Genomic DNA, 115343 nt, shown 5'->3' with positions numbered 1-115343 from the left:
GAAAGCTGAAAAAGATTTTTATAACATAACTTATTAGGAAGGAGATATTCATATTGGATAAATCATATATCATCGGGAAAGCTATTATTTTTATTGAAAATAATCTATATAATTCCATTGTTGTAAGTGAGGTATCCGATGCAGTTTCTTATTCCTATTATCATTTTCATCGCTATTTTCAGGCTGTTATGGGCGAAACAGTGGGTAGCTATATTCGTTCTAGAAGACTAACGCAAGCAGCATTGGAGCTCATTACCACAGATAAGAACATTATGGATATTGCGGTTTCACTTCGTTTTGAGTCACATGAAGCTTTTACAAGAGCATTTAAGACAAGATATAAGATGACACCGAAACAGTATCGGATGAACGGTGTCAATGTGCTGATTGGTAACAAAAAGGCATATATAGAAGAGGATTTTAGATACTTGGGTAATATTACGCTTGTGCCGGAGATTGTTTCAATATCACAGATATGTGTCATTGGTATGCGTTTTGAAACAACAGTTATGGACAACAAAAGTGTTGTAATATGGGAACAATTTAACAAAAAACTTATGAACTTAGATGCTGTTTATTCAAATTCTTGCAGATATGAAATTTTTGAGGTGGGAGATAGTTGCTCACTAAATGCTTTTAATGATGAAAGCTATTGTAGTGTATTTATTGGCATTGAAGTTCCAGATGGTTTTGCAAATCCTTCTGGCATGCAGAGGAAAATACTTTGTAGTGGCAAATATGCAAGGTTTACACATACGGGGACAGTGGCTACCTTACCACAGACCTATCGATATATTTGGGGTACATGGTTTCCAAAATCAAATTTTGAGATTTCTGGATATGATGATTTTGAATGTTATACAGAGCGTTTTTTAGGAGCAGATAATGAAGATTCTCAGATAGATATTTATTTCCCTATTATATGAGTATAATAGGGAAATATTAGCGTGTTAAATTAATGCAAGATTATGAGCAGTATATGAAGTAGAGAACTTAAAGTAAAAGTAGCTAATTTATAATAAGGCGCTTATTAATTATTAGGTAAGCGTCCTTTATATTTTATGAAGTAATTCAATGAAGAAAATAGTTGAAAAAATATACAAAAAATTTAATATATTTATGGTTATTATCTGTAACACAAGAGAAATTAAGTAACATAATAAATATATATTATAATGAGCCTCCTAGCTATTAAAGCAATAAATAGGGGGATTTTATATTTTAGTGGAGGTAATAACATGATGAAAATAGCATATTCAATAGAAAAAGGAATTTTAAAAAATATGTCACAGGAAGTTCAAAAAACTATCATAAGTTAAATGAAGGCTATAAGTATGCGTGTTGGTTTGGGAGGTCGGTAGATAAATTAATTATCTACCTCCTACTCAATTGGGCATAATTAAACTTTAAAGGTAGACAATTACCCACTATTTAATTTTGTCACTAATGACTAAGGACTGCACTATGGTATCTTAACATTGAGTGAAAACGTTTTGCATACTATAATTTAATTAACGTAATAAAGGGATTTCTGCAGAAGCCTATTTTATATATTACGAAGTTAATATATGGGAGGGAAATAAAATGTCAAATCTACAAACTATCCCACAAAGTAAAACAAAAGGGAAGACTCAAGAAAATGTACAAAGATTTGGACGTTTTCTAAGCGGTATGGTTATGCCAAACATAGGTGCATTTATCGCTTGGGGGCTTATTACGGCATTATTTATAGGTACTGGCTGGGCACCAAATGAATACTTATCAAAATTGGTAGACCCTATGATTAAATATTTGCTGCCGTTATTAATAGGTTATACTGGCGGTAAGATGGTTGGCGGAGCAAGAGGTGGAGTACTTGGAGCTATAGCTACTATGGGAGTTATAGTTGGATCATCCATACCAATGTTTTTAGGAGCAATGATAGCTGGACCGGCTGCAGGCTGGGTAATAAAGAAGGTTGACAGCGCATTAGAAGGAAAAATACCAGCAGGTTTTGAAATGCTTGTAAATAACTTCTCCGCAGGAATTATAGGTATGATTCTGTCACTGCTTGCTTATTCTGGAATAGGACCAGTTGTAGAGACTTTAAATAAAGCCTTGGGAAATGGCGTTCACACAATAGTAAATGCAGGCTTACTGCCTCTTTCATCCATATTTATAGAGCCAGCAAAAATTCTTTTCTTAAACAATGCTATTAATCACGGAGTACTTGGACCAATAGGAATAAATGAAGCTAAGGAATTAGGAAAGTCAATATTCTTCCTCCTTGAAACAAACCCAGGACCAGGACTTGGAATACTTTTAGCTTATTGGGTATTTTCAAAGGGTATGATAAAGCAATCAGCACCGGGAGCAATTATTATACATTTCCTTGGTGGAATACATGAAATATACTTTCCATACGTTCTTATGAATCCAATGCTGCTGCTAGCTGTTATAGCTGGAGGTGCAAGTGGAGTATTAACCTTTGGTATTTTAGGAGCAGGGCTTGTTGCAGCTCCATCACCGGGAAGTATCTTTGCATTATTGACAATGACACCAAAGGGTGGGCATTTTGCAGTATTAGCCGGAGTTATCATTTCTACAGTAGTTTCCTTCTTGGTTGCTTCTTACTTTGTAAAGAGAAGCGCTAGCAAGCTTGATGATTCAGAATTAGCAGATGCAAAGGAAAAGGTTAAGGAACTTAAGACAGTTTCTGGAAATAAAACTGTAAGCAGAATAATATTTGCTTGCGATGCTGGAATGGGTTCAAGTGCTATGGGAGCTACTACACTAAGAAACAAGCTTAAAAAAGCTGGACTTAATATTGAAGTAGTTCACTGCGCTATTGATGAAGTTCCTGCTGATGCAGAAATAGTTGTAACTCATGAAAACCTTACTGATAGAGCTAGGAGCAAGGCTCCAAATGCAGAGCACATATCAATTAAGAACTTCATAAACAGTCCGGAATATGACACTTTGGTTAAGAGATTATCATAAAAAATTATTATACTTTTTTTAAACTAACATTTTGTGCTATTTAGAAACTAATCCAGCGAGAATGTATAGAATGTGCAGTAAATAGCTCACGAAGCATATTTAATACATTCTCGCGAGATTAGAGACTGACCTGGAAGAACTGGTTAAATTATTAAATAGGTGGTGGTTTGATATGGGTCAGATTAAGATTACAGCAAGGCAAAAGAAAATACTGATAAGACTTTGCAGTGAATATAAATATGTGACCATTTCAAGCATCGCCAAGAAGCTGAGCATAAGCAGCAGAACGGTGCTTAGAGGATTAAAAGATATTGATCTGTGGATTGAAAGCTATGGCTGCAGCCTGGAAAAGAAGGCTGGTATAGGCATAAGGCTTAAGGGAAGTGTTGAGGCAAGAAAAGATATATTAAAAGACCTTGAAAAAGGCAAAGAGGTTAAAAGCTATTCTCCAAAGGAAAGACAGATTATGATTCTTGGAGAATTACTGCAAAATAATGAACCGGTGAAACTTTTTGTTTTTACAAAAATGCTTAATGTTACAGAAGGAACTGTAAGTCATGACCTTGATAAGGTGGAAGAGTGGCTTAAGGACTATAGCTTGAACCTTGTGAGGAAACCTGGCCTTGGTGTATATATGGAGGGGCAGGAATCTGAAATAAGAAAGGCTATAGCTAATTTAATATATGAAAATATAAATGAAGCACAGCTTTTGGATTTGATTAGAGAGAACCTATCTACAGAAGTTAACACAAGGGAACGACTGCTTAATTTAATAGAAAAAGATACAATTAGAAAATTAGAGACTTTGATATTTGAACATGAAGAAGCACTTGATTATAGATTAACGGATAACGCTTATATAGGATTGCTTGTGCATTTAGCTCTTGCCATTCAAAGGATAAAAAAGAATGAAAAGATAAGCATGGACAAGACTTATCTTAAGGAGCTGAAGGGTTATGGAGAATTTGAAATAGCAGCTAATCTGGCTGAAAAAATATCAAAGGTGTTTAATATAGAGATTCCAGAACAAGAGACAGGATATATTACCATGCATCTAAGAGGCTCAAAGGGCTTCGAAAGCAAAGGGGAAAACACAGTACTTGAGGCCCTGGCAAAAGAAATGCTTCAGGTGGCAGAGGTTGAAACAGGCAGCTTTTTAGAGTATGATGTACAGTCTTTAACAGGACTTATAAATCATCTGGAACCTGCAATAAACAGGCTTAAGATGAATATGGATATAAGAAATCCGCTGCTTCAGGAAATAAAAGAGCATTACTCAGAGCTGTTTATGCTGGCAGCAAAATGCATTGTACCAATTGAAAATTATTTAGGCATGAAGTTGCCGGATTCTGAGATAGCTTATATTGCAATGCACTTAGGTGCAGCACTGGAAAGAACACCCTCAGGAAGAAAAAAAGTATTTAAGGCTGCGGTTTCCTGTACTACTGGAATGGGAACCTCCGCACTTTTGGCTGCAAGAATTGAAAAGGAATATGACAATATTCAGGTAGTAGAAATCATATCATCGTTGCATGTAAAGGAAAGTAGGCTAATAGACAAGGGTGTAGATTTTATTATTTCTACAGTGCCTATAGAAGCAGTACTGCTTCCGGTAGTTGTGGTAAATCCTCTATTATTTGATAAAGACAAGGATAAGCTGCAAGCTTTAATAAAGCAGCTAAAAAATAACCCGGAAACAAATGTTAAAGCTCAAAACAATACAATTGATTTAAAGGAAAAGCTTTCAAGATTAAATATTTATGCAGAAGGTATACTGCAGGTTTTAAATAATTTCTTTCTGTACGATTATCTAAGCTTTAGCACCATGGAGGAAGTAATTGAAGAAATAAGCAGCAAACTTTCTACAGATAAAGAGAATTCTTTGCAGATACAAAAGGATTTAATAGCAAGAGAAGAAAAAGGCAGTACTGTATTGAGCGGTTTTGGTGCAGCACTTCTCCACTGCAAGACCTCAGGAGTAAAGAAGCTGCATTTTGGAGCAGTGAGGATTAATGAGGAATTGTATTCCTTAAATACTGAAAATGACTATGAGCAGATAAAATTGGCAATTATAATGATTGCTCCAGAGCACTGTCATAAGCCGCACATAGAAATAATGAGTTTGTTAAGCAGCAAGTTAATGGAAGAGCCAGATTTCTTAGTGAGCCTGCAAGAGGGATTAGAGAAAGAGGTTTATAAAAAACTTAACAACTATTTAGAGGAATTTTACAATATGAATATAAATTAAGCGAAGCAAAGGAGGATCATCATGGGCTTTAAATTTTTCTCAGTTTTTAATAATAAAAGAGGAAGTGTAGAACAAGATATGGTTGCAGTAGGAAATGCAAGGGATATCACAGAAAATGAAGTGTTAAAAAAGAATAATATAAAGCTTAATCAGCCTTCAGTGAATAAATATGAGGCTATAAGGATGGCAGGCAGGCTTTTAGTTGAAAGCGGATGTGTTGATGAAAGTTATATAGAGGCAATGATAAAAAGAGAAGATGATCTGACTACCTATATTGGTTGCGGAGTTGCAATTCCCCATGGTGTAGGCAGAGCAAAAGATTTCATTAAAAAATCCGGTATAGTAGTGCTTCAGTTTCCAGAGGGAATTGATTTTGGTGAGGAAAAGGCTTACCTTGTCATAGGTATAGCAGGTGTTGGTGATGAACACATGGATATTCTTTCAACCATAGCTACAGTTATTGGCGATGAAGATGAGGAAAAGCTTAATAAGCTAAAGACAACAAAGGATGTGAACTATATATATGAAACCTTCACAGCAAACTAAAATTATTACTATAACCTTAAATCCTGCAATAGATAAAACCGTTGAAATTAATGATTTCAAGATAGGCAGTGTTAATAGAGTTTCTTCAATCAGAGTAGATGCCGGAGGAAAGGGGATCAATGTTTCCAAGGTTGTTAAAAGTCTTGGAGGAGAAAGCAGAGCACTTGGAATTCTTGCAGGAAAAAATGGAGAGTTTATTAAAGCGTATTTGGACTCCTTGAATATTGAAAATGAGTTTGTTTTTATTCAAGGAGAAACAAGAACAAATTTGAAAATTATAGATAACACAAATCACAGCAATACAGATATAAATGAACCGGGAAGTGTTGTAGCAGCTGAGGACTTGGCTAAGGTTGAAGAAAGTATTTTTGGGGCAATAAAGGATGAAGCCATATTAGTTTTATCAGGAAGTACCCCTGCCGGAGTGCCCAAGGATATATATGGCACATGGATAAAAAGAGCCAGGCAGCTTGGAGCAAAGGTGATTTTAGATGCTGATGGTGAGCTTTTAAAGGAAGGCTTAAAGGCGGGTCCATACTTGATTAAGCCTAATATCCACGAGCTTGAAGGGCTTTGCGGTAAAAAACTTGAAAGCCTTGAGGAGGTAGTTAAGGCAGCTCAGAAGCTTCATGAATATGGAGTAGAGAGAATTGTTGTATCCCTGGGCGGAGATGGAGCTTTATTTATAGATAAGGATAAGATAGTTCGCTCTGAAGGACTAAAGGTTCCTGTTAAAAGCACCGTTGGCGCTGGTGATTCAATGGTAGCAGCCTTGGCAATAGCTTCTGAAAAAGGGTATTCAATGGAGGAAACTGTTTTACTGGCTACTGCTGTAAGTGCTGCTAATGTTATGACTTCGGGAACTCAGCCAGCAGAGCTTAAGGATATTTTAGAGCTAAAAAAGAAAGTGAAATTTGAATATATAAAACTATAGAAAAGGGGTTATTATTATGAAGACTAAAGCAGTTAGATTATATGGTGCTAGTGATTTAAGATTAGAAGAGTTTGAGCTTCCTGAAATAAAGGAGGATGAAATATTAGTTGAGATCATATCAGACAGCATTTGCATGTCCAGCTACAAGTGCGCAATTCTTGGAGAGAACCATAAAAGAGTACCTAAGGATGTCCATGAAAATCCTATAATTATAGGACATGAATTTGCAGGAAATATAGTTAAGGTGGGTAAGAAGTGGCAGCATCAGTTTAAGCCGGGAACAAAATTTGCTCAGCAGCCAGCCTTAAACTATAAAGGAAGCATGGCATCACCAGGCTACTCCTATATGTACTTTGGAGGGGATGCTACCTACGCAGTAATTCCTCAAGAGGTTATGGAGCTAGGTTGTTTATTAAACTATGAGGGAGACTCATACTATGAAGCTTCCCTTGCAGAGCCTATGTCCTGCATAATTGGGGCTTTCCATGCAAACTATCATACTGAGATGGGAAAGTATGTGCACCATATGGGAATAAAGGAAGGCGGAAAGACAGCAATTCTTGCTGGAGCCGGTCCAATGGGGCTTGGAGCAATAGACTACGCTCTTCATTGTGATAGAAGACCGGGATTATTGGTAGTTACTGACGTAGATGAGAAAAGACTAAGAAGGGCAGAGCAGATATTTTCTAAGGAAGAGGCTAAGAGCTGCGGAGTTGAGTTAGTATTTGTGAATACCAGAAATTTAGAGAATCCAGCTGCATATTTAATGGAGATCACTGAAGGTACAGGCTTTGATGATGTATTTGCCTTTGCGCCAGTAAAATCTGTTGTGGAACAAGGGGATAAAATCCTTGGAAGAGACGGATGCCTTAACTTCTTTGCAGGACCTACAGATATAAAGTTCTCAGGAGAAATTAACTATTACAATGTTCACTATGCATCAACTCACATCATGGGAACAACAGGGGGAAATACTGACGATTTAATCGAGTCCTTAAAGCTAACTGAACAAAGGTTGATTAATCCAGCAGTTATGTTAACACATATTGGAGGACTTGACAGCGTTGCAGAAGCAACCTTAAACCTTCCCAAGATTCCTGGAGGAAAGAAACTCATATATACCCATATTAATATGGAGCTTACTGCAATTGAAGACTTTGAAGAAAAGGGAAAGACAGATCCTCGCTTTTCTGAGCTTGCTGCTATAGTAAAGAAGAATAAGGGTTTGTGGTGCACTGAGGCTGAAAAGTATTTACTTCAAAACTGGAAGTAATATTAGGAAAAGCTAGTAGAGAAATAAAGTAAAAGGCGGTGATTATGTGTCACCGCCTTTTTTAGAGAAGAAAACTCTTAAACTTTTACTATATCTTTCAACACCTGGTTGTGTTCATAATGGAAAGGAGTTTACAGCTTCTTGTAATTCATTTATGAATCTTGATGCATGGAAGCCATCACAAACAGCATGATGAACTTGGAGTGATAATGGCAAAAGCATTTTATCATCCTGTTCAAAAAATTTACCTATAGTAAAAATTGGTAATAAATACTTAGTGCCTTTATCTATATTTAAATTAAAGCTCGTAAATATTGTCCATGGAATACTAGAAATGTTAAAGAGATTGGGGGTGATTTCAGGCTTTGCTATAGGTTTATCAATAATTCCATATTGTTCCATATCATTGAGATAGTTTTTATAAAATGATATAAAATCAGAGTTGTAGTCAGTCCAAATACTTGAAAATGTTTGTGTTCCCTTATCAAATATTGTATAGCTTGGGTTTATGATGTCAAAAACACCGACGTTACCGTCATCATCAATAGAAGTCTTAAACTCGTCATGAGCGTTAACTATAGAGGAAATACAGTAAATCATAACTGGATAAAACTTAAAATTTTGATTGTTTATCGTATTTAATAATATAGTAATATCAATATTTGTTGTCAAACTGTAAGTACAAGGGACATTATTATAATAATGCTCAAAATATTCTTTGCGTTTCCATTTTTCCATATCTATTATTTTAAATTGCATAATAACACCTCTATATAAAATATTAACAATCTTTATGGGGAATATAGGCAATATCCTAGAACGAATGTTCAAAACCCCAGCCATACATAACTACGGAATTCTTAATTTCTACTTTAGAATTATACCATAATTATGAGGATTTATACATAAGGATAAAATGGCAAAACCTCACTTGTAATAGTTATGGAGAACCGTATCACAAATAAATGCGGTTTTTAGCCTTAGGCATTGACATGACTTGCCTAAGGCTATTTTTATAGGTGGAAATACCGTATCATAAGTAAGATTTCATTTACAAATTATGTTATAATAAGTTTAAAGTAAAAGATAAATTGGAATTTATAGTGATGATTATATGAAGACGCATTATAGAATTACCTAAAAGATTTGGAGTGTTAGGATGGATTTAAAAGAATTTTATTTTCAAAATATACAAGAAGCAGAATATCATTATCGTTTTCATGATTCAATTAAGAATGTTAATAGGATATACAATATGTTTAGTGGATATGAGGATGTAGATGATTATGAATTTGAAGTGTATGATGCAGAGGAAGCGATAACAAAATTCAGGGAATTATGTCAGCCAGAGGTGAACTTTTCTAGTAGTGAAAATAAATGTTGGTTTTATCTTATAACGTATTATTTATATAAAATGGGATATGAGATAAAAGAATTTCCTAGAGTGTTAGCGAGACCACCTGTAGACCCTAGTGACTTTACTTGTGGAGAAATAAGAAACAGAATTATTGCTCAGGGAGATGATGATAATGGGACCGTTCGATATGCAGTTAGAAGAAAATTTGTTGCAAGTTTTACCTTCGAGTTGAAATCTAGCCATATTGATATAGATAATTTGATAAATCAAAAGTTTGTTGAGATATCAAATCGACAAGCATCTTTCAATAATATGAGCACAGATGAAAAACTTGCTGAGATAGCAAACTTGATAGAAAACTTATTAAAGAAGAATGGGAAGTTTATCACACCTGATTATTCTAAGATATGTTTTGATTATATTTCTAACGATATAGTGACAAGCTATAGAAAGAAAATGCATTGCTTTAGGCATGCTACAGATGAAGCAATAGCAGAAAGAAATTCCTATTCGGAAGATCAAAAGAACTTCTTTGTTGATTACGGATTGACCATTGTTAAAGTGATACATTCGTTATTGAAATAAAAATAGTCTGGGGAGAACAATTTATAATCTAATTTCATGAATTAAACAAATTCTAGATTTATAGGGTGTTAAATATTAAAAAATTATTTGTGTTTATTTTTTATAAAAATTTGATATAATATAAGTAAGAAATGCAGAAAATAAAAAAGTAGAGTGCGCTAACACTCTACTAAATATACAATTCTAGTTGCTTAGGCAACTGGTATCACTATATTTTTATAGAATAAAAATAGTAGCTTCCAATTGCGAGTCGGGGCTACTATTTTTTTGATATTTTATCTATAAGTAACACTATAAATGTTAATAGTGCTAATAGAAATAATCCACCAGTAAATAGTAACATTAAAACGTCATTACTCATTATGTATCACCTCCCTTCATAGAAGAGGTAAGTGATACCAGTAGCCCACTTTTAGCTATAAAATTGTACTTTAGAATTATACCATAATTATGTAGATTGTTTACACAAGAATAAAATGGCAAAACCTCACTTGTAATAATTATGGAGAACCGTATCACAAATAAATGAGGTTTATAGCCTTAAGCATTGATTTCGGTTGGTTAAGGCTATTTTTATAAATAAAATTCCCTATTATAATTAGTAGGAAATATTTTATAAGTTCATTAAAAGTGTACTAGATAATTTCAATAAGTTGTTAAATAGTAAGGAATCAAAAGAACAAAAGAAAAAGTTATTGCACATGATAATTTCTAAGATAACAATCAATTTTATTCAACAAAATCTTGAATAGCTACTTTAGTGATAGGCTAAGAAGGTCTACAGGTTTGTGTAAATTATATTATTTATAAAAGCCGTTAATGCCAATTAGGTTCATGGCATGAATGTTATTACAGCAGTAACAGTACAGAATACTCAAGGAGCTTTTGATGTACAGGATATAGAGCAGTTCACCCAAGATAGCTTTAACATAGTAAGCCTAAAGAGAATATTATGTATAAGGTAATTAAATCGGAGGTGATTATTTTGTTAGATATACTGAAGTGTATTTATATAGAGCCTTTATTAATGAGAAATATAGATTTTGGTCCCCATGCTTATATTTTGATTATTTTATCTGCTGTTTTAAGCGTTATAGCTATAACTGCCACTATATATAGTGCTATAAAAAATAAAGTCATAAGTAAAGAATCTCATAATAGCGAAAGAAAATGGTCTACAGGAGATAATAATTTAGATGAATTAATAGAAAGGGCAGGATATGCTTATGATAAAAATCAAGATATATTTTATTCAACTATAGATGCTTGGCAAAGAGAATATGGCTATCGTCGTTTATATGATGAAGCTGCAGCGCCTTTAGGCATGATAATAGACTGTGAGCCCATATATTTTGAATATGACGGTAAAAGATGGCTTATAGAGTTTTGGAAAGGTCAATATGACTTAGTTACTGGTGGAGAAATAGGAGTCTATGTAGCTGAAAAAGACAGTTTAGGTATCACAGGTATTTTTGATAATACCATTTACAGTGCTGTAAAAGATGAGGATATGCTCTCTATGATTTTTTATCTAAAAAAGAATGGTGAAGTATTATTTGCAAGAAGGGCTAGACATTGGTGGTTAACTGGATTTAAATTGGGTGAGTTTTCAGAGCCTTGGGAATTAACTATGAGTTTGTATATTACTCTAAAAGATAAAACTATGAGAGATGCTTTTATAGAGGGGTTAAACAAAGCAGGATACTCAAATAGGAAAATAGCCGTAAGTGGAAACACTGTAGCTATAGAATTTAAAGAGCCGCATAGTCCTCAACCTGCTACAAGGATTACTGAAACAGATAGGATAATACAAAAGAAGAATAAGATGTTATGTGAAAAGTATCAAGAAATAACTGCACCTTATGATAAACTACCTGACAAAATTAAAGCAGTTCGAGAAATTTCACCTGAAATTTATAAAAAGATTATTAATATTGGAAAGGGCAAAGAATTATTCCTCAAAAAATTTAAGAGTTAGTTAGATTAAGACTTACTTTTAGCTATGATGATTAGCTTAAATTTAGTTTCAAAAGTTAATTATCATAGTTTTTTTACATTTATAGGGGTATTTATAGCCTTACATTAATATATTTTATTATATATCAATTAAATTTTAATGTGTAAAATGAATGGATTAGAAAGGTTATCTAAGATTTTTCAATCATCAGAAGAGATAAGGTTTAATGATTACTCAAAAATTGTTCTGTTTAGCGATTGTCACAGAGGAGATGGAAGCTGGGCGGATAATTTAATGAAAAACCAGAATATTTATTTTGCAGCACTAACTTATTATTATGAGTTAAACTATACTTATATAGAGATAGGGGATGGAGATGAACTTTGGGAGAACAGTAAATTTTATGACATAGTCCATGCTCACGAAGATATATTTTGGCTTTTATCTAGGTTTTATAATAAAAATAGTCTGTATCTCATTTTTGGAAATCATGATATAGTAAAACGCAATGAAGAATTTGTAAAAGCTAATTTATATGAATATTTTGATGAGCGATGGAAAAAAAATATACCTTTATTTAAAGGTATAAAAATTCACGAAGGATTGGTTTTGAAACATCAGGATCTCGGATACAAGATTTTTTTAGTTCATGGACATCAAGTAGACTTTCTAAATTACCATTTGTGGACTTTAAGTAGATTTTTAGTTAGGTATTTATGGAAGCCTTTAGAATCCTTTGGAGTAAATGATCCTACAAGTACAGCGAAAAACTATCATAAGAAGGCGGAAGTAGAAAAGAAACTTACTCAGTGGGTAAAAAAAGAGAAGCATGCCATTATTGCAGGACATACTCATAGGCCTAGATTTCCAGAAGTAGGAGAAACTCCTTACTTTAATGACGGAAGCTGCGTACATCCTCGTTGCATAACCGCCATAGAAATTGCAGGGGGAAATATAATGCTTGTAAAGTGGTTTGTAAAAACCAAAAATGATGGAACCCTCTATATTGGAAGAGAAATATTAGCAGGGCCAAGAAAGCTTAAAAGTTATTTTAATTCATGAGGATACTATAAGGAAGCATCCACAGAATTGATTTTCACAATTCTATGGATGCTTCCTTATAGTCTAATTTACCAAGTAGTTCATTAGGATATATACACAAGAATAAAGTTGATAAAGATAATCTATATTATGAATCCAATTTTATTTAAGGATTATTTAATAATTAGAAATTTATAATTAACTCATGGCCAAGAAATAATTTATGTGAGGTAAGAATTATGTTTTTTAGAATTTTGAAAAGAGATTTAAGAAGAAAGAGATCAATGAATATTATTCTTTTAATATTCATCATATTAGCAACAACATTTTTAGCAAGCAGCGTAAATAACTTAATTTCAGTATCAGAGTCTGTTGATTACTTTATGGAGAAGGCTAAAACGCCTGATTACTTAATTTCAGCCTATGATAGGGGGATAAATGAAGAATTTGATAAGTGGATCAATACATCTAAGTTTATAAAATCTTATGATATTGACAGAAGCACAATACTTTCAAAAGATGCTATCAAAATTAAGCGAGGGGATGAAATTAAAGATTTTGAACCTTTCGGAGAAAGTTTACTTCAAGTACAGCCAAAGAAGTACGGGAAATTACTAAATGATAAGGGAGAAGAAATTATTTTAAAACCAGGAGAAATTGCTTTTTCTTTAGCTGATAAAAGTAAAAATAATTTAGAAATTGGAGATAAGGTTATTGTTACTCTTGGAAACATTAAAAAAGAATTTACAATAAAGCTGTTTTCTAAGGATGCTATTTTTGGATCAAGCATGAATGAAATAAAAAGGACCCTTATAAGCGATGAAGATTATGAGATTTTCAAATCCAATAAAGAAGCAGGCGTTATAAATAACTACTATATAATGTCAGAGGATACAGAAAAGCTTGAAAAAGAATTTAAGGGCATAGATGGTAATACAATAATTAATCTTGATAAGTCCTTTATCAAAAAAAGCTATATTCTTGATATGATGCCGTCTGCAGTTTTAATTATAGTAAGCCTCTGTCTTATATTAATTGCATTTTTAATTTTAAGATTTACAATAATTTTTACTTTGCAGGATGATTTTAAAGAGATAGGAGTTATGAAGGCAATTGGTATTAAAGAGTTTGATATTAAAAAGGTTTATTTAATAAAATATCTTGCAATAACAATAATTGGTGTAGTGATAGGGCTTCTGCTAAGCTTTCCCTTTGGAAATACAATGTTAAAGCAGTCTTCAGGAAATATATTAATAAAATCTTCCTCTGGAAATATACTGGTTAATATAGCTTGTTCTATTCTAGTAGTTTTAATAGTTCTTCTATTCTGTTACACATGTACAAGAAAATTAAATAAGTTTTCAGCAATAGATGCTATTAGAAATGGAAGCACAGGTGAAAGCTTTAAAGGTAAATCAAGACTTAAGCTTAAGAATTATAAAAATATTAGAGTGCCAGTATTTATTGCTTTGAATGATATTTTATGTAATCTTAAAAGATTTGTAATTTTAATATTAACCTTTTGTATTGGAACAATTTTAATAATTATTCCTTTAAACACAATAAATACTTTAAAAGACGGAAATATAATTAAGACCTTTGGGCTTAATTATAGTGATGTATTAATTGAAACAGATGTAATGGACAAATATACAACGGGAGTCAGCAAAGAAGAATATTTAAAGGATATGGGGGACCTTAGAAAATCCTTTAGAGATAGTGGGATAGATATGAAACTTTACGGAGAAATAATGTACAGACTTAAGTTTTATGCTGATGACAAAGATAATGTTCTTACATTAATGGCCTTCCAAGCTCAAGAAAATGATACTAATAATTACAATGTTTTAAAGGGTAGGATGCCGGAATTAAAAAATGAAGCAGCAATAACTGAAACTGTAGCTAAAAAGTTAAAGATTTCTATTGGAGATACAATTTATACACAAATATACAAGGAAAAGAAAGAATTAATAGTAACTGGCTTCTACGAAAGTATGACCAACATGGGAGAATCAGTAAGACTAAATCCTAAAATGGATATAGATTTTAAATATTTGGCAGTCACAATGCCTTTTCAAGGTAATTTTGAAGGAAATGAAGAACCCCAGGTGTTAATAGATAAACTAAGGGATAAGTATCCGACATATTCCTTTAAAAATCCACGGGAATATGTTTCAAGATATATAGGAAGCAGCTTAAGCCAACTGGATACTATGAAGAATTTAATTGTTCTAATAGTAATTTGCATTAATGCTTTAATTACAATTCTAATGATGAAAACCTTCATTATTAAAGAAAAAGGTGAAATAGCAATGCTTAAGAGTGTTGGCTTTAGAAATGGCTCAATTAGATTTTGGCAATCAGCCAGAATAAGTATAGTTCTTGTAGTTGCGATTATTTTAGGAATTATTTTATCTAAATTCCTGGGACCATTTACAATAGGTCAGATATTTGCAATAATGGGGATTCACAACATTGTATTTAAGGTAGAGGCATTAGAAGTATATGTGGTATATCCTGTTATACTGCTTGCAGTAACTACAGCTATTGCATACTTAACTGCTGGAGCTGTTAAAAAAGTAGATTTGAAAGAAATTAATAATATGGAATAAGGTGGGTTTTGAGATGAGTTCATTAAAGGTTAAAGATTTATGTAAAACTTATATTATAAATAAAATGCAAAATAATGTTTTGAGAAATTTAAACTTTGAAATTAACGAAGGTGAAATGGTGGCTATCATGGGGCCTAGTGGCTCCGGTAAATCAACCCTTCTTTACACAGTCAGTGGAATGGATCATATAACTGCGGGCAAAGTACATTATTTTGGAAAGGAAATCAGTACACTTACTGCAAATGAAATGAGTGATTTAAGACTTGATGAAATGGGATTTATTTTTCAACAAATGCATATGTTAAAAAACCTTTCAATATATGATAATATTATATTACCAGCATATCAGTCAAAAAAAAGTAAAGATAGAAAAGAAATCAATGATAGAGCAAGAGAATTAATGCATAAGCTTGGAATAAGTGAAATAGCAGAAAATGATACAAACGAAGTTTCTGGTGGACAGCTTCAAAGAGCTTGTATATGCAGGAGCTTGATTAACTCACCAAAGATGATTTTTGCTGATGAGCCAACGGGCGCTTTAAATCAGCAAAATTCTAAAGAAGTTATGAAGGAGCTTAATAGAATTAATCAAGATGGTACAACTATTATGCTTGTTACCCATGATATGAAGGTTGCAGCCAAGAGTGACAGAATAATGTATATTGAAGATGGATCAATAAAAGGTGAAATTTCTTTAGAAAAATTTACTCATGAAAGCAGTTTTAAGGAAAGAGAGAGAAAGGTCAATAATTGGCTAATGGAGATGGGATGGTAATATGGTAGATTTGCTTCTGGTAGAGGACAACCTAGAACTTGCGGATTTAATTTGCACTTTTTTAAAAAAGGATCGTTTTAGCATTATAAGTGTGGATAGTGGAGAAAAAGCATTAGAATTTCTTCATAAGGATGTTGCAAAGATTGTTCTTTTAGACATAATGCTTCCTGGTATAGATGGTTTTACAGTGTGCTCCAACATCAGGAAAAATCATAATACACCAATTATAATAATGAGTGCAAAGATTGATAAAGAGGACAAGCTTAATGGTTTTACACTGGGGGCTGACGATTATATTGAAAAGCCAGTAGACGTTGATGTTTTAAGCGCCAAGGTTTCAGCATTAATGAAAAGAAACTATGAGCTTAAAGTTAAACATACTATTATAAATTCAGGTGCTATTTCAATTAATAAAGAGGCAAATGAAGTGTATCTGGATGGGAAACTATTAAACATGACCGCAAAGGAGTTTGAGCTATTGCTTCTACTAGTAGAAAATCCGGGTAAAACTTTAAGAAAGGATTATATATTTAATAAAATCTGGGGTGCAGAAAGTTTTAGTGAAGATCAAACCCTAACTGTTCATATAAAGATGCTCAGGGATAAGATTGAAGATAATCCTAAAAAGCCGCAACGGATCGTAACTCTTTGGGGGGTAGGCTATAAGTATGAAGAAATTTGACAAAGTAATCTCTATTCTTATTGTTGTTTATTTAGCAACTTCCATTGGGTTGCTTGCCCTATTTCAAGGAATTAATAATAAATCAAACGGTGAATATAAAGTAGAAATAAACAGAATATATTTAGGCTTAGTAGAGGGGGATTCCTTTACTGAGCCTGATTTAACTTCTTATAAATTTATAAAATCAGTGTCATTTTTACCTAAATCTGTACATACAAGCATAGAGGATATTAATGAATTTTATAAAAGTACAAATGGATTAAAATACGAGATTAAACCTTGGTATGATGGAGATAAATTATTAGGTTATTTAAAATTTAATTATGCAGACTCAGTTTCAGATAAGAGTATTTTGTTAAAAATGCAATTTGTTTTATTTATTTTTGCAGCAATAATAATTTCAGTTCTATTGTATGTTAAAAATTCAATTCTCAAGCCTTTTAATGTTCTAAGCGAAATGCCTTACGAATTATCAAAAGGTAATTTAAAAGAAGATATAAAAGAAAATAAAAATAGATATTTTGGTAAGTTCGTTTGGGGAATTAATGTACTTAGAGAAAATTTAGATTATCACAAAATACAAGAGCTTAAACTAGAAAAGGAAAAGAAACTTTTACTTCTTTCAATTTCACATGATATAAAAACACCGCTAAACACAATTAAGCTTTATGCCAAGGCTATAGAAGAAAATGTTTACGATACTAATGAAAGAAAGGTGTTAGCGGCAAAGCAAATACAAGAAAAATCATTAGAAATTGAAAATTTCGTAAAAGAAATAATTAAAACATCAAGTGAAGATATCCTTGAAATTGAAGTTAAGAATGATGAATTTTATTTAGAGGATTTAATAGATAAAGTAATAATAATTTATAAAGAAAAGTGTAATTTGAAAATGATAGATTTTATTGTTGAAGACTATAGTAATAAATTAGTTAAAGGGGATTTAGACAGAGTGCTTGAGGTTATAGGAAATATCATAGAAAATGCCTTTAAGTACGGTGATGGAAAGGAAATTAAAATATCTTTTTATGAAGAAGATTATTGCCAGCTTATTAAAATATTCAATAGTGGAGAAACAATAAGTGAAAATGAGTTCAATCATATTTTTGATAGCTTCTATAGAGCTAGTAATGCAAAAGACAAGCAAGGAAATGGTCTGGGGCTTTATATCTGCAAATATATAATGGAAAAGATGGATGGAGAAATTTTTTCAGAGTGCGAAAGGGAAGGTATGAGTTTTACATTAGTATTAAGGTAGATAATTTATTAAATAAATGGGAGCATCCACAGAAATGTGTAAATTAATTCTGTAGATGCTCCATGACTGTCACCATAATGCATAATAAAGTATAGGCTATTTATATAAAACATGTATGGTCTCTAAATAGTTAAATTTATACCCAACCCAGTTACTAATATTGATGGCAGGTTTATTTTCAGGATGATGACATACAAATGCTTGCTCAAAATCAACAGTTTCAAATAGCCTTTTATACATAGATGCATAAAGCCATTTTCCTAAATTTCTTCCCCTATAGGATTTTTTAACTCCAATCATAAATTGGTAAGGAAAACCAGGGTCGTTATTATTTACAGAGACATTTGATTTAGCAATCATTTCATTACTTGAGTTGAAAATCATATAGCAATGATGACTAATATTTCTTTTTTTATTAGAGTCGTTAATTTGTCTTTGTTTATCAGGGGTTATAATATATTTTACATAACCATCTTCCTTTACATCTGGCATATCTTCCATAGTCTCCATAAATAAGTCACAATATTGTTTAATATACTCATCTGAAATAATATTAGTATATTTAATGGTAAGGTCGTTATTTTTGGCTTCATACTCTTTTATAGATTTATTAAGTATTCCTATATGGATGTCTTCTTTTTTCAAAGTATAATAGTTACCTCTTAAGTTTACCTTGTTGGTATATTTTCCTATTACTTCTTCTAGTTCATTATTATATGTAACTAATGCAAGTTCACCATGCTGATTTAACTTATCTTCAATTAATTTATTTATAGATTTAAGTATAGGTTCATCAATTGTTAAATCACACAAGAGTATACTTAATCTATATTGTTCTTTTCCACTCCAATCAGCAGACTTAGTGCAATTTAATATTCCACATATTAGAGAATTCTTTTCAAGTATAAATATTTCATTATCAGTTTCAATAAAGGCTGATAAAAATAAATCTTTATAGCTATCAATGTTCTTAAAGCGATCCAAGAGATTATATTTTTTTACCATATACTTATTGATTAAATATAAATCTTCAATTTCATTTGTTGTCAAATTTTTAGGATTAATTTTATAAATTTTACACATTATTTTTTACTCCCCCCATACGCTGGCTATTACCCAATATATAACATTATATCATTTTATTGTATGATAAAATGATATAATGTTATATATTTAATAAATAGTACATTGGGGGTTGGGTACATGTTATAATTATATAAAATGAAATTATTAGAATATATGCAAGGAGATGAGCTTATGAAATTTAGAATTATTTCATTACCACCGTTTAAAGCTGCTTCATCAGGCGTTGATAAGAATTTTGATTTTTCTGCAGAAGGAATATTGGGAAAGTTTGATGCATATTTTTCTGACATTAAGCCATTGCCACGAGATAACTTTATGCCTCGAGATTTTTTGTTTTTTGACCCTGTAAAGCAAGGTATGGTTTGGTGGTGGGCACTAAATGAGGACATGGATAGCGGCAATAACGATGTAGTTGACTTTGATGGCGGATATTATCTTACTTACACATATAGAGACGGCGATGAAGAAATGGGTAGTAAATTGTATAATGAGGCTATAGAATATATTAATAAATCTGAGTTATTTGAACTGGATGAACGTAATAACCATTATAGTATGGGTCATATTATTACTCCACAGGATATTATCAAGGCACAGGGATGGGCCCAGATGGAAACATTTATACCAATTAAGCTAATAACGAAACATGGTAGATAATAAGGGGAATCTATTATGAAAAGAAAAATAATTTTAAATTTAGCCATTAGTCTTGATGGATAATAATACCAATAGAAGTAAAAGCAGCAGAACATGTTAGAGCTAAGAGTTTGCAATAATATATAAAAAAATATCAACCTAAATATGCTATAAGAGTATCCGGCAAAAACTTTGGTTTTGAAAATAGAATTAAATCAACTCTACTTTATGCAACCTTTTTAATTTAAAATTAAGGAATTTAAAAACCTTCAAATGGAGAAATTATTTTATCCATTTGAAGGTTTGATTTATTATATACTATTTTTAACTGTTTTGTATTTGTTAAATAACAAATTTTCCAACTATTTCATTCATGTTCTTAAGCTCTTTTAGGATTTCTGCAGATTGCATTTGCATTGTATTAGTCCCAGAATTGAACTCTGATGTTTTATCAGCTATACTTGAGACCTCTTTTGCACTTTCATCTGTTGCTTTAGAAACATTTTCGATTGAAGTAATAATATCATTGATGGATGAGTATACTTCTTCGGTGGTAGCGCTGAAATCTGAAATAAGCTCATCAAGAAATGTTGCATCCTTTTGGTATTCCTTTGCACCTTTAATCATTGAATTGTAGGAATTCATTACATCGTTATTAACAAAATTTAATAGTTTATTAGCATTGTTTGCAAGATTGTCAACTGATGAAAGAACAACACCTGTAACATTCTGTATCTCATTAACAGTATTCTTTGAACTTTCTGCCAGCTTACGTATTTCATCTGCAACTACAGAGAATCCTTTTCCAGATTCTCCAGCTCTTGCAGCCTCTATTGCCGCATTAAGGGCAAGAAGATTTGTCTGAGAAGTAATTTGAAGGATAGAATCAGATAAAGCATGAATTTTATTAACAGTTTGTACTTGTGCAAGAGCTTCCTCAAGTGAATTTTTTACACTATTGAATATAGTATTTGCATGTTCAATTGAGTTCTCAAATTCATTGGTAAGGTTTTCAGCTCTTTTTTGAATTTTTTGTGATGCTGTAGCGCCTTCTTCAGCTCTTTTAGCTATCAATTCAACAGCCTTGTCAATTTCATTGGAGTTATTATTCATTTCATTAGCTGTGGCAAAGGTCTCTTCCATATTTGCTGAAAGTTCTTCTGTAGCAGCTGAAATGTCTGTAACACCATCATTTATTTTAATAATTGTATTATTTAAGGTCTCTACAGATTCTGTAGCTTTATTGGAAGCATGGACTACATTTGTTATTATTCCTCTAAGGTTGTCTATGAATAGATTGACACTGTTGGCAAGCTCGCCCATTTCATTTTTAGAATTAACAATAATTTTTGTAGTAAGGTCTCCGCCAGCTTTTGAAAGTTCATCTAATTTATCTTTAAGTATATGTATACTGCGAATAACTGATCTTAACATTATCCAAAGTATTATAAGTAGTATTGCAAAGGATAAAGATAGAGAAATTATACCAGCAATGCTAAGGATTAAAACTTTATTTTTTGCATTGTCTACAGCAAGTTTAGTACGTGCATCAAGTTTTTCGAAAAATTCATTAATAGGTTTCATGATATTTGCTTTGATAGTCATATAGGTTTTGTCATGCATTATACGAATTGCTGTTTGTTGAGGAGTTTCACCAGGTAGCATAGCATTTTTTTCTGATGTACCAAATTTCCCATCAACTAAATTCATTGCAATTACTTCCGTATTAACAAGACCATCTGAGTTTTTATTAGCTTGCTCTAAAAGTGCTAGCTCTTCACTGGAGAAATTCAAGTCTTTCATTATATCTAAAAGGGATTTTTTAATAATTGAGTCTGGAGTTGGGTTCTTTCCATCAACAGCTGCAAAATCCCAGAATATTTGCTCATACTTTTCAGGACGTGGTACTTTTCCGTTCCTTATGTCAAGAATAGCATTATATTCTCTGAGATACTCCTTAGCTTGTGTAGGATCTGACTGCTTTGTTACAACATAAAGTCGTGCTAGTCTTGTAAGATCATCAGAAGATTGTCTTAATTCATCTGCTGCTTGGTAGCTCTTATACCTTATATCTTCTACATTAGCAAGATTAGTCTGAGATGATTTAAGAGACATTAAAATAGCAAGAGTGCCTATTAGGCAGGCAGCAATTAGTGAAAAACCTCCTATTATTACTTTTTTAATACTCATACAAATTCCTCCCGTTATTATTTAAATTAATTAAATTTGACAATTAAATTCGACAAATTAATCTAAAATCCTTTTTTATTCTACAAAAAGTTATTTTTTAAGAAGTCATAAACTATTTATAAAACTAGAAGCTATATTTATTGCAAAGAAGTATTAGAAGAGGAATTTTAAAAATTATATTCTGAAATTAACTAATGTTTTTCAACAAACCTATAAATATATTAAAAAAGTCCAAATAAAAACTACGTAGAATTATGTTTCTACGTAGTTTTTTGCATTGATCCAAATTTATTACTATCACATCTATAATAGAGTGAACTTAAATCAAATCATCTAACCCATTAACGGTAGTTTGTTCATTCTCATTAATAGGAATAATTATGCATTTTTGGCCGTCGATTATTTGAGATTTTATTTGATGTATTTTTTCAGGTTTTACTTGAAGTATAACGTCATAATTAGAAGTAGCCTTATTATCTTCTGAATTTGTATCCTGAGTTTCTTCTAAATTACTTCCTAATGGTTCTTCTAAAATCACATCATCATCAACGTCTTTAGATTCCTGAGTCTCATTATCTACAGCGGCCTCTTGTTTAACCTTCTCAAGTCTAGTTTGAAGTATTTCTACCTGTTTTTGAAGGTGTTCTTCCCTTTTTCTTTGTTCATTTGCCTTAAGTGTCTTTGCGTCTATTAAACTTTCTGCTAATGGAAGGTCATCACCAAAGCTTTCTACATAGGATTTTTCAATCTTAGTAGTAATTTCTTCCGGGACGCCGCTTTCTATTAAAAGGTTTTGTATATCCTTATTTGTTAAGGTTATTGGCTCGCAATCTGTATCTTCATATGTTGAATTGTACTCATCTATCATAGTATTTAGGTTTTCTTGCACTTCCATAAAGATTTTATCAGCCTTCCTTTCATCAGTACTAAAGGAGTCTTTAATAAGTGACTGAAAGGTTTCTTTTTGTATAGCAGCAGTTTGTTTTGAATAGCAGCCTAAAGCGTTTTCCATTAGTTCAGGATGTGTATCCTTTGCATTTTTTGTGTAATACATAATAGAGTTAACGTCTGAACTACGTTGGATAAAGGCAGGGAATACAAAGCCATTAGTTGGAGATTCAACTACCCAATCTCTAATACGCGCTTTTATTTTGTTTTCTTCCTCAAAGTATCTAAGACCAGGTTCTGAAAGGGAAACAGGACATATTGCACATAGCACATATTCATATACTTCTTCAGATTCATCTATCTTAGCATTATCGGTAGTTTTAGTAATAACATCATAAGCATCGTGAAAGATAAGTATTAAAAAGTTGCCTGTATAATCATAGCTATTTATAATGGAATCATAAAAATCATCCAGGAGAGCATCGTCCTTTAATTGACTGTTTTTAAGCTGCATAAGGGAAATTTGTCTTTCATTTATAAGATCATCATTAATTGGAAAGTTAAGTTCTAAAATATTATTTCCAATAGTTCCTGACAGTACTTTTTTTGCAATTTCCAAGTACTTAAAGTATTCATCCTCGTCTAAATTTAGAAAGGTTTCTCTAAATTTTAAAATAATATGCTTTTCCCCATTAACATAGCAGCCACACATTTTAGTGAAGGTGCAATAGTCTTTCTTTAAACGTTTTTTTAGTTCAAGTATATCTTTTTTTCTCATATATAAACCCCTTGACTTAGTATTTTCTATTTGTAGGTATTACTTATTATATTATTAAGTATAGTGTTTTTTTCATATTTATTAAAGCTATTTATATAGGAGAAAATACATTATCATAAGCACTAAGGTTTATAATTAATTTTACTATTTGTTTTTTTATTGTAAGTTTGATATTCCACCATAATTATGTAGAATATATATATGGGTATTAGGTAGAGATTAACATCTCTCTTGATATAGTAAAATGCAATTATTACTATTATAATAGTAGAGTGCTAAAAATTTTAAGGAGAAGGTTACGAAAATATGAAAAGAATAAATGAAATTTTTAGTGATTATAATTCAATGGGAAATATAAATGCTGCTATTGTAGAAGGTGTAATTATAAATAAAAGAAGTAAATGCTTAGAGATGAAAATAAGCTCAGATAAATACATTGGATTAAGAGAAATTGAAGAACTTAATAGATTTATAAGAAAAAGATTTGCCCTTCTAGACTCTATAATTACTGTAAATTATGGTGAGGGAATGGATAAAAAGCTCACAGAAGAGGAACTGATGGATATTGTATTTACAGTGGCAGATAAATATCCTGCGCTAAAAGTTATGCTAAACCAAAGTGAATATGAAGTGGATAAAGATACTATAACCTTTAATTTTAAAGCACCGGTATCAGGTTTTTTGAAATCCATGCACTATGATAATAAAATTGGTAAGGCTATAAAAAACTTGTATGGCATTACTTATAATATTAATTTTGTTGATAAGGTAACTAGTGAGGAGTTACTTCTTCAAGGTGAAGCACGTAATAAGGAAATACTGTCTATTACCAGGGAAATTAAGGCTAATATAAATAATAATACAGCTAAATCACCTCAAAAAGATGCAGAGAATAAAGAATATTTAAAAGAAGAAAAGGGTGGAAAAAAGGGTGATCCATTCTTAATATTAGGCAGAAGTTCTAAAATTAAGGAGCCGGTAATAAAGATTACTGATATTACCCCAGATGAGGGTAGAGTAGCTATTGAAGGTGAAATATCTAATATAGAAGCAAAGGAATTAAAAAGTGGAAAAATATTAGTTTCCTTTGATCTATACGATGGTTCAAGTTCTATGACTTGTAAATCCTTCTTAAAACCAGATGAAGAGGATGTAGTATCTAGACTGAAAAATGCTAAGGGTGTCAGGCTTGCTGGAAATGCTGGCTTCAGTAAATTCTCTGAGGAAGTTGAGATGATTGCTAATACTATAATAGAAACAGAAGGTGTGAAGAGGGTTAAGAGGCAGGATAACGCAGAGGTGAAGAGGGTAGAGCTGCACATGCATACCCAGATGAGTCAGATGGATGCAATGACTAGTGCTACAGACTTGATTAAAAGAGCCATGAGTTGGGGTATGAAATCCATTGCCATTACGGACCATGGTGTAGTGCAAGCATTTCCTGAGGCCCATAAGCTTTTAGGAAGAGATAATCCGGATATGAAAGTTCTATATGGAGTGGAAGCCTATTTAGCACCAGATAAAAAACCAGCGGTAACAAATCCGAAGGGACAGAGCATTGATACTACCTATTGCGTGCTAGATTTGGAGACTACAGGCTTTTCAGCGGTAACTGAAAAAATTACTGAAATAGGAATTATGAAATATAAAGAAGGAAAGGTAATAGATCAGTTCAGCTGCTTTGTAAATCCTGAAAAACCTATTCCTGCAAGGGTTATTGAGATTACAAATATAACTAATGACATGGTAAGAGATGCAGAAACCATAGAACAGGTCTTCCCTAAAATGTTGGAGTTTATTAAGGGAAGTGTTTTGGTTGCACATAATGCTGCCTTTGATGTAGGTTTCTTAAAACATAATGCCAAAGTTCTAGGTTACGATTTTGATTTTACATATGTAGATACACTGACCTTGGCTCAGGAAGTTTTCCCTCAATATAAAAGCTATAAATTAGGAAGAATTGCTAAAAATCTTGGCATAAGTGTAGATGTTGCTCACAGAGCATTAGATGATGTAGATACTACCGTTAAGGTATTTAAGGTAATGCTTGATATGCTAAAGGAAAGGGGAGCACAAACCCTTGAGGAGATAGATATATACGGTTCTGACGAGGTGGCTAAAAAGGAAGAATATAAAAAGCTTAGAACCCATCATGCAATAATATTTGCTAAGAATTATGTGGGATTGAAGAATTTATATAAATTAGTGTCTTATTCAAGTTTAGACTATTTCTATAAAAAGCCTCGTATATTAAAAAGCATGTACAGAAAATATTCAGAAGGATTGATTCTTGGAAGTGCTTGCAGTGAAGGAGAGCTTTATCAGGCGATACTTCTTGGAAAATCCGATGAGGAGATTGAAGCTATAGCACAGGAATATGACTATTTAGAAATTCAACCTCTAGGAAATAATGATTACTTAGTAAGGAATGGTCAAGTACCTCATAGGGAATATCTAAAGGAAATTAATAAAAAGATTGTACAGCTGGGAGAAAAGTTAAATAAGCTTGTAGTGGCAACAGGAGATGTTCATTTCATGGATCCTGAGGATGAAATATACAGGCGTATATTGGAGGCAGGTCAGGGCTTTAAGGATGCAGATAATCAAGCACCATTATATTTAAGAACTACTGAGGAGATGCTTCAGGAATTTTCCTATTTAGGGCAGAAAAAGGCCTATGAGGTGGTAGTTACAAATACCAATAAGATAGCAGATATGTGTGAACAAATTAGCCCAATTTCACGGGAAAAGGCTACACCTCATATAGATGGTTGTGAGCAGACTATTAAGGATATTACCTATGAAAGAGCTCATGAACTTTATGGAGATACACTTCCAGATTTAGTTCAGCAAAGACTTGAGAAGGAACTAGATTCCATTATAAAAAATGGTTTCTCGGTAATGTATATAATCGCTCAAAAGCTAGTATGGAAATCCAATGAGGACGGATATCTGGTTGGTTCTAGAGGATCTGTTGGTTCCTCTGTAGTTGCATATATGACTGGTATAACGGAAGTAAATGCTTTGCCAGCTCATTATAGGTGCCCGAAATGTAAGTTTTCGGATTTCTCCGATTACGGTGCTAAAATCGGATTTGACCTGCCTGATAAGCAATGTCCAGTTTGTGGAGAAGAGCTTGCTAAGGATGGTATAGATATTCCTTTCGAAACCTTTTTGGGCTTCAATGGAGATAAGGAACCAGATATAGACTTAAACTTCTCAGGAGAATATCAGGCAAAGGCCCATAGATATACAGAGGTTATCTTTGGAAAGGGCACAACCTTTAAGGCGGGGACTATAGGCACCATAGCAGAAAAAACAGCCTTTGGTTATGTGAAAAAGTATTTTGAAGAAAAAAACCTTACAGTAAATAAAGCAGAAACATTGAGAATCTCAAAGGGTTGTACTGGTATAAAAAGAACCACTGGGCAGCATCCTGGTGGAATCATAGTTGTACCTAAGGGGAGAGAAATCTTTGAATTTTGCCCTGTACAGCATCCAGCAGATGATCCAAATTCAGATATTATAACAACGCATTTTGACTATCACTCCATTGACCAGAATTTATTGAAACTGGATATACTGGGTCACGACGATCCAACAGTTATTAGAATGCTGCAGGATATAACAGGAGTAGACCCACAAAAGATTCCTATGGATGATAAGGAGACCATGTCTATATTTTCATCCACAGAGGCTATAGGGGTAACACCACAGCAGATAAATTCCAAGGTAGGAACCTTTGGAATCCCTGAATTTGGTACCAAGTTCGTAAGAGGAATGCTTTTAGATACAATGCCAAAAGCCTTTATGGATTTAATATGTATATCAGGACTTTCTCACGGTACTGACGTATGGCTGGGAAATGCTAAGGACTTAATTGATTCAGGAACGGTTACCAGCATAAGTGAGGCGGTTTGTACTAGAGATGATATTATGGTTTATCTTATCAAAAAAGGCCTTCCCCCTAATACTGCCTTCAAGATTATGGAGACGGTGCGTAAGGGTAAAGCCCTAAAGGACCCAAAGTTCCCTGAGTATGAGGCTTTAATGAGAGAACATGATGTGCCTGAATGGTACATAGATTCTTGTAAAAAGATAAAATACATGTTCCCTAAGGCCCACGCTGCAGCCTATGTAATGATGGCCTTTAGAATAGCTTGGTTTAAGGTTCACATACCTAAGGCCTATTATGCAGCATACTTCAGCATTAGAGCAAAAGCCTTTGATGCAGAATTTATGATTTTTGGAAAAGATAAAGTTAAAGCAAAGATGAAGGAAATTGAAATGATGGGTATGCAAGCGCCACCTAAGGATAAGGATATGTATGATGACTTGGAATTGGTTTTGGAGATGTACGAGAGGGGCTTTGAATTCCTTCCTATTGATTTATATAAATCTCACGCTACAAAATTCTTGGTAGAAGAGGATGGCTTAAGGCCACCTATAAACAGTATATCCGGCATGGGAAATGTGGCTGCAGAAGGCATATACAATGCAATACAAGAAGCAGTACAAACAGAAAAGCCAATAAGCTCTATAGATAATCTAAAGAAACGTGCTAAGATTGGTAATTCTGCAATAGATTCACTTAGAAAATTTGGTTGTTTAAACGGTCTTCCTGAAAAGGATCAATTGAGTTTTTTTGATGCGATTTGATAATAAAATTGTATGAAGATATCGGTAGTAAGGCAAGATTAGTATCCACCATTAAATCCACGGCAGAAATGCCGTGGATCTTTTATGCTCAGTATAAGATATAGCTTGGCAAAGCACTTGATTTATAGCTACTATGTGGTACAATATAGTTAAAGACTACTATGTGGTGCAAGGGAGGCGGCAAACAAATAATGTATGATAAATCACAAATGATGCGGGGGACATTAGAAGGGTGTATTTTAAAAATTATAAGCAGTGAGCCCACATATGGCTATGAAATAGTCATGACACTTCAGAAATTTGGTTTTGAGGATGTAAAGGAAGGTACTATTTATCCGCTTCTAATGAGGTTGGAGAAAAAAGAGATCATATGGTCAGAGTTTCGTTCCTCTCCATTAGGTCCAAGCAGAAAATATTATTCTCTTACGGAAGCAGGAAGAAACCTTTTGTATGATTTTACTCAATGTTGGCTTAGTGTATCTGATACCGTTAATACTATTTTAAAATTGGGGGAATAACAGTGGGTAATTATTTTAAAAGTATATTTAATTCCAATGAATTTGATATTTTAGTTAAAGAGAATAAATTAAGATCTGAATATCTTTCCGTTGAAAATAAGAGTATCATTAAAAAACTTATAAACCGCCTTTCGGCTTCAAAACTCTCAGCATTTGATATACAAATATTCCAAAAGGATTTTATAGGAATGGCATTAGAAGTGGAACAGAGGGGAGAGACCTTGAGTAGCGTAATAGGAAATGATATGAACTCATTTTGCGATGAAATTATTAAAAATGGCAGGAAAAAAAGTTTTAAAGAAACTGTAATCCTAGCTATACCCTCGGCACTACTTGGCTTGACACTTATATACGGAATTATCTATATCCTAATAAATTCCTGTGCACCAATTATAAAGGTAACTCTCCGTGACAGCTTTTTTTATCTTTTTTGGATTTTAATAGTCATACCTTTGAGAAATTATTTAAGTGGGAGAGCTGAATTTGAAAGTAAATTCAAAAAAGCACTTTTTTCCTGTATTTCCCTTGGAATTTTTGCTTTTCTCCTATTTTTTGATAATATTTTTCTATCAAAAGATGTTATCTTATTTCAAGTTATAGGATGGATTCCCTTGGCAGCTTTATTTGTTCTTCTGATGATAGCTTATTTCCTTAGGAACAATTATCTCCATAGGCTTGCAAAAGGATATAATTGGAGCGATAGATAACAATGTAAAAAATTAATATTATAATTTTATAAGAATAAAAATAGTAGCATCCAAGTTGGGGCTACTATTTTTTGAGATTCTTTTTATAAGTAACACTAAAAGTTACAATCAAAATCTTTGATTGTGTCACAGAAACTTTCACAGAGTGTATCTATGTAGAATATATATACAGGTGTAAAATAGAGAATTACTTAAAATAAAATATTATATTTTGAAATACCGTCTTGTTTTCACTTGTATTTTTATAGGTATGTGTTTTGTTAGCCATAAATCTTATAGAATTTCCTTTTTGAAGTACATACTTTTTATCATTTATACTTAACTCAATTTCACCCTCTGTAACTATAATGTATTCTTCAACCCCATCATTATGAGGGGTAGATATATGGTTGCAGCCTGGTTCTAATTCTATAGTAAATAGTTCAAAACCCTTATTAGCATCAAATGGAAATATCGGATATAGAAGCATCCTATTGCTATCTTCTATTATTGGAGTAATATTCTTTTGATGTATTACTTTTAAATCCTCTTGATTTTCGTCAATAAATAATGAAAAAGATACCTTTAATCCAGTTGCAATTTTCCATAGTGTAGAAACTGTTGGATTTGACTTCCCTCTTTCTATTTGACCCAGCATAGCTTTACTAACACCAGTTAATTTAGCCACTTCATCTAAACTTAAATTTCTTTTATTCCTTATGTCCTTCAATTTACTACCTATTATTAAATTTAAATCTTCCATAACGTAACTCCTTTTAATTATAGAATCTTGTATGCTATAACATATATTATATTACTTTATTGATTATGTAAAGTTTGTGTTGTATAATATAACAGATTAATATATATTATAACATACAAATGTACGTTGATTTATTACTATAAATAAACATAGGGGGATAAAATGACCAAAGCATTTATATTAGGAATATTAGCATCTTTCTTTTTTGCATTTACCTTTATACTTAATGGGCAAATGAACATTTCTGGAGGAAGTTGGCTGTGGAGTTCAGCTTTAAGATATATTTTTATGTTACCAATTCTGCTTATTATCATGATTATAAAAAATCAGTTGTTTGATGTACTAAAGGATATAGCAAAAAAACCTCTTCAGTGGTTTGGCTGGAGTACAGTGGGCTTCGGCTTATTCTATGCTCCTTTAACCTTTGCATCAGTATATGGTGAAGCCTGGTTAGTGGCTGGAACTTGGTAAATAACCATAATTGCAGGAGCACTTCTCACCCCATTATTTTATAGAGTTGTACCTACTGAAAATGGAATTATTAAAATAAGAAATAAGATTCCTAAGAAATCATTGTTAATGTCTTCAATAATTTTATTAGGTATATTTCTTATGCAAATTCAACAGGTAAAGGATATTTCTATCACAAAAGCATTTATAGGGATTATTCCTGTTATTATAGCCGCATTTTCCTATCCTCTTGGTAATCGAAAAATGATAGAAGTTTGTAATAATAAATTTAATACCTTTCAAAGAGTATTCGGCATGACACTATGCAGTATGCCATTTTGGATAATTATATCAGCATTTGGACTATCCTCTGCTGGTTTGCCAAGTGGTGGACAAGTAATTCAATCATTAATTGTAGCTATCTTCTCTGGAATTATTGCTACCATATTATTTTTTAAAGCCACAGACATAGTAAGCGGCGATACATATAAATTAGCAATCATAGAGTCAACACAGGCTGGGGAAGTAATATTTACTTTATTAGGTGGAGTATTTGTTTTCCATGATAAAAGTCCCACATTTATTAGCTTAATAGGGATAATCATAGTGATTATTGGAATGATCTTAAGCAGCCTTATTAAATCATAGAAATTATCATAATTATCTTACAAATAAAAAGATTATACTGTAAAATTAATTTAATAATATAAAGCTCAAAAGTAGAATCTGAAATTACTGATATAAAATATGTTAAGTTAGAAACACCTTGTTAATATTTTAAATTAAAGGATCTAGGGAAAAAAATTGTTAAAATTATTGATGAATTTATATAGAGGTGAAATAGTATGCATGATACAGTATTAAAAGCAAGAGAGGAAATAAATATATTACTAAATGCATTAACGAGTGAATCACATATAAGAACAATAGATGTTAGAAGATTATCTGCAAAATTGTTCCGCTCTTTGGGTAATAAGAACATTGATAATGTGCTTGCTATTTGCCAGGAGTTTTTGGATGAACAGAACTGGGCCATGGGTGTTATTGCATTTGATTGGGCGTTTAAAGTGAGAGAACAATATAACGAAAATACATACGATATTTTTTATTCTTGGCTGGAGAAATATGTTCGGGGGTGGGGGGATTGTGATGATTTTTGTACCCATGCTTTTGGTGAATTACTAATGCAAAATAAGCAATTATTCTCACATGTTCTTCAATGGACAAAACATTCTGATTTTTGGATTCGTAGAGCTTCAGCGGTAATTTTGATTCCTATGATTTTACGGAATAATTATGATGGTATCAATCCATTACAAATAACGGATAAATTAATTATGGACGAGCATGATTTAGTTCGTAAGGGATATGGATGGATGTTAAAATCACTCTCTACGAAAGAGCCAGACACAGTTTATAATTATCTAATTAAACACAAAAGCACAATGCCACGTGTTGCATTTAGATATTCATTAGAAAAGATGGACAAAGAAAAAAGAGCTAAATTAATGAAATAATATAAGTGATATAATAAAGAAAATCACATAAGCGAGGAAGCGAGGGTGTATAATGGCCAAACATCATATCTATACAATGAGTGTAGCAAATGTCTATCCACTTTATGTTATGAAAGCAGAGAAAAAAGGACGTAGGAAAACAGAAGTAGATGAAATCATCCGTTGGTTGACAGGATATAGCCAGGAAGAATTAGAAGCTCAACTGGAAAAACAGACAGATTTTGAGACCTTCTTTACGGAAGCTCCTAAGCTTAATCCTTTACGGACTTTGATCAAAGGTGTTGTCTGCGGTGTCCGAGTGGAAGACATTGAAGAACCAACTATGCAGGAAATTCGCTATTTAGATAAGCTCATCGATGAGTTAGCAAAGGGAAAAGCAATGGATAAGATTTTGCGTAAATAGGAATTTTATATGTTTACTAAGAGGGACATTTTTAAAACCTAAAAAAGTATAGACAGAAGGTTGACTGGATATATACGTAATTGTATAATTATGGTATGAATTATTCGAAGGGAGTGATGTATTATGATCAATTTAAATATGATAACAAAATTAAGCATGACTCCCGGCATGGCTTATTAGAGAACCAGTAATGTAATGTTTTTATAATTATTATCCGGGAGAATTTCTTATTTCATCCGGGTATTTTTATACCCAAATTTAAGATAAAATCAAGGAGGCAATGCAAAATGAATGTTGCATTATTAATAATTGACGTACAAGAGGCTTTTATAGGAGATAGAAAAGGAGAAAAAGAATATTATAATACCTTTGAATATATAAACGAGACAGCAGCATTATTTAGAAAGGCTAATAAACCTGTAATAGTTATTAGAGATATTGAAGGCGGTAATGATGATACCTTTCAGAATGTAGAGGAGTTGGTTACTCAGGATAGTGATATAGAGGTCTTAAAGGTGTTTAGTAATAGCTTTTGGAAGACGGATTTAGAAGAGATTTTAAAAGAAAAAAATGTTGACTTTGTTGTACTTTGCGGCAATGCAGCGGAATATTGTGTAATAGCAACCTATAATGGTGCAATAGAGAGGGGCTTTGGAGCAGCTATGCTTCAGCATGGTATCTTTGCCTGCCACCCAAGTGGTTTAATGGATATCTACAATAATAGGTCATTAATTTCTTTTGAAGTTATCTCACATATGCTTAGAAATTGCTAATGCAAGAGGAAAAATCAAATCTAATTGAAAAATAAATTTTTAGGGATGTCAAGGAATTGATATCTCTATTTAATTTTTGCTTTATAAAGTAGGAGTAGGTAAGAAAATAGGTAAAAGGTAAGAAGTAAGAAAATAAGTAAGAGCTAATAGGTAAAAAGTAAGAGTTAATGAAGAAATTCAGCAGGGCTGAACTTTTACCACAACTATTACTTCTTAGCTCTTACCTCTTACTTATTATTAAGAAGAATATATAAATAAAATAGGCAGTAAATAAACATTTGACAACTATATCATTTATTGATATATTATATTTAATGATATATCAATAAATGATATATAGAAAATAAGAAGGAGAATTTTATGCCAAGAAAAGATTCTATTGATATTGGAGAACTAACAGATTCTGCTTTTTATATTTTATCTAGTGTTATTGAGGAAAAGCACGGATACTTAATTATGAAAACTATTGAGAAGTTTACTAATAATGAAGTTATTATTGGTCCGGCATCACTTTATACAACACTGAAAAAGCTTTTGGCAGCGGAATTAGTGGAGTTAAATTCCGACACGGATGAAAATAAAAAAGTATATAAAATAACAAATAAAGGTCGAGAGATGCTCATAAAAGAGATTGAGCGTAAAAAAAAGATGGTTAAATTTGCTGAAAATTTTTTGGAGTAGAAAAAGGAGATATTTATGAAAAGTAAATATGTAATGATTAATGGATTTGCCTTTAGTGAAGAAGGTGATATGGAAAAACTAAAAAAATATGCAGGTGAAGGTTGGATACTAGAAAACATAGTAGGAGGGTTTTTCTATAAATTAAAAAAGGATAAGCCTCAAGATATAGTATATAGCCTGGATTATCAAATCGAGGCGAATGAAGAATATTTTACTATATTTAAAGAATCAGGATGGAAACTTGTCGTTTCTGTAGAAAACTATATACATATTTTTTCAGCACAAGCTGGGACTAAACCTATTTATAGTGATTGTGAATCAGAAATAGATAAATATACAAGTATAAGAAATCGAACAAGAAAAGGGACTCTATATTCTTTAATAATAGCTATAGTACTAATGGGGTTGCTAGTTGTTTCCTTAATTGTTATTAAACCTATATTTCTGATTATCCTTGGATTATTAATAATTGATATATTTATACTTGTCTTTAATTTTATGCCTTATTTAGCATATAATTCAAGAATTAAGCAAATAAAAAAATATGGTAAGTGTAATAGTAAAGCAATAGATAATAAAAGTTCATGGAAATTATATGCAATTGCAGGTGTTCTATGGTTAGCTGTAGGAATATGGCATTTAATTGGGAAACTATATTTTTCTGCAGTATTTTTTATAGTTTTTGGTGCTTTTTTTATTTTTTCAAGTTCAGCCTACTTTAAGAAATATAAAAAGTCTTTATAAATTATACGCAAATTAAATAATATGAAGATAGAAGTGGTAGTTTTAAATACCTTTGTTAAAATCTTAGAAAAAATGGCTTACTTCAAGGAATAAGCCATTTTTTGTGATTTATAGCTTGTATTTTAAGAATGTTACGTCTCAACAATAGCATTATAGATTAGTTTTATTTTTGTATAATATCTATACTTGATAAACTACTTTAAAATCTTCAAAGACTACAGGCATATTATAACTAAACTCATATCCTATCTGTTTGCCTTCTTCTTTGAAAAAATGAGCATGTCCCTTTACCCAAGATTCTAATGTATCATCCTCCCCCTCACGCTTACAAATGTCATAAGTAATTTCTGAAAATGGAATAATTGTTATCTTAGTAGTTTCAATAACACATCGCGGCACACCTTCCCAATCAGTGACAATACTTAAATCACCAACCTGAGGTATACGCTCACCTTCAATTTCGTAACTCAATAAACTACTTGCTGTAGCCCTCTTTTGTCCAATTAACACCAAACGTAACAGCTCATTTGCCCATTTTTCAGTTAATTCAAAATGGAATACCTCTAGACATTTTGTCGTTTCATTTCTGTTGGTTTCCCTCAAAAATGTTTTCCAAAACATATCAATTTCTTCTTGTGAATATTTTTCATTTTTCATTAACTCTACCTCCCTGGAGTTTTATAGTAGATTTTTTGTATTATATAAGTAATCTTTACTAAAAATAGTACTAAAATTAAGAAATGGTTTATATTAAATCATATCATGGTTTTATATACAAATTAAACAAAAATTACAAACCTTCAAGAATGAAGGGTTTTTTATCATAAAATTAAGAGGTATAATTATTAATATGTAATTTATTAGAATGTAATCTTAAGGAGAGTACTGTATGAAAGTATCACGTGAATGCATTTATTGTCTTGCTAGACAAGCAGTGGAAATTGCTGAAGAAGCCACAAGCAATGTAATAATGCAAGAAGATATAATAAAAAGGTCTTTAAAAGAATTAGGAGAAATGAATTTCAATGAAACAGCACCGGAAATAGCCTTTAGGATGCATCAACATGCTAAGAATATTACTGGTATTAATGACCCTTATATGAAATTGAAGGAAGGTTATAATGAGATTGCTAAAGACATTTATGACAGAATTATTGAGGAAAAGTGGTTAGATAATGCAGAAGATCCTTTCGATATGGCTTGTAGACTAGCTATTGCAGGAAATATTATAGATTTTTCAGTTGGACTAAAACTAGAGTATTCAGATATTGTTAAGTCGGTTGATGATAGTATCAAACATGATATTTTTGGTACAGGGACAGCAGCGCTACGAGAAGCAGTAGAAAAGTCGAATAATATTATGTATATTGCTGATAACTCTGGTGAAATAATATTTGATAAGTTTTTGTTAGAGAGGCTTCCAGTAAGTAAAGTGATTTATGTAGTGAAGGGCGGTCCAATAGTTAATGATGCAACTATGCAAGACGCAATAAGTACAGGGATAATAGATTTAGTAAAAGTTATTGACAATGGGCATTCTGCACAAGGCACAATACTAAAAGATTGCTCAAATACATTTAATAGGGAATTTAGTAGAGCAGATCTTATTATAAGTAAAGGACAAGCAAATTTTGAGACCTTGAGTGATATTAAAGGTAAGAATATATTCTATCTATTGAGAGCTAAATGCAGTTCCGTTGCTTCTTCTATAGGATGTAATCCAATGGACTATGTTCTTACAAATTTATTATAATAAATTTTTTAATTAAATGATGTATGGGATGGAACAAAGTAAATCACTTAAATACGTATTGAAAATCTTAGATACAACGCTATAATTAATCTTACCATATTAAGTGAAAATAATGACCTTAGCCATTGATATAAATTGGTTAAGGTTATTTTTATTAGTAAAAGTACATTATCATAAGTAATAGTGAATTATAAAAAATATTGAGCAATACACTAAGTTTACATATATAAATGTAAAATATTAAAAAACTTGACATTGACGTTGCGTAAAGCATTAAGCTATTAGCTAAGGAGGTTTGAATATGGGAAAAGTAAGAATCAATTTAATTAATAGCTTAGATTTTTATGACAAGTGTTTATTAGGAAATGCTTGTGAAAATTCATTCAGATATGAATTAATGAAGCCAATGAAAACAATGTGGGATTATTTAAATGTACCGTTGCAAGCAAGTGAACCTAATGGGTACGATGTTGTTATGGCATCAGAGATGTTAGGAATTTGGACTCCAAGGAAATCTATTCAACAAGTTAAAGATAACTTACCAAAACTTATAGAATCTGGAGTTTTTGAAGAATATCAAGGGGTGATATCAAAAGGAATTGATGAATTTGAAAAGATAGGTTATTCAATTCCATTAGAGGAAATCAACGTAAATATTCTTTTAGGTGATGAAGATAGTCAACAAATACAGGTGAATAAAGGATATTCAGGTTTTGGCGGAATACCGGGATATATTATTCTAATGGTTGTTCCTAATGACTTTAATAAGAAACGATTGAAATCTGCTTTAGCACACGAGTTTAATCATAATGTTCGTTTTACATTTGAACCATTTAATCATGGGGATGTGACTGTAGAAGAGTACCTAGTATTGGAAGGTCTAGCTGAATGTTTTGCTGAAGAAATGTATGGTAAAGAATTCATAGGACCTTGGATTGAAGATTTTGATGAAGAAGAAATGGAATACTCAACAGAAGTGATAAAAGAAGGACGAAAAATTAAAGGCTTTGGAGAAGTATCAGCTTATATGTTTGGTGATGAGGTAGCTAAAAAGCAAGGGTATAATCCGGTTGGTTTATCGGCCAATACAGGTTATACTATTGGTTACCATTTGATTAAACAATACTTAGCCAACAGCAAAAAGAGTATTGCCCAAGCTACACTGACCTCTACTGAAGAGATAATTAGAGTATCTAAATTTTTTGGATGATTATTTTTAAGTTTTTTGTAAGGGATAAAGTTAACATATGTAGCATAATAAATAAACTGATGATATAGCTTATATATGAAAATTAATGATAATTTTCATAAGAAGGTAAGGTATTACTTGTTAATTAACTCTGCAAGTAATAATATTTTAAATTAAGTTTGTTGACATTTATTGTAACCCAATATATCATGTTATTAATAGAAATTTAGGAGGAATATTATGAGAGCACTTATTGTAAATAGTATAAATTTACTACATCATCATCACTAGAGACTTGGTCTGTGAAAAGCAGATACAAGTCTATTAAGGTAGGCTTGTATCTCTAGGTGATGATAAATTAAGTGTAATCATAATTTATTGAACCATGTGGGATATTTTGCCTACATGGTTTTTTGTTATATAAAAATAAAATTAGATATGGAGTGAATAAAATGAAAAAAAGCATTATAAAACCAAGCATATTAGCAGGATTTATGGAGTTATTACCTGATGAACAAGAAAAATTTAATGATATAGTGGATAAAATCATAGGAGTTTATAAAAATAATGGGTGCCTATCTATAGATACTCCAATAATAGAGAAAGCTGATGTTTTACTTGCTAAGAGCGGTGGAGAAACAGAAAAGCAAGTGTATAGCTTTCAAAAGGGTAAAAATAATTTAGCATTAAGATTTGATCTAACGGTGCCTTTTGCTAGATATGTGGCTCAATACTATAATGATTTAATTTTTCCTTTTAGAAGATATCAAATAGGGAAGGTATATAGAGGTGAGAAAAATCAAAAGGGCAGATATAGAGAGTTCTATCAATGCGATGTGGATGTCATTGGTAAAGGTAAGCTAAGTATAAATAACGATGCTTGGGTTATTAGTTTAGCCTCAAAGGCATTTAAGAAGATAGGGTTAACAAATTATGAGTTTCAAGTTAGTAATAGAAAAATTTTAAAAGGTATATTAGATGAATTGGATATAGACAATGCTAGTGATGTTATGATTTTAATTGATAAATATGATAAGATTGGTGAAAAACTCTTTAAAGATGAACTTACTAATATTATTGGTAATGAAAAAAGCGAATATTTAAATAACCTAGTTAATATCAAAGGAACTAATGAAAAAATCTTAGAAGAGCTATTGAAGCTTGATATTAAAAATGATTATTTTATAGAAGGAATAAAGGATCTTGGGCAGGTTAAATCAATGTTAGAAGTTTTAGGGGTAGCTAGGGAAGAATTTAGAATAAATTTAAAGATTATTAGAGGATTAGATTATTATACTGGAACTGTTTTTGAGACAATCTTAATAGGAAATGAAAACTATGGTTCAATTTGTTCTGGTGGGAGATATGATAATTTAGCAGAAAACTATACGGAAAATATATTGCCTGGGGTTGGTATTTGCATAGGGATAACTAGACTGTTTTTTGTGTTAAAAGAAATAGGTTTTGTTGAGAAATATAAAATAAAATCTAATCTAGATTATTTAATAATACCCATTGGAGATACAATAGATTACTGCTCAAAAATAATGAAATGCTTACAGGAAAAAGGATATGGGGTAACAGTGTACTTTGAGGAGGATTCATTAAAGAAAAAAATGAGCTATGCTAATAAGCTAGATATAGAAAATGTAATACTAGTTGGAGAGGATGAGGTTTTAAAAAATAAGGTTCGGATAAAAAATATGAAATTAGGTAATGAGATTGAAATAAATTATGAAGAGTTATAAACAGTTAAGAGTGGCAGAAGAAATAATCCTACCTTAATTATTAGGCAGGATAAAAATTTGTTATTGCGGCTTTTAAAGTACCTTTCCCGCTATTAATATATATATGTTCATTAGATGCTGGAAAACTTATTGAATCATTAGGCTTTAAGTTATAAGTTTCATTATTTACTTTTAAGGTTAAATTCCCTTCTAATAACATAATATATTCTTCTGACTTTTTAGAGTGACCCACGGATATATATGAGCATCCTTCATCAAGTTCAATTTGAAAAAGTTCGAAATTACGATATGGTGTATTAGAGTAGTATAAATATACCCTATAGTGACCTTCTTCAGAGATCTGAGGTTCAATATTATTTTTATTTATAATGCAAGTATTATGTTCTTTTTGTTCAAGTAATGAAGTATAAGTAACTTTTAATCCGTTAGCTATTTTCCACAAAGTGTTTATAGTTGGATTAGTGTCACCTTTTTCAATTTGAGATAGCATGACTTTACTCACATCAGATAATTCAGCAAGTTGACCCAAACTTAAATTTCGTTCAGTCCGAAGGGTTTTTAAGTTTTCTGCAATGATAGAATTTATGTTCATTAGAGTACGTCCTCCTACAATTATGTTGACAATTATAATTAACAAAAGTAAAATAAATGTTAAATATACTTAACGTTCGTAAACTATTATATAATAATCGTTTAAAGTATACAACAAGAATAAGAAATAATTGATAGCATTTTAAAGAAATATAATTGTATATTTGAATTACAGGTTAGCAGTATTTAAATACAGATTTATTCTGATATTATATTTTATAAATTTTCAAGGAGGCTATTACTATGATAACAAGAGAAGAGGCATGGAAGTTACTTACTAAATACAATAAAGAAGAATTTCATATCCAGCATGCTTTAACAGTTGAAGGTACTATGAATTATTTTGCAAAAAAATTAGGATATGCAGATGAAGCTGACTTCTGGTCTATAGTTGGATTGCTTCATGATTTAGATTTTGAAATGTATCCAGAGCAGCATTGCAGCAAGACTCAAGAGATTATGAAAGAATATGGGGTTGATGAAAGGATAATAAGAGCAGCAGCTAGCCATGGATATGGACTTTGTGCAGAAGAACAACCTAAACCAGAGCATGAAATGGAAAAAGTATTATTTGCAGCGGATGAGCTTACAGGATTAATTGGTGCAGCTGCAAGAATGCGTCCATCTAAGAGTGTTATGGATATGGAGCTTTCAAGCCTTAAGAAAAAGTTCAAGGATAAGAAATTTGCAGCGGGGTGTTCACGTGATGTAATTAAACAAGGTGCAGATATGCTTGGATGGCAATTAGATGAGTTATTTGAAGAAACAATTTTGGCTATGCGTTCCTGTGAAGAATATGTTAATAGTCAAATGAAGGCGTATAATAGTTAGCTGCTCCGTATATGAATTAATATTTATATATAGTACACTTTGTTCATGTAGGTCAAGGAAAGTAAAAATTACAGGGTTTATAAAAAGTTTAACTCTCGTTCCTAAGATTGATTTCTTAGGACGAGAGTTTTTATTGTTCAAAGCTGATAATATACATGGAAAGATTTAATAATTAGAGCTTAGCTATTACATTGCTACTCCTTACAAATATTATGATATAATTCAATGTAATGAGAGGTGAACAAAGATTATGGATATTATTAATATAGCTATAATTGATGATGAAAAAGTACAGGTAGAGCTTATAGAAAAATATGTGAAGATTTGGTCCCAAGGGAAAAATATAAGAGTTAAAACAGAGAGCTTTTACAGTGCTGAAAGTTTTGATTTTAGCTTCAGTATGGATAAAAAATATGACATATTATTATTGGATATTCAAATGCCAGGAAAAAATGGTATCGAACTTGCAAAGAAAATAAGAAAAGAAGATGATAGGGTAAATATAATATTCATCACTGCTATTACTGATTATATTCAGGTGGGTTATGATGTTTCGGCAATAAATTATCTAGTTAAGCCAATAAATGAAAAAAAGCTTTTTGAATGCTTAGATAAGGCTATATCCAAGATTCCCAAGGAAGAAAAGACAATTCTTATAAATGTAGATGGAGAAATTCATAAGATAAAGCAAGGTGATATAATTTACATTGAGGCCTTTTCTCATTTTATAGCCATAAATACTATAAATGAAAAATACACTGCTCGAAAAAGTATAAGCGAAGTTGAGAAAGAATTAGATGGTGAATTATTTGTAAGATGTCATAGATCATATATTGCTTCATTAAAGTATATAAAGAGAATAGGAAGTAATGAATTGCAATTAGATAATGAGGATATAATTCCTATAAGCAGAAGGCAATATTCAAATACAAACATGGCATTTATAAGATATTTTAGAGGTGAAATAAATGAATAGCTGGAAGGTATTTATTATAATTGGGATTATTTTAGTTTTAGCTTTCATATTATTTTTCTTCTTTAAATATATATTATTAAAATTATTAGACAAGCGTATTGCTAACTATCAAAATGATCTTGTAACAATACATTATAATGAAGTTGAAAACATATATAAGCAAATGAGAGGTTGGAAGCATGATTATCATAACCACATACAAATAATGAAGGCTTATCTTGAGTTGAATAAATATGATGATATGGAAAAATATCTTAATGAATTAGAGAGAGATTTAACTAATATAGATACATTAGTAAAAACCGGAAATGTAATGGTAGATGCAATATTAAACAGTAAATTATCTTTAGCAGTTAATCAGGGAATAAATATAAAAGCAAAGGCAACAGTGCCTAAAAATCTTCAGGTATCAGATATAGATTTATGTGTTATTATTGGAAATCTAATGGATAATGCTATGGAAGCAGCAGTTAAAATTGAAAATGAACAAGGCAGGTTTATAAGGGTATATATAAGAGAGATGAAAGAGCAATTATATATTTCCATAACAAATTCTGCAGGGGGAGAGATTAAGAAAACAAGCCTCGGATACATAAGTACAAAGTTAGCAAAAAATCATGGCTTTGGATTAAAAAGAGTAGATGGAATTGTTGCTAAATACAATGGATTTATAAATAGACAAAGTGAGGAAGGAGTATTTGCAACAGAGATTATTTTACCATTATAGTACCGTTGGTGTTATAACTTTAACCATTGGTGCTTTTTTTATATATAAAATTATCTTTGTTGATATCATATAGTTGAGGTGATAAAAATGTCAGATATAGCAGCTAAAAAAAGCAAACTTAAATATTCAACCTTTACAAACACTATATATTTAATAAAAAATATTTGGAAATGGGATAAAAAGTTATTTTTACTTTGTTCACTAGAAATTCCAGTAAAAGTAATAATCCCCTTGCTTCAAATTTATTTACCAAAAATCTTAATAGATTCTGTAACTAAGAATTTATCAATCTCTAAGTTAATGATAAATATAGGAATACCGATTATATGCATAATTCTTTTAAATGCTTTTTTAAATTATGTGTCATCTATAACACAGTACACAAAGGTAAACTATAGGCTAAAGTATTATAAAGCATTTTTAGAAAAGATATTAGATACTGATTATGAGAATATAGATGGTGCAGCTGGTCAAAAAAAGATTATGAAGGCAGACATGACTATTGGATCAAATAATTCTCCTACTGAAGCAATAGTAGAAGAGTTTATATCATTCTCTTCTAATATCATAGGATTTATACTTTATGCAGGTATAATATCTAATATTCATCCTTTAATAGTTATATTTATAATTGTCTCATCAGTTATAAATTATTTAGTGGGAAGGTACATAAGTATTTTTGAGTATAAGAATAAAGATAATTTAGCTCCTATAAATAGAAAACTTAAATATATTAGGGAAAAAACAGGAGATTTTAAGTCAGCAAAGGATATGAGACTTTATAAGATGTCTCATTGGTTTAAGAATATGCACAGCATATTTCTAAAGCAAAGAATATACTTTGAGAAGAAGAATTTAAATCACAGATACTTTGGTAACTTTATTGATGGAATGCTTATTCTTTTTAGAGATGTAATAACTTATGGATTTTTAATAAATCTGGTTGTATATGAAAACATGCCCATAGGGGATTTTGTATTATATTTTGGTGCAGTAGCTGGTTTTTCTACATGGATGTCAGGGATTGTAAAAAATTTAAATCAACTAAATACATTTAGCCTTGGTATCTGTGATTTAAGAGAATATTTAGAGATGGAAGATAAAATGAATAGGGGCAATGGAGTAGAATTACCTTCTTCTTATGAACTACCTTGTGATATAGAGTTGAAAAATTTGTATTATAAATATCCAGGAGCTCAGGATTATACAATCAAAAATTTAAATCTTCACATTAAAAAGGGAGAAAAAATAGCGTTAGTAGGAATTAATGGTGCAGGTAAGACCACATTAGTAAAGCTTATTTGCGGGTTATATACTCCTACAAAGGGTGAAATATATATAAACGGAAAGAAAAGCAGTCTTTATAATAGGGATGAATATTATACTTTGTTTTCAGTAGTATTCCAAGATATTTATCTATTACCTGTATCTATAGAAAAAAATATTGCTCTTGAAACAGAAGATAACATTGATGATGAAAAGATGGACAGGGTTCTTAATATGTCAGGGCTTATGGAAAAAGTAAAAGTTTTACCAAAGGGTAAGAAAACCCTTTTGGTTAAGTCTATATATGATGATGCAATAGAACTGTCAGGGGGAGAAATGCAAAAGCTAATGCTGTCCCAAGCTTTATATAAATATGCACCTATTATTATGTTAGATGAACCAACAGCAGCATTAGATCCTATAGCAGAAAATGAAATATATCAAAAATATAATGAACTAACTAAAGAACGCACGTCGATATTTATATCCCATAGGCTTTCTTCTACAAGATTTTGCGACAGGATAGTGTTTCTTGAGGACGGTAGAATTATTGAAGAAGGCGATCATAACGACCTTATGAATGCTAATGGTAAATATAAGAAAATGTTTGATATGCAGAGCTATTATTATAAGGATAATATAGGTGGTGAAAGAAATGCATAAAAGTAATTTAAGGAAAACCATTAAAACTCTTAAAATTGGCTTAAAAGAAATATATAAGTTACATCATTGGGTACTACCTGTGGTTATGTTTGATGCTTTCTTTAAATCAATAGCTCCTTTTATAAATATATACATGTCTTCAAGAATTATTAATGAATTACTTGGAGAAAAGGACATAGGAATACTTAAATTATTAGTAACAATTACTATTGGAATCAATTTAATAGTTCATTTAGTCTCTGCTGGCTTTGGTCATTTAAAGGACATGCTTATGAATATCACCACTGAAAATCAACAGATGAAATTAAATGAAAAAATAATAAGTATGGATTATGAATATGTTGAAAACCCTGAAGTGCACAATCTTAGAGCAAAAATAGGAGAAGCAGAGAAATTGAACGGAGGAGGTATTTATGCTCTTATAGAACATACAGGGGATTTGACAAAGAGTTTAGTTACAGTTATTACATCCATTGTGTTAGTTATAGATTTATTTAAGATAAATGTCACATCTAATGGGCATATATCTTTCGTGAATTCTGCTATATTTTCATATATTTTTTTAATTTTAATTTTAGCTGGTACAATATGTAGTTTGAAACTAAAGACAAAAGCAGATAAGAAACTTTTCGGGTACTTTAGTAAATTTATGGGCATTAACAGAATTTTTTGTTTTTATGCGGATCAAATATATAATTATAATATTGGTAAAGGGGTAAGATTATACAACCAAAAAGAAATATACAGTAATGAAATTGATAATTTTTGTAAGAATGCAAAAAAGATATTTACGAGTACTGGTAATATGAATGCAAAATATTCTGGATTTGAAGCATTTATAGCATCATTTTTAGGTGGAATGGTATATGCTTTTGTTGGGTTAAAGGCTATATCAGGTGCCATAACCATAGGCAGTATAGTTAAGTATGCAGGAAGTATAAATCAGTTTATGTCTGGAAGCAGAGAAATGTTATCTTCTATTAATAGTATTGTAAATAATAACCAGTATATACAATTATATATTGATTTTTTAAATATTAAAGGTGAGAAGCATAAAGGAACCCTGCCAGTAGAAAAACGAGATGATGATGAATATGAGATAGAGTTTAAAAATGTATCTTTTAAATATCCGGAAGCAGATATTTATGCATTAAAAAATGTTTCAATAAAATTAAATATTGGAGAGCGGTTAGCAATAGTAGGAATGAATGGATCTGGAAAGACTACGTTTATAAAACTTCTTTGTAGGTTATATGACCCAGATGAAGGTGAAATACTTTTAAATGGAATAAACATTAAAAAATATGATTATGAAGAATATATGAAATTATTCTCAATTGTATTTCAAGAGTTTAAGCTTTTCTCTTTCTCCCTTGGACAAAATGTTGCTACATCTGTTAATTATGATGAAAATGTTGTGAAGGATGTTTTATATAAAGTTGGATTAGAAGAAAGATTAAATAAAATGCCAAAGGGTATACACACATCTTTATACAAGGACTTTAATGAAAATGGTGTGGAAATATCAGGCGGAGAGGCTCAAAAGATAGCGCTAGCTAGGGCACTATATAGGGATTCACCTATTATAATATTAGATGAACCAACAGCAGCATTAGATCCTATATCGGAATTTGATATTTATTCAAAGTTTAATGATATAGTAGGCACAAAAACTGCTTTTTATATATCTCATAGACTTTCATCTTGTAGATTCTGTGATGAAATAGCAGTGTTTAATAAGGGAAAGATAATTCAAAAAGGCAGTCATTATGAATTACTAAAAGATAAAAAGGGAAAGTACTATGAGCTTTGGCATTCTCAGGCAAAATATTATAATGATAATGAGAGTGCATAGATAAATATTTAAAATTATATAAAATTTTTGTAATAACCTTATAAACTTAATTGGATAGACCTAGGACTTTATAATAAGTCCTGGGCCTTTTTAATTTTTATAAGTATCTTTCGAAATTCTTAATAATTTCTAAGAAAGTTCTTTAAAAAGATGTTTTAGAATAAAGCTGATGAAAAACTTAGAAGGGAGTTGGGGCATATGAAGGCTATGGTTGCAATACCTGCCTATAATGAAGAAAAAAATATATTCAGTGTTGTGGAAGCGGTAAAATTCCATCATCCTGAGGTGGATGTGGTGGTAATCAACGATGGTTCAAGGGATAACACTGGACGTGAAGCTCAACGAGCAGGGGCCTTTGTTATAAATCTTCCACAGAATCTTGGTATTGGGGGAGCGGTTCAGACGGGATATATATATGCAAAGAAAAAAGGATATGATGCGGTGATACAGATTGACGGAGATGGACAGCACAATCCTAAGGATCTTTCCAAGATGCTGGAAGCCATTGAGAAGGATAAGGTGGACATGGTTATAGGTTCAAGATTTGTTGAGAAAACCGATTATAAGTCAAGCAGTATGAGAAAGCTTGGAATCAACTTCTTCTCAAGATTTGTTTCTTTTATGTGCAAAGAGGATTTTTCTGATACTACTTCTGGTTATAGAGCGGTTAATAAAAAAGTTATTGAGCTTTTTGCCAGGTATTATCCTAGGGACTATCCTGAGGTAGAAACCATAGTGTATGCCTCCAAAAGAGGAGTAAGGATTAAGGAAATCTCTGTAGATATGAATGAAAGACAGGGAGGAAAATCCTCTATAACTCCAATAAGATCAATTTATTATATGATCAAGGTCACTTGTGCAATTTTACTTCAACCATAATGAAAGGAGATGTTTTTATGAATCCATATAAATATTGTCTGGCGCTTTCAATTTTATTTTTAGCGGGTACTTTGTACTTCATAAAGAAAAGAGTGCTTGACTTTAAGTACAGCATATTTTGGATTTCAATAAGCCTTTTAATGATTATCCTTTCACTTAATAAGGATTTTACTGAAGGTATGGCAGAGGCTGTAAGCATAGCTTATGCACCGGCTTTTTTATTTGTAACGGGCATCGTATTTATTTTCTTTTTATTATTTTATTTAAGCCTTGTTATATCCAAAATGCAAAATAAAATTACACTTTTAATTCAGGAAATAGGAATATTAAAAAGCTGCGTGGATGAAGGAGAGTATAAAGATGATATACATTTTGCTAGCAATAAACATAATACTTCTTGTTACAGGGCAAACCCTGTGGAAAATAGGATTAAGGGGAATTGATCTGAAATTCAATATGCAGAGTATTATAAAAATGTTTTTTAATCCCTATATTTTTAGTGGATTAATTATATACGGGGTAGCTACAGTTATATGGCTGTATATTTTATCAAAAGCGGAACTGTCAATGGTATACCCGCTACAGAGCCTTTGCTATGTGGCTGCAGCAGTGACAGCGGTTTTGGTATTTAAGGAAAATATTCCACTGACTAGATGGGGTGGCATTGGACTTATAGTTCTTGGAGCGTATTTTATAGCTATGAAATAGGAGTGATTGGATGTTTAGTATTAAAAAAGAGGAAAAATGGGTTAAAATCAGCCTTGCTATTATTTTAGGATTGTTTTTTATAATAAATCTATATTCGGTTTTGAAATATGGAGAATTAAATTATCTTGGAAGCTTTGAAAAATTTGATAATGATGATGTAAAATACATTAGAAGTGCCTGGGAACTTATTGATAATGGACACTTTATATACCACAGAGTTAATGAGCCTACAGTTTTCATAATGCCTGGGTTAACTTATACCATCGCTTTTTTTATGAAGATATTTGGAAAGTTTGGGGGAATTACTGCCTTTAGAGTGTTCCAAGCTTTTCTACAGATGGGATCCATGTATTTTTTATTCCTTATTGGAAGAAAAATATTTAACAGCAAAGCAGCACTTATTGGATGTATATTAAACTTACTATATGTGGTGGAATACTTCACAGCAACTCTTGTATTAACGGAAACTATTTTTAAATTTCTTTTGTTACTTCTGGTGTACATTTCTATATGCGCCGTTGAAGAAAAAAATATGATGCTATATACTATAGGAGGGGTTGTTTGGGGGCTGGCATGCCTTGTTAGACCCACCATTGCAGCCTACCCAATTGTTATTCTTGTAATGTGGATAATTAAAAAATATTCCTTTAAAGAAATAATGAAATATACAATAGCTACCACCCTGGTATTTTCACTAATAATGGCACCTTGGTGGATTAGAAACTATAAGGAATTTCATAGGTTCATACCTCTTACTTTGTCTTCAGGGAACCCGTTTCTTCAGGGAACCTATGTAAATTACCAGGATGATGGGAAATATATTCCTTATGAAGCAGGAGAAACAGCTATAGAATCAAACCAAAACGAAATAAATGCAGGTTTATACAGACTTAAAACCTATGGAAGAGAAGAACCCTTAAGGTATATTTACTGGTATACCATAGGAAAGTCTGCGTATCTTTGGGGGCATCCATTCTATTGGATAAGTGTCTTAGGAATATCTTATAACACTGTAACAAAGTATCATCATATAGTTCTACTACTGGGTATAGTTTCAACTGTTATTTTATTTAGAAGAAAAGAAAAGATGTTTCTATATTTGTTTTTAACAACATTGTTTTTTAATCTTATATATTTGCCTTATTTTACTTTTGCAAGATACTCTTATCCTGTAATGCCCATGATTTGCACTATAGGTGGTTATGTAATACATGAAATTCTAGTTAAAAGGAGGTTAAGAAGTGGAGAAGCAACGAATACTAATAGTTGATGATGAAGAGGATATTAGGGATTTACTTGAAATATATCTAGTTAATGAGGGATATAGTGTTATCAAAACTGCTGATGGCTTTGAGGCTCTGGAGGCGCTTGAAAAGGAAGAAATCCATTTAATAGTACTTGATATAATGATGCCTAAAATGGATGGAATTCAGGCTTGCATGAAAATAAGGAAAGAAAAAAGTGTTCCTATAATAATGTTATCTGCAAAGAGTGAGGATATTGATAAAATACTCGGTTTAAATACCGGTGCAGACGATTATGTAACAAAGCCCTTTAATCCACTGGAGGTGGTGGCTAGGGTTAAGTCCCAGCTTAGAAGGTGCTCCATGATGAGTGTGCCTAAGGAAATAAAATCCGAAGAAATTGAAATAAGTGGACTAGTAATAAATACAGCAACTCACCAGGTTAAGGTAGATGAAAGGGAAATAAGGCTTACTCCCACTGAATTTTCAATTCTTGAGGTTTTGGCAAGAAATAGGGGAAGAGTTTTAAGTACAGAACTAATATATGAGAGTGTTTGGAAGGAGCCTGCCTACGAATCTGAAAATACAGTAGCAGTTCATATAAGAAATATTAGAGAAAAAATCGAGATAAATCCTAAAGAGCCAAGATACATAAAGGTTGTATGGGGGGTAGGCTATAAAATTGAGCAGTAATAATGAATCAGAAAAAGTAATTGTATTGAAGGGTAAAACATTAAAGACCATATCAATAGTATTAAGGCTTATTATGAGTCTTGCTATAACTTTCGTAGTGAACGGATTATTGATATATTATGATATTATATATTATACCCGATTTGTATATAAATGGCCGCTTTTTAACAGCTATATATTAAGTGGGGCTGCCATATTTATAGTATGTTTCTTTTTTGGCAGCAGAATTAAAAATATTGGGAGTTTTTTTACAGCCATATATCGATTTAATATAAAATATATTATGAGAAGCATAAATATTGAAGTTTTTGCTGTTAATGTGATAAGCCTTCTTGTAGCAGGAGGTGTGTACTTTACTTCTTTAGAAATCAGCTATAGAAATTACACTGCAGCATGGAGTTGGGCTATACCTACTTATATTTTGGTTTTTCATTTTTTAACTAGGAAAAAGATTAAATACATAAAGGAAATTACCAGCGGTGTGCAGGAGATTTCTAAAGGTAATCTTGACTTCCAAGTGGCTGAAAAGGGAAATGATGAATTTAGGATTCTTGCAAAAAATATAAATAGGATGTCAGTGGAGCTTAAAAATAAGATTGAGGATGAAAGAAGGGCTGAAAAAACCAAAAATGAGCTTATTACTAATGTGTCACATGACTTAAAGACTCCTCTTACAACTATTATCGGTTATTTGACACTGGTTAAGGATAAAAAGTATGACAGTGAAAAGCATATGGATGACTATATTGAAAGAGCCTATTCAAAGTCCCTGAGATTAAAAAAGCTCATTGAAGATTTATTCGAGTACACTAAAATTAGCAATGGAGTTATAAAAGTTAATAAGACAAAGGTTAATTTGGTGGAGCTTATGGAACAGCTTCTAGGGGAAATGTCTATTTTAGCAAAGCAAAATAATCTTTCCTTTGAAAAGAATTTTTCTAGCAATGAAATATATGTGGATGTGGATTCAGATCTCATGGCTAGAACCTTTGAAAATATACTTTCTAATTCCATTAAATACAGCTATAAGGAATTAAACAGCAAAATAAAAGTTTCTATAAGTGAAGATAGAGGTCATGTAACCATATCTATAGAAAATCAAGGGGACACTATTCCTACAGAAATATTGCCGCTGTTATTTGAAAGATTTTATAGAGTGGATGAATCAAGGAATTCCAAGATCTCAGGTTCTGGCCTTGGGCTTGCCATTGCAAAAAGCATCGTAGAGCTTCATGATGGTACTATCAGCGCAGAATCTGAGGCCAATAGAGTTAAAATAACTGTTGTATTGTAATTATAATGGGAGAAATAATTGATATGTATATAAAACAGTATAAAAATGAATATAAGTCAGCTTTGTATAAAAATAGATACAGGCATTGGTTTCATTCAAAAGCTGTAGATTAGCTAAGTTAATAGCATTAAAAAATATAACATTTTTAAAGATAATATGATAATATATAAGAAAGCAAATAGAAGGAGAATAATAATGAAATTATATGGTAAAAAATCCGTTGGGGAGATTTTAGGCATATTTTTAAATATAATATTAGTTTTAGGACTTGTTATGACAGTAATGGTTTATTATAATACTTTTTTTGTAAACAAGGAGAGTTTAAAAGGAACAAATATATTTCTCATGAGCTTAGTTATGACCATTGGGATAATATGTACCTTTTTAATAGTATTCCATTTAAAAAGTATTGTAAGTACTCTAATTGATGGAAATCCCTTCGTATGGAAAAATGTAAAGTCTTTGAATAAAATATCTATAGAATGTTTTATAATATCAGGATGCTATTTACTAAATTTTATTGCTAACATTGGTAGCAGGGCATTTAAAATTATATATGTAGACAATAATGGAATACACACAGATACAGAACCTATAATATTTCTCCTAGCTGGTGCATTTATATTAGTTCTATCAATTGTTTTTAAAGAGGCATTAAATTATAAAGAAGAGAATGATTATACAATATAAGAAAGGGAATATGCTTTATGGGAATTATAGTTAATTTAGATGTAATGATGGCAAAAAGAAAGATTTCCCTTCAAGATTTAGCTGAAAAAGTAGGAATAACCAATGCAAATCTGTCTATATTAAAAAATAATAAAGCTAAGGCCATAAGATTTTCTACATTAGAAGCAATTTGCAAAGAACTTAATTGCCAACCGGGAGATATTTTAGAATATAGAGAAGAATAAGTTAATTTTAATTTAGTTATAAAAATAGCAGTTATACCATTGGGGTAAGACTGCTATTTTTTTACGTGCAAATATTAAAATAATAGACTAAATTTATAAAAGTTTGCTTATATATAGACAATATATAAAAATAAGCATATAATTAACGTGTAAGTATATGAGAAGGGGTGTTGAATAATATGAGTGAAAATAATAAAGAGCTATTTTGGGATGTAACTATTGGAGAAATGAAAAAAGGGTATATTGAGTTAGAGGAAAGTTATAAATGCATAATTTGTGAAGAGGAATTTATAAAGGGAAGAATATATGAAATAGACTCTATGCTTTATGATTCCAGGAAAGCCACGGAACTTCATATATCAGAAAAGCATGGATCGACCCTAGAATATCTATTAAACATGAACCCATCCTTTTTGGGGGTGTCACTGATTCAAAGAGAACTTTTAGTATTAATAGCATCAGGATTAACGGATAAAGAAATTGCCCTAAAGCTAGGGGTAGCACAGTCTACTATAAGAAATCATCGTTATAAACTACGTGAAAAAGAAAAGCAAGCAAGATTATTTTTATCAATGATGGAGTTAATAGCATCCAACACAAAGAAAAAGGTAAATGCATTAGATAAGGATACTTTAGCTGATGCTCATAAAACTGCAACTACCCTAGACGATCGATATAATATTACTGATAAGGAAAGAGAAAGCACAATCAAAAATTATATGGATGAAAGTGGAGCAATAAAGACATTTCCTGCTAGAGAAAAGAAAAAAATAATAGTTTTATCTGAGGTAACTAAGAATTTTTCTAAAGGTAAAAAGTACTCGGAAAAGGAGATAAACAGAATTCTTCAAAGAATATATGAGGACTATGCCACTATCAGAAGAGCATTAGTAGAGTATGGTTTTATTGAGCGTACCAATGATGGCAGTAGTTATTGGGTAAAAGAGTAATTTAATAATATGGATAATAGGGAATACTTTTATGAAAAAAAGCAAACCTTTAATAGGTTCTATATTAGAAACAGAAAGACTAGTTTTGAGAGAGGCTAAACTTAGTGAATATAAAGAAATTCAAAAAATATATGAAACTGGCAGTTACTTAAAAGATATAATTGGAGATAAATTTGATAAAAATCATATATATAAATGCCTTACTCAAGGAGATTTGCCTCCAATAGAAAATGCCAACAGAGAAAATTACACACTAAAGTGTATATGTAAAAAAGCAGATGGTAAATTAATTGGTATATTTGATATATACCATGGATATCCAGGTGAAAGAGATATATGGATCAGCTACTTTTATATTCATCCTAAATATCAAAATAAAGGATTAGCTCATGAAGTTATAGAGTGCCTTTGCTTAGAAGGGAAAAATAGTCAATATGATAAAGTTGCGCTAGGAGTTAGTTTAAAGAACTGGAATGCCATAAACTTTTGGGTAAAAAATAAATTTAATAATATAATAGGTGTTTTTGGTGATAAGGAATTTTCATCAAAAAATGTGGCTCTAATGGCATTAGAGCGGATTTTATGAGAAAAAAGGATTTACTTTTATAAAGTAAGTCCTTTTTGTTTTAGAAAATAAAAATAATTAAAGTATTCAAATTAGGGTTTCCATATATTTATAATTTTATGGTAGAAATTTTTGTTTCTGTATTTACAAGCATAACACTTAGTAATATAATATACTTAGTAATACTAAGTATATAACTGGGAGGTGAGTTAATTGCCAGAACTTGATAATCAGCTAAAGAAAGGTACATTATCTATAATAATTTTAAAATTAATTTCAGAAAGAGATATGTACGGATATGAAATAATACAACTATTAGATGAAATGAGTGAAGGATATTATAAAATGAAAGAAGGTACATTGTATCCGGTACTTTATAGGTTAGAGGATAATGGGTTCATTGAAAGTTACAGTGTAGTATCAAAAGAAGAAAGAAAAGTTCCAAGAAAGTATTATAAAATTACTAAAAAAGGAATTGAAGCTTATAGAGAACAAATAGATTTGTGGAAATATTTTTATGGAATAACCAATAAGGTTTTGGGAATTTAATGGAGAGGAGTGTTATAAATGAACAAAGACTTCCAGATTTATATTGAAGAAATTTTAGATAGTATAGGTGTAAATGGAAAAAAGAGAAAATTAATAAGGGAAGATTTATATGTATCCCTTATGGAAAAACAGGAGATTACCGGTGAAAGTGATCCGTATATCCTTCTTGGTGATCCGGAGGAAATTGCTGAAGAGTTTAGAGAAAACTTAGAGATTAGCCATAATCCAAGATATTTTCTGGGAAATAGACACGGTTATAGACGAGGACATGAATATGTCTCTAAGGTAAAAGTTTTTGGAATTCCTCTAGTTCATGTAAATACAAAGCCTTTGGGAATAGCTAAAGGAATATTTGCATGTGGAAGTATAGCTGTTGGGTTATTTAGCTTCGGGATAATTTCTATAGGAGCCATAGGTTTTGGAGCTATATCTTTAGCTATTGCCATGGCAATTGGAGGGGTAGCTTTTTCAGGATTATTATCATTAGGAGGAGTTGCTGTATCTTATGCCATAAGTTTAGGTGGGGCAGCTATTGCAAAGTATATAGCAATAGGTGGATATGCAAGAGCGGATATAGCGATAGGAGAGGTAGCTAAAGGTATAGTAGCTGTTTTTAACCAGAATGGAACTGGACAATATATATTTAAAAATCCAGTAGACCCAGATGAGGTTATATCTGCTATAAAGCAGGTTCATCCTAGTATAGGAAAGTCTCTACTAGAGTTTATTAGATTTTTTTTATAAATGAATGGCAGCCATATAAGTTATAACTTATGTTATTTAAAACTGATGGAAGAGTGTAATAATAAATAGACTATTATAATATAAAAATCAGCCTAATGTTTATATATGGGTTGATTTTTATTTTATCTAAATATAGATGGTATAATAAGCACTTATAAGCAGAAACTAAAAATGGCATGTTATAATAGAAGTATATATTTAAAAGCTATATACGAAAACTAATAGAAGAAAAGGAGATGCCATGGTAGAGAAAAAAGCAATAATAGGAACCTGTTTTAATCTAGATAATAGTTATGCTAATCTTTCAGATATATTTTTTACTAGACAGAATCCAAGTCATGTGCCATCACCGAAATTGGTTGCACTTAATTATTCCTTAATAAAGTCATTAGGGTTAGATGCAAAATTTCTACAAAGCAATGAGGGAGTAAAGATACTTAGTGGAAATGATATTCTAGAAGGTTCTGTGCCGCTTGCACAAGCATATGCAGGCCATCAATTTGGACATTTTACTATGTTAGGAGATGGCAGAGCTGTACTAATAGGAGAACATATAACTCCACAAGGTGAGAGATTTGATATCCAGCTTAAGGGGTCAGGTATAACTCCATATTCAAGAGGTGGAGATGGTAAAGCTGCATTAGGGCCAATGCTAAGAGAGTATATTATAAGTGAAGCTATGAATGCTCTTGGAATTCCTACAACTCGTAGTTTGGCAGTTATTACAACTGGTGAATCGATAATACGTGAAAGCTACCTGCCTGGAGCAATACTAACTCGTGTGGCTTCAAGTCATATACGTGTAGGAACCTTCCAATTTGCTTCAAGGTTTGGAAATGTTTATGAGCTTAAGGAGTTAGCTGATTACACTATAAATAGACATTTTTCCAATGTAGCTGATAAAGAAAATAAATATCTTTCCTTACTGCAAGAAGTAATAAAAAGACAGGCTGAACTTATAGCAAAATGGCAATTAGTTGGTTTTATACATGGAGTTATGAATACAGATAACATGGCAATTAGTGGAGAAACCATTGATTATGGTCCTTGTGCTTTCATGGATGTTTATGACCCTGCAACGGTATTTAGTTCTATTGATATTCAAGGTAGATATGCCTATGGCAACCAACCTAAAATTGCTGCATGGAATCTTGCTAGGTTTGCTGAAACCCTATTGCCATTGCTGCATACTAATGAAGATGAAGCCTTGAAACTAGCACAAAAGGAAGTTTCAAGCTTTGCTGAGTTATACAAGAGTAGTTGGCTTTCCGGCATGAGGGCAAAACTTGGAATATTTAACGAAGAGGCACAAGATAAATTATTAATTGAAGATCTTCTAAGTATGATGCATAAGCATAGTGCAGATTACACAAATACATTCAGTGCATTAACATTTGATAAAAGAGAAGATAATGCACTGTTTAGCTCTATAGAATTTAATAGATGGTATGAACTATGGCAGGAAAGATTAACAAGGCAGCCTGAATCAAAAGAATCATCAATACAACTTATGAAAAGTTCTAATCCTGCCATAATTCCACGTAATCACCGTGTAGAGGAAGCATTAGAAGCTGCAGTTAAGAAAGGTGACTATAGTGTTATGGATGAGTTTTTAGATGCTCTTTCAAGACCCTATGCCTATTCTAAGAAGCAAGAGTATTATTCTACATTGCCTGAGCCGTCAAATCGTTCATATAGAACATTCTGTGGTACATGATAAGAATTTCTAGAATAGATAAGAGGACAAAATATATTAAGCTGGAAATAATAAAGAAGTAGAATTGGATGAAATATCATATTCTTGAAACTTTATAATATATTTATAAATATTTAAAGGACTCCTTAATTTTAAGGAGCCCTTTTATTTAAGATAAAACTGGTACTTCAAAGTCCATAAACTTTTTATAAATTTCTTCATATACCATGGCTTTGATACGAATTCCTTCTTCAATATAATCTTCATTAATAACATTAGAGTTTTCGTGAAGTACTGAAATTAGTTTTTGCTCATGGTAAGGGATAATAAAATCTTTTTCTATTAATTTAACTGGAATTTCTCTGCCTATAATATTCATTAATTCTTGTAGATTTGCTCCTACTTTGGCGCTTACTTCTATTATTTTCTCGCCTTGTAAGAAGTTTCTTACTTCTTTTAAATTTTTATCAGAAGCTTTATCTATTTTGTTTAAAACGATTATAGTATTTTTATCTTTGACATTAAGCTCTTTAAGAACCATATTTACTGACTGTATTTGCTTTATTGCTTCTTCATTGGCTGAGTCTACTACATGCAAAAGTAGATCCGCATCCACCACTTCTTCTAAGGTGGATTTAAAGGCTTCCACTAGTTCATGGGGAAGTTTGCTAATAAAACCAACGGTATCTGATAAAGCAATTTTTCTATTGTCTCTCAAGGTTATTGCTCTAACAGTGGTGTCTAAGGTGGCAAAGAGCATATCAGCTTCTAAAACTCCTTTTTTACTTACATTATTAGAGAAAGAAATGTCACAAAGCTTGTTTCTTAAAGTTGATTTACCTGCATTGGTATAGCCTACGATAGCTACATTGCTGATGTTATTTTTAACTCTTTTAACTTTTTGCACAGCTCTTTGATCTATGACTCTAGACAGCTCAGCCTTTATTTCTTCTATTCTTCGTTCTATATGTCTTCTATCAGTTTCAAGCTTTTTCTCTCCAGGTCCCCTTGAGCCTACTCCCCCTTTTACTCCAACGCCGCCTTTGATTCTTGCAAGGTTTGCATTGGAGTCTCTTAATCTAGGAAGCTTATGATTAAGCATAGCAAGCTCTACCTGTAGTATACCTTCCTTGCTCTTAGCACGTCTTGCAAAGATATCCAGTATCAAGGTGGTTCTATCTATTACTTTACATTTAATAGCTTCTTCTAGATTTCTAATTTGAGAACCAGACAGCTCATCATCAAATATTACTACATTGGCATTTTTCATCTGCCTTAGCTGTGCTATCTCTTGAATTTTACCCTGTCCAGCATAGTAAGCAGAATTCATCTTATTCTTCTTTTGAAGTACCTTGTAGACAGGGATTACATTGCAAGCTTCAGCCAGCCCCTGAAGTTCTTCAAGGCTTTCTTCGCTATCAGTGCCCACCAAAATAGCTCTTTCTTCCTGGTCTTCATATTCTGTGATATCAGCAATTATTCTATCAATATAAGTTACTTTATCCCTGAAACTAAGCTCTAGGGAAGCTTCTAAGCTTAAGTTTTTAAGCTCCTTAAAGGTTAAGCTATTATTATACACATCGCAGAAACCTATATTTACTTTAACATCTTCAACATTTTCTCTAACTCCAATGGCAGCAATAGCATCTAGTTTTAGATTTATTAAAGCTGAAGTATCCATGGAAGATAGTGTGCTGTTACCAGCTGGATGAGTATGAATTACCCTAAAACCGCTTAATTTGTTGTGGTGCACATCCATAGAAGGGATTTCAGCACTATTTATTTTGCCCACTGAAATATCAATGATTTTACCACGTCTGTTAATAACAACGCATAGCTCCTTTTTTATTAATCTACTAATATTATTCATCTCTTCTACTAACTCATAAGAAAAGATGCTGTCATTATCTATAGTTAATTTATATAGTTCCTCTAACCTTTCAAGTATTACTTTTTTTATTCCGTTAATATTTCCTGTTATCATATAATTTCCTCCCTTGAAAATATATCTATAATATAATTTGTTCTAATTTCTAGCTATAAAAATCTTAACCTCATTTTTTTGTCCTCCTATTTAAAAATTTAACCTTATTGCTCACGGCAATATTTTTATTTTAGTCTCATTTTTAACTCCTCCTAAGGTGTTTTTTGCCTGCAGTTTTGAAGCTCTATCAAGTCTCCTTAACCTGAGCAAAATATATAAAAGCCGCAGGAACAATGCTACGTAAAAGGTATAGCACTGTACTGCGGTTAAAATATTCATGAAAATTAAAAACCGCAGATTCTCTCTGCGGTTATTTCACATGTGTTCCTATAGATCTAAAAGCTGAAAAAGTACTCCAGCCTATCTTCTACTTGATAGAATCAATACTATAATTGATCCTTAGAAATATAAAAAACCGCAGGTATAAAGTCTGCGGTCAAATATTTTACAAATTAAATAATATTGTATATTGAATCTTAATATACAAAGTTCACTGACAGCAGACTGCTTATTTTATTGTTAGAGTTTTCTATAATTCTATCTTTGTAAATTAACATTTTACAGTCTCCTTTCAGAATCTTTAATATATTATATAATTTTATTATAAACCAAAATTTCTCAATTGTATATACTTTTGTAATAAGTAAATTTAAATAACAAATATATTGATTATAATGATAGAAAAGCAGAGTTTAAAGCTAATTAATAAGTGTAAGAGCTCTTAGGGGAAAGGAGAAAAGCATGAGAATTAATGAAAAAAACTTTATAAAGTATTTAAAAAAGAAAAATGAGAAAGCACTGGATTATGTTATAAATACTTACGGAGGACTAATAAAAGCTATAGTTAATAAACATCTGTATAACTTAGGCAGCTACCATGAAGAATGCATTAATGATATTTTTCTTGCCATTTGGTATGGAATAGATAAATATGATGAAGAAAAAGGTGACTTTAAAAATTGGATGGCTGCCATTACTAAATATAAATGTATAGCCTATAAGCGAAAGTATGCAGAATCAATTTATGATGAAGATTTAGATACTATAGAAATAAAGACTGATAATATTTCTATAGAAATAGCAAAGCAAGAATTACAAGAAGAAATAGATAGCCTATTAGATAATTTAAAAACCAAAGATAAAAAACTTTTTATAGAATACTATATTGAAGAAAAGAGTGTTAAAGAAATTGCTAGTAGTATGAATGTTAAAGATGAGGTTATATATAATAGGCTTTCTAGAGGAAAGAAAAAAATTAGGACATTATTTGTAAATAAATAGAGAGGTGTTATTATGAAGGATGCATTAGAATTTTTAAATGATGTAAAAGTAGATTTAAGCGAGTATATAGATGAAGGTTTAAATGATATAGAAAAGCAGCAAATAAAGAATAATGTAAAGAAAAGTCTAGGCAAAGGTAAATATAATAAAGGTAAAAAGATTGCTATAGCGCTCTTTGCAGTAATAGCATTGGTTGGCATAATGAATAAAAGTGTAATATCTAGCACAGCTGGAACAATTGCTACAAAAATAGAAAAGTTGTTTAGTAAAAACCCAGTGAAAAACTTTGCAAATTATGAGGATGTCAATGCTGAACAATATACTACAGTGGTAGAACAGAAAGTAACTGATAATGGACTAACTATTACCTTAAATGAACTAATTTTTGATTACAAGGAAATTTTAATTACTTATAGCATAACCGGTGAAAATAATCCTAAGCAAAATCTTGATGCAAACCCTAAGGTGTTTATTAATGGACAAGAGATTAAGAGGAGAGGCACTTCTGGCTCTTATAGTGATAAGGATAAGAGTTTAAAAATATTCACTTTAGAACCAAGGAGCGACATAACTGAAGTAGGAGAGTTAGATGTTAAAGTTGTTTTTGGTGGAAAAGATGACTTTAAACAAGATAAGATTATTGAAGAGGGAAAATGGGAGTTTAAATTTAAGGCAAGTAATAAAGCAGTAGTAGAAGCCACAAAGGAACATAATCTAAATAAAGAGATTAAGTTATCTAGTGGAACCATTATAAATATAGGTAGAGTAATTACAACTCCAATATCAACAACTATAGAATATACAGCTAAGGATATTGCTAAAGGAGATTTTAATAAAGATTCTTTGCCAAATTTTATTATAAAAGACTCAAATGGCAATAATCTTAAGTCAATGGGGTTAAGCTGGAGACATAATGCTGAGTATAATAAAGCTTTAGGAATGGTAAGATTTAGGAATGCCAATGAAAATGCAACAAGTCTAAATATAACTCCAGGTATATTTGGTGATAATTATAATGAAAACTCTTTATATAATAAGGAGCTAAAAGAGCATTCATTTACAATAAAAACAAAATAATTTAGGGGCTGTGATATTAGCTTTCTTATTGCTAATGTCACAGCCCCATTAGTTTATTTACTTATACACTATCCTATTATATAATTATATTTAATGGAATATATTGTTTAATTAAGAAAATATTTAAAAATTATTCATAATTTTAATAGAGATAGTGTATATGCTTAAAAGGTGATTTTAGGAATTAAGTAAAGAATACTTATTTGAAATGCTTATAATTTATAAAGAAGAAATCACAGCTAGGAGCAATTAATAGGAAAGGAAATATAAATAATATTATAAGGTAAGGGTGAATAAAGTGGCAGTCATATTGATTATTTTAGAATAATTCATATGCTGCCATTAGGAGGATTTTCAAATATGAAGAAAAGGAAAGAGTTAAAAAAGTGCATTAGTAAAACATTTAAGCTAGGAGCAATATTTATATTATTGACATCAATGCTAGGCCTTGTAGGGTGCAGTAGAAAAGAAAATAAAAAACCAAAGGAAGCTAAAACTGCGGAGAAAATGTTAAAGGAAAAGTATAATGAAGAGTTTGTAACTTACTCTGTGGGTGGAAGATGGGGGACTTTGACCAATACTACTTTTACAGTAATCTGTTCACCAAAGGATAATCCTGATTTAAAGTTTAAGGCTGAAATTGATAAAGATGGAGCATATATGCTTGATGAATATGTTACTCGTAAAGTTAGCTATTCAATTGAAAAAAGTCTTACCGATTATATGAGAAATAACTTTGAGGATTTTTATATAAGAGTTGGAGCTGCTTTTAGGTATACTGATTTAAATAAAAGTAACATGTCTATTGAAGATTTATATAGGGATCATCCAGATGCAAGATTTATTATTGATATAGTAATTGATAATAAAAATTTAAAGGGTGATTACACTAAAAATTTATACAACAATATTAATTCTGTAATTAAAACTAACCCTCAAATGAAGGGGAAAATACTAATTTATATTGTTACGAATGATACTTATCAAAAGATAATCAATTACGTAAAAGATAGATTGGATATAGACTCAAAATTTGATCATATTCTGAAAGGTTCTAAAAGTTTCAATGTAGAAGTAACTGGTGGAGCTATGGATATGACATTTGATACATTTGAAGCAAAATGCAAATAATTTTTAAATAGGAGGAGTGAAGGTGGAATATTCAGATATGGATCTATTAGTTGCTACACAAATTGCATATTATGATTTTAATATAAACATTATTAGAGATAATAATTACTCTGCAACTTTGCAAGAATTATTTAAGCAAGATAAATCCATTGAAAGAAAGATACAAGATTCAATTGATTATGCAAAATTAAAAGGATCAGCTTTAGAAGTTACCCGTCTAGAAAAGGCTAAAGAATTGATATGAAAGAGTTAATGAGAGATTAAATAAAGTGGCAGGAATATTGGTTGTTTTAGAATAATTCACATGCTGCCATTAGGAGGATTTTCAAATATGAAGAAAAGGAAAGAGTTAAAAAGGTGCATTAGTAAAACATTTAAGTTAGGAGTGATATTTATGTTATTGACATCAATGCTCGGTCTTGCTGGGTGTAGTGGAAAAGAAAATAAAAAACCAAAAGAAGCTAAAACTGCAGAGAAAATGTTAAAGGAAAAGTATAATGAAGAGTTTGTAACTTACTCTGTGGGTGGAAGATGGGGGACTTTGACCAATAGTACTTTTACAGCAATATGTTCACCAAAGGATAATCCTGATTTAAAATTTAAGGCTGAAATTGATAAAGATGGAGCATATATGCTTGATGAATATGTTAGTCGTAAAGTTAGTGCCAAAGTTGAAGAATCTCTTGAAAAGTCTCTTAAAAGTACTGCTGGGAGTTTTGCCATAAAGGTTGGTGCTACTAACAAGAGCATTGATTCAAAGAACAGTAATATGTCCATAGAAGAGTATCTTAAAACAAAAGGAGATCCGGGATTTGCTATATATATAGTGCTAGATAAAGATAGTTTAGAGGGAGTTTCTAGCAATTTATTATATAATAGCCTAAATTCTATGATAGACTCTATCCCAAAATTCAAAGGTTCCATGAGGATTTATTTTGCTACAAAGGATGTCCTAAATTCAACTAGGGAATATTTAAAAGAGAATGCAAATATAGATTCTAATTTTCAAGAGATTTTAAAGAACTCTAAGAATATCTACTCTCAAGTAAATGATGGAATTTTACAAATATCTTTAGAGGAATTTCAGGGAAAGTTTAAAGAAGTTTAATCAGGAGGATTGGTTATGTCATATACTGATAGAGAACTATTAGTTGCAACACAGATTGCATACTATGATTTTGATTTAGATATACTTGAACGTAATAATTATTCTGCTACCTTAAAAGAATTATTTAAGCAAGATAAATCCATTGAAAAAAAGATACAAGATTCAATTGATTATGCAAAATTAAAAGGCTCAGCTTTAGAAGTTACCCGTCTAGAAAAGGCTAAAGAATTGTATAATGAAATAGCTTCTGGTAACTCCAAATATAGTAATTGGGTTATTAAAAGTGTAGAAGATGATAATGTAAATTCCGGATTTTATGGATGCTTAATTGAGACCGGTCCAGATAGTGCTATAGTTGGCTTTAGGGGGAGTGAAAGCTATGATTCTACTCAAATTAAAAATGATTGGGTTAATGCTGATTTAGGTCTGCTTAACTCTACTTTAACGGAGCAGCAATCCGTGGCTGAAAAATTCATGTCTGATATAAATAAAAATTATAATTATAGTAATTATGCTATATCAGGGCACTCTTTGGGAGGTAATTTATCGGCTCATGCCACTATAAATGCACCAGAAGAAATGAGAGGCAAAATAACTCAAAGTTTAAATTATGACGGACCTGGATTTTCACAGGAGTACTTAGCTGAGCATAGTGATAAAATAGCCAAGATGTCAGGGATAATGACTCACTATCAATGGAGTTTAGTAGGAAGCTTGCTTTTCCAGATACCTGGAGAAAAGTATCAATCCATAAGGACAAATGATATAGTTTATGGAAAATATGATCTTAGTTCCCTTATTACAAAGCATGATACAAGCTTTGTGTTATTTGATGAAAATGAGAAAGTAGTTCCTGGTGATATAGATAATTTTGCTAGAAGTATAAGTAGATTATCCACCAATATTGATTCTTGTCCAAGCTGGATGGGTAATTCTCTTATATGGGGAATAAGTCATGTTATGACAATGTCTACTACTGAAAAGGTAATTGGTGGTATTGTCTTGATTGGTGGATTGATATCTTTTGCAGCCACTCATCCTGTGGTTACTGTTATAGGGTTAGTAGCTGTAGCTGCTTTAGCGGTAGTAGGATGGATAAATCCTGACTTTTTTGGAAAGACACTTATACCTTTTCTACTAGATGCTACTTCCATCACCATTGAGGCTGTGAGAGCAGTAGTTAATGGAATAGTAGATGTGGTTAAAGAAGCAATTTCATTAGTTAAACTTGCTGGCGATTTAGCAAATAGAATTATTGAAGGTGTAGCTGCTAAAATAACAGGTTTAATTGATTGGGCAAAAATTGGTCTTAAAGCTATGTTTAAAGGTGGTTCCTTTAACCAAAACATTCAAGTGAACACCTATAAGCTTAGGGTATATGCAGATAGACTAGCATCTGTAAATAGAAGAATAAGAAATCTAGATAGAAGGTTAGATTATCTTTATATGAAAGTTGGATTAGAAAACATACCCAACTTAATAAAGGCAGATGCTCTCACGGGTTATAGCTGGAAACTAAACCAATGCGTTAACTATTTAAATAACACTGCAGAAGATTTCGATAGGACGGAAGGGAGTTTAATAGGCGAAATAAGAGGAGTGTAAGGAGGTATATGTAGTTGGATGCAAGCACCAAGAGAGAATTAGAAAGCATTAAAAGAGAGTTACAAAGTATTATAAATGAGCTTAATGATATAGCATCTGGGGTGAATTCAGATTTTAAGGGAATAGGAAATGAATACTGTTCTAGCTGCATTAAGAAGGTTAGTGATAAATATCAATGGGTTAAAAGGCAATTAAATAGTATTGACTAACGGTTATCAATATAAATAACATTCATTAGATCTTAATGTGTTTATTTAAAAAATGTTTTATCAAAATCCATTTGAGAAAATACTATAAAGTATAAATAAGATTAAAGGGCTATAAGATGTATGTTAAAGGAGATTTTCATATACATTCAACAGAATCAGATGGAGAATTAAATCCGGAGGAGATTATACTTTTGGCCAAGGAAAGAAATGTGGATATTATTGCGTTGACGGATCATAATACCGTTGCTGGGAATGAGCAAGCTATAGAACTTGGACAGATTCATGGTGTTAAAGTTATTCCAGGCATAGAGTTATCTACTAGATTTAATGGTGTTAAAGTGCATATATTGGGATATTTTACTGATGATAGTTATAAAAGTCATGAGTTTAAAATTACTCTTAATAATATAAAGGAAAAAAGGTTTATAAACTGTGGAAAATATTTTAAGGGAAAACTGCTCTTTAGCTCTGAAGGGAGAAAGATAACTACTAGAGCAGGAATAGAGTTTTTACATTATTATAATGCAAAGGTGATTTTAGCTCATCCTACATTGCTTACTAGAGAAGTATTTAGAAGCTTAATGAATTTAGAATTTGATGGAATTGAAGCAAAGTATATTAGAAATAAAGAGGGAGATACTGAGTATTTCATAAATGTATCTAAGGAGAAAGGAATAATATATACAGCAGGTTCAGATTTTCACTTTATTAGAAGATTGGACTTAAAGCATGGAACCTTAGGTGAAATTTACTTGGACAAAGATGAGATAAAAGATTTTTTAAGCATATTAGTTTAAATAATATAAAATATTTCCATTAAGAATTCCTATGTATATTTTTAAATAAAATTCATTATGATACAATAATAATGGCGGGCACATGAATTATGAGTTGTTAAAAATAACTCATAATTCATATGCCCGCCATTAAGGAGGGGAAACTATGAATATTAAAAGCAGGATTGAAAATTTAAGAGAGTTAATGAAAGAAAACAAAATGGATGCTTACATAGTTCCAAGCTTTGATGCTCATCAAAGCGAGTATGTGGCAGAGCATTGGAAGGGTAGAAGATGGATATCCGGGTTTACTGGTTCTGCAGGTACAGTAGTAATTACCTTAGAGGATGCTGGATTATGGACAGACGGCAGGTACTATATTCAAGCAGAAAGAGAGCTTCAAGGTTCTGGTATTAGATTGTTTAGAATGGTAGATCCAGGGGTACCCTCTTATACACAATGGTTAAATGATGTGCTTAAAGAAGGAAGTACTGTAGGTTTTGATGGAAGTGTTTTTTCTGTAAATACAGTTAAAAACATGGAGAAGGAATTTAAAGGAAAAGAAATAAAGGTTAGCATGGATAAAGACTTACTTAATGAGTTATGGAAGGACAGGCCTCAGATACCTAAGGGCTCTATTTTTGTCCATGAGGTAAAATATGCAGGAAAGTCTAGGACGGAAAAGCTCCAGGAAGTAAGAGAGAAAATGAAAAAACAGGGAGCAAATTATTACTTATTAAGCTCCTTGGATGATATTGCATGGCTTTTAAATATAAGAGGAAATGATGTAGTTAATAATCCAGTGGCCATAGCCTATGTAATAGTAGGAGAAGATATATGCTATCTATTCATTAATCCTTCTAAGGTTCCTCAAGAAGTTAAAAAAGAGCTGGAAGCCGAAGGAATACAGTTAAAAGGCTATAATGAAATACAAAACTTCTTACAAGGGCTTACAGCAAAAGATGCAGTAATCTTTGATGCTAATAAAACTAATGCAGGGTTATATAATTCCATCAACTCTGGTGCAGAAAAAATAGAGTTTTCTAATATTACCACAAAATTAAAGGCTATTAAAAATGAAGCTGAGATAGAGAATTTAAGGCAGTGTCAAATAAGTGATGGAGTTGCCATGGTGAAGTTTATAAAATGGCTAAAATCCAATGTAGGTAAAGAGGAAATCACAGAAATCTCTGCAGAAGAGAAGTTAGAAGCCTTTAGAAAGCAGGATCCTCTATTTGCTGGTGTCAGTTTTGACACTATAGCAGGATATAAGGACCATGCAGCCATGATGCATTATAAAGCAAATAAAGAAAATCAATATGCTTTAAAAAATGAAGGCTTTTTCCTAGTGGATTCCGGCGGACAATACTTTAATGGAACTACAGATATTACTAGAACTATAGCACTAGGTAAGCTCACAGAAGAGGAAAAGCGAGATTTTACCTTAGTATTAAAAGGTTATATAGCTTTAGATTCCGTTAAGTTTTTACATGGAGCCACAGGATCAAATTTAGATGTATTGGCAAGGCAGCCTATTTGGGAATATGGCTTAGATTATAAATGCGGAACCGGTCATGGAGTTGGATTTTTCTTAAATGTCCATGAAGGACCTCAAGGCTTTAGCAAAGTTCCTAACAATGTTTCTCTAGAAAAGGGTATGGTTATTACCAATGAGCCAGGAATATATATAGAAGGAAAGCACGGAATTAGGACGGAAAATATGATGTTAGTAATAGAGGATGAAAAAACAGAGTTTGGTGACTTTATGAAGTTTGAAGCCATAACTTATTGTCCTATAGACTTAGATGGAATCAATGAGGAAATGCTCACAGAAAAAGAAAAACAGTGGCTAAACAATTATCATAAAGAAGTGTACACAAAGCTTTCTTCCTATTTAAATGAAGAAGAAAAGGCTTGGTTAAAAGAAAACACTAGAGCTTTGTAATAAAGTGAATTTTAGAAAAAAACATTCATACTCAATAAAATTTAATTAATTGAGCCCCGCTAAGTAGATTCATAGCACAATTTTTAAATTGAGACTACTTAGCAGGGCTTAATTTACATTGGAATGATAACATATTTCACATTTATAAAATGTGCTATTAAAGTATAATTTAAATTTTTACAGGACATAAATTTAAGATATAAAAAAGAACTATTTAATTGGAATATATATGTCAAATTCTCCATTCTGCATAAATCTATAATCGTATAATTCTAGTTGAGGCCTAAAGTCCATTTCATATGGTGAAGCTGGAAGCCATTTAGTGAATATATCATTGTAAAATTCACCTAAATCTTTTATGGCACCTCCATAAGTATATACAAGGTATTTACCAGCTGGTACAACCTTTGTTTCCATGCCTTCTGGTACCTGGGAAAAGTTATCTACCTCTGCACAAGCAGTATAATGAAATCTTCCTTCTGAATCTGGTTCATCGTCACATATACCGTAATATAGCATAGACTTGCTTTTTTGTTTTATGTCATTACAGCGTTTATTAAAGGTGTCCCAAAGCTTTGGTATTTCCCCCTTCTCGTTATTGCCAAAGTAAGTCATTCCTATGGCTTTGAATCCGGAAATAGTTACTGTTTTTCCTTCCATTATTGACATCCCCTTTCATTCTTTTCATACATAAATTATATAAAACAATCACTGCCAACATTATGTCAAGGATTTATAAAACTTTATATAAATCTAAAATTTTATTACTTTTCTCTATTATGTATGATCTAAGTTCCATAGGTTCTAAAACTTCTATTCTATCACTGAAAGGAAATATTACGTTACAGGCAGTTTCAAAACTTATCATGTCTACATGATAAAGCCATTTATCTTTAACTTTCATAGAAGAAAGTAAATTAAAGCCTTTAAGAAGGTTTTTATTTTCATCAGAAAGCTTAACTTTGATAGTATATAAAGTATTATCTATCTCAGAGGATGTCTTCTTAATAAATTTTTCTTTACTTTTTTGCCAAAACTCATCTAAATAAAAATTATTAGGTATGGTGAAATTCTCCTCTAATACTTGAATGTTTTCCATGCGATTACATTTAAAAACTCGAATTTCATTTTTCATCTCACAAAATGCTACCACATACCATTCAGAACTTTTTATCACTACACCATAAGGTCTTATAGTTCTTTCAGATACTTCTCCACGAAACTTTTTATAATTAACCTTTAATTTTTTTAAATTTAATATAGATTTTTTTACTATATCTACATTTTCATTTTGTATTTTTTTCCCCCACCAAGGGTCAGAATCAATAAAAAATCTTTCTTTAGCTTTAATAATCTCTTCTCTATACTCTTGAGACACGCTATTTTCCAGCTTAATAACAGCATTTTTTAGCTGCTGAGCCATTTCTGTATCTTTTTCTGGTGTAATGCCCATGCTGGAGAGTAAAAGATTAATGACCTCACTACTTGCCAAACCATTGGAATTAATCTTATAGCTCTCCATAAAAGAATATCCTCCAGTAGGACCTGGAATTGACATAATAGGAATGCCTGTTTCACATAGTATATCAATATCTCTGTATATGGTTCTTTCAGAGGTTTCAAGTATTTTAGATAAGTCTTTAGCTTTAATGGTTCCTCGTGAATTAAGCAGCATAATAATTCCTAAAAGTCTATGAAGCCTCATGGACTCACACTCCTTACCTAGCCTTTAATAGGATAAAAATAATATATAAATATAACTTTATTACATATGTTATAGAGTATTCTCTATATCTATTATAGGGAAGGGAAGATGCTAATTAAAGAAATATTTCCTAAATGCTGAACATTATACTTCATTACTTTATTGACATATAAATGTGTACTTGGTAAAATAAATCAGAACATACGTTCTAAAGGAGGCCAAGCGTGGTATTAATATAGCTTTGGGTTTGTAATATTGACACATGCAAATAAAATTATCTTTTGTGTTTAATTTATAAAATATAGTTTATATATTTAAAGGAGAGGTGTTGTATAATGACTAATATTTTTAACATTGATAATGTTCCTAATAAATACGTAATTGATTTTCTTGGAAGAGCTAATACCTCATATTTAGGTAATTTAGCGGGTAGTAAAAAAATTTATATAAATATAGATAGGATATTACCAGGTTATAAAAGCACAAAATATCATAGTCATAAAAAACAAGAAGAATTTTTTTTGATTCTTAAGGGATATGGAATATTAAGAATGGATGGTAAAGAGTGCCCCATAAAGAAAGGAGATTTTGTTTCAAAACCAGCAGGTAAGGGCGTAGCACACCAATTTATAAATACTGGAGATGAGACTTTAGAAATACTTGATGTGGGAACTAAAGAACAGGGGGACATAGTATATTATCCAGATGAAAATGTGTATTATTTAAGTGATGAAGAACTTGCGTTTAATGTGGATAGTAAGTTGGATGAATGGGATTCTGAGCCAAATAAGTAGAAAGAGCTGATGTACATAAATATATATTCTGTACATCAGCTCTTTTTTCATATCAAAGGGAAAGGACAGTGCCAATTGATTTGAAAGTATTGCTAATTAATTCTAATGTTAATTAAATTTTTTATTAGTAATATACTTTTAAGCTAATTGACTCCACTTGTTTTCCATCTTAGGAGGCGCATAGTTCTTCATCATATTTATTAGCTCTGAAGGATTTGAGGAAATTGAGATAAGATTGAGGTTTGATTTCTTCATAAATCCTTCTTTACAAGTGTTTTGAAGCATATTTAATAAAGGATCAAAAAAGTTTGATATGTTTAGTATACCAATGGGCTTATGATGGATTCCAAGTTGAGCCCAGCTAAACACCTCAAATAATTCTTCAAAGGTACCTAGTCCCCCGGGAAGAGCTATGAATGCATCAGAAAGTTCAGCCATAGTATGTTTTCTTTCATGCATATTTTCCACTTCAATGAGATTAGTTAGATTGTCATGGAGCATTTCACCTGCAAAAAGTCCCCTAGGCATAACCCCAGTTACCTTTCCGTTATTTCTTAAAACTTCATTTGATATTTCTCCCATAAGTCCTATTCTAGAACCGCCATATACTAATTCAATTTCATTTTCTGCCAATATTCTACCTAGTAATATGGCACTTTCTTTATATTCTGGACGAGAACCTAAATTAGATCCACTATAAACACAAACTCTTTTCATAATTGAGTACCTCCTTGAAAAATATATATTATAATTGAAATATTTTAGTTGTTTAATAATTTTCTTAAAGCAATTATAATTAACATATAGGTATAAGTAAAATTAATATTCAGTATAGGAGGTATACTAAAATTTTATATGTATATAAATCTTGAACTTTATAGGATATTTTATACTACCGCTAAATTAGGTAGCATATCTAAGGCAGCAAAAGAACTTTTTACATCCCAGCCAGCAGTTAGTCAGTCTATAAAATCACTAGAAGAGAAGCTAGGAGGTCAGTTGTTTCATAGAACTCCTAGAGGTGTTAATCTTACTTTAGAGGGCGAAGTTCTATTTAAATATATTGAGCAGGGGTATGGACTTATGCAGACGGCAGAAAGAAGATTCTCTGAATTAAAGAATCTTAATTCAGGTCAGGTAAGAATAGCCGTGTGCAGTGCTGTATGTAAATATTATCTTATGAAGTACTTAGAAAAATATAAAGCTTTATTTCCTAATATAAAGATATATGTTAAGGATCAATCAAGCTATGCAATAACTCAGTCCTTAGAATCCGGTGAAATAGACATAGGTATCTTAAATATGCACATAGAAGATAATAACTCACTTAATATTATTAAGAAGTTTAAAATACAAGATTGTTTTGTTGCAGGAGAAAAATATAAGCACATTTGTGAAGAAAAGATTTCATTAAAGGACTTGGTAAAGGGGTATCCTATTATTTTATTAGAAAAAGGAGGAAATACTAGAGACTATATAGATAATTACTTTGATGTTAATGGATTAAAAGTAATGCCAGAAATCGAGTTAAGTAATATGGAACTGATGATTGAATTTGCCAAAAGAGGATTAGGTATTTCCTGTGTTATAGAAGATTATATTCAGAAGGAACTAGAGGAAAAACAGTTATATAAGGTTTCCGTTAAAGAAAAGATTCCAGAAAGAGTTCTAGGGATAGCAACCAAAAAAGATTTCCCTATGTCTACAGCGGCACAGAAGTTTATACAAATTATTGAAGAGTAGAGTATTTATTTTGTTACTGATTTGATAATTCCTTCAAATGAACCGGTACATTAGCAGATGGAGATTGTTGGTGTTAATGTTGGTATCAGATTCTTGAGTGGCTTAAATCTCTGCTCAACAGTAAGCATAGATATTTTAGGTGGATTCAATGGACAGTTTGTTTAATATTATTAGTGGCAAATACTACATTCTTATACTATCTGGGAAATGTAAATCTTTTGATATCTAAATTACCGGATAAGCAACATGAGCTAATTCTTAAGGAATATAAGAAAATGAATTATGAGACAGTAAGATTGAAACGTAGAGGGTTTATTTTTGGAAAACAGGTAGCTTCTTTAGTAGAAAATTCTAAATATAAGGCTATTGAAAATAAGGCTATGGAGCAAAGTATTTTCAGTTTTAGAAGTACTCTAAATATGTAAGCTATTAGAATCTAGCAGCCAGTTTGACTGGTAAATGGATTAAGAAAGATAATTACTTTATGATTAACCCAGGGAAGCTTGTTTATGCGAAAGATGGACAACTGCTAGAGCAGTGGGGTGTAAATAAATACATTTATATAAAAAAATATGGTGAAGTAATGAGTAATGTGTCGTTTTTTTTGAATATTCTGGATATATTTAGACAACATATTAAGTTTTAATTTTGTATAATATATGTACAAGTTTGTTATAAAAATAATAATTAAGTCATAATTAACTGCAGTATAATGATTAGAAAGTAGGTATAAAAATAATTTTAATAGTATTTGTTTTTAGGTAGTGAGATATAAATCTTACTACCTAAATTGTTAGGAGAATGTATGAGAAGATTTTTTAAAGTTAATAGTACAGAAATTTTTTTAGTTATAGGATTTGTTATATCAGCTTTTTCATTTAGTATTATAATAAGTTCTACCTATAGATATTATAGTGAAATAGTTGAACAAAATAAATTTTATAAGGATTATAAGATAGCCAGTATCAATGTAAAGGATAAGAGTATGGAATTATCAGAAGCAATTACTCTTTTTAAGAAGGAAGGAATGGACAATAACTTAACACCTAAAATAGCAACTACCATTGAGATTGGAGATAAGTTTATCTCTAATCGTATTATGGGTATATTAGGTGGATTTAATATTGAAAGGTATGGTGAAATAGAAGGTAGAAACTTTACCACAGAAGAAGCTAATGGAAAAGGAAAACTTGCTATAATAGGAAGCGGATTAAAAAAGTATACTAATTTACAGAATGGTAAACATTACATAAAAGTTTTTAATGAATATTATGAGGTTATAGGAGTTTTGAATAATTCTGAGTTTTTTAAGTATGAAAGTATAATCCCTATTAACTCTTTTTATTTTATAAATAACAAATATGATACATTTAATCAATTAGTGGCTGTAGATGAAATAAACAATTTAGAAAAACTAAGCAATGATGAATTGAAAACTAGAATTAGTGAAATTCCTCAGGAATCTGTTCTTAATTATGTATTTAAGAAAGTACCACAGCTAAAGGAAAACTTCTATGGATTAGCTTTGGGAGCGGTAAATTTAGTACTTTTTTCATTTTTCTTTGCTTATGGTATAAAAAGAAAAATTGCCATAATGAAAGTTTTAGGTGCTAAGAACAGACATGTTTTTGGTAATATATTAGGGAAGGTATTAGTTATCTCCACTTTAGGAATAATCATTGGATTAGTACTATCAAAATTCACTATAGTTCTTATGAATAAAGGATTTCCTAATAGTTATGGGGATTTGGATATTTATAACATATTAATAACCTGTTCATTAGTATATCTAATATCAGTAATTGTATCATTAATTATACTGTTTAGAGTTATTAACTTTAAAATATTAAAGGAAATAAGGTAATATTTTATGAAAGATAGATTTTTATTTTTTGATTTTAAAAGAAGTAAATTATTAAATGTATTAATAATAATTCAGATTGCTTTGTGGTTGTTTTATGTTGCGGCTTTAGTTTCTCTAATAAAATTTGATGATTCTTATAGAAAACGTTATAATAGATCCCTTCCCATGGATAATGGCCAATTAATGGTGTTTTATAAAATGATGTTAAAAGATAATGCAGGAGAAATGGAAGAGAGTAACTTAAAGGAATTAAAGAGTTCTTTAGATTATTTGGAAAAGAATAATTATAAATATGGAATGCTAAAAAGAGAGGAGAATAAATATATACCTTCAGAAGTATTAGGAATAAAGATAAAAAATATTAAGCCTAAATTTAATAGAACTAAGGAAAGATACGATGAACTTTACCCAATATATATGAGCTGGAATATGGTTAATAATTATATGAGTCAGCTTAAGGGGGAGATAACTAAGGATGACTGGAAAGAGGATCAACGTAGCATTCCAGTAATACTTGGAAGTAGCTTTTCAAACAAGGCAGAGGTAGGAGATAGATTCCAATATGAAGGTAAAGAATATGTAATAAAGGGATTTTTTAAGAGAGACATTCTAGCTTTTGACTATACAAATGTTGTTGACAGTTCATTTTTACTTAATGACTGTTTTGTTATTCCTTTAGATAAAAATAAATATATAGAGAATTTTGGCTATGAACCTATAAGTATATATTTAAATAAATCTCAGGTTGAAGATATTGATAAGCTAATAAATGGGGTGAAAGAGGTATCACCTAATATAGTAATTAAAAGTTTTTATAATGATTTAGATGAATTTTTAGAAGAATTAAGATCCAAAAGAATATTTGAAACAATAAGAATATTGATAGTTAGCTTAATAGGTACAGCCTCCATAGTTACAACTATTTTCTATAAAATATTAAGTGACAAGGATAGAATAGGTATATTATTTTCTGTTGGAATAAGTAAAAAGAAAATTTTTAAAATGTTATCTATTGAGTTTCTAACCTATGTAGCTTTGGGAATAATTGTAGGAAGTTTGTTTTACTTAAAGAATTGTAAAGAAATATATGCATTCTTCATAAATGAAGATTTACTTTTAAATCTATATATTGCAATGGGGGTAATAATTGTAATAGTTATGACTGTTTTATTAATTGGATTTAATAAAGTTAACAGATTAAGTCCTAAAGAAATGGTAGGTGGATTCAAAGAATGAGTATCTTAGCATTAAATAATATATACAAAAACTATGGTAAAGATAATAATGAGGTTAAAGCACTTAGAAGTATTGATTTTCAAGTAGAAAAAGGAGAATTAATCGCTATAATGGGTCCTTCTGGTTGTGGTAAAAGTACATTGTTAAACATTTTAGGATGTATAGATTCTCCTAGTAAAGGTGAATATTTCATTGATGGAAACTTAATAGATTTTAGAAAAATAAACAGTCTATCAGAAATTAGAAATATGAAAATTTCATTTATTTTTCAAAATTTTGCTCTTATTAAGGAACTTACAGTGCTTGAAAATGTTATGTTACCATTGAAGTTTAGAAGTATGAAATATAAAGATAAATTAAATGCAGCAAAGAAGTATTTAGCAGAGCTTGATATATTAGAATTAGAAAAAAAATATGTAGATGAACTATCTGGAGGTCAGCAGCAAAGGGTAGCTATAGCTAGAGCTCTTACGCAGGAAACGGAAATAATTCTTGCTGATGAGCCTACAGGAGCATTAGATGAAGAAAACAATATAAAAATAATGAAAATACTTAGAGAATTAAATGAAAAGCATGGAAAAACAATAATAATAGTAACTCATAACAGTTTTGTAGCAGGCTATTGTAAAAGAATTTTACATATGAAAGATGGGGAATGGGTTAAAGACTAATTAGTTACATATAAGCTAAGGATAGTAAAGTATCCTTAGCTTATATTATAATTAATATAAATAAATTTGAAGAATATAAAAGTTTTCCGCTTTAGCATGGATGAATTTAAAACTATTACCACATTTGTTAGTTCTTTTAAACTTTAGGGAGAGTGATGTATTCCCATACAAGTTGCTTAAATTATATTGGACAAGCTCTTAAAATTAGCATAGGATTTAGATATAAGAAGAAAGTATCTAAAATCTTATAATTCAGGAAAATTAAATTATTAAGAAATTTTTCAACATGTTAATCATTATAGAAGAAGATTAAATATACAGAAGAGGGCAGGATTTACATTTAAAGAAGGGAAATTCCTATCTGAGAATTCTAATAGCTCTATTAAAAGGTTTAAATACAAAAAATATTTAATTTAGGAAGGTGATAGATATGAAAAAAATTAATATTGGTAACGGACAAGTTCTTGCATCTGAAATTTCCCTAGGTTGCATGAGAATAAACAATCTTTCTAAGAATGAAGCAGCCATACTTATTAATACTGCTTTAGAAGAAGGAATCGACTTTTTTGATCATGCTGATATTTATGGTGGAGGCAGATCTGAAGAGGTGTTTGCTGATGCCATAGATATGAATCCAAGCATTAGGGAAAAGATTATTATTCAAACCAAGTGCGCCATAAGAAAGGGCTATTATGATTTTTCTAAGGAACATATTTTAAGCTCAGTGGATGGTAGCTTGAAACGTTTGAACACAGACTATATAGATGTGTTGCTGCTTCACCGTCCAGATACACTTATGGAACCAGAGGAAGTGGCAGAAGCATTTACAAAGCTTCATGACAGTGGGAAGGTTAGATATTTTGGAGTAAGCAATGAAAACTCTATGCAAATTGAACTGCTTAATAAATATTTAAAACACAAAATTATCATCAATCAGCTTCAATTTGGTATAAAGCATACAGGCATAATTGATTCAGGGATAAATGTAAATATGAAAAATGAACCTTCAAATAATAGAGATGGAAGTATTCTAGAATATTGTCGCTTAAAGGACATTACCATACAGGCTTGGTCACCATTCCAGTACGGATTTTTTGAAGGGGTATTTTTAGATAATGATAAATTTCCAGAACTAAATGCTAAGATAAATGAAATAGCAGCCCTTAAGGGAGTAACAAACTCAGCCATTGCCATAGCTTGGATACTAAGACATCCTGCTAAAATTCAACCTATAGTAGGCACTACAAACTCTAAGAGATTAAAAGAAATATGCCAAGCTTCCAAGGTAGAACTAACAAGGCAGGAATGGTATGAAATATACAGGGCAGCGGGTAATGAACTTCCATAAATTTGAGTTTGTCACTTGTTATGTGACTGGCACCTATATTTACCTATAAAAGGAGGGTTATTATGGAAAAATATACATTAAAGATATATGTATGCTCATAGCAAAGACTGCTATAAAGAGATAAGCTATGCTTTGTTTTGAGCTATAAAAATTTCATATAAAATAAAACTCTATCAGTAGTCTTTGCTTAACCTTTTATATTTTATAAGGAGGAGCAAAGCTGTGGGATATATTAAAGCACAAAATGTGCTGCCAAAAGAAATAATAGAATTACTTCAAGAATATGTAGATGGGGAATATCTATACATTCCAAGAAAAAATGGAAATGAAAAATCTTGGGGTGAGAAGAATGGAACAAGAGATAACATTAAAAAACGAGATTTGGAGATTTTCCATAAATATATTAGTGGAGTTACGGTTATGGATTTAGCTGAGGAATATTATCTTTCAGAAAAAAGTATAAGAAGAATAATAAGTAAAGAAAAATCCTTGAGTTCATAATATTAAAAATGCCTTATTATTAGATATTTTAATAATTGGGCATTTTTTTAATTTAGATTTAGAAAGACTTAAAAATGAATTTATCAACAAGGTATATTGTTATTCAAAGAACCGTGGAAAAAATCTCTTAATTTCTATATAATGTAATTAATAGTCTGTGGTAAAAATATGAAATTAAGCCAATTTATATTATACTTAGTAAAAGGAGAATTGGAGTATGAGTAAGCGTTTATCAGAAATGTCACTAGAAGAATTATGGCAGTTGTTTCCCATTATACTGAAAAAACATAATCCCATGTGGAGAGAGTGGTATTTGCAAGAGAAAAACCTGATTATGACCATAATAGGTAATAATCATATTAAACGGATAAATCACATAGGAAGCACTTCTGTTAACGGACTTATATCCAAGCCAACAATAGATATATTACTCGAAATAACAGAAGACTGTAATTTGAAGTTTCTAGTAAGTGTTTTAGAGAAAAGTGGATATATTTTTGAAAAGCAGCCCCAAAACCCAGCGCCTCACATGATGTTTATGAAAGGCTATACAGAAAAAGGTTTTGAAGAAAAAGTGTTTCATCTTCATGTTAGATATTTAGGAGATTGGAATGAACTATATTTTAGAGATTACATACAGTGGCATAAGGATGTGGCTGAAGAATATGGAAAACTAAAAATGGGCCTAAAGGATAAATATGAGCATAACAGAGATGGCTATACCGAAGCAAAAACTGAGTTTATCAAAAAGTATACTAATATTGCAAGAAGTGAATTTAAAAATAGATATAAGCTTGAGGATTAATTTAATTAGGTTTCTTAATAGTATATTTGGGGGTAAAGGTATGAAAAAATCAATACTAATTACTTTACTAATGATAGTTACATTCAGCTTTATTGGGTGTATGGATAATAATAAAAAAGTATCTAATGAAGAAGTTTCCAATAGCCAAGAACTAACTGAAAAAGAGAAATTAGATGATTTTGAATACATGTATACAATACTCAAAGAAAATTATCCATACTTTGAAGTAAACAAAAGGCAAAATGGAGTGGATTGGTTATCTAAGAAGAATGAATATATTGATAGAATAAAAGCTACTACTGATGATGAGAGTTTTTTTAATACTTTGGATATTATTCTATTCGAGCTTAATAATGGACATACTTCTATGGTAGATAAAAGCTACTATTCGTATCTCAAAAGTCTTTATAGCGAAAATTCAAAGTTTTTTCAACCATGGTTAAAACAATTAAATAATCCAAAAGCAATGGAAAGATATAAACCCATACAAGGAATAGAAAACGGAGTTCAATCTTCAGTAAACAATATAACTCCTCAGAATGTTAAAACAAGCATATTAGAAAAGAATAAGGTTGCTTACTTATCTATACAGTCATTTAATATGTTTAATATTGATGAAGATATGAAAACAATTAAACCTTTCCTACAGGATGTCAAGGATTATAAATCTTTAATAATTGACATAAGAGAAAATGTAGGAGGGGCTACCACATACTGGACAGATCATATAGTACCTATTCTTATTAATAGACCATTAGATTACAGTTATTATATAGCATATCCAGGGGGAAGTTTCTCAGAGGAATTTGTTAAGTATATATCTGGATTAGGTTATGAGGAGCTTCAACCAATTTCGAGTATTAAATCGGAAAAATTGAGAAACTTACCCCCAGAAGTAAGTGAGAGTTTTAAATGCTATATTAAAGTAACAAACAGTTTGAAGCCTAATAGTCCAGTTGGCTTTAATGGAAAGATTTATTTACTTATAGATGGTAGTGTTTTTTCTTCCTCAGAAGCCTTTGCAGTGTTTGCTAAAAGCACGGGCTTTGCTACTTTAGTTGGAGAGAGGACCGGGGGAGATGGAATTGGGAGTGATCCAGCAATATGCACTCTTCCTAATAGTGGATATTGTTTTAGATTCACCAAGGAAATGGGAATTGCTCCAGATGGAGCTTGTAATTTTGAGAGTAAGACAGAACCAGATATTAAGGTGTCTGCAGTAAAGGCTACAAATTTTAATGATGATGAGGCTATACAAGCAGTATTAAAGCTTGTACATTAGAGATAATAAAATAATATGAATCAAAATAGACATTTTTTCCTATAATTAAACTTCTTAATAAAGGGAATAAATTATATAAGGTAGAAGTAGGGTGATACTGTGAAAGAAGAAGTTTTTAAAAATATAAAAGAACAGTTGAAAAATTACAAGTTTTCTTCTTTAAAATATACGGAATATGAGGATATTTTAGATTATGATGTTATTTGTAAGGATAAAGAAATAATATTGATATTTGGATATAACAAAGAGGCAAAACTAGAAGAGTTTCATTGGGTAGCTAATAGCGCTTTCAGTTTGCTTCAGGAAATAAGTAAATTAAATAAAAAAGGGCTCATAACCTTTATTCCAGAAGAATGGATTAACGAATTTAAAGATAATAATTTCCATATGTATGCTGTATGGAATGATTATTTTAATAATGATATTTCAAAAAGCTTTGAATGTGAAGAAGCTATGGAGTTTTTAGAAGAATGTCATTGTAAGGAAGCATCAGAAGTAACCCTCTCATGCAGAGATCAAAGCAGGGGATTTTCTGGACAGACAGAAGAATGGATGAAGCAATGGATCCAAGGAGTAGAACCAAGTCTAACTTCCTCTGACTGTAAAGGTAGTGCCATTTTGCTTCACAGAGAAGATGGGAATATTGCAGGAATTGTTTGTGTGACAACCTACGCACATGATAGTGAAAAAGGTGCAATATTATGGGTGCGTGAGATAGCAGTACGTCCAGAATATCAGAGAAGAGGGATAGCAAAGAAATTGCTAACTCAAGCATTATCCTATGGCAAGTCTCATGGAGCTAAAAGGGCATTCCTTATGGCTGATGAGTGTAACGACCATGCTATAAATTTGTATAATAACATGGGCTTTGTTGCTAATAAAGATGAAACCCAAAATGATATGATACTAAAATAGAACAAATCAATTGGAATACCAGCAGAAATGCTCAACTTCCATTAAGAACTATTTATGAGGTTTAAAGGTAATAATTTGGATGCTACAATATCCTTGTAGATAATATTGAGTATAGTTCTAGGAGGTTATAACCTATGAAAATTGATTTTAGAAAACCAACGGAAAGAGATGCCAGAGATATTGCAACATGGAAGTATGAAGGTATATATTCATTTTATGATAATGATAAAACGGAAGCAAAAAAACAATGGGCTAGTAACATACATAATGATGAAGAGTCATTAGCTATGTATGATGAGAAAGAACAGTTAATAGGCAATTGCAGCTTCAGCATAGATGAAGATGAATTTGAATTGGGAGTACAAATGAGGCCAAGCTTAACTGGAAAAGGTATGGGAACAGAAGCTGTCAAAACCATACTAGATTTTGGAAGGGAAAAGTATAAATTTAATAGTATAAAATTGCTTGTGGCTAAGTTTAATAAGAGAGCAATTAGAGTATATGAAAAATTAGACTTTAAAAAAACAGACGAGTTTGTATGGAATGTAAATGGTGGAGAAACTGAATTTATTGAAATGAGAAAAACATATTAGTTCAATTTTCATTTTTTTATGTTTTCCGCTTATTTTAGTATCTCGAAATCAAAAGATAGTAGCTTCTGATGAGAGAATACTTTTTTATAGTATGACAGGTAAGCCTAAGGAAATTTTGTGGAAAGACATTAACAAAGTTAAATTTAACAAGGTATCTTTGGAGTTAAAATTAATAACTAGTAGTACAAGCATAAAACTACATAGACATTTAGTTGGCTTTAATAAATTTATTGAATTAATGGAGAAAAATATTAACAAAGAAATATATAGTGATGCTATGATAACGTTACAGTCCATGAATAAAGGATATTAATAAGAGGTTTGAAAGTACTGAGAATGAGGATATATTGAATATGCAGAGTGGTAGTGATTATAAAGATTGCTACCACTAAAATTTTACTTTGGACCGAGTCTCCATAATGTTGAAACATTAAAATTAAATTTATTTATATAGTTATAATTTTTTAGTGACGAAAGAAGCTTTAATAAAATATATAACCTTAAGTGATGAGGGCAATGTTCATGAAAGGTTCTTATAAAATGGTAAAGGCAAAAACCCAGTAATGCATAGAGAGTGTACACATGGCACAAAATTATATAGTAAATTAGTTGAGAGTATTATACAATTTTAATATAGGAATAAGCAAGAAGGGTGAAGGTATGTTTGAAGAGGTAGATAAAAAGAAAGTACTGTTAGATAGAAAAAGACCCTTACCGGAGTATACTGAAAAAAGTATAAGAGAGCATTTGCTTTTAGAGTGGACATATAACTCAAACGCTATAGAAGGAAATACCCTTACCTTAATGGAAACAAAAGTGGTACTAGAGGGTATCACCGTTGGAGGCAAAACCCTAAGGGAACATTTAGAAGTTATCAATCATAGAGATGCAATTTTATATGTAGAAGAAATTGTAAAGCATAATGAACTGCTGACTGAATGGCAAATAAAAAATATTCATAGGCTGGTTTTGAAAGGAATAAATGATAATTATGCTGGTAATTATAGAGATCAACAGGTTATAATTGCAGGAGCTAACCATATACCACCAGAGCCCTTTTTAATAAAGGAACAAATGGAAAACTTAATTAAATGGTATAATAGTGATGCAGAAAAGCTTCATCCAGTAGAAAAAGCGGCTATGCTGCATATAATATTTGTAGGTATACACCCTTTTGTAGATGGAAATGGAAGGACATCAAGATTGCTTCTAAACCTAGAGTTAATGAAAAACGGGTATCCTCCCATAGTAATTAGAAACGAAAATAGGCACAAATATTACAATGCCTTAGATAAGGCTCATACTACCGGAAGTAACAAAGATTTCTTAGAATTAGTTATAGAAGAATTAAATAAGATTCTAGACTTATATATAAATTTAATAAAATAGATTACCTTGATACAAGAACAGCCAGACAAGGCTGTTTCTTTTTTATCATTTGTCACGTGACTGGCACCATAGTGAAAAAAGTGTCGAAATGTTTTTGGTTTTATCACCATAATTATACATTTTTTATTATTATTGAATGCTATCATTGAATATAAACAAGTTTCTTTAATATATAAAATCACGCTTATGCGTTATATTGAGAATTAAACTGATTGCAGTAATGGTGATCAATTTAAACTTAGAATAGAAGGTCAATATGAATAAAATAAAATCATTAATTAAATATGAAATGCTTGACTTAAAAAGAAGCCCTTTATTTTGGATAATGGGTATTTTATACATATTTGGAATACAACAGGTTATTGGTAATATGACTTCTCGAGGAGGTTCATATTTAACTTTAATAGGATTTCAAAAAGATTCTTGGCTGCCATTAAATTTACTGATGATACCTATACTCTTTATTGGCATCAAAATAGGGAAAAATGAAAATGATATTTTTAAAAGTATGGATATTTCTTTTAAAGAGTTTCTAGTAAGTAAGCTTTTAATAAGTTCATTAATTAACTTTATCATCTTTTTTATTAGTATAGTTATATTTACAGTGATTGCTTTATTATGTAAGGTATCTCTACAGTATTTTATTAGGAACAGTATTTTTTATATTACAAATACTATCATTTTACTGTTGATGTGTAGCAGTTTAGGATTATTTATAGGTTCATTTATTAGCAGGTATGTTGGAGATGTAATAAGCTACATATTAGCTGTAGGTTCTTTTGTCTTGCTTAGCAACTTTTATAAGGAACCTATAGGTTTGTTTCCTTTAATTAATTTTAATGTAGTAACAAGTGTTTTTTATGTAAATACTTATGAAAGAAGCTACTTATACCACAATGTATTTTGGGCACTGATGGCAGTAAATTTTATTGTTTTAATTGTGATAAAAGGCGTATGGAAGAAAAAGACGCTTAAGATATTATCTGGGGCTATATTTAGTATATCTATTTTAATTTGTGCTTACTGTTTTAGTAAGGTAATCTCAGTAAAGACTACTTATTATGATATTTATTCTAAAAGGGACGTAGGGTTTTATAACAAAAAAAATAGCATCAGTACCTTTTTCAGCAATGATGATTGTGGATACTATGTAGATAAATATTCCATGGATATTGCTATAGATAATAAAATAAACAATGTATGCAATATGAAAGTTGTTATAAATAAGGACAATGTGAACTTATTGGAATTTGGTTTATACAACAAGTTAAATATTTCATCCATAAAGGTTAATGGGAAGAAAACAGATTTTAAGAGAACCATTAATAGCTTTATAGTTGAATTTCCTAAAGCCTATAAAAGTGGAGATATTGTAGATGTTGAAGTAGCATATCAGGGTGAAGTAAATACAATTTGGGATCAATCAAAAAAAATGTTTTATGTAAGTGATAATAGAGTGTTTTTAGGTGATGTTTTTGAATGGTATCCTAAATTGAACGATAGTCTACAAAAGACTTATGATATGAAAATTAAATATGATGGAAAAAATAAAATATATTCAAATTTAGATGGAACAAGCCAGGAGAAAAACTATAAATTTTCTGGCAAAGATAAAGAAATCCTGCTAATTAGCGGAGATTTACAAGAAGTTATGTATAAGGATATTACTATTATAGGCAATGAGGAATATGTCAATAACAGTGAATACTGCGACATTATGATAAATAGGATGGAAAAAGAACTGGGTGAAAAAAGAGATAAAATTATTTTGGGAACCTTTATTCCAGGAGGTAAAAAAATGAAGGAAAATTATGAAAAGGCATATTATTATGGAGGGTACTAATTACAGGCTATATAAAAGGGAGTAATAATAATGAATGTTTTAAAGGTGAATAATTTAGACTTTAATTATGGAAGATTTCAAGCCCTTAAAGATATTTCCTTTGAGGTTAGCAATGGAGTAGTGGGGATTTTAGGGCCTAATGGAGCGGGAAAGAGTACTACTATTAAATTAATAACAACTTTATTTGATATTCAAAAGGGAGACATCTTTTTAAGTAATTTAGACTATAAAAAAGATTTAAAAGAAATAAGAAAGAGAATGGGATATTTACCGCAGGAATTTAGTGTATATGGCAATTTGAAGGGGAGAGAATTCTTAGAGATTATAGCCAGCCTAAAGTTAAAATATGATAATCAGGAAATTTCTAATCATATTGATAAAATTATTAATGAACTAGATATGAGTGCTTATATTGATAAAAAAATAAAACAATATTCAGGAGGAATGAAGCAAAAACTAGGTTTTGCTCAAGTTATAATAGGAAATCCTAGTTTAATTGTTGTGGACGAGCCAACTGTAGGCCTTGACCCGGAGCAAAGAAACTATATAAGAGAGCTTTTGCCTATAATAAGTAAGGATAGGATAGTGCTTATTACTACTCATATAGTTGAAGATATAGAATACTATTGTGATTATTTGCTGGTGATAAAGGAAGGCCGGCTAATATATAAGGGAACCAAGGAAAATTTCATTAATGAAATAGATGGAATGTTATGGGAAGCAGATGTTGATGCAGAAATGTTTAATAAAATTTCATCTAATAGTAAAATTATTTTAAATCAAAGGAAGGATAATTTTGCACATGTTAAATACATAAGTAAAACCCCTTTAACGGATAACTCACAAAAAATTACTCCAAATCTTCAAGAAGCATACATAGCTTATAATAAGATTAATGATAATAAGATTTATAACTATGATTAAGGCTTATTTGAAAATCCTAAACAATTTACTCACTGAAAATTTATTATATTATGTAAGTGCTTTTGTCCTCATAATAAATGCACTAGTAAGGTTTAATCCTAAAATAGTGCTAAATATAAATGAACAACAAGCCACTATACTAAATGATATAGAAATAATACCTACTGGATTATTTACTTTTTGTGATGTTTATCTTTTGTTATTTTTTATTATAATAATATATTTTTTCTTAGGGTCTGACTTTACTAACAGTATGGAGGATATATCCTTAGCAGTTGGAGGAAGTAAAATAAATAAATTTATGTATAGAAAGTTGTATACAACCTTAATAGTATATGCTTTTTTATACTTAGTATCTTTTATTAATATATACACCCTTTATAAAAAAATATTGCCTCCTAACGTGGAAATTATTAGACTGACGGAAATTTTGTTTTATTCCTTTACCACAAATATTTTTATAATTTCATTAAGCTTAGTGATACTGTTTCTTATAAGGAATATACCCATTAGCATGATAATTATCTCATCTTATTATTTAGTAGAAGAATCCTTATGGAGATGCAAGGTAACTCAAAGAATGGGAATTTTAGGACATCTTTATCATTATTATGACTATTTAGAGGGAGAGAGGGTAACTATAAAGTTGTTATATATTATTGCATCTCTAATATTACTATATATTGCTTATAGACTATCTAGCAGGAAGAAAGTAAGCCTCTTTAAGTATTTGAATATTTAAATATTTCATTAGATTTTACATCTATTTTGCTTAATATTGACTAAATTTTCGTTCTTATATTAAGCATATTATTTATGGGATTAAAATAACAGCATCTAATATATTTAAAATTTTTTAGTATAAAACAAATAAAAAAGTAGCACCTAATTTACACATGGAGCTACTTTTTAATTTTGAATTATATAGTAATATATTTACAAGTATTGTACAATTTCCATATAGAGTTAAGAAACCTGTAGGTATTCTTAACTTTAATGAAATATAATTATGTACATTTATGAAGTATTAAATTGAAAAACAATCCATTAATATATCTCTAAAATATCTTTAGGAGTGGTAAAAATATGTAGTAATCAAATGAAGATTCTAAAGTAAACCTTATCTAAGATTTTAAAAGTGATATAAATAAGCTAAAAAATTATATAGAAACTATAAACAAATGGTCTGCAACTAATTTTCAGGATAATAAAAATTCTTTATATAAAATAGAGGAGTTTTTAAGACTCAATAATGAATATAAAAGTTTGTATTCATGTTTATATTCTTATAGTTATTTAGTTATGAATATGGACTTTAAGAATCAGGAAGCAGTATGTGTTTTAGATGAGCTTGAAAATGAAAATTTAGGTTTTACTGAAGTTTTTGTAAGGTTTAGCAGGTGGCTTAGTAACATTAGAAATTTGGATGAAATAATAGATGCTTCAACTTATATTTCAGAACACAAATTTTATCTTAAAGAACTTTTATTAAAAACAAAATATTTGTTAAGTGAAAAGGAAGAAATAGTTACTTCTAAAATGCAAAATACAGGCTCTAAAGCATGGGAAAAGCTTTATATGGAGTTAATTGCCTCTACTACCATTGATATTACAATTAATAACTCTGAGGAAAAGTTAACCCTTGCTGAACTTACCGGTATGGCATATGAAAAGGATGGGGATTTAAGAAAGGCAGCCTATTATAAAGAAAAGGATTTGTGCAAAAGTATATCACAAATATGTGGTAAGTGCTTAAATGGGATTAGTGGTGAAGCTCTTACTATTTATGAAATGAGAGGATATAAATCAACCTTGGAGAAAGTTTTAATAGATTCAAGAATGGATTTTGAAACCTTAAATGCCTTGATTTCTGCAATTAAAGAAAGCTTGCCAATGTTTCGTAAATATTATTTGAAAAAAGCTGAAGTTTTAAGATATAAATCTAAGCTCCCTTTCTATGATATTTATGCCCCCATTGGTAATAGCAATTTGAAGCTGTGTTATGAAGATGCTAAGAATTTCATTATAGCTAGCTTTGAAACTTTTAACGAAAATCTATCTGGTTTTGCAAAGAAAGCCTTTGAAAATAGGTGGATTGATGCAGAGCCAAGAAGGGGTAAAGGAAACTTTGGCTTATCAGTAGATCTTTTCCCCATTAAGGAAAGTAGGATAAGTACTAGTTTTAATGGAAACTACATTGATGTAAGTATATTGGCTCATGAAATTGGTCACGGATATCACAGTTCTACTCTTTTCAATGAAAAAATTTTGAATACAGAATATCCTATACCCATTGCAGAAACAGCTTCTATTTTTTGTGAAACCTTAGTAAATAATAAGCTATTAAGCATATTACCCAGTGAGGAAGCATTAACAATTTTGGAGAGAAGTATTTCAGATGCAGCTTATTATATTGTAGATTTTTATGGCAGGTACTTATTTGAAACTCAGTTGTTTGAAAGAAGGAGATCAGGACCATTATCCATAGAGGAACTTAATGAATTAATGCTTTCCTCCATGAAGGCGGCGTATGGTGACAGCATTGATGCTGAAACTATTCATCCCTATATGTGGATGAATAAAGTTGGATACTTCATGGCAGGTAATGAGTTTCTGAACTTTCCATATTCCTTTGGGGTTTTATTTGCAAAAGGTCTCTATGCTGAATATATAAAAAGAGGACAAACCTTTGCAAAAGAGTATGATAAATTTCTAAGCTGTACAAGCAAAAATAATATTGTGGATATAGCAAAAATAATAGATATAGATGTCCATTCCATAGACTTTTGGAGAGGTTCTTTAAAGCTTATAGAGAAGGATATTGAAAAGATTATGAAGTAATATTAGCAAGGCTTTGCTTATATTAGTAGGGTAAGTAGATTTATAAGGGGAAGCTATGTAAATAGTTTCCCTGCTTCATTTTTATTACATTATATATTAACACCTTATTCATCTTTAGTAATTTTGTAAAATTTCATTATCATTATAGTACAATTTGTCCTTTGTCACGCGCCTGGCACTTGGCAATGGTATCTGACGCTATTGGAATTTTGTTAGCATTATATTATAATATTTCCATAATATAAGTATTGAGGAAATTTTATTAAGTAATTTAAGGAGTAAAAAATGATTAGGATAGGAATAGATTTAGGAACAACTAATAGTTTAATAGCCTATTGGACAGAGGAAGGACCGGTGATTATTCCTAATTCTTTGGGAGAACATCTCACGCCTTCTGTGGTTAGTATAGATGATAATGGAGAAATCTTGGTAGGAAAAATAGCTAAGGAAAGGCAGATTACTCATCCTGAACTAAGTGCTTCTGTATTTAAAAGAGCTATGGGGAGTAAAAAAACTTATAAGCTTGGAGGTAAAGAGTTTTTACCTGAAGAGTTATCCGCTTTAGTATTAAAGGCTTTGAAGGAAGACGCGGAACATTATTTAGGGCTTCCAATTAGTGAAGCGGTGGTAAGTGTGCCGGCATATTTTAGTGATGCTCAGAGAAAAGCTACTAAAAGAGCTGGTGAATTAGCAGGATTAAAGGTGGACAGGCTGGTTACTGAACCCACAGCAGCGGCTTTGGCTTATGGAATACATAATACCGATGCTGATACTAAGATTTTAGTATTTGACTTAGGGGGAGGAACCTTTGATGTATCCATATTGGAGTTCTTTGATGGCATTATGGAAGTTAGAGCGGTAGCTGGAGATAATTATTTAGGCGGAGAAGACTTTACAGAAGTTTTAATTGATATGTTTTTAAAGCATCATGGTTTAAATAAGGAGTCCTTAGATGAAAACACTTATTCATTGTTAAGAAAGGAAGCTGAATTTTCCAAAAGGTCTTTTAGTGAAGATAAAGCTGCTACCCTTAAGTGTGCTATCCATGGGGAAATATTATCCTATGATATAACTGCAGAAGAGTATGAGAAGGCTGTAAAAGGGTTATTGAATAGGTTAAAAGAGCCAGTAGAAAGAGCATTAAGCGACTCTCAGTTAAAGCTTAATGAAATAGAGGCTATATTGATGGTAGGAGGAGCTAATAAGCTCCCATTAATTAGGCATTTTGTAAGCAAGCTATTTGGGAAGTTTGCTTATGTGAATATTAATCCTGATGAAGTGGTGGCTCTTGGGGCTGCGGTGCAAGCTGCCTTAATGGGGAAAAATGCTGCTTTTAAAGAGATTATACTCACAGACGTATGTCCATATACCCTTGGGACTACTGTATCTGTGAAGAAGGCCTATGGTCACTATGAATCAGGACACTTTTTCCCAATCATTGAGAGAAACACCACCATACCAGTGAGCAAGGTAGAGAGACTTTATACCATATATGACAATCAAAAAGTAATTAACGTAGAAATATTGCAAGGAGAATCAAGGCTATCCAAAGACAATATTTATCTTGGTGAATTAAATGTGCCAGTGCCTCCAGCGGCGTCAGGGGAAGAAGCTGTGGATATAAGATATACCTATGATATAAATGGAATTTTAGAAGTGGAAGTAACAGTGGTATCTACTGGGGCAAAACGCAGTATTATTATAGAAAAGAATGCTGGACATATGTCCAAAGAGGAAATATCAAAACGTATGAAAAGTTTATCTTATCTAAAAATACATCCTAGGGAGAATCATGAAAACAAACTTCTCATTGCTAGAGGGGAGAGGTTGTATCAAGAAAACTTAGGACCCATCAGGCATGAGATTGCAAGACTGATTAGTGAATTTGAAGATGTACTTGAAAAACAGGATTTAAGAGAGATTCAAGATACAAGAAATAAGCTTAAAGAAGTATTTAATACTATAGATAATAGGGAGGACTTCTAATGAATTGTTTTGAAATTTTAGGTATTTCTCCAACAAAGGATGTAAAAGCTATAAGAAGGGCTTATTCTAAGCTTTTAACTAAATTTTCTCCGGAAAATGATCCGGAAGGGTTCCAGAGATTAAGGGCTGCCTATGAAGAAGCCCTCTTAAAAGCCAATGAAGAGGAAGAACAAACTATAAAAAAATTATCTCCCATAGATGAATTTATGGAGTCCTTTGAAGGTATTTACAAGGATTATGAGAAGAGAGTAAGCTTTAGTTATTGGAAAGAGCTATTAGAACAAGATATATGCTATAACATAGACGACTCTAAAGAGGTAAGTGATAGAATTCTAACCTTTATCATGGATAACTACAATTTTCCTTCAGAAGTTTGGAGGTTGTTTAATGAGTATTTTTCCTGGAGCACTAAAAAGGATAAATTATATGAGAGCTTTCCCAAAGGCTTTATTGATTTTGTAATTTATAAAATTACAACTACAAGCACCTTTGATTATGAATTTTTAAAGCAGTGTAAAGATAATGAGCAGGACTTATTTATTAAAGAATTTAGAAGACTGAATACCGCTGTAGATGATCTGGACTTTTATACTGCAAGTGCTGCTATGAAAGAAGCTAAAGCTATATGCCCTGATCATCCAGACTTAAAATTATTGATTGGTAGATATTATATGATTAATGGGAACCTAGAGGAAGCTGAATCCTTATTTACTAATTTGATTAACACTCGTAGGGAAGCTATAGATGCCTATTACTATAGAGGAGAGCTATACTCAAGAGTTGGAAAGCTAAAGGACTCCTATGATGATTATAAAGTAGTGCTTAGCATTGATCCTGTCTATGTGGGAGCGTTATATTCCATAGGGAGATGCTGCATATCTTTAAACAAGTACCAAGAAGCTATAGAATATTTAGAAAAGCTTAAAGCTATGTATCCATATAATCAAGATACCAGAGTTTTTTTAGCTTCTGCTTATAATTTTTATAAGGATAATCTTATAGAAGCTATGGCTAAAGATTCATATGATAATAATGTTAAATATAAGCTGGCAGAGGCTTATTTTAAGACAGATAAACTAGAAGAAAGCTATAATTTATTAAAAGATTTGATGGAAGGCACTGAAATAACCAAGGATATGCACTATTTATATTGCCAAGTGCTAATGCTGCAAAAGGATTATCAATTAGCCTATAACAGTGTTTGCAAGGGGTTAGAAACCTTTAAAGATGACTATAAGCTAAATCTTTTAAAGGCTGATATTTTAGATGATTTAGATAGAGAAGAAGAGGCTTTAATCCAATATGATAAAACCATTGCCATTAATGAAGATATGCATATAGCCTACAATAATAAAGCTTATGTGCTCAATAAACTAGAAAGATATAATGAAGGCTTGGAATGTGCTAATAAATCCATAAGCTTAGATAAAAGCGATGCCCATGGATTTAAGAATAAGGCAGCATCGCTTTTAGGCTTGAGTCTTTATGAGGACTGTTTGGATGCCTGCGAAGAGGCGGTAAAAAGATATCAATACTTCATAGAGGCTTATGTGATTAAAATGCAGGCCTTTATTGATATAGATTTATATGATGAAGCTTTAAATGTATTTAACAGAACAAGGGATTTAGGATTAATAGACAGCAAATTATATTATGAAAAAGCAAGGGCTTTAATGTATCTAGATAAAAATGATGAAGCTATAGAAAATTGTAATCTGGCTATAGAGATGGATGAAAGCAACGTAGAGTTTTATTACACTAAAGGCTGCTCATATTATGATAAGGAAGACTATAGCGAGGCCATAGAATGCTTTGATATAACCTTAAGCAAAGATCCTCACTATGGAGGAGCATATTTTTATAAAGCTCATAGCCTTATAAATCTATCCAAAGAAAATGAGGCACTAGAGGTAATAGATTCAGCAATCAACTTAAAAGTTCAACTTCCAGACAGATTTTATTCCTTAAAGGCATCCATACTGGAAAATTTCAAAAGATATGAAGAGGCTATTAATGAATATAAAAATGCAATTAACTGTGAACCTAATGATGCAAATCACTATTATTCCGCAGGCTATGCCCTAAGTGAAATAGAACAATATGATGAAGCTCTTAAATACTATGAAAAATCCTTAGAACTAGACCCAAATCAATCCAGAGTTTATGTAAATGTTAGTTACTGCTTATACAATCTACAAAGGTTCCATGAGTGCATTGAATATTGTGATAAAGCCATAGATATGGAACCAGACTATATAGTCCCCCACCAAAATAAAGGCTGGGCACTGTACAGGCTATACCACATAGAAGAAGCAGAAGTGGAATGCAACTATGCATTAAAAATAGATGGAAACAACCTAGATGTACTGCTTTTAAAGCTTAGAATACTAATGTATAAGGAACTATACCAAGAGGCTTTAGTGATTTGCGACCGAATGCTGGAACTAAGCAGCGAGGATTCCAATGTAAAAAACATAAAATCAGAGGTATTAAGCAAAATCAATCCAAAGAAGAGCCTATTCAAATCCCTATTTAAATAAGGACAAAAGAGTGCCAGTCACTTGCAAGTGACAAACTTTAATTAACTTTACACTGAACTTTTAAATATGGTATAATATAGAATATTGTTAATTTTATTATATAATTTAAGCATAAATAAGGAGAGTGCTTTATGAGTGAGGTAGTTCTTAACTAATCAACTGAATAGTTGTTCCTTAAAAAACTTTTGTGCCTAATATAGGTTTATTTGTTGATGAGTTTTTTAAGAGTAAGTTAAGACACGGAAAGCATTCAACCCTATTATACTATGTTAATACACCGGCTTTTGCACGGTATTTTTTATTTCTAAAATCAGGTTTTACTTAATTTGGAGTAGTTATAGTTTTGATTTAATTAAAAGACTTTAATTAGAACAATATATAATAAATCATTATTTTTCACTTCTAAGAGAATTAAGTATATGATTTTAGGCATTGTTATTTAGGTATATACTGCAATCTTAAAGGCTGTAGAGGCTTTGTGTCTCTATAGCCTTTTCATGTTTTAACTTAATTTTAGTGGATTAGTATGATTTCAAGTAATTGGTATTGATCTTATGAAAGATAGGAGTTTTCTGAAGGTTAATATTATGTAAAAACTATTAAACAGCAAGCAAGGCATAAGAAAAATTAGACAAAGTAAATATAGATGCTAAATGGCTTGCTATCGGATAAAATATGAAGCTAAAACATGGAGGAATAAAATTGAGTTATAAAGATAAGGAAAAAAATAAAATAATAAATAAGGATACTTTATTTTGTGATTATATAGAAGAAGTAAGTAGAAATGTTAATATAAAGGAAGGTAAAAATTCTATAGAAAAAATTTTAGTTGATGTATATTTTAAAGAAGGAATATCTACTAAAGAGCTGGCGAGAAATAACTTTCTTCCTATCCCTTTAATAACAGCAATAAAAAGAGAATTTATAAAGTGCGGGCTATTGATTCAAGATAGAGGGGTAAGACTTACAGTAATGGGTAGAGATTATATAGAAAATGAGTTGGGGTTTAAAGGGTTAAATAAGGAATTATATAAAAAGCTGTTATTAGAGCCATGGAAAGACCACAAAGAAATTATAGAAATAAAAGATGAAATAAATGAAATATTCATTAATAGACCTCAGGCAGATGTTACTATAGATCAATCCAAGTGTACCGTGGATACAGCTATAAAAAGAGCTGTATTAGCCCTGATAAATCATGCATTAATAAGTAAGAAAATTTTATGTGTAGGAGACGATGATTTAGTAAGCATTGCTATAAGCTTTTTGCTGAAAAAACTGTTCGCTGATATAAGAAATTGTAAAACGTCAGTCTTAGTAATGGATATTGATGAGAGAATTCTTTCTTACATTAAAAGCTGGGGGGAGAAAGAAGGACTTCCTATTAGTTGTGAGCATATAGATTTTAGAAGGCCTATAGCTAATAAGCTTAAGAATAGCTTTGATTGCTTTTTTACTGACCCCCCTTATACTCTTCAAGGAATGAATTTATTTGTTTCCAGAGGTTTACAAGCTTTAAAGAAAGAAAATGGTATCCCTATTTTTCTTTCATACGCTCACAAATCACCAGATTGTGACCTTGCTATGCAAAAGTGTTTTATAGAAATGGGTCTTATGGTTTCAGAAATAATTCCTACATTTAATAATTATGAGGGGGCTGCAATTATAGGAAATACAGGACAAATGATTATTCTTAAAACTACAAGTGAAAGCAGACCTTTAATAGAAGAAGATTATAAAGATGCAATTTATACAGGAGAATTAAATGTGACAGTTAGATATTATGAGTGTAAACAATGTGGAAAAATAATAAAGATAGGGGTTTCTGAAAGTTTTAAAATTATAGAAGATTTGAAGGGTAATGGGTGTAGCAGCTGCAGGGGTAAGGTGTTTAAAATGGTGGAAAGGGCAAAAGTCTAATTAATTACTTGGTTAAAATAAAAATGCTAAAGATGGTTTGTCATAAGCAGGCCACTTCTGCTAGAAATATTGTGTTAAAATAGTATATGGAAATATTAGTTATTCCTTATTGATTATAGAGAGGTGCAAATTATGAGTAAAATATTAAAGATACAAAAGCCAAAGTTTATTGATGAATTAGAAGAGATAGATGACGCAAATGAATATTTTAAGGAATGTGAGAAAATACAAAATAAGGTTATAGAAAATATTACAATAAGTGAGGGGGTTCATATAGGTTTCACCATAGATTCCTGTATTTTTAGGAAGGTTGTCTTTGAAAATTGCGATTTTTCTAAAGTTGATTTAATAGATACTAGATTTGAAAACTGTGATTTATCTAATGCTTCTTTTCGAGAGGGAAGTGTGCATAGAACAGAGTTTATTAATTGTAAGCTTATGGGGGCAAGGTTTGATGAAAGTAGTATAAAGGATGTACTATTCCAAAATGTTTTAGCTAAGTATTCAAACTTTTCTTTTTCAAAATTGAAGCTTGTAAACATAGTAGAGTCTGACTTGGAAGGATCTATATTTCAAGAAGTAAAAAAGGATAAATTGTGCTTTAAGGACACAGATTTAAGTAATTCATTTTTCAACAAAACGCCCCTATCAAAAATGGATCTTACCAGTTGTGATATTGCAGGTATTGATATAGAGATAGAAAATTTACAGGGTGCTACAGTGACTGCAATGCAGGGCTTAGACTTAACAAGATTGATGGGGCTAATTATAAGATAATGGAGATAATGGTGCCAGGCACGTGACAAGTGACTAATTGAAATAAAGGAGATTAAATTGTTTTTATTTTAAAAATAAAATAATAGTATTTTATTATTATAATAATTATAATAAAAATTCTTCCATAAATATTATTCAGTATAAAAAAGCTGACCAATAGCATAAATGAGGCAAAGGAGAGTAATGATATTTTTGTTTTTAAGGTCATTGCTTTTGATTGTACAAAGTCATGTAAATGTTTTTTATACAACTTAGTAGTTAAAAACCAATTATGAAATTTGCTTGAGCCTTTTGCAAAGCAAAATGAAGATAGCAACAAAAAAGGAGCTGTAGGAAGAATAGGAATAATCACTCCTACAGCCCCAATACCAAAGGATAAAAAACCTAATATAATCCAAATATATTTCATAACTCACCTAGTCCTTAATAAATAATGTTAAAACTCTAAATATTACGCTCTATCTTAATTAAATTTATATTAGTAAAATAATATAAATATGAATCAAACACATTATTATATTTTTTCATGACGGAAAGTGTTATTTAGAATTAAGAATATTATAAACTGCATACTCCATTTTCACAGTGGCCGCTACTTGGATTCCTTTCAGAATTTGTACCTGAAGATTCTGGGCTATCTAAAGGAGCTTCTTCATCAAATACTTTATTTAAAACCTCTAAAAATGCAGAAGATGGCTGTGCTCCTGAAACTGCGTATTTGTTGTTAAATACAAAAAATGGAACTCCGCTTATTCCTAATTCAGCTGCTTCCTGTTGCTCTTTACTCACTTCTATGGTAAATTCATCTCCAGATAACACGGAAAGAGTTTTTTCTTCATCAAGTCCAACTTCCCCTGCAAGCTTAGCTAGAGTTTCATGATCACTTATCTTTAATGAATCTATAAAGTAAGCTTTCATAAGCCTTTCAGAAATCTCATTCATCTTACCTTCACTCTTTGCATAGTGATATAGCCTATGTGCATCCAAGGTATTAGTTGGTTGCATTGTATCGAAGTGATAGTCAAGGCCGATATCTTTTGCTTGTTGAACAATACTATCATTCATTTTTTTAGCTTCTTCACGGGATACACCGTATTTACCGGCAATAATTCCATGTATGTCCTCGTCATATTGCATTTTTGCATTAGGATCAAGCTGGAAGCTTTTAAAATTTATTTCTACTTTTTCTTTGTGAGGGAATTGATTTAGTGCATTTTCAAATCTACGTTTTCCTATATAACAAAATGGACATACAAAATCAGACCAAATTTCAACTTTCATAATATTTACCTCCTGTTTTTACAATGAAACTTATAAAATTATCCTGTTAATTCATTATAACTAATAAGGATATAATTATCAATTAATAATTATTATTTATTATGCTGTTAAAATTTATAGAATAAAAAGTAAAATTATGAGTATAATAAAAATGTTCATACAATATATAGTAAATAGTACTTGCATTATATTATAAATAGTGATATAGTTAATTCATTGCTTAAATGAAACGTAGATAATTGAACAATATATTTTTTGTAAGTGCTATTAAAACGTACTGTATGATCAAAGAAATTTTGTTGCAAATTGTTACAAAGAGTTTAAGAAAATAAAATTTCGGAGGTACACGTAGATGAACGGTACAGTTAAATGGTTTAATGGAGAAAAAGGATTTGGTTTTATTACAGGAGAAGATGGAAAAGATGTTTTCGCACATTTCTCTCAAATACAATCAGATGGATACAAAACACTTGAAGAAGGTCAAAAGGTTTCTTATGACGTAGCTCAAGGACAAAAAGGTCTTCAAGCAGAAAATATAGTTATTACTAGATAATGAATATTTTAACCCCTTAAAGAATTTTCTTTAAGGGGTTTTTGAATTTAATATTAAATTGATAAAATCGCAATATTCTTGAATGGAATTTTCAATATAGGATTTTTGTATTTTAAAAGGTAAGCTTTACTTATAAGCTTACCTTTTAAAACTTAAAATGCACCGCTTCCGCCGCCACCTCCACCGATGGAGCCGCCTCCGCTAAATCCGCCTCCTATGGATCCGGAACTGTCAGTGTTAGAAGAATTAGCTATGTCCATGGTTTTAGTTAAGATTTCTTCCGTGGTATTAAGGTTGGTAGAGAAATAAGAATCCATAATCATATACCTTAACAATATGTGGTCATTAGTTAAATCTTCTGGTCTTATATGAAGTTTCATTTCATTTATTACCTTTTCTGAAACTCCTAACATTATCCCATAAACCAAGAAGTGTTCCCAAAGCTGAATACTTGGAATCTCTGCCACATTTAGCTTACTAAAATCATTTAAGAAATTCTTTAGTGCTAACCATTTTAATCTATGATCTTCATACTCATTTTTTAATACTGGTCCCCTAGAACCTTTATATTCAGGAATTAAGGTGTAAGGATCCAGTTTATGATGTATCTCTTCCTCTATAACACTAGTCCAAGACTCAAATTCATCTTTAAAGTCCCTGGCTTTGGATTCAGATTTAGTTTTTTTCTTTATTTCTTTAAAGGAGATGATGCTTTTATCGCTAGAATACTTCAAAAGCCATCTTACTAGCTCTTTTTCAAAACTGTATCCGCTCTTTTCTAATTTATCAAAATCTACTTTAAAGCCATAATCTTTTTTAGTGGTTTTTCTTATAATTCCTGTAACTTCTTCACTCTCCACCACAGTAATTATTTTTCTCCTAACCATGTCCATAATAGTAGCGCTAATTATGCTTGTATTATCATCTAGGTCAGAATATATAATTTCTGCTGCAAAGGCAGGTGGATAATCACTGGGTAATTCCCTATAATATTTTCCTTGAAATAAAGGATATTGACTTCTATAGGCATTTAAGGCTTGTTTATATTTTTTATTACTATTTATTATGAAGCCTAAGATGGTGATTATACCTAAAGCTATTGCTCCAAAAAATACAGGAAGCATTTTTCTAACCCTACGAGCATTTTCTTCATTCTTAGCAGCTATTTTTCTAGCGTCTTCTCTTTCTTTATTTGATCTATCAGCTCTATCTTTCTCTTCAGCTAATATTAAGTCTCTCCTGTTTTCTTTTACCACATTGGTGGATTTGGATATAAATTCTCTAGAGAAAATCACTCTAGCTTCAATAAAAGCACCATTATGCAAATTTGGTGTGGTAAACAAAAGATGTTTATTATCTATCTTTTCACTCTTTCCGTATAGTGGTCCATGACCCCAAAACTTAACATCTGTTAAATCTTCAGAAGGAAGAAGAATCTTAAGGCTAATATTATTTACAGAGATTTTATTATCATTAGAATAAAAATTCCAACTTAATTCACCAGTATCGTCATAAAGAGTAGCTGCCCCCTTTATATTATAAATAATTCTAAAGATCTTTTTCTCATTCTTGCTTTTAGAAAATATTTTTATGGTTATACCATTGCTACCGTTATTTATAATAGTGTATTGATTATTGTTTTCCCCCTGAGGGATTTCTTTGAAGTCTCCACTAGATTCTTTTATTAAGACTTTTTTTATTTCATAACCCTGAGCGCCTTTCAACCTTAAATCTCTAGTAACTCCGTTAAAGTCTCCGGTAAACTTATAATTCAAGTCTTCTACTATATCTAAAGAAGCATCATCTCTTAAGGTAGCTTCAATGTTTAATCCATCTACTGAAAAAGATTTATCCGCAGCAAAGACGTTCACAGAAAACATAAATATAAATACTAAGGCAGTGATTAATGCTTTTATAAGCTTTTTCATCCTTTCCACTCCTTTCTTATGAATCAATGTGCTGAGTGGTTTTATCTAAAATTGAATTTTAATATTTTCTGCATCTTGTGGGTTAGTAAGTTCAAATAAGTTTGCTTGCTTAAAATTAAATATATTAGCAAAAATGTTACTTGGGAACATATCTACAGCATCATTATAAATGTTAACTGTGTCATTATAGAACTGTCTTGCATAAGCAATCTTGTCCTCTATGTCTTTCAGCTGACTTTGTAAATCTAAGAAGTTTGTATTAGCCTTTAGTTCAGGATAGTTTTCAGCTAGAGCAAATACTTGTTTTAAAGCGCCTTGCATTAAACTCTCTGATTTTGCAGCTTCATCCACAGAGGTAGCATTTAAGTAAGTGTTTCTAGCTTCTATAACTTCTTTAAAGGCTTCTCTTTCATGTTTGGCATACCCTTTTACCACTTCTACTAAGTTTGGGATTAAATCAGCTCTTCTTTTTAATTGAATACTGATTTGTGACCATTGATTTTCTACCCTGTTTTTTAATCTAACGAGCTTGTTATAGCTAGATATGGTAATAAGTAATAATATTATGACTACTGCTAGTACAATAATTGTTGTTGGATTCATTTAATACCCCTCCTTGATTTCTTTGTTTTATTATAGCATAATACGGTGCCAGTCACGTGACAAGTGATAAACTCATAACAATAATATTTATATGAATAATATTTAGAGAAATGTTAAATATTTATATATTAATATTTTAGAGGTTATGTGAATTTGTTAAAAAAGTTTTCAAAGATGTAAAAGACTATAAAGGAAAACAGCGCAATATATTAATGTGGTACCTTCTTCAGTAAGTAAGCTGATCTTCCGTAATGAAGTTATAGGTCACATGACTAGTACAGGTTAATACAATATAGTATAAGTATTTTAGTGAAGGGACGAGAAATGGTTTTTTATAATAATTACAATGGAAATGGTTATTTATGTTATGGATGCCCTTGTTCTGGGAATTGTTCTTATGTGAGAAAATATCATGATGAAAATTACTTTTCTAGAAAGGATGTCTTTTCAGCTTCTATAGAACTAAGTGAACAGAAATTAAGTCCAAGTAACTTCTCTATAGTTTATCCTTTTATTCCAAATATTCAAAAGGATAAAACCATAGAGAAGATTAATAATTACATTATAGATGAGGTAGATAAACTATTTAGAAGCCAAGTCTTATTGCCGGAAAAATTGGATTTCAACGATGTAATGGGCACTTATGAAGTTGTTTTAAATAAAAATGGTGTTTTAAGTATCTTGTTTAGCATGTACACTTATGTAAAAAAAGCAGCTCATGGATTTACAGCTTATTCTTCTCTAACCTTAAATGTGGAAACCGGCGAAGTATATAGTTTTAGTGATTTATTTAACTCAAAGATGAATTATATAAGTTTTCTAAATGAGATAGCTAAGAACTATATTAAGAAAAACGATATTGTGCTTATAAATGAATATAATGGTATAGTGCCAAACCAGCAGTATTATCTTACTCCAGATGCATTGGTGATTTATTATCAAGTTTATGATTATACACCTTATTACTATGGCTTATTTAAGATAGAAATTCCTTATGATAAGATTACAAATCTTCTCACTCCAATTAGTCCAATTAATAAGATATTAGTTGGAGGATCCAAAAAGTAATACATTGAATATCTTTATGATTTTTCCAAGTAAAAGCTGCCAAATGGGCAGCTTTTGTCACTTGTCAAGTGGCTGATACTGCTATTTCACTAATAATACATTTACACACATAGTAATATGAGTTATATTATAAGCGACAAAAGTCGCCTTTTTTAGGCAGATTTTGTCACTTATCAAGTGCTTGGCATCTTTTTTTTCTATAAACATATTTTAAATTTATGAAGGTTATTATATAATGGATATAATATACAATAACTATAATATAGAGGAGGATCAGCAATGAAAAAGGTGTATAAGTTAGCAGGAAAAGTTCTTTTAGGTATGGCAGCTTTAATTGCAGTGGTAGGTCCTGCATCCTATGCAGGGATAGGAGTAGAAGAAATCCCTGAGTCTATTAAAAACAAGAGATAGTAAAGTATATACTTAAGAATAATTTAAGTGAAAAAGAAGGACAAGCTTTATTTTTTATTTAACATTTATCCCATAGCTAACCAGCCTCTAATACCTCACTTCTTTAAGTGATGGAATAAGGGGCGCTAAGCTCCTGGATAAGTTCTCCTAAGCTTCAGTTGGAGTAAGTATTCCTTTTAAGCAAACTCCATCTGAAGCTTAGAGCCACTTGATTCTATGGCAACCACCCTAAAGCTCCCATGGTATAGTGAGAAGTTAATTCACATAAGTTCTGGGTTTTATATCCCTGAATTTATTAAAAGCGGGGCTTAAGGGTGGCTAAGATTTTTGATAAGTTCTTTAAGATTCAAATAGAGAGATTTTTTGTAATTAAACTTTAGCAGAATCTAAGAGCCACTTGACTATAGAAGGGAAAGATTCTAGTGCTAGTAAAAATATTTGATTTAATTTCTACAATTATTCAATCAGTTTTATTTGTATGGGTTTGCAACAATATAGCATCTAAAGAAAATAAGATTAATAAGCTTAAAGAGGTTATTTTAATCTTAATTCTTTTTATAAACTCATTTATCTTTTCTTATATGGACATAAATACTCCCTACGCAAATGTTATTATGATAGTCATTGCTTTGACTACCATAATTTTATTTTATAGAAAATCTATGGTAGATGGGTTGCTTGGATTCGGATTAACCCATATATTTTTTACTATGATATCATATTTTATAATGACAATTTACAAAAATGTAGCTATAAATACTAGTTTTGGATTTTCCACAGATGTATATATAGTTTTATTTATTTATGTTCCGGCTTTTATATGTTACTTATATATATATATGATTAGAAAGTATTTATTTAATTTAATTATTACTATAAAAAGTTATAAATTGTCTCTCACACCTGTACTATTACTAAATTATGTATTGATTCTAGGTGATACCTTTCGATCCTATTGGCATACAGAAGGTATGGAGTTTTCCTATAAAAACACCTTTTATACAGTAGCTTTCATAACTTTTATATTTACAATACTATACTTTGCAAAAATAAGGGACAAAGCTAGAGAAGTGGAGATGTTAAATGCTGCTTTAAATGAAAAAATGGTGGAACTAAAGAAGATAAAGCATGATTATGGAAGTGAAATAAGCAGTCTTTATGGGCTTTATCAAATGGGTAAAGTGGATAAAATTGGTGGCATGCTAAAAGATATTGTAAACCGATATCAGGGTTTAAATACAGCTGTAAAAGTTACCATTGGAGCAACACCTATGGTTTCTTCTATATTAGATATGGCAGTTTCTAAGGGGATAGATGTTATTGTAAATGATGATGGAGACTATGAAAATTTAAATATTTCGGATAATGATTTATTAAAGCTTTTATCCAATATAATAAAAAATTCCATTGAAGCTCTTAACACTAATGAAAATAAAATAATTAAATTTAAGAGCTATAATAGCTATGATGGTATTACTATTACTATAATGAATAATGGTCCTGAAATTCCTCCAAGTGTAATTAATAACATGTTTAATCCAGGTTTTAGTACAAAAGAAAATATAACCGGTGACAGAGGATATGGACTTAATATAGTAAAAGAAATTATAAATAAATGCAATGGAAAAATCTTTGTTGATAGTAATAAGGATTGGACACAGTTTAAAATAGAAATTCCAAATAAAGTGCATTAAATCCTATGCTTTAAAGGATATTGGAGGGGTTTGTTTGAGAAAATTTACTAAATTAATTTCTGAAAATATTTCTAAGGCAAATCAGTATACAAAAGACCAAGAAGAACAAGTGGAATATGCGCTGAGAGTACTTATTTTTGAAACTTTGAAGATAATTGGTTCAATAATAATATTTAGCCTGATTGGTTATCCAATTCAGGCTATTGTAGCAATTATAACCATGTGTGCTATAAAGCCATATATAGGAGGATACCATGAGGACACCCAGTTAAAGTGCTTTATAGCTATGTTAATAATATTAGCGAGTATCACTTATCTAAGTCTATATGTAAGTTTGCCTTTTATGTCCAAAGTAATATTGAGTATAGTAGTATTTTTTGCTATTTGGCATCAGGCTCCTATTATTAATCCTGCTATGCCGTTAACTAAAAAAGAGCTTATTAATAGAAACAGAATTTTAGGACTCTCACTTACAACTATATTTATTTTTATAGCTCTTACTTTTAGTGGATATGTAGTTATTTCTAATACTATATTATGGACTTTAATAATAAGTACTATATTGATGTTCAATAAGAGAAGCAGATAAGGAAATAAAAAGCTTAAACTCAATAAGTAGATAAATCAATGAAAATCATAAGTCCATAAAGGTAGGGGAGCATATACCTAATTATTGGTGTTAAAAGTATAGGTAAAATAAAATCCTTAGTAAAAGATTTTCTTAATATACTATAAACTTAAAAGTATAAAAAATAAGGTGCAAAATGTTTGAAAAAATAATACAATAGATGGTGAGAATCATTTGATTCAACAGATTTAAATAAGAAACAAAAACTTAAATTTTTAGTAAGGATGCACAGGTAGTTTGACTTACCAATAGGAGGTAAACATATGGATTTTGTTGAAATATTAAAGGCGATTTTACTGGGAATAGTACAGGGAATTACTGAATGGCTCCCAGTTAGTAGTACTGGACACCTTATATTAGTGGAGGATTTTATTAAGTTTAATCTATCTCAAACTTTTGTAAGTACTTTTTTTGTGGTTATACAGCTAGGTTCAATACTTGCGGTAGTAGTACTGTTTTTTAGCAAGTTAAATCCTTTTGATCCTGGTAAAACAGGATACGAGAAAAAGGAAACCTTAAGTCTTTGGATAAAAATAATAGTTGCCACAGTGCCAGCAGGAGTAATAGGATTTTTATTTGATGATAAAATAGAAGAATTGTTATATAACCCTACTACTGTAGCGCTCACTCTTATAATATATGGAATTATATTTATTATTATAGAGAATAGGAACAGACGACCTAAAATCAATAACTTTGATGGTTTAAGTTATAAAACTGCTGTACTTATAGGTTTATTTCAAATGCTGGCTTTGATTCCAGGAACCTCTAGATCTGGAGCTACTATAATAGGTGCTGTTTTATTAGGTACCTCAAGATACATAGCTGCTGAATTTTCATTTTTCTTAGCTATACCTGTTATGCTAGGGGCAAGTGGATACAAGCTTTTAAAATCAGGTATGGTATTTAGTGGTACAGAATGGCTAGCTTTAGGAACAGGATCCTTAGTTGCATTTGTAGTATCTATATTTGTTATCAAATTTCTTATGGACTATATTAAGAAGCACGATTTTAAGGTGTTTGGATATTACAGAATAATACTTGGAATACTGGTTTTAGCGTATTTTTATATTATAAAGTAGAAATGAATTAAACAAGGAAAGGTATAAATAATTGCCTCCATCAGCTTATTATAAAAGTTTTATGGCTTATATAATAATGATGAGATATTATTTACCTTTCCTTTTGATTTAAAATATATATTCTATGCAGAAGTTTTAAAGTTTCCTATACCCTTGGGAGGATTTGGGAAAGGTGGATTTTCAGGAGTAAAATTATCATTTATAACAAAGCTTAAGTCCTTTGCGGTATTGAAATATTCCTGCTGATTAAATGGACTAACTCTATTGTATATAGCACCTGCAGAAGGATTATGAAGTTTTTTATAATAGCAATATATTTCATTGGCAAGTACTGAAGTAGGATACTCTCTTCCTTGAAGCTTGAAGTTAGCTGCATAAGGTTCGAAAAGATGTATATACTCTGGTGGAATATATACCAGTTTATCCTTATTAAGGTGCTTGGTACAGTTAACCTTTGAAGCTTCTTCTGGTTTGCTGAACCAGTGATTTCTAGCCTCCCCACAACTATAGGTACAGTAGGAGTTTGCCAATATTACATAATTGTATTTCTTAGGCAGTTCCTTTAGTCTGCTAAGAGCCCTGTTAAAAGGGAAATGAAGCACAATTTTATCGTACATGGAATAATCCTTCTCTGCTATATTGCTGGCACTAAGTGTTTTAGTTATAGATGCCACTACATTATAATTAGAATTTTTATTTTTTATCTCCCAAGCAAGAGAGTCATTATTTACAATAAAATCTTTAATGCCTAATTTAAAATAGTAATCTAAAATTTCCTTTGAAGGTGGCGTGGTATGCTGTAGCAGGACGGCCGGGCTGTATCCTCTTTTTTGTATTTCTTCTATATACTTTGTATATTCTGCTCTAGTTTCTGGAACTCTATATGTCCAACCGTTTATTTCTACATTTTCTACATGACTTCTAGCATTAATGCTATCATCTTTAAAAAGAGATAAGAATAAAAATTCAATCCAGTTTTTATCAATATTATCATCCAAGAAATTTAACAGCTCTATATCAAAATTAAATGGAAGTTCAAATTTTTTCATTATTATCATCTCTCTTTCATTTTATAAAAAAGCATCATATTATTAACAATTATTAACATTTAATAACAGAAAATTACATTATTATTTTAATATTTTTTTGAAAAAAATCAATGGTTTTTTTCAGGAAATAACCGCAATATAAGGATATTGTTATGTTATTTCTTGCCTAAATATTTCTTCTTAAATGGAATAGTCTTATGAATATACGGATATTATTATACTATTCCCAAGGTTTAAGAGGATGATACTTGGAGTTTTTAATTTTTAGTGTCAATTAAAATCTAACATAATTACAAAAAATAGATATTGACTAACCAGTCAAGGAGGATGTATAATTATATTGACCAACTAGTCAATGGTTTTCTTTCAGAAGGGAGAGAGTTTAATGTTTGCTATTGAAACTAACAATTTAACAAAAAATTATGGAAAAAGCAGAGGGGTTAAAAATATAAACTTAAATGTGGAGGAAGGGGAGTTTTATGGATTTATTGGACCTAATGGAGCAGGTAAATCAACTACCATAAGGCTTTTATTAAACTTTATTTATCCTACCACCGGTGGAGCCAAAATATTTGGTATGGACTGTGTAAAAGAAAGCAAACTTATAAAGGAACAGCTTGGATATGTACCTAGTGAGGTAAATTACTATAGAAATATGAAGGTTATAGATATTTTAAATTATGCTCAGACTTTTAAAAATCAAAGATCTAGTGAAAGATTAGAATATCTTTGTGAAACTTTTGAAGTAGAAAAAAATAAATTAGTGGGGGAACTTTCTTTAGGTAATAAAAAGAAGATTGCCATTATTCAAGCTCTAATAAATGAACCTAAACTCTTAATATTAGATGAACCCACCAATGGTTTAGATCCTTTAATGCAGAAAAAATTATTTGATTTATTGGTAGAGGAAAATAAAAAGGGTACAACCATCTTCTTTTCTTCCCATAATTTAATAGAGGTTCAAAGATTTTGTCATAAGGTTGCTATTATAAGAGAGGGTAGCATTATAGAAGTAAAAAAAGTAGAAGAACTCCTAGGATCACATATGGTGAAGGTTAAAATAACTAGTAAAGCCGACTTGAAAGATTTATTAATAGGGGAGCATATTTCTAATATAGCTAAAGAAGATAATAAAGTTACTTTTTTATTTAACGGAGATATTAATATTTTAATTAAAGAACTAAGTAGTATTAATATGGAAGATTTAAGAATAGAAGACCTTTCGTTAGAGGATACTTTTATGACCTATTATGATATGGAGGAAAAATAGCATGAATATGTATAAAGTAGAAATTAAAAATATGTTTAAAAGCTTATTAACATGGATCATAGTAATGGTAGGTATAATAAGCTTGTTTATGGCTATGTTTCCTTCTATGTCCAGTAGTGGAATGAGTGAAATAATAAGAACAAAAATGGATGCCATACCTGAAAGTATGAGAAAATCCTTTGGACTGAGTGAGGCGGTAGACTTTTCAGATCTGCTTCAGTACTTTGCCTATACAGCACAATATATACTAATTGGTAACTGCATTTATGCTGCTATCTTAGGAGCAAACTCCTTAATAAAGGAGGAAAGTGAAGGGACCATAGAATTCTTATATGCTCAACCTATTTCAAGGACTAAAATAGTATCAGTGAAGATGCTGTCTACATTTACCATACTATATATTTTTAATATAATATTATTTTTAGTAACAGTGATTTTTTTTGAGATGTTTAAGCCTTCAGCATATGAATATTTTATGCAGCTTACTTATATGTATAAAGGGATGTTATTAGCTCAATTAGTATTTTGGACTTTGGGATTTGCCTTATCTGCCATACTACCAAAGGTGAGCTTAGCCACCCCTACAGCTTTAGGACTTTTCTTTATAACCTACATGTTGGGGATTTTTTCAAGTATAATAGATAAGCTTCATTGGATGAGATATCTATCCCCAGTGGAATATGTTATGCCTAGCAATGTGTTAAAAGCTCATGGAAATATTGAGTCAAGCTATATAATAATATCGTTAACCATAATATTTGTAGCAACTTTATTCACATTTTTTAGATATAAGGCAAAGGATTTAAAGATATAATAGTCAATTAATCAAGTGCCAGACACATGATAGAATTATGTCACGTGCCTGGCACTCTCATTAGGACTTTTTAATTTACTATGAGCCAGTAGATTTGTAATGCTTAACTCCTATATTCCATATTAAGATGCATGGAATAATGAATAGCATTCCTATAACAGGGGTTATCATATATATAATTTTATTACCTTGGACTTTATCTAAGATAAACATTAAAGGTAGATAATTTACAGTTCCAAAGGGAATAACAAAGGTGAAAAATTTTTTTACCCAATCTTTATATATGCTTAGGGGGTATTGGGACATCTCTCTGCCGCCGTCGGTAAATATGTTCACTACCTCTAAGCCTTCTATTGTCCAAAAGCAAAGGGAAGCTCCTAGCATATAGATTCCTGAGAATATAACTATTCCGCTTAGCACCATTAAGGCTAAAGTTATAATTTTATAAAGATTCCATGTTATATCTAAATGATATAAAGAAAAAACTAGTACCATAATGCTTTGAACAAGCCTTCCTATACGGGTAAATTCAAATTTAGACCCCAGCACTTGAATAATAGTTCCTCTAGGTCTTACCAATATTCTGTCAAAATCTCCGTTTATCACTAGGGAAGAAAAAGAATCAAAGCCTCTGGCAAAGCATTCGCTTAAGGAAAAGGCCATATGTATAACCGAGTAACATAAAGCCACTTCATAAAGGGTCCATCCCCCTACGTTTGCAAATCTTTGAAAGAATAAAAATATCCCTACAAAAGATAAAAAAGGTACGAAGAATTGACCTATGGAAAGTAGAATAAAAGAGGTTCTATATTCCATCTGACTTTTTAAAAGTATGGACATGTATTTAAAATACAATTTCATAATTGTTAACCTCCTTGCACCACTACATGTTTTAAAGCTTTTTTCATGGATAATTTACCTATAATAACTAAAAGGACTATCCATAAAATTTGAACCAATATACTTAAGCTGCCTTCCTTAACGCCTATATTTCCCGCATATATCCTAAAAGGAAGATCTGAGGTATAACGAAATGGCAAAAAGTACATTGCTTTCTTAAGTGCTTCTGGCATTAGTGGTATAGGTATAATTAAACCGGAAAAGAACTCTCCAAATACTCCGAAAACTAATAAGGATCCAGTAGGGGAAAGGGTGTAAAAAACGGAAATATAAATAAGCATGGAAATTGCTACTATAAGTATTAAACCTAATACGAGAGTTACAAAAAACAGTATAAAGGCTATAAAACTAGGTGGAGCATTGAGTTTATAAGGATAAGGTAACAAAATAGCTATTAGTAGAATAGGAAAACACCTAAGTAAAGCTCCAGATAATCTTTGAGCTATAAGCTTTGCATACCAGAAATTATATAAGTCTGTGGGGCGGCATAGCTCATAGGCAATATTTCCGCTGGTTATAAGGTTAAAGAGTTCACTATCTCTAAACCACAGCATTATAAATACTAAAAAGCTCTGCTGAAGCCATATAACTTGGATTAATTCGTGAAGGGATATGGGTTGTACTGTAGAGGTACTTTTATAAAAGGCTTCAAAAATCATTATCTGCATAAATCCCCAAAAGAATTGGGTGAAAATCCCTGCTAGGGCTGCAGCCTTATATTGAAGCCCTTTATATAACCTCATTTTAAATAAGGAATAATAGGCTCTCATATCTCATACTCCTTATATAATTCCACTATGATTTCTTCTATAGGTCTATGATTTACAGAAACATCATTAATGTCAAATTTTTCTGATAATCTTCCTATTACTTCTGAAACTTTAATCTTTTCTAAATCTACACATAACAAAGCGCTTTCCTTAGATCTGGAAAGCACACTAGTGCCTGGTATATCTATAGCCTGGTTACTTTCTTGAAAGTCTACGGTTAAGGTTTTATTATTATTGAATCTATTTTTCAAATCACTTAAGCTACCGTCTAACAGTATTTTACCTTTACCGATAAGTATAATTCTTTCAGCTAATGCTTCTATATCATTCATGTCGTGAGTAGTTAAGATTACTGTGATTTTCTTTTCTTTATTTATGGTTTTTATAAAATTTCTCACCGCTATTTTTGAAACTGCATCTAATCCAATGGTTGGTTCATCTAAAAATAATATTTTAGGATCATGCAGTAAGGAAGCTGCTATTTCACACCGCATCCTCTGACCAAGGCTTAATTGACGCACAGGTGTGTAAAGTAATGTGGATAACTCTAAAGTATCTGTTAATAATTCTAGATTATTTTTATAGTTATCTTCTGTAATTGAATAAATATCTTTTAGTAGGTTAAAGGAGTCTATTACAGGCACGTCCCACCAAAGCTGAGATCTTTGGCCAAATACTACTCCTATGTTTTTAACATGATGAATCCTGTCTTTCCAAGGAGTATACCCAAGAATATTACAGGTGCCGCTGTCTGGTACGAGAATACCGCTGATAATTTTTATGGTGGTGGATTTCCCAGCTCCATTAGGGCCTATATATCCTACGATTTCTCCAGGAGATATATTAAAGGATATATCTTGTAAGGCTTGTACCCTTTTATATTTAGGGTTAAATAAAGATTTTACTGCTGATCCTATGCCCCCATTTCTTTCCGCTACCTTAAAACTTTTACTTAAATTTTTAACTTCAATCATACAATCACCCACCTTAATTAGAAGTATAAATTTTATATGGTATTTTTAAGAAGAAATTCTATTATATTCTTATATGAAAACCATGTCAACGATAATAATAGATTTTTGATTTTTCTTATTCTGTTTTATCATATATTATTTTCTAGACTATACTGTGGTGAAATTATATAATCAGAATAATAAGAGATGCTTAATAGGATAGATTCAAATTTTATAATTATATAAAGGAGAAAAAGCATGGAGCATAAAACTATACGATTTGGTATTATAGGAACAAATGCAATAACTCATAGATTTTTAAGTGGGGCTAAAGAAGTAAAGGAGTTTGAATTAACTGCTGTTTACTCTAGGAGTCTTGATAAAGCAAAGGAGTTTTCAGAAAAATATGGTGTAAAAAATACATTCACCAATCTAGAAGAAATGGCAAAAAGTGATTTAATAGATGCAGTTTATATAGCTTCACCTAATGCTCTACATAGCAGTCAAGCCATATTGTTTTTAAACCACAAAAAGAATGTATTATCTGAAAAAGCTTTTGCATCCAATGGAAAGGAAGCTAAGGAAATGATAGAAGCAGCTAAGAATAATGGCGTGCTTTTAATGGAAGCTATGAAAACTACTATATTACCTAATTTTAAGGTGATAAAAGAAAATCTTCATAAAATAGGAAAGGTGAGAAGATACTTTGGAAGCTACTGTCAGTATTCTTCTAGGTATGATAAGTATAAAGAAGGAATAGTTCTTAATGCCTTTAACCCTGAGTTATCCAATGGAGCATTAATGGATATAGGCGTTTACTGCATCTATCCCATGGTAGCGCTTTTTGGAAAGCCTAAAGAAGTAAAGGCCAATGCATTGATGCTAGATTCTGGAGTGGATGGAGAAGGATCAGCATTATTTAAATATGAAGATATGGATGGAGTAGTAATGTATTCAAAAATCTGCGATTCTTATTTACCCTCTGAAATTCAAGGGGAAAGTGGCAGTATTATAATAGAAAAAATCAATAGTTTTAATAGCATAAAGATAAAATATAAAAATGGAAAAGAAGAGGATATATCCCTGCAACAGCATGATGAGGATATGTGCTATGAACTTCAAGAGTTTATAGACCTAATAAAAGAAGAAAAAACTGAATCAGAAATAAATACTTTTGATACATCTTTATCAGTGATGGAAATAATGGATGAAGTAAGGAGACAAATAGGTTTAGTTTTTCCTGCGGATAAATAGAGAAGTAGAGGTGCCAGGCACATGACAAGTGCCTGGCACCCTTTTTTTCTAAAAATTACCTGAAATAAAATCTATAAAAAGGGAAAAATATTGTTGACAGCGTTTACAAAATTAAATATAATCTAATTAACCGGTTAAGTAAACCGGTTAAACAAAAATAATAAGTGAAGGTGAAGAAAATGAATAAGGTTTGTGTACTGGGAAGTTTAAATATAGATATAGTTGTGAAAGTTAATAATATGCCTAAGGTAGGACAAACCATAATTGGCGATGATTTAGTTAATGTACCTGGAGGAAAAGGTGCGAATCAAGCTGTAGCAGCTAGAAGAACAGGCTCTGAAGTATATATGTTAGGAAAAGTTGGCAAAGATGATAACGGCAACAGGCTAGTAAAAGAACTTGCAAATGATGGTATAAGCGTAGATTATGTATTTCAAGATGAGCAAAGGACTACAGGAACCGCCATTATCACAGTAAATGATGAAGGAGATAACTCCATAATAGTTATTCCTGGAGCAAATATGGGAATAAGTGAAGAAGAGTTAGAAAAGACTAAAGAAGTAATAAAAGATAGTGATGTATTAGTGGCTCAATTTGAAACTTCCATTGATAAAACTATAGAGGCATTTAAGTTTGCAAAACAGTGTGGGGTTACAACCATTCTAAATCCTGCGCCAGCAAAAGAGATCCCTCAAGAGCTTTTAAAATATACAGATATTATAGTTCCCAATGAGACAGAAGCCTTAGAACTTACAAAAGTTAAAGTTGTAGACTTAGAAAGTGCACATAAGGCGGGTGAAATGCTTCTAAATCAAGGTGTTAAATATGTCATTATCACCATGGGAGAAAAAGGAGCGGCCATTATAAGCCATGAAGCTTGTGATATGGTGCCTGCTTATAAGGTGGAAGCCGTAGATACCACTGCTGCTGGAGATAGCTTTATAGGAGCATTAAGCAGCAAGCTTAATAGCAAAGCGTTGTACTATGAAAACTTAAAATCCGCCATAGCCTTTGGAAATAAGGTATCATCTATAGCAGTACAAAGAAAAGGTGCTCAGCCATCAATCCCAACATTAGAAGAAGTTCTTAAAATATACGGGGAGGAATAAACGTGAGAAAAACAGCATTACTAAATTCAGATATATCAGCGGTAATTTCAAGAATGGGGCATACGGATATGCTAGCTATTGGTGATTGTGGGCTTCCTATACCTGATGAAACAAACAGAATAGATATAGCACTTATAAAAAACATACCAGGATTTTTACAAACCCTTGAAGCAGTGCTTTTGGAATTACAAGTAGAAGAAATATTACTGGCATCGGAAACCAAGGAAGTAAGTCCAGAATTATATAAAAAAATACTAGAGGTTATAGGTAATGTAAAGGTTACTTGGATTAGTCATGAAGAGTTAAAAGACAATTTGAAGAAGTGTAAAGCTGTAGTGCGCACAGGTGAGCAAACACCATATGCAAATATAATATTAAAATCAGGAGTGGTTTTCTAAGGAGGATTTACCATGAAGGATATAAAACCTATATTAGAAATGAAAAATATATCAAAATCCTTCCCAGGTGTAAAAGCTCTTGAAGAGGTAAGTTTAAGAGTGCATAGGGGAGAGGTATTGGCTCTGTTAGGAGAAAATGGAGCAGGAAAATCTACTTTAATGAAGATATTAAGTGGAGTATATATAAAAGACCAAGGAGAAATAATTATAGATGGTGAAAATGTAGATATTAAGGGTATAAAACAGGCAGAAAAGCTGGGTATCTCCATAATTCATCAAGAACTTAGTGTTCTCCCTAATCTTACCGTAGCTGAAAATTTATTCTTAGGAAATGAAAAGTTTTCTAATGTAACCAGAAGAGTTAACAAAAAGGTTATGAGAGAAAGATGCGTTAGCTTTCTAGAGCAAATAGGCAGTAAGGTAGATCCAGATACCTTAGTAAAAGACATAAATGTTGGAGAAATGCAAATGCTTGAAATTGTAAAAGCTATATCTAAAAACTCCAGCATAATCGTTATGGATGAACCTACCACAGCTCTTACTGATGTAGAAACTGAGAATCTATTTAAGGTTATTAGAAAACTTAAAGATAAAGGCATTGCCATCATATATATTTCCCATCGTATGGATGAGATATTTCAGATTTGTGATAGGGTTACAGTGCTTAGAGATGGTAAATATGTGGGGGAGGCTGATACCTCTAATGTTACTAAAGATGATCTTATAGCCATGATGGTAGGGAGAAAGTTAGAAGAACAGTTTCCATATAGAGAAGTTGACAAGAAAAAAGTGGTTATGGAAGTTAAAGGTTTAGAGCTTAAAGATAAGCTGAAAGATATTTCTTTTGAAGTAAAAGCAGGGGAAATATTGGGTATAGCTGGACTTATGGGGGCTGGTAGAACAGAGCTTGCCAAAACTATATTTGGAGAGTACAGCAAAAGCCAAGGAAAAGTTATTATAGAAGGAAAAGAAGTAGATATCAAATCCCCAAAAGATGCTATTAATCAAGGAATTTGTTATTTATCTGAGGATAGAAAAAAAGAAGGGCTTGTATTAGGTTTATCTGTAAGAGAGAATATGACCTTGTCTAACCTTGAAAACTATGAAAACAAGACCATGAAAATAGATAAAAAAGCCGAAAAAGAAGATGTAGACAAATTTATTAAAAAGCTTTCTATAAAAACACCTCATCAGGAACAAAGGATTAAAAATCTAAGCGGAGGTAATCAACAAAAAGTAATACTGGCTAAATGGCTTATGCTATCTCCTAAGGTTTTAATAATAGATGAACCTACTAAGGGAATAGATGTAGGAGCTAAAAAAGAAATATATGAAGTACTTAATGAGCTTAAGAGTTCAGGAAAAGCAGTAATTATGATTTCATCAGATATGCCAGAAATTTTAGGAGTATGTGATAGAGTTCTGGTAATGCATGAAGGAAAGCTTACAGGAGAGCTGCCACGAAGCAAAGCAACTCAAGAAAGTATTATGAAATTTGCTATAGGAGTTTAAAATACAATTTGCATCTTATATAAAATAAGGAGAGATAGATATGAAGTTAGATTTTAAAAGCTTTCTCATGAAGTACAAGTCTTTAGTTGGACTGATAATATTATGTTTAATAGTTTCAATAATTGCGCCTAGATTTTTAACTTTAGGGAATATTACTAATGTACTTACTCAGGTTTCAGTAAATGCAATTATTGCCTTAGGTATGACCTTTGTTATATTAACCGGTGGAATTGACCTTTCAGTAGGTTCCATTGTAGCAATTTCTGGAGCCGTAGCAGCTTATATGGTTAAGGGAAATGTAAACGTATTGGCAGCGGTGGCAGTAGCTATAATTATTGGTGCAGCTATTGGTTACTTAAATGGATTTATAGTAGCTAGAGGGAAAATACAAGCTTTTATCGCAACTTTAGCAACTATGA

General features: G+C 31.1%; 107 protein-coding genes and 1 pseudogene (2 of these 108 cut by a window edge). 88 read left to right on the top strand and 20 right to left on the bottom strand.

The genetic code is table 11. The annotated features are described in order from the left end of the window. From BUA82_RS06965 to BUA82_RS06935, 7 genes are all read left to right on the top strand, one after another. Nucleotides 1-37, top strand: the 3' portion of a protein-coding gene (locus BUA82_RS06965; RefSeq protein ID WP_073006000.1) for a C45 family autoproteolytic acyltransferase/hydrolase. The gene continues 1073 nt to the left of window position 1, outside the view; the window shows 37 of its 1110 coding nt (coding positions 1074-1110); the start codon falls outside the window, past its left edge; it ends in the stop codon at nucleotides 35-37. Nucleotides 38-53: 16 nt separating this feature from the next. Then, nucleotides 54-926: an AraC family transcriptional regulator gene (locus BUA82_RS06960; RefSeq protein ID WP_073005998.1), complete on the top strand. Its 873-nt coding sequence runs from the start codon at nucleotides 54-56 to the stop codon at nucleotides 924-926. A 658-nt stretch (nucleotides 927-1584) separates the two neighbouring features. Then, nucleotides 1585-2979 (top strand): PTS mannitol transporter subunit IIBC, encoded by a 1395-nt coding sequence (locus BUA82_RS06955; RefSeq protein WP_073005996.1) that lies wholly within the window; start codon nucleotides 1585-1587, stop codon nucleotides 2977-2979. Nucleotides 2980-3151: 172 nt separating this feature from the next. Beyond that, complete coding sequence (locus tag BUA82_RS06950; protein ID WP_083599818.1) at nucleotides 3152-5227, top strand: BglG family transcription antiterminator; 2076 nt, start codon at nucleotides 3152-3154, stop codon at nucleotides 5225-5227. A 21-nt stretch (nucleotides 5228-5248) separates the two neighbouring features. After that, nucleotides 5249-5773, top strand: a complete 525-nt coding sequence (locus BUA82_RS06945) for a PTS mannitol transporter subunit IIA (protein WP_073005994.1) — start codon at nucleotides 5249-5251, stop codon at nucleotides 5771-5773. Further along, nucleotides 5751-6707, top strand: coding sequence for a 1-phosphofructokinase (gene pfkB, locus BUA82_RS06940; RefSeq protein ID WP_073005991.1), 957 nt, complete (start codon nucleotides 5751-5753; stop codon nucleotides 6705-6707). Before BUA82_RS06945 ends, pfkB begins: the two co-directional genes overlap by 23 nt. A gap of 16 nt (nucleotides 6708-6723) precedes the next feature. Continuing rightward, entirely contained in the window at nucleotides 6724-7980 is a 1257-nt protein-coding gene (locus tag BUA82_RS06935; protein WP_073005989.1) for a zinc-binding dehydrogenase, read from the top strand. A gap of 114 nt (nucleotides 7981-8094) precedes the next feature. Here BUA82_RS06935 and catA read toward each other — a convergent pair whose 3' ends face one another. After that, on the bottom strand, nucleotides 8095-8739 hold the full coding sequence (catA, locus tag BUA82_RS06930; RefSeq protein ID WP_073005987.1) for a type A chloramphenicol O-acetyltransferase: 645 nt from the start codon (nucleotides 8737-8739) through the stop codon (nucleotides 8095-8097). Between the two features lie 400 nt (nucleotides 8740-9139). Here catA and BUA82_RS06925 point away from each other — a divergent pair, with 400 nt between their 5' ends. Further along, on the top strand, nucleotides 9140-9922 hold the full coding sequence (locus tag BUA82_RS06925) for a hypothetical protein (protein ID WP_073005985.1): 783 nt from the start codon (nucleotides 9140-9142) through the stop codon (nucleotides 9920-9922). A 259-nt stretch (nucleotides 9923-10181) separates the two neighbouring features. Here BUA82_RS06925 and BUA82_RS06920 read toward each other — a convergent pair whose 3' ends face one another. Next, nucleotides 10182-10283 carry a putative holin-like toxin gene (locus BUA82_RS06920; protein WP_017353723.1) on the bottom strand — a complete coding sequence of 34 codons (102 nt, stop codon included), beginning with the start codon at nucleotides 10281-10283 and terminating at the stop codon, nucleotides 10182-10184. Between the two features lie 478 nt (nucleotides 10284-10761). Between BUA82_RS06920 and BUA82_RS21175 the strand changes: the two genes are divergently transcribed. From BUA82_RS21175 to BUA82_RS06890, 7 genes are all read left to right on the top strand, one after another. Continuing rightward, nucleotides 10762-10887, top strand: coding sequence for a hypothetical protein (locus tag BUA82_RS21175; RefSeq protein WP_341430183.1), 126 nt, complete (start codon nucleotides 10762-10764; stop codon nucleotides 10885-10887). Between the two features lie 20 nt (nucleotides 10888-10907). Next, nucleotides 10908-11900, top strand: a complete 993-nt coding sequence (locus BUA82_RS06915) for a DUF4474 domain-containing protein (RefSeq protein WP_242948934.1) — start codon at nucleotides 10908-10910, stop codon at nucleotides 11898-11900. 147 nt (nucleotides 11901-12047) lie between these two features. Next, complete coding sequence (locus BUA82_RS06910) at nucleotides 12048-12941, top strand: metallophosphoesterase (RefSeq protein ID WP_073005980.1); 894 nt, start codon at nucleotides 12048-12050, stop codon at nucleotides 12939-12941. A 218-nt stretch (nucleotides 12942-13159) separates the two neighbouring features. Continuing rightward, the gene (locus BUA82_RS06905) at nucleotides 13160-15532 is read left to right on the top strand and encodes an ABC transporter permease (RefSeq protein ID WP_073005978.1); all 2373 of its coding nucleotides are present in this window, start codon (nucleotides 13160-13162) and stop codon (nucleotides 15530-15532) included. A gap of 13 nt (nucleotides 15533-15545) precedes the next feature. Further along, complete coding sequence (locus BUA82_RS06900; protein WP_073005975.1) at nucleotides 15546-16307, top strand: ABC transporter ATP-binding protein; 762 nt, start codon at nucleotides 15546-15548, stop codon at nucleotides 16305-16307. 1 nt (nucleotide 16308) lies between these two features. Next, nucleotides 16309-16989 carry a response regulator transcription factor gene (locus BUA82_RS06895; RefSeq protein ID WP_073005973.1) on the top strand — a complete coding sequence of 227 codons (681 nt, stop codon included), beginning with the start codon at nucleotides 16309-16311 and terminating at the stop codon, nucleotides 16987-16989. Then, nucleotides 16976-18247, top strand: a complete 1272-nt coding sequence (locus tag BUA82_RS06890) for a sensor histidine kinase (RefSeq protein ID WP_073005970.1) — start codon at nucleotides 16976-16978, stop codon at nucleotides 18245-18247. Before BUA82_RS06895 ends, BUA82_RS06890 begins: the two co-directional genes overlap by 14 nt. Nucleotides 18248-18343: 96 nt before the next feature. Here BUA82_RS06890 and BUA82_RS06885 read toward each other — a convergent pair whose 3' ends face one another. Further along, nucleotides 18344-19330, bottom strand: coding sequence for a GNAT family N-acetyltransferase (locus BUA82_RS06885; protein WP_073005968.1), 987 nt, complete (start codon nucleotides 19328-19330; stop codon nucleotides 18344-18346). A gap of 138 nt (nucleotides 19331-19468) precedes the next feature. Between BUA82_RS06885 and BUA82_RS06880 the strand changes: the two genes are divergently transcribed. Next, nucleotides 19469-19990 (top strand): hypothetical protein, encoded by a 522-nt coding sequence (locus BUA82_RS06880; protein WP_242948933.1) that lies wholly within the window; start codon nucleotides 19469-19471, stop codon nucleotides 19988-19990. A gap of 321 nt (nucleotides 19991-20311) precedes the next feature. On the opposite strand, the gene BUA82_RS06875 is transcribed toward BUA82_RS06880, so the two are convergent. After that, nucleotides 20312-22159 carry a methyl-accepting chemotaxis protein gene (locus BUA82_RS06875; protein ID WP_073005964.1) on the bottom strand — a complete coding sequence of 616 codons (1848 nt, stop codon included), beginning with the start codon at nucleotides 22157-22159 and terminating at the stop codon, nucleotides 20312-20314. A gap of 319 nt (nucleotides 22160-22478) precedes the next feature. Beyond that, a complete protein-coding gene (locus BUA82_RS06870; RefSeq protein WP_073005961.1) occupies nucleotides 22479-23825 on the bottom strand; it encodes a DUF4317 domain-containing protein in 1347 nt (448 codons plus the stop codon). Between the two features lie 306 nt (nucleotides 23826-24131). Between BUA82_RS06870 and polC the strand changes: the two genes are divergently transcribed. The 3 genes from polC (at nucleotide 24132) to BUA82_RS06855 (ending at nucleotide 29709) form a co-directional block, all read left to right on the top strand. Further along, a complete protein-coding gene (gene polC, locus BUA82_RS06865) occupies nucleotides 24132-28484 on the top strand; it encodes a DNA polymerase III subunit alpha (protein WP_073005958.1) in 4353 nt (1450 codons plus the stop codon). Between the two features lie 191 nt (nucleotides 28485-28675). Continuing rightward, nucleotides 28676-29002: a PadR family transcriptional regulator gene (locus BUA82_RS06860; protein WP_073005956.1), complete on the top strand. Its 327-nt coding sequence runs from the start codon at nucleotides 28676-28678 to the stop codon at nucleotides 29000-29002. Between the two features lie 2 nt (nucleotides 29003-29004). Next, on the top strand, nucleotides 29005-29709 hold the full coding sequence (locus tag BUA82_RS06855) for a hypothetical protein (RefSeq protein WP_073005953.1): 705 nt from the start codon (nucleotides 29005-29007) through the stop codon (nucleotides 29707-29709). A 187-nt stretch (nucleotides 29710-29896) separates the two neighbouring features. Here BUA82_RS06855 and BUA82_RS06850 read toward each other — a convergent pair whose 3' ends face one another. After that, entirely contained in the window at nucleotides 29897-30451 is a 555-nt protein-coding gene (locus BUA82_RS06850; protein WP_073005951.1) for a helix-turn-helix domain-containing protein, read from the bottom strand. Nucleotides 30452-30613: 162 nt separating this feature from the next. Between BUA82_RS06850 and BUA82_RS06845 the strand changes: the two are divergent. The 6 genes and pseudogenes from BUA82_RS06845 (at nucleotide 30614) to BUA82_RS06820 (ending at nucleotide 35019) form a co-directional block, all read left to right on the top strand. Then, nucleotides 30614-31549, top strand: a pseudogene (locus BUA82_RS06845) (DMT family transporter). A gap of 197 nt (nucleotides 31550-31746) precedes the next feature. Further along, on the top strand, nucleotides 31747-32418 hold the full coding sequence (locus tag BUA82_RS06840; protein WP_073005949.1) for a DNA alkylation repair protein: 672 nt from the start codon (nucleotides 31747-31749) through the stop codon (nucleotides 32416-32418). A 52-nt stretch (nucleotides 32419-32470) separates the two neighbouring features. Further along, complete coding sequence (locus tag BUA82_RS06835; protein WP_073005946.1) at nucleotides 32471-32821, top strand: DUF2200 domain-containing protein; 351 nt, start codon at nucleotides 32471-32473, stop codon at nucleotides 32819-32821. A 287-nt stretch (nucleotides 32822-33108) separates the two neighbouring features. Further along, nucleotides 33109-33594, top strand: a complete 486-nt coding sequence (locus BUA82_RS06830) for an isochorismatase family protein (RefSeq protein WP_073005944.1) — start codon at nucleotides 33109-33111, stop codon at nucleotides 33592-33594. 360 nt (nucleotides 33595-33954) lie between these two features. Beyond that, nucleotides 33955-34275 (top strand): PadR family transcriptional regulator, encoded by a 321-nt coding sequence (locus BUA82_RS06825; protein ID WP_143148589.1) that lies wholly within the window; start codon nucleotides 33955-33957, stop codon nucleotides 34273-34275. 15 nt (nucleotides 34276-34290) lie between these two features. After that, nucleotides 34291-35019, top strand: coding sequence for a DUF2812 domain-containing protein (locus tag BUA82_RS06820; protein WP_073005942.1), 729 nt, complete (start codon nucleotides 34291-34293; stop codon nucleotides 35017-35019). Between the two features lie 180 nt (nucleotides 35020-35199). Here BUA82_RS06820 and BUA82_RS06815 read toward each other — a convergent pair whose 3' ends face one another. Next, nucleotides 35200-35676, bottom strand: a complete 477-nt coding sequence (locus tag BUA82_RS06815) for an ASCH domain-containing protein (protein WP_083599817.1) — start codon at nucleotides 35674-35676, stop codon at nucleotides 35200-35202. A gap of 232 nt (nucleotides 35677-35908) precedes the next feature. Here BUA82_RS06815 and BUA82_RS06810 point away from each other — a divergent pair, with 232 nt between their 5' ends. The 3 genes from BUA82_RS06810 to hisS all read left to right on the top strand — a co-directional run bounded on the left by BUA82_RS06810 (nucleotide 35909) and on the right by hisS (nucleotide 39709). After that, nucleotides 35909-36772 (top strand): damage-control phosphatase ARMT1 family protein, encoded by an 864-nt coding sequence (locus BUA82_RS06810; protein ID WP_073005940.1) that lies wholly within the window; start codon nucleotides 35909-35911, stop codon nucleotides 36770-36772. Nucleotides 36773-37073: 301 nt separating this feature from the next. Beyond that, a complete protein-coding gene (locus tag BUA82_RS06805; protein WP_073005938.1) occupies nucleotides 37074-37982 on the top strand; it encodes a DUF2268 domain-containing putative Zn-dependent protease in 909 nt (302 codons plus the stop codon). 431 nt (nucleotides 37983-38413) lie between these two features. Then, nucleotides 38414-39709 carry a histidine--tRNA ligase gene (hisS, locus tag BUA82_RS06800; protein ID WP_073005936.1) on the top strand — a complete coding sequence of 432 codons (1296 nt, stop codon included), beginning with the start codon at nucleotides 38414-38416 and terminating at the stop codon, nucleotides 39707-39709. A gap of 40 nt (nucleotides 39710-39749) precedes the next feature. On the opposite strand, the gene BUA82_RS06795 is transcribed toward hisS, so the two are convergent. Further along, a complete protein-coding gene (locus tag BUA82_RS06795) occupies nucleotides 39750-40301 on the bottom strand; it encodes a helix-turn-helix domain-containing protein (RefSeq protein WP_073005934.1) in 552 nt (183 codons plus the stop codon). 242 nt (nucleotides 40302-40543) lie between these two features. On the opposite strand from BUA82_RS06795, the gene BUA82_RS06790 reads away from it, so the two are divergent. The 18 genes from BUA82_RS06790 to BUA82_RS06705 all read left to right on the top strand — a co-directional run bounded on the left by BUA82_RS06790 (nucleotide 40544) and on the right by BUA82_RS06705 (nucleotide 56875). Further along, the gene (locus tag BUA82_RS06790) at nucleotides 40544-41131 is read left to right on the top strand and encodes a hydrolase (protein ID WP_073005932.1); all 588 of its coding nucleotides are present in this window, start codon (nucleotides 40544-40546) and stop codon (nucleotides 41129-41131) included. A gap of 250 nt (nucleotides 41132-41381) precedes the next feature. Next, nucleotides 41382-42107, top strand: coding sequence for a LytR/AlgR family response regulator transcription factor (locus BUA82_RS06785; RefSeq protein WP_083599816.1), 726 nt, complete (start codon nucleotides 41382-41384; stop codon nucleotides 42105-42107). Beyond that, nucleotides 42100-42834, top strand: a complete 735-nt coding sequence (locus tag BUA82_RS06780; RefSeq protein WP_073005930.1) for a sensor histidine kinase — start codon at nucleotides 42100-42102, stop codon at nucleotides 42832-42834. The genes BUA82_RS06785 and BUA82_RS06780 overlap by 8 nt, the downstream gene beginning before the upstream one ends. Before the next feature lie 87 nt (nucleotides 42835-42921). Continuing rightward, nucleotides 42922-44763: an ABC transporter ATP-binding protein gene (locus BUA82_RS06775; RefSeq protein ID WP_073005928.1), complete on the top strand. Its 1842-nt coding sequence runs from the start codon at nucleotides 42922-42924 to the stop codon at nucleotides 44761-44763. Beyond that, nucleotides 44756-46618 (top strand): ABC transporter ATP-binding protein, encoded by a 1863-nt coding sequence (locus BUA82_RS06770; protein ID WP_073005926.1) that lies wholly within the window; start codon nucleotides 44756-44758, stop codon nucleotides 46616-46618. The genes BUA82_RS06775 and BUA82_RS06770 overlap by 8 nt, the downstream gene beginning before the upstream one ends. Nucleotides 46619-46816: 198 nt before the next feature. Continuing rightward, complete coding sequence (locus tag BUA82_RS06765; protein WP_073005922.1) at nucleotides 46817-47497, top strand: glycosyltransferase family 2 protein; 681 nt, start codon at nucleotides 46817-46819, stop codon at nucleotides 47495-47497. Nucleotides 47498-47514: 17 nt separating this feature from the next. Then, the gene (locus BUA82_RS06760; protein ID WP_073005920.1) at nucleotides 47515-47940 is read left to right on the top strand and encodes a DUF2304 domain-containing protein; all 426 of its coding nucleotides are present in this window, start codon (nucleotides 47515-47517) and stop codon (nucleotides 47938-47940) included. A gap of 31 nt (nucleotides 47941-47971) precedes the next feature. Then, nucleotides 47972-48205: an EamA family transporter gene (locus tag BUA82_RS06755; RefSeq protein WP_242948932.1), complete on the top strand. Its 234-nt coding sequence runs from the start codon at nucleotides 47972-47974 to the stop codon at nucleotides 48203-48205. Nucleotides 48206-48215: 10 nt separating this feature from the next. Further along, a complete protein-coding gene (locus tag BUA82_RS06750; RefSeq protein WP_073005916.1) occupies nucleotides 48216-49475 on the top strand; it encodes an ArnT family glycosyltransferase in 1260 nt (419 codons plus the stop codon). Continuing rightward, on the top strand, nucleotides 49447-50142 hold the full coding sequence (locus tag BUA82_RS06745) for a response regulator transcription factor (protein ID WP_073005914.1): 696 nt from the start codon (nucleotides 49447-49449) through the stop codon (nucleotides 50140-50142). Before BUA82_RS06750 ends, BUA82_RS06745 begins: the two co-directional genes overlap by 29 nt. Beyond that, nucleotides 50132-51436 (top strand): sensor histidine kinase, encoded by a 1305-nt coding sequence (locus BUA82_RS06740; protein WP_073005912.1) that lies wholly within the window; start codon nucleotides 50132-50134, stop codon nucleotides 51434-51436. Before BUA82_RS06745 ends, BUA82_RS06740 begins: the two co-directional genes overlap by 11 nt. Before the next feature lie 195 nt (nucleotides 51437-51631). After that, nucleotides 51632-52126 (top strand): DUF2975 domain-containing protein, encoded by a 495-nt coding sequence (locus tag BUA82_RS06735; protein ID WP_073005910.1) that lies wholly within the window; start codon nucleotides 51632-51634, stop codon nucleotides 52124-52126. A 17-nt stretch (nucleotides 52127-52143) separates the two neighbouring features. Further along, a complete protein-coding gene (locus tag BUA82_RS06730; protein ID WP_073005908.1) occupies nucleotides 52144-52350 on the top strand; it encodes a helix-turn-helix domain-containing protein in 207 nt (68 codons plus the stop codon). A gap of 179 nt (nucleotides 52351-52529) precedes the next feature. Further along, on the top strand, nucleotides 52530-53300 hold the full coding sequence (locus BUA82_RS06725) for a DUF2087 domain-containing protein (RefSeq protein ID WP_073005906.1): 771 nt from the start codon (nucleotides 52530-52532) through the stop codon (nucleotides 53298-53300). 31 nt (nucleotides 53301-53331) lie between these two features. After that, nucleotides 53332-53886, top strand: a complete 555-nt coding sequence (locus BUA82_RS06720; RefSeq protein ID WP_073005904.1) for a GNAT family N-acetyltransferase — start codon at nucleotides 53332-53334, stop codon at nucleotides 53884-53886. A 192-nt stretch (nucleotides 53887-54078) separates the two neighbouring features. After that, nucleotides 54079-54414, top strand: a complete 336-nt coding sequence (locus BUA82_RS06715; RefSeq protein ID WP_073005901.1) for a PadR family transcriptional regulator — start codon at nucleotides 54079-54081, stop codon at nucleotides 54412-54414. A gap of 18 nt (nucleotides 54415-54432) precedes the next feature. Beyond that, complete coding sequence (locus BUA82_RS06710; RefSeq protein WP_073005899.1) at nucleotides 54433-55158, top strand: DUF1700 domain-containing protein; 726 nt, start codon at nucleotides 54433-54435, stop codon at nucleotides 55156-55158. Nucleotides 55159-55399: 241 nt separating this feature from the next. Beyond that, nucleotides 55400-56875, top strand: a complete 1476-nt coding sequence (locus BUA82_RS06705; RefSeq protein WP_073005896.1) for a protein adenylyltransferase SelO — start codon at nucleotides 55400-55402, stop codon at nucleotides 56873-56875. 148 nt (nucleotides 56876-57023) lie between these two features. Here BUA82_RS06705 and hflX read toward each other — a convergent pair whose 3' ends face one another. Next, the gene (gene hflX / locus BUA82_RS06700) at nucleotides 57024-58838 is read right to left on the bottom strand and encodes a GTPase HflX (RefSeq protein WP_073005894.1); all 1815 of its coding nucleotides are present in this window, start codon (nucleotides 58836-58838) and stop codon (nucleotides 57024-57026) included. A 741-nt stretch (nucleotides 58839-59579) separates the two neighbouring features. Here hflX and BUA82_RS06695 point away from each other — a divergent pair. The 9 genes from BUA82_RS06695 (at nucleotide 59580) to BUA82_RS06655 (ending at nucleotide 67970) form a co-directional block, all read left to right on the top strand. After that, complete coding sequence (locus BUA82_RS06695) at nucleotides 59580-60119, top strand: sigma-70 family RNA polymerase sigma factor (protein ID WP_073005892.1); 540 nt, start codon at nucleotides 59580-59582, stop codon at nucleotides 60117-60119. A 12-nt stretch (nucleotides 60120-60131) separates the two neighbouring features. Further along, complete coding sequence (locus tag BUA82_RS06690; RefSeq protein WP_073005889.1) at nucleotides 60132-61196, top strand: DUF4179 domain-containing protein; 1065 nt, start codon at nucleotides 60132-60134, stop codon at nucleotides 61194-61196. A gap of 360 nt (nucleotides 61197-61556) precedes the next feature. Next, nucleotides 61557-62327, top strand: a complete 771-nt coding sequence (locus tag BUA82_RS06685; protein WP_073005887.1) for a hypothetical protein — start codon at nucleotides 61557-61559, stop codon at nucleotides 62325-62327. Nucleotides 62328-62349: 22 nt separating this feature from the next. Next, on the top strand, nucleotides 62350-62571 hold the full coding sequence (locus BUA82_RS06680; protein ID WP_073005885.1) for a hypothetical protein: 222 nt from the start codon (nucleotides 62350-62352) through the stop codon (nucleotides 62569-62571). A 150-nt stretch (nucleotides 62572-62721) separates the two neighbouring features. Continuing rightward, nucleotides 62722-63435 carry a hypothetical protein gene (locus BUA82_RS06675; protein ID WP_143148588.1) on the top strand — a complete coding sequence of 238 codons (714 nt, stop codon included), beginning with the start codon at nucleotides 62722-62724 and terminating at the stop codon, nucleotides 63433-63435. Between the two features lie 15 nt (nucleotides 63436-63450). After that, the gene (locus tag BUA82_RS06670; RefSeq protein ID WP_073005881.1) at nucleotides 63451-65040 is read left to right on the top strand and encodes an Mbeg1-like protein; all 1590 of its coding nucleotides are present in this window, start codon (nucleotides 63451-63453) and stop codon (nucleotides 65038-65040) included. A gap of 14 nt (nucleotides 65041-65054) precedes the next feature. Beyond that, entirely contained in the window at nucleotides 65055-65249 is a 195-nt protein-coding gene (locus BUA82_RS06665; RefSeq protein ID WP_073005879.1) for a hypothetical protein, read from the top strand. A gap of 116 nt (nucleotides 65250-65365) precedes the next feature. Continuing rightward, nucleotides 65366-66046, top strand: coding sequence for a PHP domain-containing protein (locus tag BUA82_RS06660; RefSeq protein ID WP_073005876.1), 681 nt, complete (start codon nucleotides 65366-65368; stop codon nucleotides 66044-66046). A 145-nt stretch (nucleotides 66047-66191) separates the two neighbouring features. Beyond that, entirely contained in the window at nucleotides 66192-67970 is a 1779-nt protein-coding gene (locus tag BUA82_RS06655; protein ID WP_073005874.1) for an aminopeptidase P family protein, read from the top strand. A gap of 210 nt (nucleotides 67971-68180) precedes the next feature. Here the strand turns inward: BUA82_RS06655 and BUA82_RS06650 are convergent, their stop codons facing one another. Together BUA82_RS06650 and BUA82_RS06645 are read right to left on the bottom strand one after the other, a co-directional pair. Next, complete coding sequence (locus tag BUA82_RS06650) at nucleotides 68181-68630, bottom strand: GyrI-like domain-containing protein (protein WP_073005872.1); 450 nt, start codon at nucleotides 68628-68630, stop codon at nucleotides 68181-68183. A 73-nt stretch (nucleotides 68631-68703) separates the two neighbouring features. Further along, nucleotides 68704-69675 (bottom strand): helix-turn-helix transcriptional regulator, encoded by a 972-nt coding sequence (locus BUA82_RS06645; RefSeq protein WP_073005870.1) that lies wholly within the window; start codon nucleotides 69673-69675, stop codon nucleotides 68704-68706. Between the two features lie 335 nt (nucleotides 69676-70010). Here BUA82_RS06645 and BUA82_RS06640 point away from each other — a divergent pair, with 335 nt between their 5' ends. Beyond that, nucleotides 70011-70469: a cupin domain-containing protein gene (locus tag BUA82_RS06640; RefSeq protein WP_073005868.1), complete on the top strand. Its 459-nt coding sequence runs from the start codon at nucleotides 70011-70013 to the stop codon at nucleotides 70467-70469. Between the two features lie 138 nt (nucleotides 70470-70607). Here the strand turns inward: BUA82_RS06640 and BUA82_RS06635 are convergent, their stop codons facing one another. Next, entirely contained in the window at nucleotides 70608-71186 is a 579-nt protein-coding gene (locus BUA82_RS06635; RefSeq protein WP_073005866.1) for an LOG family protein, read from the bottom strand. A 138-nt stretch (nucleotides 71187-71324) separates the two neighbouring features. Between BUA82_RS06635 and BUA82_RS06630 the strand changes: the two genes are divergently transcribed. The 19 genes from BUA82_RS06630 to BUA82_RS06525 all read left to right on the top strand — a co-directional run bounded on the left by BUA82_RS06630 (nucleotide 71325) and on the right by BUA82_RS06525 (nucleotide 95647). Next, entirely contained in the window at nucleotides 71325-72212 is an 888-nt protein-coding gene (locus BUA82_RS06630) for a LysR family transcriptional regulator (RefSeq protein WP_073005864.1), read from the top strand. Between the two features lie 218 nt (nucleotides 72213-72430). Beyond that, complete coding sequence (locus tag BUA82_RS06625) at nucleotides 72431-72637, top strand: hypothetical protein (protein WP_143148587.1); 207 nt, start codon at nucleotides 72431-72433, stop codon at nucleotides 72635-72637. A 380-nt stretch (nucleotides 72638-73017) separates the two neighbouring features. After that, the gene (locus tag BUA82_RS06615) at nucleotides 73018-74076 is read left to right on the top strand and encodes an FtsX-like permease family protein (protein ID WP_073005857.1); all 1059 of its coding nucleotides are present in this window, start codon (nucleotides 73018-73020) and stop codon (nucleotides 74074-74076) included. Between the two features lie 6 nt (nucleotides 74077-74082). Continuing rightward, the gene (locus tag BUA82_RS06610) at nucleotides 74083-75312 is read left to right on the top strand and encodes an ABC transporter permease (RefSeq protein ID WP_073005855.1); all 1230 of its coding nucleotides are present in this window, start codon (nucleotides 74083-74085) and stop codon (nucleotides 75310-75312) included. Then, nucleotides 75309-75983, top strand: coding sequence for an ABC transporter ATP-binding protein (locus tag BUA82_RS06605; protein WP_073005853.1), 675 nt, complete (start codon nucleotides 75309-75311; stop codon nucleotides 75981-75983). Before BUA82_RS06610 ends, BUA82_RS06605 begins: the two co-directional genes overlap by 4 nt. Before the next feature lie 430 nt (nucleotides 75984-76413). Beyond that, the gene (locus BUA82_RS06600; RefSeq protein WP_073005851.1) at nucleotides 76414-77331 is read left to right on the top strand and encodes an aldo/keto reductase; all 918 of its coding nucleotides are present in this window, start codon (nucleotides 76414-76416) and stop codon (nucleotides 77329-77331) included. 222 nt (nucleotides 77332-77553) lie between these two features. Next, nucleotides 77554-77832, top strand: a complete 279-nt coding sequence (locus BUA82_RS06595) for a CD3324 family protein (protein ID WP_073005850.1) — start codon at nucleotides 77554-77556, stop codon at nucleotides 77830-77832. A gap of 217 nt (nucleotides 77833-78049) precedes the next feature. Continuing rightward, nucleotides 78050-78637 (top strand): GrpB family protein, encoded by a 588-nt coding sequence (locus tag BUA82_RS06590; RefSeq protein WP_073005849.1) that lies wholly within the window; start codon nucleotides 78050-78052, stop codon nucleotides 78635-78637. A gap of 40 nt (nucleotides 78638-78677) precedes the next feature. Continuing rightward, complete coding sequence (locus tag BUA82_RS06585; protein ID WP_073005848.1) at nucleotides 78678-79919, top strand: S41 family peptidase; 1242 nt, start codon at nucleotides 78678-78680, stop codon at nucleotides 79917-79919. A gap of 99 nt (nucleotides 79920-80018) precedes the next feature. Then, nucleotides 80019-80834, top strand: a complete 816-nt coding sequence (locus BUA82_RS06580; protein ID WP_073005847.1) for a GNAT family N-acetyltransferase — start codon at nucleotides 80019-80021, stop codon at nucleotides 80832-80834. Nucleotides 80835-80968: 134 nt separating this feature from the next. Then, the gene (locus tag BUA82_RS06575; RefSeq protein WP_073005846.1) at nucleotides 80969-81427 is read left to right on the top strand and encodes a GNAT family N-acetyltransferase; all 459 of its coding nucleotides are present in this window, start codon (nucleotides 80969-80971) and stop codon (nucleotides 81425-81427) included. Nucleotides 81428-82087: 660 nt separating this feature from the next. Then, complete coding sequence (locus tag BUA82_RS06565; RefSeq protein WP_073005844.1) at nucleotides 82088-82816, top strand: Fic family protein; 729 nt, start codon at nucleotides 82088-82090, stop codon at nucleotides 82814-82816. Between the two features lie 256 nt (nucleotides 82817-83072). Next, nucleotides 83073-84659 (top strand): M1 aminopeptidase family protein, encoded by a 1587-nt coding sequence (locus BUA82_RS06560; protein ID WP_073005843.1) that lies wholly within the window; start codon nucleotides 83073-83075, stop codon nucleotides 84657-84659. A 30-nt stretch (nucleotides 84660-84689) separates the two neighbouring features. Next, nucleotides 84690-85583: an ABC transporter ATP-binding protein gene (locus BUA82_RS06555; protein ID WP_083599815.1), complete on the top strand. Its 894-nt coding sequence runs from the start codon at nucleotides 84690-84692 to the stop codon at nucleotides 85581-85583. A gap of 1308 nt (nucleotides 85584-86891) precedes the next feature. Next, the gene (locus BUA82_RS06545; protein ID WP_242948931.1) at nucleotides 86892-88424 is read left to right on the top strand and encodes a M3 family oligoendopeptidase; all 1533 of its coding nucleotides are present in this window, start codon (nucleotides 86892-86894) and stop codon (nucleotides 88422-88424) included. Between the two features lie 285 nt (nucleotides 88425-88709). Beyond that, a complete protein-coding gene (locus BUA82_RS06540) occupies nucleotides 88710-90410 on the top strand; it encodes a molecular chaperone HscC (protein ID WP_073005837.1) in 1701 nt (566 codons plus the stop codon). Further along, a complete protein-coding gene (locus BUA82_RS06535; RefSeq protein ID WP_073005834.1) occupies nucleotides 90410-92950 on the top strand; it encodes a J domain-containing protein in 2541 nt (846 codons plus the stop codon). Before BUA82_RS06540 ends, BUA82_RS06535 begins: the two co-directional genes overlap by 1 nt. A 702-nt stretch (nucleotides 92951-93652) precedes the next feature. Then, nucleotides 93653-94870 carry a bis-aminopropyl spermidine synthase family protein gene (locus BUA82_RS06530; RefSeq protein ID WP_242948930.1) on the top strand — a complete coding sequence of 406 codons (1218 nt, stop codon included), beginning with the start codon at nucleotides 93653-93655 and terminating at the stop codon, nucleotides 94868-94870. A gap of 132 nt (nucleotides 94871-95002) precedes the next feature. Continuing rightward, nucleotides 95003-95647 carry a pentapeptide repeat-containing protein gene (locus BUA82_RS06525; protein WP_073005832.1) on the top strand — a complete coding sequence of 215 codons (645 nt, stop codon included), beginning with the start codon at nucleotides 95003-95005 and terminating at the stop codon, nucleotides 95645-95647. Between the two features lie 52 nt (nucleotides 95648-95699). Here the strand turns inward: BUA82_RS06525 and BUA82_RS06520 are convergent, their stop codons facing one another. Together BUA82_RS06520 and BUA82_RS06515 are read right to left on the bottom strand one after the other, a co-directional pair. After that, nucleotides 95700-96056 carry a YbaN family protein gene (locus tag BUA82_RS06520; protein ID WP_073005830.1) on the bottom strand — a complete coding sequence of 119 codons (357 nt, stop codon included), beginning with the start codon at nucleotides 96054-96056 and terminating at the stop codon, nucleotides 95700-95702. Between the two features lie 149 nt (nucleotides 96057-96205). Continuing rightward, the gene (locus BUA82_RS06515) at nucleotides 96206-96928 is read right to left on the bottom strand and encodes a DsbA family oxidoreductase (protein WP_073005827.1); all 723 of its coding nucleotides are present in this window, start codon (nucleotides 96926-96928) and stop codon (nucleotides 96206-96208) included. 352 nt (nucleotides 96929-97280) lie between these two features. Between BUA82_RS06515 and BUA82_RS06510 the strand changes: the two genes are divergently transcribed. Then, the gene (locus tag BUA82_RS06510; protein ID WP_073005824.1) at nucleotides 97281-97481 is read left to right on the top strand and encodes a cold-shock protein; all 201 of its coding nucleotides are present in this window, start codon (nucleotides 97281-97283) and stop codon (nucleotides 97479-97481) included. A 152-nt stretch (nucleotides 97482-97633) separates the two neighbouring features. Here BUA82_RS06510 and BUA82_RS06505 read toward each other — a convergent pair whose 3' ends face one another. Beyond that, nucleotides 97634-99409 carry a DUF2207 domain-containing protein gene (locus tag BUA82_RS06505; protein WP_073005822.1) on the bottom strand — a complete coding sequence of 592 codons (1776 nt, stop codon included), beginning with the start codon at nucleotides 99407-99409 and terminating at the stop codon, nucleotides 97634-97636. Between the two features lie 45 nt (nucleotides 99410-99454). After that, nucleotides 99455-100012 carry a LemA family protein gene (locus tag BUA82_RS06500; RefSeq protein WP_073005820.1) on the bottom strand — a complete coding sequence of 186 codons (558 nt, stop codon included), beginning with the start codon at nucleotides 100010-100012 and terminating at the stop codon, nucleotides 99455-99457. 324 nt (nucleotides 100013-100336) lie between these two features. Between BUA82_RS06500 and BUA82_RS06495 the strand changes: the two genes are divergently transcribed. From BUA82_RS06495 to BUA82_RS06480, 5 genes are all read left to right on the top strand, one after another. Beyond that, complete coding sequence (locus BUA82_RS06495) at nucleotides 100337-101080, top strand: DUF3298 and DUF4163 domain-containing protein (protein WP_083599812.1); 744 nt, start codon at nucleotides 100337-100339, stop codon at nucleotides 101078-101080. Nucleotides 101081-101359: 279 nt separating this feature from the next. Further along, a complete protein-coding gene (locus BUA82_RS21105) occupies nucleotides 101360-101491 on the top strand; it encodes a hypothetical protein (RefSeq protein ID WP_278321564.1) in 132 nt (43 codons plus the stop codon). Between the two features lie 422 nt (nucleotides 101492-101913). Continuing rightward, nucleotides 101914-103185: a sensor histidine kinase gene (locus tag BUA82_RS06490; RefSeq protein WP_073005817.1), complete on the top strand. Its 1272-nt coding sequence runs from the start codon at nucleotides 101914-101916 to the stop codon at nucleotides 103183-103185. 34 nt (nucleotides 103186-103219) lie between these two features. Continuing rightward, nucleotides 103220-103774, top strand: a complete 555-nt coding sequence (locus tag BUA82_RS06485) for an accessory gene regulator B family protein (protein ID WP_073005815.1) — start codon at nucleotides 103220-103222, stop codon at nucleotides 103772-103774. A gap of 302 nt (nucleotides 103775-104076) precedes the next feature. After that, nucleotides 104077-104895: an undecaprenyl-diphosphate phosphatase gene (locus tag BUA82_RS06480; protein WP_073005813.1), complete on the top strand. Its 819-nt coding sequence runs from the start codon at nucleotides 104077-104079 to the stop codon at nucleotides 104893-104895. A 122-nt stretch (nucleotides 104896-105017) separates the two neighbouring features. On the opposite strand, the gene BUA82_RS06475 is transcribed toward BUA82_RS06480, so the two are convergent. Next, a complete protein-coding gene (locus BUA82_RS06475; RefSeq protein WP_073005810.1) occupies nucleotides 105018-105944 on the bottom strand; it encodes a hypothetical protein in 927 nt (308 codons plus the stop codon). A gap of 385 nt (nucleotides 105945-106329) precedes the next feature. Here BUA82_RS06475 and BUA82_RS06470 point away from each other — a divergent pair, with 385 nt between their 5' ends. Further along, nucleotides 106330-107214 carry an ABC transporter ATP-binding protein gene (locus BUA82_RS06470; protein ID WP_073006223.1) on the top strand — a complete coding sequence of 295 codons (885 nt, stop codon included), beginning with the start codon at nucleotides 106330-106332 and terminating at the stop codon, nucleotides 107212-107214. Nucleotide 107215: 1 nt separating this feature from the next. After that, a complete protein-coding gene (locus BUA82_RS06465) occupies nucleotides 107216-108028 on the top strand; it encodes an ABC transporter permease subunit (protein ID WP_073005808.1) in 813 nt (270 codons plus the stop codon). Between the two features lie 78 nt (nucleotides 108029-108106). Here BUA82_RS06465 and BUA82_RS06460 read toward each other — a convergent pair whose 3' ends face one another. Genes BUA82_RS06460 through BUA82_RS06450 form a run of 3 tightly spaced genes read right to left on the bottom strand, consistent with a single transcriptional unit; the run spans nucleotide 108107 to nucleotide 110672 of the window. Further along, nucleotides 108107-108889 carry an ABC transporter permease gene (locus BUA82_RS06460; RefSeq protein ID WP_073005806.1) on the bottom strand — a complete coding sequence of 261 codons (783 nt, stop codon included), beginning with the start codon at nucleotides 108887-108889 and terminating at the stop codon, nucleotides 108107-108109. Between the two features lie 5 nt (nucleotides 108890-108894). Continuing rightward, nucleotides 108895-109698: an ABC transporter permease gene (locus BUA82_RS06455; RefSeq protein ID WP_073005804.1), complete on the bottom strand. Its 804-nt coding sequence runs from the start codon at nucleotides 109696-109698 to the stop codon at nucleotides 108895-108897. Next, nucleotides 109695-110672 carry an ABC transporter ATP-binding protein gene (locus BUA82_RS06450; protein WP_073005801.1) on the bottom strand — a complete coding sequence of 326 codons (978 nt, stop codon included), beginning with the start codon at nucleotides 110670-110672 and terminating at the stop codon, nucleotides 109695-109697. Before BUA82_RS06450 ends, BUA82_RS06455 begins: the two co-directional genes overlap by 4 nt. Before the next feature lie 237 nt (nucleotides 110673-110909). Here BUA82_RS06450 and BUA82_RS06445 point away from each other — a divergent pair, with 237 nt between their 5' ends. The 5 genes from BUA82_RS06445 to BUA82_RS06425 form a co-directional block, all read left to right on the top strand. Continuing rightward, complete coding sequence (locus BUA82_RS06445) at nucleotides 110910-111905, top strand: Gfo/Idh/MocA family protein (RefSeq protein WP_073005798.1); 996 nt, start codon at nucleotides 110910-110912, stop codon at nucleotides 111903-111905. 179 nt (nucleotides 111906-112084) lie between these two features. Continuing rightward, the gene (rbsK, locus tag BUA82_RS06440; RefSeq protein WP_073005796.1) at nucleotides 112085-113014 is read left to right on the top strand and encodes a ribokinase; all 930 of its coding nucleotides are present in this window, start codon (nucleotides 112085-112087) and stop codon (nucleotides 113012-113014) included. A 2-nt stretch (nucleotides 113015-113016) separates the two neighbouring features. After that, nucleotides 113017-113412, top strand: a complete 396-nt coding sequence (gene rbsD / locus BUA82_RS06435) for a D-ribose pyranase (protein WP_073005793.1) — start codon at nucleotides 113017-113019, stop codon at nucleotides 113410-113412. A gap of 12 nt (nucleotides 113413-113424) precedes the next feature. After that, nucleotides 113425-114924: a sugar ABC transporter ATP-binding protein gene (locus BUA82_RS06430; protein ID WP_073005791.1), complete on the top strand. Its 1500-nt coding sequence runs from the start codon at nucleotides 113425-113427 to the stop codon at nucleotides 114922-114924. Nucleotides 114925-114964: 40 nt separating this feature from the next. Beyond that, on the top strand, nucleotides 114965-115343 hold the 5' end (the start) of the coding sequence (locus BUA82_RS06425; protein ID WP_073005789.1) for an ABC transporter permease subunit. 554 nt of this gene lie beyond the right edge of the window; the window shows 379 of its 933 coding nt (coding positions 1-379); its start codon is at nucleotides 114965-114967; its stop codon lies beyond the right edge, outside the window.

The sequence above is a fragment of the Clostridium amylolyticum genome (genome assembly GCF_900142075.1).
Lineage (GTDB): Bacteria > Bacillota > Clostridia > Clostridiales > Clostridiaceae > Clostridium_AA > Clostridium_AA amylolyticum.
This window is presented reverse-complemented; position numbering and strand designations above follow the sequence as displayed.

Bases quoted from the DNA above. Each gene is read 5' to 3' on its own strand.
- BUA82_RS06500 (WP_073005820.1), bottom strand. From the start codon at position 100,012: ATGAATCCAACAACAATTATTGTACTAGCAGTAGTCATAATATTATTA.
- BUA82_RS06730 (WP_073005908.1), top strand. From the start codon at position 52,144: ATGGGAATTATAGTTAATTTAGATGTAATGATGGCAAAAAGAAAGATT.
- catA (WP_073005987.1), bottom strand. From the start codon at position 8,739: ATGCAATTTAAAATAATAGATATGGAAAAATGGAAACGCAAAGAATAT.
- BUA82_RS06760 (WP_073005920.1), top strand. From the start codon at position 47,515: ATGAATCCATATAAATATTGTCTGGCGCTTTCAATTTTATTTTTAGCG.
- hflX (WP_073005894.1), bottom strand. From the start codon at position 58,838: ATGATAACAGGAAATATTAACGGAATAAAAAAAGTAATACTTGAAAGG.
- BUA82_RS06795 (WP_073005934.1), bottom strand. From the start codon at position 40,301: ATGAACATAAATTCTATCATTGCAGAAAACTTAAAAACCCTTCGGACT.
- BUA82_RS06675 (WP_143148588.1), top strand. From the start codon at position 62,722: ATGTTATTGACATCAATGCTCGGTCTTGCTGGGTGTAGTGGAAAAGAA.
- BUA82_RS06775 (WP_073005928.1), top strand. From the start codon at position 42,922: ATGTCAGATATAGCAGCTAAAAAAAGCAAACTTAAATATTCAACCTTT.
- BUA82_RS06810 (WP_073005940.1), top strand. From the start codon at position 35,909: ATGAAAGTATCACGTGAATGCATTTATTGTCTTGCTAGACAAGCAGTG.
- BUA82_RS06840 (WP_073005949.1), top strand. From the start codon at position 31,747: ATGCATGATACAGTATTAAAAGCAAGAGAGGAAATAAATATATTACTA.
- BUA82_RS06910 (WP_073005980.1), top strand. From the start codon at position 12,048: ATGAATGGATTAGAAAGGTTATCTAAGATTTTTCAATCATCAGAAGAG.
- BUA82_RS06560 (WP_073005843.1), top strand. From the start codon at position 83,073: ATGAATAAAATAAAATCATTAATTAAATATGAAATGCTTGACTTAAAA.
- BUA82_RS06815 (WP_083599817.1), bottom strand. From the start codon at position 35,676: ATGAAAAATGAAAAATATTCACAAGAAGAAATTGATATGTTTTGGAAA.
- BUA82_RS06515 (WP_073005827.1), bottom strand. From the start codon at position 96,928: ATGAAAGTTGAAATTTGGTCTGATTTTGTATGTCCATTTTGTTATATA.
- BUA82_RS06850 (WP_073005951.1), bottom strand. From the start codon at position 30,451: ATGGAAGATTTAAATTTAATAATAGGTAGTAAATTGAAGGACATAAGG.
- BUA82_RS06685 (WP_073005887.1), top strand. From the start codon at position 61,557: ATGAAGAAAAGGAAAGAGTTAAAAAAGTGCATTAGTAAAACATTTAAG.
- rbsK (WP_073005796.1), top strand. From the start codon at position 112,085: ATGAATAAGGTTTGTGTACTGGGAAGTTTAAATATAGATATAGTTGTG.
- BUA82_RS06455 (WP_073005804.1), bottom strand. From the start codon at position 109,698: ATGAGAGCCTATTATTCCTTATTTAAAATGAGGTTATATAAAGGGCTT.
- BUA82_RS06860 (WP_073005956.1), top strand. From the start codon at position 28,676: ATGTATGATAAATCACAAATGATGCGGGGGACATTAGAAGGGTGTATT.
- BUA82_RS06650 (WP_073005872.1), bottom strand. From the start codon at position 68,630: ATGGAAGGAAAAACAGTAACTATTTCCGGATTCAAAGCCATAGGAATG.
- BUA82_RS06615 (WP_073005857.1), top strand. From the start codon at position 73,018: ATGAGAAGATTTTTTAAAGTTAATAGTACAGAAATTTTTTTAGTTATA.
- BUA82_RS06505 (WP_073005822.1), bottom strand. From the start codon at position 99,409: ATGAAAAAGCTTATAAAAGCATTAATCACTGCCTTAGTATTTATATTT.
- BUA82_RS06600 (WP_073005851.1), top strand. From the start codon at position 76,414: ATGAAAAAAATTAATATTGGTAACGGACAAGTTCTTGCATCTGAAATT.
- BUA82_RS06875 (WP_073005964.1), bottom strand. From the start codon at position 22,159: ATGAGTATTAAAAAAGTAATAATAGGAGGTTTTTCACTAATTGCTGCC.
- BUA82_RS06480 (WP_073005813.1), top strand. From the start codon at position 104,077: ATGGATTTTGTTGAAATATTAAAGGCGATTTTACTGGGAATAGTACAG.
- BUA82_RS06470 (WP_073006223.1), top strand. From the start codon at position 106,330: ATGTTTGCTATTGAAACTAACAATTTAACAAAAAATTATGGAAAAAGC.
- BUA82_RS06710 (WP_073005899.1), top strand. From the start codon at position 54,433: ATGAACAAAGACTTCCAGATTTATATTGAAGAAATTTTAGATAGTATA.
- BUA82_RS06555 (WP_083599815.1), top strand. From the start codon at position 84,690: ATGAATGTTTTAAAGGTGAATAATTTAGACTTTAATTATGGAAGATTT.
- BUA82_RS06695 (WP_073005892.1), top strand. From the start codon at position 59,580: ATGAGAATTAATGAAAAAAACTTTATAAAGTATTTAAAAAAGAAAAAT.
- BUA82_RS06755 (WP_242948932.1), top strand. From the start codon at position 47,972: ATGTTTTTTAATCCCTATATTTTTAGTGGATTAATTATATACGGGGTA.
- BUA82_RS06785 (WP_083599816.1), top strand. From the start codon at position 41,382: ATGGATATTATTAATATAGCTATAATTGATGATGAAAAAGTACAGGTA.
- BUA82_RS06945 (WP_073005994.1), top strand. From the start codon at position 5,249: ATGGGCTTTAAATTTTTCTCAGTTTTTAATAATAAAAGAGGAAGTGTA.
- BUA82_RS06885 (WP_073005968.1), bottom strand. From the start codon at position 19,330: ATGTGTAAAATTTATAAAATTAATCCTAAAAATTTGACAACAAATGAA.
- BUA82_RS06920 (WP_017353723.1), bottom strand. From the start codon at position 10,283: ATGAGTAATGACGTTTTAATGTTACTATTTACTGGTGGATTATTTCTA.
- BUA82_RS06955 (WP_073005996.1), top strand. From the start codon at position 1,585: ATGTCAAATCTACAAACTATCCCACAAAGTAAAACAAAAGGGAAGACT.
- BUA82_RS06830 (WP_073005944.1), top strand. From the start codon at position 33,109: ATGAATGTTGCATTATTAATAATTGACGTACAAGAGGCTTTTATAGGA.
- BUA82_RS06445 (WP_073005798.1), top strand. From the start codon at position 110,910: ATGGAGCATAAAACTATACGATTTGGTATTATAGGAACAAATGCAATA.
- BUA82_RS06460 (WP_073005806.1), bottom strand. From the start codon at position 108,889: ATGAAATTGTATTTTAAATACATGTCCATACTTTTAAAAAGTCAGATG.
- BUA82_RS06655 (WP_073005874.1), top strand. From the start codon at position 66,192: ATGAATATTAAAAGCAGGATTGAAAATTTAAGAGAGTTAATGAAAGAA.
- BUA82_RS06635 (WP_073005866.1), bottom strand. From the start codon at position 71,186: ATGAAAAGAGTTTGTGTTTATAGTGGATCTAATTTAGGTTCTCGTCCA.
- BUA82_RS06450 (WP_073005801.1), bottom strand. From the start codon at position 110,672: ATGATTGAAGTTAAAAATTTAAGTAAAAGTTTTAAGGTAGCGGAAAGA.
- BUA82_RS21105 (WP_278321564.1), top strand. From the start codon at position 101,360: ATGAAAAAGGTGTATAAGTTAGCAGGAAAAGTTCTTTTAGGTATGGCA.
- BUA82_RS06935 (WP_073005989.1), top strand. From the start codon at position 6,724: ATGAAGACTAAAGCAGTTAGATTATATGGTGCTAGTGATTTAAGATTA.
- BUA82_RS06630 (WP_073005864.1), top strand. From the start codon at position 71,325: ATGTATATAAATCTTGAACTTTATAGGATATTTTATACTACCGCTAAA.
- BUA82_RS21175 (WP_341430183.1), top strand. From the start codon at position 10,762: ATGAATGTTATTACAGCAGTAACAGTACAGAATACTCAAGGAGCTTTT.
- BUA82_RS06660 (WP_073005876.1), top strand. From the start codon at position 65,366: ATGTATGTTAAAGGAGATTTTCATATACATTCAACAGAATCAGATGGA.
- BUA82_RS06900 (WP_073005975.1), top strand. From the start codon at position 15,546: ATGAGTTCATTAAAGGTTAAAGATTTATGTAAAACTTATATTATAAAT.
- BUA82_RS06495 (WP_083599812.1), top strand. From the start codon at position 100,337: ATGGTTTTTTATAATAATTACAATGGAAATGGTTATTTATGTTATGGA.
- BUA82_RS06585 (WP_073005848.1), top strand. From the start codon at position 78,678: ATGAAAAAATCAATACTAATTACTTTACTAATGATAGTTACATTCAGC.
- BUA82_RS06890 (WP_073005970.1), top strand. From the start codon at position 16,976: ATGAAGAAATTTGACAAAGTAATCTCTATTCTTATTGTTGTTTATTTA.
- BUA82_RS06690 (WP_073005889.1), top strand. From the start codon at position 60,132: ATGAAGGATGCATTAGAATTTTTAAATGATGTAAAAGTAGATTTAAGC.
- BUA82_RS06545 (WP_242948931.1), top strand. From the start codon at position 86,892: ATGGACTTTAAGAATCAGGAAGCAGTATGTGTTTTAGATGAGCTTGAA.
- BUA82_RS06535 (WP_073005834.1), top strand. From the start codon at position 90,410: ATGAATTGTTTTGAAATTTTAGGTATTTCTCCAACAAAGGATGTAAAA.
- BUA82_RS06895 (WP_073005973.1), top strand. From the start codon at position 16,309: ATGGTAGATTTGCTTCTGGTAGAGGACAACCTAGAACTTGCGGATTTA.
- BUA82_RS06465 (WP_073005808.1), top strand. From the start codon at position 107,216: ATGAATATGTATAAAGTAGAAATTAAAAATATGTTTAAAAGCTTATTA.
- BUA82_RS06725 (WP_073005906.1), top strand. From the start codon at position 52,530: ATGAGTGAAAATAATAAAGAGCTATTTTGGGATGTAACTATTGGAGAA.
- BUA82_RS06475 (WP_073005810.1), bottom strand. From the start codon at position 105,944: ATGAAAAAATTTGAACTTCCATTTAATTTTGATATAGAGCTGTTAAAT.
- BUA82_RS06880 (WP_242948933.1), top strand. From the start codon at position 19,469: ATGAAATTATTAGAATATATGCAAGGAGATGAGCTTATGAAATTTAGA.
- BUA82_RS06720 (WP_073005904.1), top strand. From the start codon at position 53,332: ATGAAAAAAAGCAAACCTTTAATAGGTTCTATATTAGAAACAGAAAGA.
- BUA82_RS06605 (WP_073005853.1), top strand. From the start codon at position 75,309: ATGAGTATCTTAGCATTAAATAATATATACAAAAACTATGGTAAAGAT.
- hisS (WP_073005936.1), top strand. From the start codon at position 38,414: ATGAAAAAAAGCATTATAAAACCAAGCATATTAGCAGGATTTATGGAG.
- BUA82_RS06870 (WP_073005961.1), bottom strand. From the start codon at position 23,825: ATGAGAAAAAAAGATATACTTGAACTAAAAAAACGTTTAAAGAAAGAC.
- pfkB (WP_073005991.1), top strand. From the start codon at position 5,751: ATGAAACCTTCACAGCAAACTAAAATTATTACTATAACCTTAAATCCT.
- BUA82_RS06950 (WP_083599818.1), top strand. From the start codon at position 3,152: ATGGGTCAGATTAAGATTACAGCAAGGCAAAAGAAAATACTGATAAGA.
- BUA82_RS06735 (WP_073005910.1), top strand. From the start codon at position 51,632: ATGAAATTATATGGTAAAAAATCCGTTGGGGAGATTTTAGGCATATTT.
- BUA82_RS06645 (WP_073005870.1), bottom strand. From the start codon at position 69,675: ATGAGGCTTCATAGACTTTTAGGAATTATTATGCTGCTTAATTCACGA.
- BUA82_RS06705 (WP_073005896.1), top strand. From the start codon at position 55,400: ATGGTAGAGAAAAAAGCAATAATAGGAACCTGTTTTAATCTAGATAAT.
- BUA82_RS06805 (WP_073005938.1), top strand. From the start codon at position 37,074: ATGGGAAAAGTAAGAATCAATTTAATTAATAGCTTAGATTTTTATGAC.
- BUA82_RS06430 (WP_073005791.1), top strand. From the start codon at position 113,425: ATGAAGGATATAAAACCTATATTAGAAATGAAAAATATATCAAAATCC.
- BUA82_RS06670 (WP_073005881.1), top strand. From the start codon at position 63,451: ATGTCATATACTGATAGAGAACTATTAGTTGCAACACAGATTGCATAC.
- BUA82_RS06825 (WP_143148589.1), top strand. From the start codon at position 33,955: ATGCCAAGAAAAGATTCTATTGATATTGGAGAACTAACAGATTCTGCT.
- BUA82_RS06540 (WP_073005837.1), top strand. From the start codon at position 88,710: ATGATTAGGATAGGAATAGATTTAGGAACAACTAATAGTTTAATAGCC.
- BUA82_RS06835 (WP_073005946.1), top strand. From the start codon at position 32,471: ATGGCCAAACATCATATCTATACAATGAGTGTAGCAAATGTCTATCCA.
- BUA82_RS06520 (WP_073005830.1), bottom strand. From the start codon at position 96,056: ATGAAATATATTTGGATTATATTAGGTTTTTTATCCTTTGGTATTGGG.
- BUA82_RS06525 (WP_073005832.1), top strand. From the start codon at position 95,003: ATGAGTAAAATATTAAAGATACAAAAGCCAAAGTTTATTGATGAATTA.
- BUA82_RS06820 (WP_073005942.1), top strand. From the start codon at position 34,291: ATGAAAAGTAAATATGTAATGATTAATGGATTTGCCTTTAGTGAAGAA.
- BUA82_RS06565 (WP_073005844.1), top strand. From the start codon at position 82,088: ATGTTTGAAGAGGTAGATAAAAAGAAAGTACTGTTAGATAGAAAAAGA.
- BUA82_RS06750 (WP_073005916.1), top strand. From the start codon at position 48,216: ATGTTTAGTATTAAAAAAGAGGAAAAATGGGTTAAAATCAGCCTTGCT.
- BUA82_RS06925 (WP_073005985.1), top strand. From the start codon at position 9,140: ATGGATTTAAAAGAATTTTATTTTCAAAATATACAAGAAGCAGAATAT.
- BUA82_RS06770 (WP_073005926.1), top strand. From the start codon at position 44,756: ATGCATAAAAGTAATTTAAGGAAAACCATTAAAACTCTTAAAATTGGC.
- BUA82_RS06640 (WP_073005868.1), top strand. From the start codon at position 70,011: ATGACTAATATTTTTAACATTGATAATGTTCCTAATAAATACGTAATT.
- BUA82_RS06575 (WP_073005846.1), top strand. From the start codon at position 80,969: ATGAAAATTGATTTTAGAAAACCAACGGAAAGAGATGCCAGAGATATT.
- polC (WP_073005958.1), top strand. From the start codon at position 24,132: ATGAAAAGAATAAATGAAATTTTTAGTGATTATAATTCAATGGGAAAT.
- BUA82_RS06610 (WP_073005855.1), top strand. From the start codon at position 74,083: ATGAAAGATAGATTTTTATTTTTTGATTTTAAAAGAAGTAAATTATTA.
- BUA82_RS06510 (WP_073005824.1), top strand. From the start codon at position 97,281: ATGAACGGTACAGTTAAATGGTTTAATGGAGAAAAAGGATTTGGTTTT.
- BUA82_RS06590 (WP_073005849.1), top strand. From the start codon at position 78,050: ATGAGTAAGCGTTTATCAGAAATGTCACTAGAAGAATTATGGCAGTTG.
- BUA82_RS06905 (WP_073005978.1), top strand. From the start codon at position 13,160: ATGTTTTTTAGAATTTTGAAAAGAGATTTAAGAAGAAAGAGATCAATG.
- BUA82_RS06765 (WP_073005922.1), top strand. From the start codon at position 46,817: ATGAAGGCTATGGTTGCAATACCTGCCTATAATGAAGAAAAAAATATA.
- BUA82_RS06780 (WP_073005930.1), top strand. From the start codon at position 42,100: ATGAATAGCTGGAAGGTATTTATTATAATTGGGATTATTTTAGTTTTA.
- BUA82_RS06790 (WP_073005932.1), top strand. From the start codon at position 40,544: ATGATAACAAGAGAAGAGGCATGGAAGTTACTTACTAAATACAATAAA.